This window comes from Acidobacteriota bacterium (genome assembly GCA_039030395.1).
GTDB lineage: Bacteria > Acidobacteriota > Thermoanaerobaculia > Multivoradales > JBCCEF01 > JBCCEF01.
In genome coordinates, this window is record JBCCEF010000002.1 from 1 (window position 1) to 115,343 (window position 115,343).

Genomic DNA, 115,343 nt, shown 5'->3' on the forward strand with positions numbered 1-115,343 from the left:
CCGCCACCGGGGGGTACGTAGAGCAATGGTCTTCCCATGCCCTAGGGAGACGCAGAGGGAGACGAGGATCGCTCGCAGCCGAAAACGCTCTTCCCCGAAAACTGCATAGACGCGCCATTTCGACTTTCAGGTGGCACCCTTTTCTGGCAGCACCCCTTGCCACCGAACATTTGGGTGGCACCCTTTACTGGGCTCAGGGCGAGGGCCTGATTCGGTAGTGGGCGAAGGGTTGCCATTGGCCGTCTTGCCGCGACTCCAGGCGCAGATCGAGCGCCGCATTCGCCAGGGAATCGGAAGGGAGCAGAACGGTGAAATCTCCCCGCGGGCTCAAGGCGAGGTCGTTGACGGTAAAGAGAGCTCCGACGTCCGGGGCGGTTCCGACCAAGCGGTAGGTCGCGGTATCGAGATCGTCCCGGAGGCGATCCGCCGGCGGGATGAGGAGGATCAACATCGGACCCTCCGGTGGTACCTCGACGGCTGTGCCGCCGGCGTTTCGGACCCGGTCGTCGATGGCTATCAGCTCGACGACATGGATATCGCCCCGCGGTTTCTCGGGGACGAGGCGTGACCACAGCCAGCCCCCGCAGACGGCGAAAAGGGCGATGCTCGCCGCCACGGCGAAGACTCGCCAGCTCCTCGCGGAGCGGTCCTTGGGCCGGCGAGACGCCGGCGGAGGGTCCGGTAACGGCAAGGTCTCCGCCACGGCGCCGCTCGCCGCTTCGACGGCGTTGGCGCAGACCTCGCAGTCGGCGAGGTGGCGCTCCAGCAGGTCGCGCGGGAAGCCGGCAAGCTCGCGGCCTTCGGCGTAGTCGAGCAGTACTTCCGCCGGCGGGTGAGTGCCGGTGGCTGTCCAGACGAAGGCGGCGTCCCGCAATTCTCGGCGACAGTCTTCGCAGGTGCCGAGGTGGGCGAGCACCTCATGTTTTTCCCCTTCTTCGAGGCTCCCGTTGAGCAGGAAGGGGAGGTATTCGCTGGTGCTTTGGCAGTCCATGAAGTCAATCTCTGGCTCACTCGGACACCGAGTCGGTCCCGGCGAGGGGGTGAACAGCGAGGCCGTTCTTCCTTCGCACGGGACGGTCGGTGCCGATATTCATCCGTTACGGGTCCACTTGGCTTCGTTGGCCAGCAGTTTCTCCCGCGTCTCGACCGCCTGCCTGCGGCAGCGCAGCACCCGCACCCGCAGGGTGCCCGGCGCGACGCCGGTCCGCCGCGCCATCTCGGAGTAGCTCAAGCCCTCCCGAACCATCGCCCATAGCTTTCGGCAGGCCTGCGACAGGCTGTCGGCGACCCGCAGGGCCTGTTCGACGGATTGGCGCCGCTGGAGCGATTCCAGGGCGGACCGACCGTCCGTCGGGAACTGGAAGTCCGCCACGTCGACCCACTCGCGCCGCGAGCCGGCGCGCATGCGATCGATGCACTTGTAGTGCACCATGCGGCTGACGTAGGTCTCCAGTCGGCTGGCGAACCGAAACCCCTCGCTCGAAAGGTTGACCAGCAGGGAGGTGAGGATCTCCTGTTCGAGATCTTCGAGGTCGTTCACTAGGAAGCGCCGATAGCGACCGGCGGTGAGGCGGATCCAGCCGCGAATTCGCTGAACGCTGGATGGATCGCCCGCCAGCAGCCCTTCGATGATGAGGCGGTCCCGATCCGGTTCTCTGGCTTGCTCGAATGCCACGGAGGGGATGCTATTCCGGATTGCCGATCAAGACGAAGGGGGCCCAGTAGTACGGATGGGCGGATCTGGGCCGGTCCACCAGGTCGAGTTTGGCGGCGCGCAGGGCCTCCGCCTTCGACTCGCCGGCGAGGAGTCGTCCGTAGAGGCCGACCATCAGCTCCTGAGTGGCGCTGTCCGAGACCTCCCACAGGCTCGCCACGAGGGACGACGCCCCGGCAAATAGGAAGCCCCGCGCCAGGCTCATCACCCCTTCGCCGCTCTCTTGCCGTCCGGCGGCGCTCTGGCAGGCGGACAAGGTCACCAGATCGGCGGCGAAGCGGAGGTGGAGGATCTCCCGTAGCTGCAGCAGACCGTCGTGCTCCCGGTCCGGTACCAGGAGAAGGGCCGACTGGTTTGGCAACTCGGGGTCGACGTAGGCATGGGCAGCGAAGTGGAGGTAGCGAGCCTCCGCCGCCAGCTTCGAGCGGGCCACCGTCTCGGTGGCCTGGTCGCCGAGGAAAATGTGTCCCGCGATCTCGTCGTCCCCTTCGCTCTCTTTCTGGGCCAACAGGCGGGCGACGGTCTCGACCTCTTGGCGGGCGTAGGGCAGGGGGCCGAAGGAAGGCTTTTCGGAGCCACCGGCTCTTCGCGCCGGCAGGGCGGGCCGGGGCCGGTCGGCGAGGGAATCTCCCAGGGCGACCAGGTTGGGCGCTGTGTTGGGGCGAGGGCCGGCCCGCTGCAGACTGGCCAAGACGCCGGCGGATGGTGCATAGCTGATCCGATAGCGCTCGATGGCGAATCGGAGATCGGACCAAGTGTCCGTGGGTGCCGGCGCCTCGATCAACAGGGCCTCGAAGGGGATCTGGTGCAACCAGCCGTCGGGGCTGATGATCAGCGAATCACCATCCAGGTGCGACGCGAGCGGCGCAAGGAGCTCCCGCCAGAGGCGATAGGAGTCCTCCGCAAAGCGGGCGACGAAGCGCGAGGGCTGGCTCGAAGCCTGGGCGAGGGCGACAGCCTTGGCGGGGAGATCGGCGCTGGGCCGAAGGGTGTCGAGGGTGATGCCGTCGCTCTTCACTACGAAGACCAGCAGACGATCCTCGAGGAAGTGAAACGACACCAGGGTGCGGTTTCCCAGGGCGGCCTGGGCCTGGGGGAGATCGACCGGTCGGGCGTCGAGCAGCGCGGCCCTCCGGGGATCGCGCCGGTAGCGCTCCGCGGCGATCACCTCGAGATCGAGTTCCGACTTCGCGATCGCGGCGTCGAATTCGGACAGTGTCTTGGGGTCGGGTGTCGGCGAACCTTGCAGCAACTCGAACCGTTGTCTCGCCAGACTTTCCGCTCGTTCGAGGAGGCCGCGTTCGCGCTCGACGAGCTGGGGATCCATCTCGGCGGTGACGGCGTTGCGGGAGGCCTCCAGGAATTCTCTCAGCGACCGCGCCCGGGACCGCTCCGAGAGCAGGAAGGCGCGCTCGATCTGGTCGGGCGAAGGTCCGACGGTGCCGGTCGAGGGCGCTAGCTCCAGTTCCAGGGCGAGATCGTAGACCCGGCGGAGAAGCCGGGCGAAGGACGAGCGAAAACGATCCGTGGGCAGGCGCCTTCGGACATCCTCGGCGAGTTCGATGGCGCGATCGAGCTGAGTCCGGGCCGACGGGCGTTTCAGGCGCCAGAGCAGCTCCGCCGCCTGAATCCGTGAGGTCAACTCCAGCGGGGTGAGGCGGAGCTGCTCCGCTCGATCGGCGGCGGAAAGGTAGCTGGTCGCGGCTTCTTGCAGCAAGCCCGACGCCTCTTGCCAGCGCCCGAGAATCTCCGTGTCGCGGATGGCCCGCGGGAAATTTCCGATGTCTAGATGAGCCCTTCGCCCGCGGTCCAGAAAGGGTTTGGCCTCGGTCAGGCGCCCGCTGTCCATCAGCGCCAAGCCCATTCCTCGCCAAGCGGGAGCTTGGGCTTCGAGAGGCGCATTCTCCGCCTCGGCGACGGCGCGTCGGAAGACCGTCTCGGCTTCGGCCGGTCGGTCGAGCGCCAAAAGCGTTTCCCCATAGTTGACCAGCGCGCCCAGAAGGTCTTCGATCTGGCCGTGGTTTTCGACGAACGCGATGTTCTCTCGATGCTTCGCGACCAGCCCTTTCTCCTCACCGAGGGCGCGCAGTGCGGTCACTTGATTTTCGAGGGCGAGAATGGCGTTGCGCGGGTCGCCCCGGTTCCGGTAGCCACGGTGAGCGGCGGCGTAGGCTTCGATGGCTTTCACCAGGTCACCCCGGTTCAGGTAGGCGGATCCGACGTTCATGTGCAGGGCGCTGCGGTCCCACGGGGCGTCGAGGCGTTCGGTGAGCGGTAGGCCTTCCTCGAACAGTTCGATCGATCGCCGGTGATCTCCTTTCTGATTGAGGTCGTAGACCAGCAGCCGAAGGGTCGACATGCGGCAGGGTAGCTCGCTTTCAGCGGAGAAGTTGGCGAGGATGTACTCCTCGGCGGCGAGGGCCTCATCGACACTGCGGGCGTAGACCGCTTCGGCCCAGGTCAGCCGGGCGCGGCACTCCGGCCAGGAATGGCCGGATGCCTGGGCGATGGCGATCGCCTCTTCCAGGGGTTTCAGAGCGTCCAGCGGTCGTCCGAGTTGAATCAGCAGGTCGCCTACTCGCTTGAGGGCGAAGGCCTGGCGTGCCGGGAGATCGAGGGCCGCGAACCGACGAGCGGCGCCCCGCGCTCGGCTCACCCATTCGTCGTCCACCAGGCCGAGGCCGCGCTGGGCGCGGGTGAAGCGGGTGGAATGGTAGGCCCTTTCGGCCTCGAAGCGCAGCCGGTCTCGGCTGGTGGCCCGGCCGCGCCGCTCCACCCGCAGCCGTACCGACCCGGCGCGGGTACTCACCGAACGGACCACGAGGCGGTAGTTCGTCGGGCGCGAAGGTAGGGCGAAGAGGAACTCCTCGCCCCAGGCCCACGGCCGGAGGTTGGCGCGCCAGATCGAAGTCTCGTCCTCGGTCGTTCCGGTCTCGAAGAGCTCGAGCTCGACGTTGATGGTGTCCTGCGCCACGACGACGTGCAGTAGTTCGCCCGCCGCCAGCGGCGCAGAGAAGGTGCGTTCTTCGCCGACGGCGAGTTCTAGGCTCACCTCGGCACCCTTCGGCGGCAGGGGTTCCTGCGCCGCGAACGAACTCGCCGCCACCCACAGCCCGAGCAGGACTGCGCCGCATCGCGGGACGAGGCTGCGCAACCGCCGAGAAGGGCGTACTGCGGTCCCGCGAGAGCCGAGACTGGGATGTCGGAGGGGGAGAATCATCTGGGGGGTGGTCGTAGGGGTCCAGGCGAGTATAGGTGTAACGCCCGTTCGACCCGAGCGACGGTCGGGGAAAGCACCGCCGGCCGCTTGCGGCCAGATTCGCTTTCAATTCTCTCCCGGAGCATGCCATGCCTTTACTTCTTCGACCCTTCGGTTGGTTCCTGGTCGGCCTGTCGGCGGCGATCTTTGGCGGCGCCGCCGAGGCCGCGATCTGGCGCGTCGGTACCGGCGCCGGATGCGACACCTCTTCCGTGCAGCATGCGGTCAATCTGGCGAATGCCCCCGGTGAGCACGAGATCCGCCTGACGAAGAACGAAATCCAGTTTGAGGATGTCAGCGTCGGCAATTCCATCAACTCGGCCCGGTTGGTCATCAGCGGCGGCTGGAATCGTTGCGCCAGCACCGCTCCATCGAGCGAGAAGACGGGTATCGCGGGTCTCGCCAACGGAAATAGCTGGGGCCCCTTCCAGATCGTCAGGGACGGCCCGGAGGCTCCGCGGCGGCAGGTGATTCTTCGCAATCTGTTCATCCTCGGCGAATGGTCCACCCTCGATCCGGGAGCCGAGTTGAAGCGCGACGCCTTGAGGGTGCGCGGCGGCTGGGTCGAGTTGGAAAACACCCTCGTCCACCACGGCGCTCCGGGAATCCACGTGTTCGACGGAGCGGATGTCCGGATCGACGAGAACTCCGCCGTATCTGAGAATTTCGCACCGGACACCTCCGAGCTGCTTGGCGGCGGCATCTCCTGCGGCCGGCGCATCGACTCGACGAGCGGTCAAAACACCATGGTGCGTGTTCGCGGTCGCGTGCAGCTCAACCGGGCGGTGAACGGCGCCGGCATTCTTGCCCGCCACGGCTGCACCATCAGCCTGGAGCCCGGGGCCTTCGTGCACAGTAACGAAGCCAGCGGCAGCGGCGGTGGCATTTACCTGGAGACCGGTGCGGATCTCTTTGCCGGCGGCGATGCCGATTCGCCGGTGAGAGTCCAAGGCAATCTCGCTGACTATGGAGGAGGTCTCTACCTTCGAAGCAGTGGTACCCGGGCGCAAGCCTCGAACATCGAGATCAACGACAACGAGGCCCTGTTCGGCGGCGGCGGCGTGTTGGTGAATCAGAACGCCGTGCTGCAGCTCAATCGGTCGAGTTCCGTGAGCTGCCCGAACGCTCCCTACTGCAACACCTTGGTCGGCAATCGCTGCAACGGACTCAACGGCAGTGCTTTATTCGTCGCCCCCAACGGTCGCGCTGAGATCTCCCGCGCCTTCGTGAATGAAAATGTCGGTTCGAGTTCACCGGGACCGGTGATCCGGGTGGAGGGTACCTTTTCCCATCTGCGGCTCGAAGGAGTCGCTTTTTGGAACAATCGCGCTGTCGCGCTGCTGGAAGCTTCCGACGGCGCCATGGTGGAGGCGGGATTCGTCACCGCGGCGCGCAATGCTTGGCTGGTCAACGGAAGCGGCGATCCGATTCTCCAAAGCTGGGTGGCGAGTACTTCGAGCGGTGCGATGATCGACCTGCAGGCGAGCATCCTCGACGATACCCGAGGTTCCGCCGGCTCCGGAAACATCGGCCGATGCCTGCTGATGGACGACGCCACCAACATGGTGGCGGGCAACTCCATCGTCGGCCAGGACCCACGGTTCGTCAGCCCCGCAAGCGGCAACCTGCATCTGCAGTCGACCTCCCCTGCGATCGATTTTTGCGACGCCCACTTCTTCCCCATCTGGACGGACATCGACCTTCAGGCGCGGGGGTACGATAGTGCCGGCAATATCAACGGCATCGGCACCCTGGATCTCGGCTTCGATGAGTACATCGGGGACGTCGGCGGCGCCCGAGAAATCTTCGACGACGGCTTCGAAAGCGGTAACACCGCCGCCTGGTCGGCGGCGGTGGACTAGCCCACCTTTCTTACTCGCGGATCTCTTGCACCTCCAGCGAACTCAGAGCCCTAATCGATGGGAGAGAGCAGCTTGACGTCGGTCACCAGGTGGCGAACGCCGTGGGCCTCGTGTTCGTTGAAGGCGTTGTCTTTGCACCAGCGATGCAGGCTGTGGATGTCGAGGCGGGCGCACTCCGGTCGGACGCTCCAAGAGACCTGAAGATTGGAGCAGCTACCGTCGTTGTACTTCGGGCCGGTGGTGGAGCCGAGGAATTTCACCGGCTCTCCGGTGTCCCCGGGCAAGGTCTTCGCCTGGTGATAGCCGTTGACAACGTTGCCGCCGTAGGCGAATTCGGCGAAGTCGAGGGCTGCCGGATCGTTGACCAGCAGGAAGACCTGGGCCTCTACCCGTAGACCGGGGTTGGCGCAGTTGTCCGGTGACAGGCAGGCGCCGAGGGTCGGCCCCGGGGTAATGTCGCAGGAGGTGTGGACCCAATGCACTTCGATGGTGTCGCCGGCTTCGATGAGCTTACAGTCGTCCGCGGCGGCGGGTTGCAGAAGCTCCGCCGGCAGTGCCTCGCTGTCGTTGCAGCGGAACCCGCCTCCGACTCCCGGATGTTCCGAATGTCCGTGCCCTGGATTGGCGGCGACCGAATAGGCCCTGGCCTTGTGCTCAGCGTGCTTGTGGAAGTGGATGTTGCAGAGATTCATCTGTGTGGACTCCGGCGCGAATCCGAAAACGCGAGGATTCTCACCGGCCTTCTGGTCGATGTCGCGCGGGGTTTGCGGGCCGAATCCCTGACAGACATCCTCCGCGCTCGTCGGCATAGCCAGCAGGGCGGCGGTCAGAACTCCAGTGGCGATTCTTCCCATCGGGCGCAGCTTTTTCATTCTTCTTCCTCTCCAGGACGGATACCTCAAACCTTGATTCGACGGCGAGTGGTTGAGGCCCCCGCGCGCCGCCTCGGCGTGGGGCGAGTATGTGATGGCGAATTCTTTCGGTCAAGCAAGTTCTGCGGTGCCCTTGACGACCGTACCGACTGTGCGATTCGATAGGTCGAACCCAGTTTAATGGCAGGAGAGATTCGATGATTCCGGTGAAGCCCGATCTGGCCGCAGGCGCCCACATTCCGTCCCTCGACGAGTACCGCCGCATCTACCGGGAGTCGTTGGAGGATCCCGAGTCCTTCTGGCGTCATCAGGGGGAGCGGTTGAGCTGGTTCCAGGAGCCGGAGACGGTGGGCGAGTGGGACTACCGGGAGGTGGATATCTCCTGGTACGCCGGCGGCCAGCTCAACGCCAGCTTCAACTGCGTGGATCGCCATGCGGCGGCGACACCGGACAAGACGGCGATCATCTGGGCGAAGGACGAAGCCGGCGAGTACGAGCGCATCTCCTACCGGCAGCTCCGCCGTGAGGTGTGCCGGGTGGCCAATGTGTTGAAAGCCCACGGGGTGCGACGCGGCGACCGGGTGTGCATCTACCTGCCGATGATCCCGGAACTGGCTTTCACCATGCTCGCCTGCGCCCGCATCGGCGCCGTGCATTCCATCGTCTTCGCCGGTTTCTCGGCGGATGCTCTTCGCGACCGTATCGAGGACGCCGAGTGTCGGGTGGTAGTGACCGCCAATCAGGGGTTGCGCGGCGGCAAGACCATTCCCTTGAAGGAGACGACGGACGCCGCCGTCGAGGGTCTGGAGATCGATGCGGTGCTGGTGGCCCGCCGGACGGATCATCCGTCGGAGATGGTGGACGGCCGGGATTTCTGGCTGGACGACGAGGTGGCCCGGCAGCGGCCGGTGTGCCCGGCCGAGTGGATGGATGCGGAGGATCCACTGTTCATCCTCTACACCTCCGGTTCGACGGGCAAGCCCAAAGGGGTGATGCACACCACCGCCGGCTATCTGGTGTACACCTCCTTGACCCATCAGATGGTGTTCGATGTCCACGCTGACGACGTCTACGCCTGCGTGGCGGACATCGGCTGGATCACTGGCCACAGCTACATTGTCTATGGCCCCTTGACCAACGGCGCGACAACGGTGATGTTCGAGTCCACGCCGCTGTATCCGGATCCCGGCCGCTATTGGCGACTGGTGGACGATCTCGGGGTGACGGTGTTCTACACCGCGCCGACGGCAATCCGCGCCATCGCCCGGGAGGGCGACTCCTGGGTGACCGAGTATCGGCGCGATTCCCTGCGGGTGCTGGGCACCGTCGGCGAGCCGATCAATCCGGAGGTGTGGGATTGGTACCACAACGTGGTCGGGAACGGCCGCTCGGCGGTGGTGGACACCTGGTGGCAGACGGAGACCGGCGGTATCCTGATCACCCCGTTGCCCGGCGCCACGCCTACCAAACCGGGCTCGGCGACGCTGCCGCTCTTCGGTATCGAGCCGGTGCTGATGGACGACGACGGCCAAGTGATCGAGGGCAATGACGTGCGCGGCAACCTTTGCATGGCGCGCTCCTGGCCGGGCCAGGCGCGCACTCTGTGGGGCGACCACCAGCGCTTCCGGGAGACCTACTTCAGTCAGTATCCGGGCTACTACTTCACCGGCGACGGCTGCCACCGGGACGCCGACGGCTACTACTGGATCACCGGCCGGGTGGACGATGTGCTGAACGTCAGCGGTCACCGCCTGGGCACCGCCGAGGTGGAGAGCGCGCTGGTGGCCCACGATGCGGTGGCCGAAGCGGCGGTGGTGGGTTACCCGCATGAGATCAAGGGCACCGGCATCTTCGCCTACGTGCTGGTCACACCGGACTTTGCAGACAGCGACGCCGAGGAACTGGTCGGCTTGCTCAAGGAGCAGGTGCGCCAGGCGATCGGCCCGATCGCTCGGCCGGATCGCATCCAGATCGCTCCGGGCCTGCCGAAGACCCGTTCCGGCAAGATCATGCGCCGCATCCTGCGCAACATCGCCGCCGGCGAGTACGACGACCTGGGGGACATCTCCACCCTGGCCGATCCGGCGGTGGTGGAGAAGCTGGTGGCGGCCCATCGGGAGCGTTAGGGGTTGATGAGCGCCGAGCGAAGCCAGGCTCTCTACAGAATCCTCTCCAGCGCCCTCGACCTCGACGACGACGACCGTCGAGCGTTTCTCGACCGGGCCTGCGGCGGCGATGAAGCCTTACGCCGCCGGGTCGACGACCTGCTGAATCTCGAAACCTCCAACGCCCCGGCGACGCAGCGCCACGGCCTGCCGCTCCATCGGGCCTGGGACCCCTCGTCGCCGGCGCATCAGCCACCGGCCGACGGCGAGGCCCTCGCTCCAGAGATCTCGCTGCCGGAGCGTCTCGGCCCCTATCGCATTCTCGACCTCCTGGGCCGCGGTGGAATGGGCGCCGTCTACCTGGCGGAGCAAGAGGAGCCGGTGCGGCGGCGGGTGGCCCTCAAGGTGGTGGCGGCTGCGCTCCTCGACCCGCAGGGGCGCATGCGTTTCCAGGCGGAGCGTCAGGCCCTCGCTCGCTTGACCCACCCCAACATCGCCCAGATGTACGACGCTGGCAGTACCGACGACGGCACGCCGTACTTCGCCATGGAACTGGTCGAAGGGGTGTCGATCACTGAGTTCTGTGACCGCGAGCGCCTCGACATTCGGCGTCGATTGGAGCTCTTCCGGACTCTCTGCGAAGGTGTCGCTTACGCCCACCAGAAAGGCCTCCTGCATCGCGACCTCAAGCCTTCGAACGTTCTGGTGACCGACCACGACGGGCAACCGCTGGTCAAGATCATCGACTTCGGCATCGCCAAGGCTCTCGATCAGCCGCTGGTCGACGGCACTCTCCTCACCCGCGCGAAGGTGCTCGGAACGCCGGCCTATATGAGCCCCGAAGCGGTGCGCGATGGCACCCAGGTCGATACCCGGAGCGACGTCTACGCCCTGGGGGTGATGCTCTATGAGCTGCTCGTGGGCGTGCGCCCGATCGGCAAGAGATCGGACGATCCGCTCAAGATACTGGGTCGCATCGCCGAAGAGGTGCCGAAACGCCCGAGCACCCGCTGGCGCTCCCTGGACGATGACTCCCAGGAGGGCTCGGCAGAGCATCGCAGCCTGCCGCCGCAGTCCGTCTCCCGAGCCCTCGACGGCGATCTCGACTGGATCGTCATGAAGGCCATCGACAAGGAGCCGGAGCGGCGCTACGGCTCGGCCAGCGAGCTGGCTGCGGACATCGAGCGCCATCTGAGCGATGAGCCGATCGAGGCCCGGCCGCCAACCCTGGCCTACCGTGCCGGCCGGTTCGCTCGCCGACACCGGCTGGCCGTCGGCGCCGCGGCCCTGCTGTTGCTGGCCCTGTTGGCCGGCATCGCCGGCACCGGCGTCGGTTTGATCCAGGCGCGCAACGAAGCCGAGGCCGCCCGCCAGGCCTTGGCCGAGACTCGGGCCGTGTCGAATTACATGGTGGAGCTGTTTCGGCTGGCGGCGCCGGACCGCTCCGGGGGCGAGCAGGTGACCGCCCGCGATCTCCTTTCCCACGGCAGTGACCTGGCCGACGAACGCTTTGCGGACAAGCCCCTTGCCCGTTCGCGCTTCCTCCACAGCATCGCTTCGAGCTATCAGAATCTTGGGCTCTACGAACCTGCCGAGGAACACTTCCGCCGCGCCCTTGCGATCCTCGAAGACCTCAAAGCAGAGCATCCGGACAACTGGATGGCGGCTCAGGCCGGCCTGGCGTGGACCCGCAACCAGCAGGGCGACTACGATGACGCGAGCTCGCTCTATGCCGCGGCCCTGGCGTTCGCCGATCGTCATCCCGCGGCTTCGCCGGTGTATCGGGGAGAGGTCCTGCAAGGGTCCGGCTACGTGGCGATCGAGGAGGGGCGCTTCGAGGATGCCCAGGACCAGCTCTCCGAGGCGGCGCGGCTCTATCGCGCCGCCGGCGCGGACCACCGGGCATCGTTGGCTCAGGTGCTGGACAAGTTGGGGGTGGTGGCCGGCAAGCGAGGCGACAGCGACGAGGCGGCGCGGCTGCACAAGGAGGCCTTGGCAGAAGTCGAAGCGATCCACGGTTCCCGACATCCGGCGGTAGCGACGGCGTGGATCAACCTGTCGACGGCGCTGGGCGCGCTGGGCCGTATCGAGGAGGCCTTGGCGGCGGCGGAACGCTCCCTCGAAGTCCGCCGGCAGCTCTACGGTGCCGACCATGAAGACGTCGCGAGATCCCTCACCAACGTCGGCGCCCTGCAGAGTATGCTCGGCGAGAACGCCGAGGCCGACCGCCACTACCAGGAGGCCCTCGCCATCAACAGCCGCCTGCTCGGTGCCGATCACCCGAGCCTGGCGGCGCTCTACAACAATCTCGCTGTCAACGCCTACGGGCAAGGCGACTACGAGGCGACGAGGCAGTACATGGAACGCGCTCTGGAGGTCCGGCTCACCTCCCTCGGTCCGGACCACCCGGATGTCGCCAAGGTGCGGACCAACCTCGGCATGGTGCTGTTGGAGGCGGGGCAGGAGCAAGCGGCCGAAGAGCAGCTCACGGCGGCGCAAGGGGTGCTCGAGGAACGCCTCGGCCGGGAGCACGACCGCACCGCCTTGAACCTGGAGTACCTGGGTGTGCTCTACCGCGCGACAGATCGCGTGGCGCGCGCGGTGGAAGTGCTCGAGCGCGCCCACGAGATCCGGCGGAAGAGCCTGGCCGAAGACCATCCCTGGCTGGCCGACGTGCGCGACCCGCTCGGCATGGCGTACCTGGAGGTGGGAGACCTAGAGCGGGCGGAAGAACTCATCCGCCAGGCGCTGGATGCTCGCTGGCAGGCCTTCGGGGAAGATCATCCGCTGCGCGCCAACAGCCTGGAGAGTTTGGCTTCCTTCCACCTGGCGAAGGGCGAACCGGAGGTGGCCGAAGAGTTGCTGCGCCAGGCACTGGAATTGCGCCAGCGGGTACAGGGTGAGGATCACCCGGAGCTGATCGGAACGCTCGGAAGCCTCGGTGCCGTGGAAGAGAGTGTCGGCAATATCGCCGAGGCGGAAGCCCGCTACCGAAGCGCCCTCGACATCGCCGACCAGCGCCCCGTTTCCGCGCTCGCTCTGCGGCCGGTGGTCGCGCGTTTGGCGGTTTTGTTGGAGGCCGAGGGGCGGGGCGGCGAGGCGCGGGCCTTGCGGGCGAAATACCAGGGGTAGGGCGGTACTTCAATCGAAGTGTTTGGAAGCCTGCCACACCGTCTCCACCGGTACCTGAAGCCGGCGGGCGAGGTAAACCGGGCGCCCGTCTTCGTAGGGCATGCAGTAGCCGCAGTCCGTATGGGCGACCCGCTCGACCTGGCCGAAGACCGCTGCCAGGTCATCGAATTCACCACCGATCTGGATCACCGTGAGTTCCGTGGGGTCGAATTCTGCCAACGTCTCCAGTCCCCATAGCCAGTAGCTGTTGTGGGCACAGGCGACCGGCGCCAGTTCCCGCTGGCGGCCCAGCCGTTCGATGGCGCCGGCCACGCCGTAGTCCGGTGCGGCGATGACGGTGCGGGCGCGCTCGTCCGCCGGCAGGCTGTCGTAGACGGTGGCGGCGGTGGCGGCGATCTCGTCCCAGCCGTGCATGTCGGCGTAGAACTGGGGGAGCGCGCCGAGTTCCTTGCGTTCCGAAGTGGAGGGCTCGGCGCCCAGGGTCTTCGCCCACTCGATGTAGGAGTCCACCGGCAGGATCGGAATGGCCAGCGGCGCGATCGCCGCCGCGCCCACCAGAAGCAGCGCGGCCACCGCCGGACGCAGGGTCCAGCGCGCCCAGCGCGCCTGGGTGAGCCCTTCGAAGCCGGTGGCGCCGGCGGCGAAGAGCCAGCCATAGGCCGGTGCCAGGTAGTTGGGCCGGCTGGTGCCGCTGGCGGCGAGTAGCGCGAAGACGACCAAGTAGGCCCACCCCAAGGATCGGAAGGATTGGCCGCGGTGGGCGAAGAAAAGCCACAGGAGACCGCCGAGCCACAGCGGCGCCGTCAGCGGGTTCATCATGTCGATCTGGGAACGGAAAAACTCGAAGAGCGATCGGCTCACCATTTTGTGACCGGTGGCGTTGTCGATGAATTCTAGGGTCGGCCAGTCGTGGGCCACCTGCCAGATGAGGTGGGGAGCAAAGAGCACCGCCGCCAGCAGTCCCCCGATCCAGGGCCAGCGAGTGGCGAGGTCCCGCCGCCGAGGAGTCGCCACAACACCCGCCAGCAGGCCGGCGCCGAGCCACAGCACGCTGATCTTGTTCTGTAGACCCAGGCCGAGGAGAAGTCCCAGCAGCAGCCAGGTGTGCCGGGCGCCGAGGTCGTCGCGGTAGGCCCAGGTCAGCGCCGCCAGCGACCAAAAGAGGAGGTCGAAGGCGTTCATCGAGTAGAAGTGCTGCAGGCTCAGCAGCACCGGAGCCCAGCCGACGGCGAGCATGGCGAGGATCTGGGCGAAGGTTCGACCGCCCATCTTGCGCACCAGCAGGCCGGTGGCGAGGACCGTCGCGGCGCCGAGCAGCGCCGGCACCGCCCGCATGGCGAACAGCGAATCGCCGGCCACCAGGCGCACCAGCCACAGCGCGGCGATGGATAGCGGTGGATGGTCCACGTAGCCGAAGGCCAAGCGCTCGGCGCAGGCCATGTAGTACAGCTCATCCCGGAAGATGCCGTAGCCGGCGAAGAGGACCAGATGAAACAGCAGCTTGGCGGCGGGAACCACCACTAGCGGCCAGCGCGCCGCCGGCCGAATCCCTAGCGGGGCCAAGGTTGAGGAAAGACTGCGAGAGTCCATGGTGAAACCTGATGAGGCAGCGGGCCGAGAGGTTTCACGGCCCGCTCCTACTCCTCCAGGTGCCACGACCCCCGTTGGCGAAGGCGGCGGGTTTGGGCATTGACGGCTCGGCGGCCCTTGGGGGGGGCCAGCCGGGTGTAGCTGCCGTCCGCTTCGAGGCGCCGAGCCTGGTGGGTGTCTTCCAGGTGGAGGAAGAGGATCTCGTCGCGCAGTGGGTCGCGCAGCGCCGGATCCTCCACCGGGAAGAGGGCCTCTACCCGGCCGTCGAGATTCCGCGGCATGAGGTCGGCGCTGCCGAGGTAGATTTCCTCGTTGCCGCCGTTCTTGAAGTAGTAGATCCGAGCGTGTTCCAGGAAACGCCCGACCAGCGATGTGACGGTAATGTTCTCGGACAGTCCCGGTACCGCCGGCCGCAGGCAGCAGATGCCGCGCACCTGGAGATCCACCTTCACCCCCGCCTGGGAGGCTTCGTAGAGGGCCTCGATGCAGGCTTTGTCCACCAGCGAATTCATCTTGAAGGCGAGGTGCCCGCCGCCCTTTTCGCGATGCAATTCCACTTCCCGTCGAATCCGCTCCAAGAGCTGGTCGCGCATGCGTTCCGGCGACACCAGCAGCTTGCGGTAGTCGACCTTCTTCGAGTAGCCGGTGAGGGCGTTGAACAGATCGGAAACGTCGGCGGCGATCTTCGGATCGGCGGTGAAGTAGCCCAAATCCGTGTAGATTCGCGCCGTCACCGGGTTGTAGTTGCCGGTGCCGAGGTGGACGTAGCGGTGGATGCCCTCGCGCTCGCGGCGCACCACCAAGCACATCTTGGCGTGGGTTTTCAGGCCCATCAGGCCGTAGACCACATGTACCCCGGCGCGCTCCAGGGCGCGCGCCCAGACGATGTTGTTGGCCTCGTCGAAGCGCGCCTTCAGTTCCACCAGCACGGAAACCTGCTTGCCGTTCTCCCGCGCCTCCATCAGCGCCTCGACGATGGGGGAGTTGGGGCCCACCCGATAGAGCGTCTGTTTGATGGCTAGGACGTCTGGATCCTCCGCCGCCTGGCGCACGAAGTCGACCACCGGCTGGAAACTGTCGTAGGGGTGATAGAGCAGCACATCGCGCCGGCGGATGGCGGTGAATAGGCTGTCCTCGGCCGCAATTTGGGGCGGCACCCGCGGCAGGAAGGGCGGATCCTTGAGATTGGGCCGCTCGACCTTGGTGAGTTCCATCAGGTCCGACAGTCCCATGGGCGATTCGACGTCGTACACCTGGTAAGGCGCCAGTTCGAGATTGCGCACCAGGATCCCCCGGATGCCTTCGGGCATGCGGTCGTCGACCTCCAGCCGGACCGCGGAGCCGAAGTGGCGCAGGCCAACGACTTCCTGCATCGCTGACAGGAGGTCTGACGCTTCGTCTTCCTCGATCCCCAGGTCGGCGTCGCGGGTCACCCGGAAGGGGTAGGCGGCGGCCACTTCCAGCCCCGGGAAGAGCAGGTCGAGATTGGCGGTGATCACCTCTTCGAGCCACACGAAGTGGGTGGCCTGCGGCAGATCCAGGCCCAAGCGCTCGTAGCTCTCGGCCTTGTCCTCGGTCGGAATGCGCAGCAGGCGATTCAACAGGTTGGGGACCTTGAGACGGGCGAAGCGTTGGCCGTGGCCCGGATCGTTGATCTCCACCGCCAGGTTGATGGAGAGGTTCGAAATGTGCGGGAACGGGTGCGAAGGGTCGAAGGCCAGCGGTGTGAGGGTGGGAAAGATCTCCCTGCGAAAGTGCCGCCGCAGCAGTTTGCGCTGCTTGCTCTTCAGTTCGTCGTAGCGCAGCACCCGGATACCGGTGCGCCGCAGCTTTGGCAACAGATCTTCTTTCCAGCAGCGGGTGCGCTCTTCGAGGATCGGCATGAGGCGCTCGCGAATGGCGGCGAGCTGCTGCGCCGGAGTCAGCCCATCCGGTGGCGGTTCGAGGGCACCCAGGGCGAGCTGCCGCCGTAGGCCGGAAACCCGGATCATGAAGAACTCGTCCAGGTTGCTCGAAAAGATGCTCAGGAACTTCACCCGCTCCAGCAGCGGGTGCCGGGTATCAAGGGCTTCTTCGAGCACTCTCTCGTTGAATCGCAGCCAGGAGAGTTCGCGATTGATGTAGGGTGAATCGGACTTCGGGCTCGACTCCGGCTCGGGTAGGTCCGGCACCTTCACCAGCGGAATCAGCGAGGACTTCGCCGCCGAAGTCGCGGCTTTCTTCTTGGAGTTTTTGGCGGCTTTGTTCATGATGGGCGCGAAAGGCTAGCAGATGACTGTGACGACGAGGGTTCAGCCGGCGCCGACGGGCGCGCCAGTGATCGCACAGCAGAGTACTCGCCGGATCGTCCTGTTATTCCGCCACGGCAAGTCCGACTGGAATGCCGCCTTCGATCACGACCGCGACCGCCCACTGGCGCCGCGCGGCGAGCGAGCCGCCCGCCGCATGGGGCGGTTCTTGGCGGCCGTTGGCCCGCAGCCCGAGATCGCCCTCGCCTCGCCGGCCCGGCGCGCCTTCGACACGCTGGAGATTGCCGCTGAGGCGGGCCGCTGGCATTCGGCGCTCCGCGCCGAGGAGCGCATCTACGCGGAGGGTCCGGATCCTCTCCTCGCCGCCCTGCGGGAGCAGCCGGACGCTGCCGCAGCGGTACTCCTCGCCGGTCATGAGCCCTCCATCAGCGAAGTCCTGACGGTCCTCACCGGCGGTATCGCGGTGCGCTTTCCCACTGCCGCCATGGCCCGCATCGACCTGCCGGCCGGTCTGTGGTCGGAACTCGCCGGAGGCACCGGCGAACTGCGCTGGCTGGTGACGCCGAAATTGCTCGAGCGGGCGGCTCGCGAGCCGCCCGCGGGTTGAGCCAGCGCCCGCCGCGATCGGACTGGAGTCGCCGGCCATTCCCGTTGACAAATAGGACCGGCATGGTACTCTTTTGGGCGACTAGATGAGATGAAATCTCAATAAGAGCAGGGTACATGGCGACTCGCCGAGGCCCCGGGCGCGGGCGGACTCTGAAGGACAATCCAATGGCAACAACCGAGAGCCGCCCGGACGCCGATGCCGGCGGCGCCGTGCGGTCCCTGGCGCGCTGGCACATCGTCGGGCGTATCCTGGCGGCGATTCCGGCGAACTACGTCTACACCGCTCTGGCGACCGCTTTCGCCGCACGCTTTTTGCCCCTGGATCCGGGTCCAGCCAGCGTCGCCGCCACTCTCGCTTCCTTCCTCCTCTTCGCGATTCTCGTGACGGTGGCTTTCTTTATTCGCAGGGTCGGCCGGTTGTGGCTCTTCCTGGTCGCCACCGGCGTGCCCATGGCGCTCCTGCTGTGGCGGTCTCTGGCGGCGGAAGGGCGCCTGTGACGAAAACCCCGGTGGGAAAGTCCCCGGTGGGTAAGACACTGCGCCGGTCGATGGCTGAACTCCACACCTGGACCGGGCTGCTGCTGGGATGGCTGATGTTCGCCATGTTCACCACCGGCACCGGGGCCTATTTCCAGCACGAGATCACCCGCTGGATGGAGCCGGAAATCGTCGCTCCGGGGGCCGCCCAGAGCACCGCGGCGGCCCATGCCGCCGACTACTTGAAGCGCGTCGCTTCGGACGCCGACTGGTGGTTCGTCGCCCTGCCGGACGAACGCCAGGTGCGTAGCGAGGTGCGCTGGCGCGGGGGCGAGGGAGATCCCTCTCCGCAGTCCCGGCTGCTCGACGGACGGGGCGAGGCGGTGGCTGTACGCGACACTCGGGGAGGCTACTTTCTCTACCGCTTCCACTTTGACCTCCACTACCTGCCGGCCCGCTGGGCGCGCTATTTGGTCGGAATCGCCGCGATGTCGATGCTGGTGGCGATCCTCTCCGGCGTCATCACCCACAAGAAGATCTTCACGCGTTTTTTCTCTTTGTCTCTTCGCAAGGGTCTGCTCTCCTGGTACGACGCGCACAACATGGCTTCGATCTTCGCCCTGCCCTTCGTGGTGATGATCACCTATACCGGTCTGGTGACCTTGGCTCATCAATACATGCCCTTTGGCGGCCTGGCCAACTTCTCGGATCGCAGCACGTACTTCGCGACCACCTTTCCCCGGCCGCAGGCGGCGGAACCTTCCGGCGAAGGGGCGGAGCTGGCCTCCCTGGCGGAAATCGTCGGGCGAGCTCGGGCCACCTGGGGCGGCGCGCCGGTGGCGACCCTGGAAGTGCAGCATCCGGGCGACGCCGAGGCCCTGGTCCATGTGCGCCGGGACAGCGCCGCCACGGTCGGTACCCGGGTGCCGGTGCTGAGCTACCGCGGAGCCACCGGTGAGCCCGTCGGCGAGACCCGCCGGTACGGCGGCGCCTACGCCACCGAAAGCGTGCTGGTGGGCGTGCACGCCGGCCGCTTCGCTCCGATCGCCCTGCGCTGGCTGTACTTCCTGTGCGGCGTGCTGGGCATCGTGATGATCGGTACCGGACTGGTGCAGTGGACCGCCCGTCGGCGCAAGCGCCTGCCGGACCCAGAGCGACCTCACTTTGGCTTTCGGCTGGTCGAGCGCTTGAATATCTCCGCCATCGCCGGCCTGGGGGCCGCCCTCGCCGGCTACTTCCTGGCCAACCGCTTGCTGCCCCTGGCGCTGCCGGCGCGCTCCGACTGGGAGGTCCACTCGTTCTTCCTAGCCTGGGGTGCGGTCACCCTGTGGGCGACGGTCCGGCCGGCCCGGCGGGCCTGGACCGAAACCCTCGCCGCCGCGGCGCTGCTCTTTGCCGCCATCCCGCTGGTCAACGGCCTGTCGACGGATCGCGGGTTGCTGACCAGTTTGCGGACCGGCGACTGGGTGTTCGCGGGCTTCGATCTGGTGATGCTGCTGCTGGCCGCCGCCTACGGCACCGCGGCGCGGATTTCCTCTCGGGGAACCGCCGCCGTCGCGGAGCGGCCGCGGGCACCCTCCGGCGGCGTCCCCTCGAAAGCCGGCTCGTGAGCGGTCTGCCGGCCTTGCTGCTGACCTTCTTCGGCGTCGCTTGCCTGTGCGGCTCCATGCCGCGACATCAGCGGGATCTGTTCCGCCGGCGGCTGTCCGACGGCGCTTCGGCGCGGCTGCGCGCCGCCGGCTTCAGCCTGCTCGCCGTCGCCTTGGCCCTCGACCTTTGGCTCCTCTCCCCGGCGCAGGGCGCCATCTACTGGTGTGGTCATCTGACCGTCGGCGCTGTGGCCACCGTCGCGCTGCTCAAGCTGCGTGAAGGCGCCTAGGCTACTGCGGAATCGGAAGCGCGCGATGTCGGCCTACGGCGACAATGCCGCCCAGATCCGCGAGTGGAGTGGGGAAAAAGGCAGGGCCTGGATCCAGTTCCAGGGTTCCCTCGACCAAATGATGGCGCCTTTCTTGCCGGTGCTCGGCTCCGCCATCGGGCCGCCCGGCGGCCGCCGCGTTCTCGATGTCGGCTGCGGCTGCGGGGCGCTGGGCCTCGATCTGGCGGCGCGCGGCGCCTCCGTCACCGGCCTCGACGTCTCCTTCCCGATGCTCGTGCAGGCGCGCCGTCGGGCCGCGGCGGCGGGTCTCGAGGCGCGCTGGGTGACGGCCGACGCGTCCCTTCTCGAACCGCGGCGGGGCCGCTTCGACAGGGTGGTTTCACGCTTTGGAGTGATGTTTTTCGCCCATCCGGTGGCCGCCTTCCGGCAGCTTCGGCGGATGCTCGCTGCCGGCGGGGAACTGGTCTTCGCCTGCTGGCGCGGGGCGCAAGAAAACTCCTGGGTCCAGGCGCCGACGGATATCGCCAGGGCGCTGATCGAGGTGCCACCGCCGCCCGAGGGCTATCAGCCGGGGCCTTTCAGCCTGGCGGATCGGCGCTTTCTGCGCCGGACCCTCGCCGCCGCCGGCTTTTCGCGCGTCGCCATCGCTCCGGCGGACGTCGCGTTGGGCGCGGTGGGGGAGACCGCCGAGGCGATCACCGACTTCTACGCCCACACCGGCCCGATGTCGAAGTTCCTGGAATCCGCCGACCGGGCGCAGCGCACGGCCCTCCACCGGACCCTCGCCGCATGGGTGCGCGACGAGGTGATCCCGGGACGCTTCCGAGCCCGCGGCGCCGCCTGGATCGTGTCCGCATCCTGAGCTGAAGGCTCAGTTTCTCCGGTCCCTTTCCGGCCCTGCCCCGGAGCCGCCGTAGGGAGCCCCGTGGGCTGCCCTACGAGCGTCCCGGCGGGGTCAGAAGTCGATGGAATAGGCCATGGAAACGGCCCGCCCCGGGGCTCCCGCCACGCGCGCCACGAAGAAGGGATTGCCGCGGTAGCTCTGGCTGCTCGGTGCCAGGTAGGCGCGGTCGAAGAGGTTGGTGATTTGGGTCATCAGGCGACCGCGCGGCAAGGTCCAGTCCACCCCGAGGTCGGCCACCACGTAGCCCTCGATCTCGAACAGGTCGATGCCTTCGTCGAAGGCGCGGTCGCGGTCGCCCACCGCCAGCACCAAGCCGGTCAAACGGAGCCGATCGCTGAGCGCGTAGGTTCCTTCGAGGGTGGCTTTCCACGGCTGGATGTCGAGACTGGTCTGGGGCACGAAGTCCTCGGGACCGTCTCCGTCCGGATCGAAGTCCCCCTCGTACCAGGCGGCGGTGCCGACGAAGGAGAGCTTCGGCGTCGCCTGGTAACCGAGCACCGTCTCGAAGCCGTAGGTTTCCTCCGGTGAGCGGTTGTACTGGCCTAAGTTGGTTTCCGGATCGTAGATGAAGTTCTCGCCGAACTCCGACTCGGTGAAGAAGCCGGCCAGGGAGTAGCTGAAGTTGCCGCGGTAGCCGCGGTAGCCGAGTTCGAAGTTGTCGACGATCTGCGGCTCGATCGCCGCTGCGCTCTCCAGCGGCTGGTTCGGCGGCACCAAATTCGAAACCTGGAACAGGCTCGGCAGTTCGAAACCCTGCGCGAAGTTGCCGTACACCACGTCAGAGGTATTGAGTTCGAAGGTGGCTCCGAAGTTGTAGGCGGTGCCGGAGTTGGCTCCGCTACCGCCGGGTCGGAAGGCCTGCAGGAAGTCGAAAACGCGTACCCCGCTGCCGATCTTGAACTCGACATCCTCGTAGCGCACGCCGCCGCTCAACAGCAGCCGGTCGCTGGCCTCGAAGTCGAACTGCGCGAAGTAGCCCTCGGTTTCGAGATCGAAGGGATAGAGGAAGAGGTCGTCGCGGATCGGCGTCGTCAGGTCGCGGTCCACATCGAAGTTCGGGCCCACGCCGAAAACCAGCGCCCGGCTGCCGCGGGTCTGATCCTCCCAGTCGATGCCGACCAGTAGGTTCAGCCGCTCGCCGAAGGCCCGCGAGTACTGCGAGCGGAAGCCCTCGCTGCTGTCGAGCTGGGTCTTCTGGTAGTTGTTCGGGAAGACCGCCGGCAGGGGAATGGCCCGCAGATCAACCCAGGCGCCGATGATCTCGTCTTCGCGCTCGTAGTACTGCAGGGCGAGTTGGCCGCCGCCGAGGTCGGCGTGGGAGTAGCGCGCGCTGAACAGCCCTTTCTCGTCGATCGGTTCGTTGGCGGAGCCGTAGTTGAAGGAGAGCTGGTTCGAACTCTCTCGGCCGGTGGCGAAGCCATCGTCGCGCAGCACCGTCTCGAACACCCGGCCGTCGAGGTCGCGCTCGACGAAGCTGTAGAAGCCCTCGACCCGCTGGCTGGGCGTCAGGTCGTAGCCGAGCTTGCCGAAGTAGCTCGTGTCGTCGGTGAAGCCGTAGTAGACCGGGTTGGCGATGTCTCCTTCGCCGTCGAAGACGCCGTTCTGCGAGTCATAGCTGCCGGAGACCAGATAGTCGAAGCTGCCGAGCCTGCCGGACACCAGAGCCGCCGTTTTGTAGCTCAGCGCGTCCTCGCCGAAGGGTGAACTGGCGCCGGTGTAGGAAGTCGCCTGCTGGCGAAGCTGGAGGCGGAACGCATCGTCCGCCGCGCCTCGGGTCAGCATCTGGATGACGCCACCGGTGGCGCCGGCGCCGTAATTGGAGGTAGGTCCGTAGAGCACTTCCACTCGATCGACCACGGCGGGCTCGAATTTCACCAGCGGGCTCTCGGAAAAGCCGGCGCCGCCGTTGTAGATCAGGGGCACCCCGTCGAACAGGTATTGCGGCTCTCGGCCGCGCAGGGTCTGATTGCGGATCAGGTCGATGAAGGTTGGCGCGCCGTAGCCCGGAATCTGGCGCCCGAGCACGTCGCCGACGTTCGAACTCTTGGCGAGGTCCTCGCGCAGGTCGAGAGAGTCGACCACCGTGGTGGTGCGCACCAGCTCGCTCTGCCGCTGCTCTCGCCGACCCGCCGTGACGACAATCTCGTCCTCGACGACGTCTTTCGACTCCGCTTCCCGCAGGGCCCGGTCCGAGATCTCGGCATCGGTCCGTTTGGCGGCGGCCGGGGTCTCGGGGGTGGTGGGCGATTCGGAAGTGGCCAGCGGATTCGCCGCGGCCGTCGCCTCGGGCAGTTGCGCAAGAACATGCGGGGCGCAAGGCAGTCCGAGGCAGAAGCAGGTGGCGATGGCGAAATTCGTCGCGCGGAAAATCTTCACTTTCGGCTCCTTTGTGATGGAAATGGCGGTCTTTTGGGTGGGTCCGAAGCGACCGCGTTGACAAAGAGTACCAAAATGGTACAGATTACGCTAGGCGATTCGTTTTCGAAGCGTCATGCACGATCGCTTCGCCCTACCTGAAGGTGAAATTGGTTTCCCTATTTGAGGCTTGCCGCCCGGAGAATGAATGATGAGGATGCGACCTACCCCGTCCGTTGGAAGTGAACAATCCCTCGGTAGCCTGCTGTCAGCGCGCTGTCTTCGGCCCTTCGGCCGGGCGACCTTGCTGACCGCCGGCTGCCTATGCCTGCTGCCGGCAGGCCTGTCGGCGCAGGTTGAGGAATCTACCGCCGGCGAGGAGCCGCCGGCCGCAGCGAAAGAGCAGCCCGCGGTGGAGACGGTGAGGGAGGAGATCATCGTCAAGGCGTCTCGCACCGAGTCGCCGGCCAGCGCCACTCCGGCCTCCGTGGTCTTGATCGATGCCGAGGCGGTGGAGTCGAACGCGGTGATCGCCGACGAACTCGCCAGCGTGCTGTCGCGCGAGGTGCCAGGATTTGCCCCGAGCATTCAGAAGCTCACCGGTCGCGGCGAGACGCAGCGCGGGCGCAATCCCCTGTACCTGATCGACGGAGTCAATCAACACAACGCCCTGCGCGACGGCAGCCGCGACGGCCACACCATCGACCTGGCCTTCGTCGAACGCATCGAGGTGATCAACGGCTCGAACGCCATCCAGGGCGTCGGCGCCACCGGTGGAGTGGTCAACATCCTCACCCGCGAGCCGGCCCTCGGGGCCGAGTGGAATTCCTCCATCGATCTGCGGCTGACGGGTTCGGCCAGCGAGTTCGATTCGGACTCCCTGGGCTACAAGGTTTCGGGACTGACCGGCGGTGGCGGCGATCGGTTTGGCCTGTTGGTCGGCGCCTCGCTGCACGAGCGCGGTCTGTTTTTCGACGCCGACGGCGAGGCGGTGGGCCTTTATCCGACCCAGGGAGACATCATGGACTCCCGAACGGTGGGCCTCTTCGGCAAGGCTCAGTGGGTGATCAGCGAGAATTCGGTAGTCAGCTTCCTGGCCAACGATTTCGATCTCGAGCGCAACGGCGACTTCTTTGCCGTGGCCGGCGACCGGTCGCGGGGCGTTCCCACGGGTACCGCCGAGGGCGACCCGTCGGCTCTGGTGGGCAATCCGGCGCGCAACGAGAACACCACCTTCTCGCTGACCCTCAACCAGAGCGACCTGGCCGGCGGCAGCCTGACGGCTCAGGTTTTCGACCAAGAATTCAAGGGGTTGTTCGAGGGCGGCACCTTCGGCGGCTTCTTCCGGTTGACGCCAAACGGACCGCCGTTTCTCGACCAATCGGCGGTGGTTTCGGAAAAGACCGGCCTCAAGCTGGCCTACAACCGGCCGTTCTCGAACGACCGCGTTCTGCTCACCGCCGGCTTCGATGTTTTTCGCGACGAGTCTGCCCAGGTGCTCGACCGTAGCGGTCGCGAATGGGTTCCGGAGACCCTCTTCGAGACCCTTTCGCCCTTCGCTCAGGTGAGCGTCGATCTGGGTGATCGGGTGACCCTCTCCGGTGGCGCCCGCTACGAGGACGCACGCCTCGAGGTGGACGACTACACCACCATCGCCGCCGCCAACTCGACCTTCGTCAGCGGCGGCGAGCCGGCCTTCGACGAAACCCTCGTGAACGCCGGCCTGATCGTGCGGCCGACCCAGGAGTGGGGCTTCTACGGCGCCTACAACGAGAGCTTCACGATGCCCGATGTCGGCCGGGTGCTGCGCTCCGTCAACGTGCCGGGCCTCGATGTCGACAACCTGTTCGATCTCGAACCGGTGATCGCCGACAATATCGAGCTGGGCGTCGAGTACACCCACCGACGGGGGTCGGCGCGCGCCTCGCTGTTCGAGTCCGTGGCGGAGAACGGTTCGCGCCTGTCGCTCAATGCGGCCGGCATCTTCGAGGTCGTGCGGCAGCGCACGGAGATCGAGGGCCTGGAGCTATTCTTCGAATTCCTGATCGACGAGGATTTCTCGCTCGCCGCCAACTACGCGCTCACCCAGGGCGAGTTCGATTCCGACGGCGACGACAGCGTCGATTCTGACCTCGACGGCCTCAACATCGGCCCGGATCGCCTGAATGTCTTCTTCAACGGCCGCTTCGGCGATCGCTTCGGCGGCTATGTCCAGGTGTCCTATTTCTTCGATCGCGACTTCGACGGCCCGGCGGCGCCGACCGGGCGTGACTTCGACGGTCATGCGCTGGTGGACCTGAGCGTGTCCTACGAGCTGCCCGTCGGCCAGCTGCGGCTGGGGCTGGAGAACCTGCTGAACGAGGACTACTTCACCTATTTCGCCCAGACCGAGCCGAACGCCCGCGCCGACACCTTCTTCAAGGGCAACGGCCGAACCGTCGGGCTGTCCTGGCGGGTCGACCTCTGATCGCGGAATACGGTCCCGTCGGCTAGGGCGGCGGAGGATCTTCGGCGAGCGCCCCGGCCGGTAGCTCGGCGCCGCCGCTCGCCTCGGCCTGCAGCAGGTAGCGCAGGTCTTCGGCGAAGGTCGCCTCCTCTTGGGCGCCGAGGTAGGAGGAGTAGATCAGGCCGTCGGCATCGAGAACGAAGGTGCTCGGGTATCCCGTCAGGCCACCGAACAGGGAGGCGCTGACCGCCTCGGGATCGAGCAGGATCGGATAGCTCACCGCCATCTCCTGAAGGTAGGGTTCGACCACCGATCGCCCTTCGCGATCGGTGGCGATCCCGACGACGGCGACGCCGCGCTCGGCATACGCGCGGTGCAGGCGCTCCAGCGCCGGCATTTCCTCGCGGCACGCCAGGCACCAGGTAGCCCAGAAGTTGATCAGCAGAATCCGGCCGCGGAAGGCGCTCAGCCGGTGCAGTTCACCATCGAGACCGAGAAGCTCGAAGTCCGGCCCGGGAAGGGTGCGGGCCACCTCGATCGCCGGCCGCGGCGTCGGTGCTGCGGGCGCCGGCGGTCCGCAGGCGACGAGCGCCCAGGCGGCCGAGGCGCCGGCGGCGATGCCGGCCAGGGAGCGGCCGAGGCGCCGCCGCCGGCCGGCGCGACGCGGTTCAGTCGCCGCCACCGGCCGCTTCCTCCTCGTTCTCGCCGTCCTCCCCTGTGCGCAGCTCGTCGATGGTGCCGGTGGCTTCGCCGCGGCCTTCGCAGTGGGCACAGGTCAAGACCAGCGTTTCCGGATGATCCCGGCGCCACTCCGACCAGCGGTGTATGGCCCAGGCATCGTCGGGCAGCTCGGCGAGCTGCTCGCCGGTGAAGGCCCCCTCGCGGGACTCGCCCGACGCCTGGTGCCAGAGGGAGTCGGTCTTGGTGTCGTACATCATGAGGTTCCCATCGATCAATTTGCCGGAAACTCCCAGGGTTAACTCTTCATCTCCAACACGGCGGTCGTGGACCACGACCGATTGTTCGGACGGTCACCAGGATGCCGCGATCGGCTGTCCTCCTACCCGGTCGTTGACGATCTGGTGGTTCTTGAGGACGTAGAGCGGGTAGGCCCGCGACTCGCCCCCGGCGCTCACCCCGACGACGCTGACGCCGCCGGCCAGCGTCGCGTCTTCGGCGGCCAGCAGGGTCGGGCGGACGAGGGCCAGTTTGGCGTCCTTGGCGCGGTATTCCAGCAGGCCGTGGAACGGCTTGCCGCCGGTGACCGTCTCGGCTTGGCTGCCGTGGGCATCTGGCGTTTCGGCGCCCGGGGTGGGCTCGCTCGACGAGCACCCCAGCAGGGAAAAGGTGGTCAATATCGCGCTCAGGGTGGTCCAGGGGAGGGATCGTTTGCTCAAGGCTCGGTCTCCGGAGTGGATGAAAAGAGATCGCCCCAGGGTCGTGGGGCGACGGGTTCGTCGGGTACGGCTCGCCAGCGCTGCGAGGCCTGATCGAAGGCCAGCACGCGGTCGAGGGGTAGTGATTCGAATCGGCTGACGCTGTGGTCCGGCCAGGTGATTTCGACGTCCGCTTCGGCGGCGGCGCCGAGGCCGAAGTGGAGCGTTGCCGAATGGCTGCCGAGGTAGCTCTCGCCGATCGTCCGCCAGGCCGTATGGTGCCGCTCGCCGCCGTCCTCGCCGATCGTCCGCACCACCACCTTGGCGCCGGCCGCCCAGCGGTTCTTGGCGCTTCCCACGAGCTGCACGCCAAGCCAGCGACCGAGGCGCTCGGAGCGGTTGTACAGCAGCAAAGGCGAGGCGCCGTGGACCAGAACGCCGACGTCGACCCGCCCGTCGCGATCGACATCGGCGAAGGACATGCCGCGGCCGACGAACAGCTTGCCGAAAACCTCACCCGCCATTTCCGATACTTCGCGATAGGTGCCGTCGTCCCGGGCATAGAGCATCAGCTTCTGGGGGATCATCTTCGGATCGCTCAGCACTTCGAGGGTCCATTCGTCTTCCACCGTGGAGCCGTTGACCAGGAACAGGTCCGCCCGGCCGTCGAGGTCGAAGTCTCGGAATCCGGTCCCCCAGCCGACGAGATCGCGGCCGATCGGGCCGAGTCCGTGTTCGAAGGTCCAGTCCTCGAAAAACACCTCGCCGGCGTCCGAGCGGTTGAGGTAGAGGGCGTTTTCTTCGCCCACCCAGTGGGTGAGGAAGAGATCCACCCGCCGGTTGCCGTCGACGTCGTGGACGCCGATGCCCATGCCGGCGCGGGGATCGCTGGTGCCCGCCGAGACGGTGATGTCTTCAAAGCCATCGCCCCGGTTGCGGAACAAGCGGTCAAAACTCTGGTCGTTCGCCACGTAGAGATCCTGCCGGCCGTCGTCGTCGACGTCGACGAACACCGCCTGCAGGCCGCGCCCTCGGGGGTCGTCGACGCCGGCTTCGGCGGCGATGTCCACAAAGCGGCCCGAGCCGTCGTTTTGCAGCAGCAAGTTGGGCTGGGGAGGGTAGTTGGCGGGGGTCGTCATGGTGCCCGGGCGACCGCCCACTAGCGGGCGGTTGCGGGCGCGATCCCAGGGAAAATCGACGTAGCACGGCACGTAGATGTCGAGATCACCGTCGCCGTCGTAGTCCGCGGCGGCGGCTCCCGTCGCCTGGCAGGGGACGGCGCCCAGGCCGGCGGCAATGCTGCGATCTTCGAAGGTGCCGTCGCCGCGATTGCGATAGAGCACGATCTTGTCGATGCCGGTGATCAGCAGGTCGAGCCAGCCGTCGCCGTCGAGGTCGGCCCACAGCACGCCGTTGTCCCAACCGACGTGGCCAACGCCGGCCGCCTCGGTCACGTCGCGGAAGGTTCCGTCGCCCTGGTTGCGAAACAGCCGGCCGCCCTGGCGCTGCGCTTCGAGGGCCGCGCGCTCCATCAGCGCGGGTCCCGCGAAGTTGGCCAAGTACAGATCATCGAAGCCGTCGTTGTCGTAATCGCCGAAGGCCAGGCCGGAACCGTTGTCCTCCGGCAACAGCGCCGCGCGCACGGCGTTGAAGTGCTGAAAGTCGATGCCCGCAGCGGCGGCGCCCTCGACGAATCGCAGGCTTGTGCCGGGGGTCTCCGCGGTCGCCGCCGGGTCGCCCGGCGCGGGGGCGCAGCCGGCCAGTGGCAAGAGCGCCAGAGCGGACGCGATGATCGGCGGCCGGGCGATGCGGGCGAGTCGGCAGAAAGCGGCGCTCCGCCGGCCCCCGGCCGCCGCTGCGGTGACGGGGTGTGAGTGGAGTGGGTTCATGGTCGGTGATTTCTCAAGATACTTGTCTAGGCTAGCGATGGGTGGTGATGCGGCCGAAGGTGCTCTTGGTACCCCAGATTCCTCGCCGCAGGCACTCGAGCTGCACGATCTGGCTGTGGTCCACGAAGAGGTTGACGTCGATTCCGTAATTCTTGATATACCACGAAAAGACCTCCGGGTCGGCGGCTTCGAACATCACGTTCTCCATCCCCACATGCTTCATGATCTTCGCCGCCACGTCCGTTCGCCACGGATCGGCGTTCTCGGTGATGCCCTCGGATTCGATCATCACGATCGAGGCGCCGGCGTCGAGACACTCGTTCGCCGTGTCGATCAAGATTTGCGGGTCGCGAGTCCCTTCGGCCTCCAGCTCGGCCTGGCTGGTGTCGCCGCCGGCGCCGAACTGGATGCCGATCTCCGGCTTCGGTTTGAGGCCCGCCTTCTTGACCTTCTGGATCAGGCGGATCAAGTCCGGGGTCGGAAGCTGGATGAAGCCGGTGGACAGCTCGATCATGTCGAATTCCAGCCGCTTGCACTCCTCGATGTAGGCGTCGATCTCCTGCGGCGCCCGCGACAGCACGTTCTCGATCCAGCCGCCGGTGGACACGTAAACGCCGTGATCGTGACAGATACGGTTGAGGTTCCTCACGTACTCCGGTGGCATCAACGAGAACGAGCCGCCGGCGTACTTGTAGCCATCGACGTGCTCGCCCATGCCTTCGAGCAGCTCGCGGGTGTAGGTGGGCGTGACCATCGCGTAGTAGGGCCCGCGAATCTCCGTGATCGACCGGGTGCGCGGTTTGGGATCGCGCTCGTTCATGGGGACGAAGGGAAACGCGCGGGACTGCCAGAGTTGCGACTGTTCTTTTTCAGACAAGGTCATTCTCCTGGGCCGGTTTGCGGCCTAAGCTTCGAGGTTTCCGAGGATGGCGGCGAAGTCGCGGGCGCTGATCTGCTCGATATTGCGCACCGCGTCGACGATGGCTCGGCGGGTTCGCTCCGAGGTGAAAGGCTGCGCCAGATCGTTGAATTTCGCGATCACCGTCGGCCAGCTCATCGGCCGGGTATGGAAGCCCTCGTAGTCGGTCTTGGTGACGCGGTGGACGGTGCCGTTTTCGAGGGTGATCGCGAGATCGGCGCAGAGTTCCCCCGGGAAGCGGTCGGTGTACTCCTGCTTGGGCCGGACGGTGAACCGCTGGATGAGACTTTGAATGTCCTGCCGCGTCACCCGGTCGCCTTCGTACTGGGCCGGCAGCACGTTGCCGTCGATGAGCGCCACGCCCACCATGTACTGCAGGGAATGGTCGGCCTCTTCCTTGGTGCGGACGATCGTCTTGTCGCCCTCTTCGCCGCCGCCGATGATGTGGAAAGCGACGTCGAAGATGTCGATCTCGATGTGGCGGATCTGGTCCCAGGTGAAGCCGTGCTCGGCCTGGAGCTCCAGGGCGCCCTCGATGGAGGATTGGGAGTGGATCTCGGCGTTGTACTTCTTGATGATCGAGCGCTTGACGTTTTCGAGGTCTTCTTGCGCCCAGTCGATGTGGAAGGGGCCGGCGATAGACTCTTTGAACCCCTTGTTGCCTTCGAAGACCTCCTCCGGCCCGGTGATGCCCCGGTGGGCCAAGAAGGCGGCGTGCGTGCCGACGAAGCCGGTGTTGGGGTAGGCCAACCCCTTCCAGTGCGACAGTGCGCCGGTGCGGGTACAGCGCAGCGCGTTGTTGCAGGTGCCCGAAATGGCGATGGCGTTGGCGGTCTTTTCCGGATCAAGGCCGAGAGCCCGGGCGACGCCCGCTGCCGATGCATAGGCGCCCTGTACGGTGTGGTCGAATCCCTTGGCTCGGACCGGCGCCTCGTCGCACAGTCGTCCCTGCACCTGGTATGCCGCGGCCATCGCCGTCAACAGGCGGTCGCCGGAGGCGTCGGCGTACTCGGCGGCGGCGAGCACGGCGCCGAAGTTGTCGGACTGGTGGCAGGTCTCACCCTTCGCCAGATAGCTGTCCATGAAGTCCAGGTATCGGCTGAGAGCGCCGTTGTAGAAAGCCGCCCGGTCCGGCGCGCTCTTGCCGCCGCCGATCAGGGTGCAGTGGGGGCTGCCGCCAAAGTCTTTGTGGTGGGCCCGGATCATTTGGATCGGCTCGCCTTCGAGGGCGCCGATGGCGACCCCGATGGTGTCGACGATCCGCTTCTTGAGTTCTTCTCTCGCTTCCTGGGACATCCTTCGGTGGTCCGTGCCGGCGACGAAGCGGCCGAGCTGCCGAACTTCCGTGTCCTTGGGTGCCGCCTGACTCTCGGTAGTCATTTTCCTTGGGTCTCCTATCGTGCTGTCAGCGGCCCCCCCGCGGTCCGGCGCCGGAGCGCCTCGGAGCCGCGGTAGCCGCGAAAGGTGCCAATACTGGACCAATATAGTACTATTTTGGTCAACACCGAAAGGGCGGCGCCCCCGATTGGGCCGTTCTGCCCCCACTCAACCCGTCATCGAAGCCATGGAGAGTACGATGCCCGCCTCACAATCCGCCCCCCTCGGGCTTTCCGATCTGACCGAAGACGAGTGTCTGGTCGTCTCCATCTCGCGCGCCTGGCGACGGCTTGGCCCGACCCAGGCGGTGGCCGAGCACAGCATCGCGCGGCTACTGCAGAAGGATCGGATCTACCCGGCGCTCGACGCCCTGTTCGCCACCTTCGGCCCGCTGTTCGCAGATGAGCCCGCCGAAGCCGACGCTTCCGATCTCCTGTCGCGCAGTGAACAGGCGCTCCTCGACCGGCTGACCGCGGAGGATGTGCACCAGCGCCAGCCGCCGGAAGTCCGGGCGTGCAGGGCAGCCCTCGGACAGGCCCGCATCGAGCTGCGGCCCCTCGGCAGCATCGAGCGGTCGGGGTACGACCGGCTGATGGATCGGATGTCTCGTAGCTATCAAATCTCGATGCGCCGGCCCATGTGAGGGGGTTCCGAGCGTCATGTCCATTCAAGCCGTGATCCTGAACCGCAGGACCGAAAAGGTGCTGTGCGACGTGGAGTCTTACCGACCGGTGCCGCCGGAGGTGGCCGAGCGCAACCGCAAGACCGTTCTCGAGGCCGTCAAGGCGGCCGGCTGGGCCCCGTATCACCACACTCGCGGAGTCGCGGGAATCCCCGAACCCTGGCGGGTTCATATCCTGTGGCACGACGACGTCCGGAAGGCGGCGGTCTACCTGCGGGACGAGCTTCAAAACACCACCAAGGTGCCGAAGCTGGCGGCCGCCGCGAGCGTCGTCATTTTGGTCACCTGGCTGCCGCAGTTCTACGAATTGGCCGCGCGCAGCGACGGGCAGGTCGCCATCGACGAAGAACACCTGGCGGCGGCCTCGGCCATGGTGCAGAATCTCCTGCTGCTGCTCACCGAGCAGGGCATGGGGACCTACTGGGGAAGCGGCGGGGTGTTTCGCAAACCGGAAATGTTCGACTACTTGGGTATTCCGCGGGGCGAGCGCCTACTGGCGGCGCTGCATGTGGAATACCGGGAGATGATGGATCCTGGGAAGGAACGCCGGCCCGGCAAGAACCGCCACAAGCGCACCGACGCCTGGATCCGCGAGATCTCCCTTTAGCAGGCTGGGTGAATTAGGCTTCGCCCGATGACTCCAGAAACCTCTGGCGCCATCGAGCCCTGCGGGCTCGGGGCAGGCTGAGAAAGTTCTTGCTCGATCAGCCGCCTGCTAGACGACGAGCCCTCCGCTCACTCCAGCAGCCTGCCGGCCACCTCGAAATCTTCGGCGTCGGCGAGGAGCTTTTCGAGTTCCGCCGGCACCGGCTCGACGGCGCGGCTCTCGACTCCGATTGCGCCGTCTTCTCCGCGGGTGGCGACGTAGTTGACCCGTTGCTCCGCTTCGGTGTCGGGATAGTCCGAGCGCTGGTGCGAGCCGCGACTTTCCTGGCGCAGCAGGGCGCCGCGCAGCGTCGCCTCGGCGCTGTCGAGGGAGCCGAGCAGGTCGAGGGCGAGCGCCAGGTCGCCGAAGCCTTCGGCGCTCGGCCGGACGTCCACCCGCTCAGCGGCCTGCCGCAGGTCGCCGATCCGTTCGAGCCCGGCCTCTAGTTTTTCTTGGCTGCGCACGACGCCGCAGTGTTCCCACATCAGGTCCCGTACCGCCCGCTGCAGCGGCCGCGCCAGCTCTTCGTCGTGCTTGGTCAGGCGGTCGAGTTCATCGTGGGCGGCGCGGATCACGGCGCGGCTGCGGCGCTGTAGATCGAGGTCGGCGGAATACTCCGCGGCGCTCTCGCCGGCGCGTTTGCCGAAGACCAGGATCTCGGCCAAGGAATTGCCGCCCAGGCGATTGGCGCCGTGTACGCCGCTGGTACATTCGCCGGCGGCGTAGAGGCCGCGCACGGCGGTGGCGTGGGTGGCCGGTTCGACCACCACGCCGCCCATCGTGTAGTGGGCCGTCGGCGCTACCTCCATCGGGTCCCGCGAGATGTCGAGCATCTGCGACTCCATGAACTGGCGGTACATGCGGGGCAACTTGTCGAGGATCTCGTCCTTCGTGCGGTGGCTGATGTCGAGGAACACGCCGCCGTTGTGGCTGCCCCGGCCCTCGACGATCTCGGTGTAGTTCGCCAGCGCCACCCGGTCGCGGGTCGAGAGTTCCATGCGCTCGGCGTCGTAGTTCGCCATGTAGCGCTCGCCCGCGGCGTTGAGCAGGTGACCGCCTTCGCCGCGTACGGCTTCGGTGACCAGGGTGCCGGCCATGGCCTCCGGGAACACCATGCCCGTGGGATGGAACTGCACCAGCTCCATGTCCGCCAGCCGGCAGCCGGCGTGCAGGGCCAGGCGCATCGCGTCGCCGGTGTTCTCGTCGCGCCGCGACGAGCTGCGCCGCCAGATGCGCGTGTGGCCGCCGGCCGCCAGCACCACCGCGTCGGCCAGATAAACGGTGCGTTCGCCGGTGACGATGTCGAAGGCGAGGGCGCCGAAGCAAACGCCCTGGCCGTCGGAATCGTCCACCAGCAGGCGGGAGACGTACTGCTGGTCGTGAATCGGAATCTCCAGCTTTTCGACCCGGTCGGTCAGCGTATGGAGCAGGGCGCGGCCGGTGTAGTCGCCGGCATAGCAGGTGCGCCGGTATTTGTGGGCCCCGAAGTATCGTTGATCGAGCCGCCCTTCGTCAGTCTGGGCAAAGGGGGTTCCCCACTCGGCCATTTCCTGCACCCGCGCCGGCGCTTCGCGCACCAGCAGTTCAACGGCCTGAGGATCGGCCAGGTGGTAGCCCTCCTGGTAGGTGTCGACGAAATGCTGCTGCCAGGTGTCTTCGGCGTCTACCGTGGCGAGCACGGCGTTGATGCCGCCCGCCGCCAGCACCGTATGCGCGTCGTTGCGCATGCGTTTTCCGAGCACCACGACTTCAGCGCCGGCGTTGTGGGCCGCGATCGCCGAGCGCAGGCCGGCTCCGCCGGAGCCGATGATCAGGACGTTGGAGACGTTTCGCCGATGGTTGTTTTGCATGGTTCTAGACCTTCCCGGGGTGTTTGCAAGCGGGTAGACCGCGCGATCCGCGGTTCGTTTTGGGTCCGTGCCGGAGGCCCATCACCGCAGGGCCGCCGTCGATATGGGACAGATATAGTACGCTTTCGCGGCGCCCGCAAGGAGGCACCGGTGATCGGTCGTAGGCCGGGCCGTGCATCCGCCGGCAGCGCATCATCCTGAAGACATCGATCCACACCGCCGCCATCGGTTTCCCGTCCGCGGCTATATTCGAGGTGAAGAACATGCAATTGACGAAATGGCTCATCGGCCTTGCGCTGATCGTGACCCTGACCGCCTGCGCGGCACCGGAGTCGGCGGAGACCGCCGGCGAGGAACCGGCCGCCGCCGGTACCGAGACCACCGAGGACACGGCAAGCGAGGAAGCGCTCAGCTCCGGCGAGCAGGCCAACGCCGACTTCGAGGACCAGCTTTCCGGCGCCGACTTGCTCGCCGCGCTGCAGGCCGGCGGCCACATCATCTACTTCCGCCACGCCCAGACCGAGCGTGACTATGCGGATCAAGCGGATCCGAACATGAGCCTCGACGACTGCGAGTCGCAGCGCAAGCTGAGCGCCGCCGGCATCCAGGACGCCGAGGACATCGGGGCCGCCTTTACCGCCCAGGCGATTCCCGTCGGCCAGGTGGTGACGAGCGACTACTGTCGCGCCTGGCAGACGGCCGATCTGGCCTTCGGTCGTCACGAAAAAGACTCTCGGCTGAACTTCCTGCCCTTCGAGGAGTACACCGAGGCGCAGGTGGCGGAGATGAAGGCCAACCTGATGCCGCTGTTGACGCCGCAGCCGGAGAGCGGAACCAACACCGTCATCGTCGGCCATGACGATCTCTTCGAGGCGGCCACCGGGATCTACCCGGAGCCCCAGGGCATCGCCTATGTGCTGACGCCCGACGGCGAGGGCGGATTCGAGCTGGTGGCCAACGTGCTGCCGGCGGAATGGTCTGAACTCTAGCCACCGGAATTCCTCGCGGGTCCGGACGGCGGAGTCGAGGAGCGGTGATTGACCGCTCCTCGACCGCCGAACCCGTCTGCGGCGTCGGCGCTCGACTCTCTCGACCGATGCCTCCGATCAGAAGCGGAAGATGACCTGCACCCCCGCCTGGCGCGGATTGCCGTAGGTACCGAGGCGACCGCTCGGGCCGCCCTCGAAAGAGGTGACGAGGTACAGCTCGTCGGTGGCGTTCTGAACGAATCCCAAGATCGAGTAGAGGGCCGTTTCGTAACCGCCGCGGAAGTTGAGCAGGGTGCGAGAATTGGCGATGAACTCGGGATCGTTCTGCACCTGGGCGAAGGCTTCGGACTGATAGCCGACGTCGCCGTGCACAAACCAACCGCCGCCGAAGCGATAGTTGAAGCCCAGGGCGGCGGTCCACTCCGGCGCCAGGGAGAAGCGATTGCCGGAAAGGTCGCCCTGCTCGGCGCTCTGGAAGTCGGTGAACTCCGTGTGGGCATAGCCGAGGGAACCGTACATGTCCCACGCCGCCAGCGGCCGATAGCCGAAATCGATCTCGACGCCGTGAATCTCCGACTCGCCGGCATTGACCGTCAGGAAGTCGAAGCTGCTCGGAGTCACCTGAACGCTCACCTGCTGATCGGTCCAGCGACCGGCGTAGAGGTTGGTGTTGACGGTCAAGCGCTGGTCCAGCCCCTGAGACCGCAGCGAGAACTCCACCAGGTCGAGGGTTTCCGGATCGTATTCGTTGAAGCGTCCCACCAGGGTCACCGTGGCGCCGCCGGCGCGGTAGCCGCGCTTGTAGAACAGCGACCCGGTGAGGTTCTCGCTGAATTCGTAGCTGACTCCGGCCTCCGGTAGAAAGGCGTCGTAGTCGGACTCCGAATCGTTGATCGAGGTGCCGGCCTGGGACAGCAGTACGGCGTTCACCGCCGCGACGGCACCGGCGAGCTGCGGCGGCAGCAGGCTGGGGTCCGGTAGCTGCGCCAGCGACTCGGGCGCGGGCACGGTGGTCACCGACTCGAAGGAGTCCAGTTCCTCGCGATCCCAGCGCACACCGGCGAAGGCCCGCCAGCGATCGGACAGATTCCAGTCCCAGTGGCCGAAGGTCGCGAAGTTGGTGGTGACGATGTCGAACGGCGTTTCCAGGGTGATGCCGACGGTCTCCGGGTAGAGGAAGAGCAAGAACTCGGGCACGCCGAGTTCCCGGGAGGTGACGTTGACCCGGCCGAAGGTGCGGCCGGCGATGTCGACTTCCGTGTAATAGAGCCCTAAGACCCCTCGGCTGCTGTCGCCGGTGAATTCGAAACGCACGTCCTGGGCCCAGTTTTCATCCAAAGAGTCGCGGGTGGAAAAGGCGTTGCCGCCGCCGGGCCCGGTATCGTTGTCGCTGGTCTGCCGGTAGTCGGAATCGAGTACCGAGGAGATCGAGCGCAGGGTCCAGCGATCGCTGAGCCCCCAACTCAGATCCGACGACAGCACCAGGGTGTCGTTCTCCACAAAGGTGTCGACGTTCGAGGCGTTGATGCGGTCGCCGCCGAAGGCGAGATCGACCACGTCACTGCCCCGGACGGTCTCGCCGTACTGGGCGGAGAGCAGCATGGTGAAGTTGCTCGCCGACGGAGACTGATAGAGGTACTTCATGCGCATGGTGAGGTTTTCGCGGCCGTCGAAGTCGTCCTCGCCGAGGGTCGGATTGGTGACGAAGCCGTCGCTGTTCCAGGATTCGGCGGTGAAGCGGAGGGCGGAGCGGTCGCTCACCGGCAGATTGACCATGCCCGCCGCTTCCCAGGTCGCATCCTCGGCGAAGCCCACGCGCCATTGGCTCTCGTTGCGGAGCACCGGGTCTTTGGTCGACAGTACGATGGCGCCGGCCAGGGCGTTGCGCCCGACGTTGGTGGTCTGGGGGCCGCGCAGGATCTCGATCTGATCGACGTCCCAAAGCTGGGTCGGGCCAACCCGCTTGGCGAGACCGGTGAGCGCCACGCCGTCGACGTAGTAGCTACCGAGTTCGCCGATGCCGCCGGTACCGACGCTGGTGTGGTTGATGCCGCGGATGCCGAAGCCCTCGCCGTTGGCGATCGGATAAGCATTGGCCGTCTGGTTGAAGACATCCTGCAGCTCACGGGCACCGGCATCGGTGAGGGTGTCGGCGTTCCATACGGCGACGCTTTCCGGCGTGTCCTGGAGGCTGTCTTCGATCAGGCTACCGGTCACCATGATGGTCTCGTAGATCTCGTCTTCCGGCTGTGCCCCTTCTTCAGCGGCGCTCGACGAGTCGGTGGCGACTTCTTCCCCGGACCCTTCGGCGACCGGCGACCGGCTTGTGGTCGACCCTTCGCCGGGCTCCTGTGAAAAGGCGCTCGGGACCCAGGCCCAGAATCCCAACAGGGTCCATATGATCACGACAACTAAAGTACGAGTGGCAGACATAAGAATCCTCTTCACCCCCGAGTGGGGGGAGACGCCGGCGTGCTTCACAGCGAAGGGCGCGGGCTCAGTGGCTAGTGAGTGGGGATGCTAGAAATTCCCGTCTCGACGACGATGCCAATACTGGACTTGTCCGGTCCAGATTGTCAAGCGTCCGTCGGCTGGCATCGTCGCCCTCGAGAAGTCGGTTGAATTGGCTCGCCCTCGCCTGGTAGAACACCTACGAACATCGAGCCGAAAGGCTCGTCGCGCCGCGATCAGCACTTCATCGACTGGGCCGAGGACGCATGAAAAAAGAGAGAATATTGACCGGGGACCGACCCACCGGCAGGCTCCACCTGGGCCACTACGTCGGCAGCCTGAAAAATCGGGTTTCCCTTCATCGGCGATACGAGACCTACCTCATCATCGCCGACCTGCACATGCTCACCACCCGCAATTCGGTGGCCGACATTCGGTCCACCAGAGCGATGGCGACGGAACTCGTCCTCGATTCCCTGGCGGCGGGTATCGAGCCCGAAAACGCGACCTTCTACCTGCAGTCCGCGATTCCGGAAGTGGCGGAAATGAACCTCCTGTTTCAAAACCTCACCACCGTCTCCCGCCTGTCGCGCATCCCCAGCCTGAAGGAAATGGCCGTTGCCGCCGGCCGCTCCGAGATGCCCTACGGCCTCCTCGGGTACCCGGTTCTACAGGCGGCCGACATTCTCTGCGTCCGGGCCCATCTCGTGCCGGTGGGAAAGGACAATGCCGCCCATGTGGAGATCACCCGGGAGATCGCGCGGCGATTCAATCAAAAATACGGCGAGGTTTTTCCCGTGCCGGAAGTCCTGGTGGGAGAGGTGCCGACCCTCGTCGGCACCGACGGCAGCGCGAAAATGAGCAAGAGTCTCGGCAACTCGATCCTGCTGTCGGACGACGCCAAGACGGTCGAGAAGAAGGTTCGCTCGATGTACACCGATCCCAACCGGACCCGCGCCGATGTGCCCGGCCGGGTCGAAGGCAACCCGGTATTCATTTACCACCAGACCTTCAACTCGAATCGCGAAGAAGTCGAAGACCTGAAGGCCCGCTACCGCCAAGGCGCCGTTGGCGATGTCGAGGTGAAAGACCGTCTGGCCCGGGCGCTCAATGCGTTTCTGATGCCGTTTCGGGAACGCCGGAAAGTTTACGAAGAGACTCCCGGATTGGTGGAAGAGCTGATCTACGAAGGCACCGAGCGCACGCGACGGGAGGCGCAGGCGACCCTCAAGGAAATGAAGAAAGCCATGGGCCTCGCCAGCGTATGGAACGGCATCCGGCGCAAAGCCGAGAAGAGCAGAAAACGCCGGCAGTGAGCAGCATGGGCTAGACCACCTCCAACCCCCAAACATTCTGGAACCCTCGCGGCAGCTTGCTGCCGCGGTTGGCGCGGTTGCCGTGGAAGGGTTCCAGCTCCGCGGCGCTGAAGTGGATGTAGCGCTTTCCGGCGTGGACGCGGAGAGTGCCGTTGGCCGGTAAGGCGACCACCGCCGCCATCACCTCGTCGCCGGCGGCGAGGCGCTTCTTGGGGATGTTCAAGATCTTGTTCCCTTTGCCGCGGGCCAGCTCCGGCAGGTCGGCGAGCGGAAACACCAGCAGGTAGCCGGCGGTGGAGACGGCGGCCACCAGGGCGCCGTCCGTGCCTTCGGGCAGCGGCGCCGGCTTCAAGGGCAGCGAGCCCTTCGGCAGGGTGAGGAGCGCCTTGCCCTTGGACAGCCGCGTGACCATCTCGCCGAAGCGGCCGACGAAGCCGTAGCCAGCGTCCGAAGCGAGCAAGAAGCGGTCGTCGTCGGCGCCCATCAGCACCGCCGTGAAGGAGGCGCCGACCGGCGGCGAGAGCGAGCCGGTCAGCGGCTCGCCGTGGCCGCGGGCGGAGGGTAGGGTGTGCGCCGACAGGGCGTAGGAGCGGCCGGCCGAGTCGAGGAACACCGCCGGCTGGTTGCTCTTGCCGCGGGCGGCGTGGAGGTAGGCGTCGCCGGCCTTGTAGGTCAACTCTGCGGCGTCCACGTCGTGGCCTTTGGCGCCGCGCACCCAGCCGCGCTCGGAGATCACCACCGTCACCGGCTCGGAGGGCAGGAGATCGGCTTCCGAGTAGGCCTGGGCGGCTTCCCGCTCTTGGATCGGCGAGCGTCGCTCGTCGCCGTATTTCTCGGCGTCTGCCTCCAGCTCTTCGCGCACCTGTTTCCGCAGCCGCGCCTTGGATTTCAAGATGCGGTCGAGGTGGTCGCGCTCGGCCATCAGCTCGTCCTGCTCGCCGCGGATCTTCATTTCTTCGAGGCGCGAGAGATAGCGCAGCTTCAGTTCCAGAATCGCTTCCGCCTGGGTGTCCGTCAGTTCGAAGCGCTTCATCAGCACCGGCTTGGGTTTTTCCTCCTGGCGGATGATGGCGATCACTTCGTCGATGTTGAGGAACGCGACGAGGAAGCCTTCCAGGATGTGCAGCCGCTCGGACACTTTGTCGAAGCGGTATTGCAGGCGCCGGCGCACCGTCTCGGTGCGGAAGGTGAGCCACTCCTTGAGCAGCGTCTTCAAATCGTAGAGCCGCGGCTTACCCGAAAGGCCGATGGCGTTCATGTTCACCCGGTAGCTCTTCTCGAGGTCCGTCGAGGCAAACAGGTGGCCCATCAGGCGGTCGGCGTCCACCCGGTTGGAGCGCAATTCCAGCACCAGCCGGGTGGGGTTCTCGTGGTCCGATTCGTCGCGCAGATCGTCCACCCAGGGCAGCTTTTTAGCCTGCATTTGGGCGGCGATTTGGGAAAGCACCTTGCTCCCGGAGACCTGGTAAGGCAGGGCATCGATCACCACCGTTTCGGAGTCTTCCCGCCGCCAGGCGGCGCGCAGTCGAAGGGAGCCGTGGCCGGTTTTGTACATGCCGGCGATCTCTTCCGGCGGGGTGATGATCTCGGCCTCGGTGGGGAAGTCCGGCGCCGGCAGGTGCTCTAGCAGTGCGGCCGTTTCCGCTTTGGGGTGTTCGAGCAGATGGACGGTCGCCGCCACCAGCTCCTTGAGGTTGTGCGGCGGAATGTCCGTCGCCAGGCCGACGGCGATGCCCGAGGCGCCGTTCAACAGCACGTGCGGCAGGCGCGACGGCAGGATGGTCGGCTCGCGCAGGGTGCCGTCGAAGTTGTTGCCCCACTCGATGGTGCCCTGGCCGAGTTCCGACAGCAGGGTCTCTGCGAAGCGGGTCAGCCGCGACTCGGTGTAGCGCATGGCGGCGAAGGACTTGGGATCGTCCGGCGAGCCCCAGTTGCCCTGGCCGTCGACCAGCGGGTAGCGGAAGCTGAACGATTGCGCCATCAACACCATCGCCTCGTAGCAGGCGCTGTCGCCGTGGGGGTGAAACTTACCGAGGACGTCGCCGACGGTGCGGGCGGACTTCTTGAACTTGGCGGCGGCGGATAGGCCGAGTTCGGACATGGCGTAGACGATGCGCCGCTGCACCGGCTTCAAGCCATCGGCGATGTGCGGCAGGGCGCGGTCCAGCACCACGTACATCGAGTAGTCGAGGTACGCCTTTTCGGCGAAGTCCGCGAGGGGTCGCTCTTCCGGCGCGTCGATGTCGATTGGCTCGATTCCGTCCGTCATGGAGACCTCTAGCCCTCTAGACCTCAGCCAGGTTGCCCTTGGTTTCCAGCCACTTGCGGCGGTCACCCGCCCTGCCGCGGGCGAGGAGCTTGTCGATGATGCGGTCCGTCTTGTCGCCTTCCGCGACGGTCAGGCGCACCAGCCGGCGGGTGTCCCGCGCCATCACCGTCTCGCGCAGTTGCAGGGGGTTCATCTCGCCTAGGCCTTTGAATCGCTGGATGTTGATCTTGGCCCGGCCGCCCTCGCGCTCCAGGCGCTCTTCGATGTCGCGACGCTCCTCGTCGTCCAAGGCGTAGAAGGTCTTCTTGCCCTGATCGATGCGGTAGAGCGGCGGCATCGCCAGGTACACCCGCCCGGCGGCCACCAGCGGCCGGAAGTGGCGCACGAAGAGGGCGCACAGCAGGGTGGCGATGTGGGCGCCGTCGGAGTCGGCGTCGGCCAGGATACAGAGCTTGCCGTAGCGCAGGTCGCCGAGCTTGGGAGAGCCCGGGTCCACCCCGATGGCGACGGCGATGTCGTGCACCTCCTGGGAGCCCAGGACTTCCGCCGAATCCACCTCCCAGGTGTTCAGAATCTTGCCCCTGAGCGGCAGAATGGCCTGCGTTTCGCGGTCCCGCGCCTGCTTGGCCGAGCCGCCGGCGGAGTCGCCCTCGACCAGGAACAGCTCCGTCGATTCGAGATCCTGGCCGCTACAGTCGGAGAGTTTGCCGGGCAGCGCCGGGCCGGTGGTGACCCGCTTGCGCTTGACCTTTTTGCCGGCGCGGGCGCGCGCCTGGGCGCTGTCGATGGCGAGCTGGGCGATGCGCTCGCCGTCCTCGGTGTGCTGGTTGAGCCACAGGCTGAAGGCGTCCTTGACGGCGCCGGAGACGAACTGGGCGACATCGCGGTTCGACAGGCGTTCCTTGGTCTGGCCGGAGAACTGCGGCTCCTTGACCCGCGCCGACAGGATGTAGCTACAGCGCGACCAGACGTCGTCCGGGCTGATCTTCAAGCCCCGGGGGAGCAGATTGCGAAAGTCGCAGAACTCCCGGAGGGCCTCCGTCAAGCCGGTGCGGAAACCGTTGACGTGGGTGCCGCCCTGGGCGGTGGGGATCAGGTTGACGTAGCTCTCGCCCACCGGTTCGCCCTCGTCCGCCAGCCACAGAACCGCCCAGTCCACCTCCCGGTCGGCCTCCTTGAAGTTGCCGCCGAAGGGCTGTTCCGGCACCCGCTCCGCCTCGCCGACCTCTTGCAGCAGGTAGTCCTCCAGGCCATCCTCGAAGAACCACTCGTCGTCGCGTGAGGGATCGCCCTGGTCGACGAAGCGGATGCGCAGACCGGAGCACAGCACCGCCTTGGCGCGCAGAGCGTGCTTCAACCGGCGCACGTTGACCTTGGGCGAATCAAAAAACTGTGGATCCGGCCAGAACTGAATGGTGGTGCCGGTATTGCGCTGGCCCACCGAGCCCACCACCGCCAGTTCGCTGGTCTTCTCGCCGTCGGCGAAGGTCATGCGGTGTTCTTTGCCGCCCCGGCGAACGTTCACTTCCAGGCGCTCGGACAGGGCGTTGACCACCGACACGCCGACGCCGTGCAGGCCGCCCGAAAAGCGGTAGTCCTTGTTCGAGAACTTGGCGCCGGCGTGCAGCCGAGTGAGGATCACCTCGACGCCGGAAACGCCCTCATCGGCGTGCCGATCCACCGGCATGCCGCGGCCATCGTCGCGCACCGAAACGGAGCCGTCGCCGTGCAGGGTGGTGACGATCTCCCGGCAGTGGCCGGCGATCGCCTCGTCGACGCTGTTGTCGACCACCTCCTGGACGAGGTGGTTCGGGCGCTCCGTCTGGGTGTACATGCCGGGGCGCTTGCGCACCGGCTCCAGACCGGTCAGGACTTCAATCGATGAGGCGTCGTAGGCGGTGGACATGGGAATGGGCGCCGCGCGCGGCGGAGTCATAGTAACCGAATCCACCTGTCGAGTGGGCGCAAAAGTCTACTCGCCGGGACGGGCGATATTTGCAAAAACTCCTGTATACTCACTTGCAAGGAATAGCAATTCAGTGCTTCGGAACGGACTCGCCCCCTCGGGGGTCTCGGAGGTGCACGATGCGGCAGACTCTGCGGGCCTTGGCAGTTTCACTGGCGTCGTTCGTGGTGGTCATCCCGAGTGTGGTCGGTGCCGAGGGTAGCGAGGCCGGAAAGCGCTCGGCGACCGTGATCGTGCTGCTCTACGACGGCGTGGAGCTCATGGATTTCGCCGGTCCCGTCGAGGTCTTCACCTCGGCCAACGAGGTCCATCCGGAGGACCCCTTCCGGGTCGTCCTGGCGGCCGAGCAACGCCAGCCTATCGCTACCCACAACGGCCTTGCCGTGGTTCCCGACTGTGCCTTCGCAGACTGCCCCGAGGCGGACCTTCTAGTCGTACCCGGTGGCACCGGCGTGATGGCCGCGATGGCCCATCCGCCGCTGATGACGTATTTGCAGAGTTCCGCAGAGCAGGCGGATCGGGTGATGTCCGTCTGCGTTGGAGCCTTTCTCCTCGCCCGGGCGTCTCTCCTGGAGGACCAGCAGGCAACGACTCACGAGCGGGGCCTCGGTTACCTGACCCAACTCGCTCCGACCGCGAAGGTCGTTTCCGATGTGCGGTTTACGGACAACGGCCGAGTCCTGACCTCAGGAGGAATGACCGCCGGAATCGACCTCGCTCTGCATCTGGTGGGGGAGTTGGTCGGCGATCAGCACGAAACGGCGACGCGCCGGTACATGAACTATCCAGTCATAACGGAGGATGCGCCGGGCTTCCGGGGCGATGAAGGCCCGGAAGAGGCGTCCGAAGCTCCTCTCCAGGAAGGATGACGATGACTCTGACACGACGGGACTTGGTGGTCCGCGGAGCGATGGCTTCGGCGGCCCTGGCGGCCTATCCCTTCGAAGTGCGAGGGGCCTCGGAAGAGCCCCTGCAGCGGGAAGGCTCTGGCAAGCAAGTGGTGGTGTTGGGTGCCGGGTTAGCGGGACTCTCGGCGGCCTGGGAGTTGTCCCAGGCGGGCCACGAGGTCACCATCCTCGAAGCGCAGACCCGCCCCGGAGGCCGGGTCAAGACCTGGCGTGAACCGTTTTCCGACGGCCTGCACGTCGACATCGGAGCGAGTGAGATTCCCGACAACCACGACCAGGTTTTGAAGTACGTTGACTTGTTCGGCCTCGAACTCATTCCATGGCTCGATGCCTCGGTGGCCGGCAAGGGATCGGTTCTGCATCTCAACGGCAAGCGCATTCGGACCGACTCAGGTCAGGGTGCTCCGCTGTCTCTGACCGACGCCGAGAGGGAGATGGGAAACATGGGGATGGTGGTGAAGTACTACCACCATGCGGTCAAGGAGATCGGCGATCCCCTGTCCGCGGGCTGGCCGCCGCCCGAACTCGCTCGCTTCGATGACCTTACGGTGGCGGATCTGATTCGTTCCAAGGGGGCCTCGCGAGATGCCCTCAAGGCGCTCAAGGTTCAGTTCTTTCTCGATCTGCCGGGCAATGGAGTGGACGAGACTTCGGCTCTCTACCTCCTGCGCGACTCGCTCCTCAGCCCGGGGGGGCACCAGATTCACAAGCTGAAGGGCGGCATGGACAAGCTGCCTATGGCCTTTGCCGAGCGCCTGCGAGAAAACATCCACTACGGTGCTGTGGCTCGACGAATCGAACACGGCGACGAAGGAGTCACGGTCGCCTACGAGCAGGCTGGCAAGGTGAGCCGCATCAGCGGTGATCACCTCGTTTGCACGATCCCGTTCTCGGTCCTCCGTTTTCTCGAGATTGAGCCGGCCTTTTCGCCGCCGAAGCAGCGCGCCATCCAGGAACTCGCCTATTGCTCGAACACCCGGTTGTTCTTGCAAACGGACGATCGGTTTTGGTTGGAAGACGGTCTCTCGGGTTTCGCTTACACCGACCTACCGATCAAGTACGTCTTCGATTCCACCAGCGATTCGGAGGTCGGTCGCGGGATGCTGGAGATCTACACTTCCGGCGCCGAAGCCCGGCGCTTCGCCGCTCTGAACGACGATGATCGCTTTGAATTGGCGCTGAGGGATCTAGAGAAGGTGTATCCGAATATCCGAGATCATTTTGAGGGCGGGGCGATCAAGTGCTGGGACGATGACAGGTGGGCGCGCGGGGCGTACTCGTATTTCCGCCCGTCCCAGATGCTCGAGCTGTTGCCCCACATCGCGCCGGCCGAAGGCCGAGTTCACTTCGCCGGCGAGCACGCGTCGGCGTATCCCCATTGGATGCAGGGTGCCCTCGAGTCGGGGAATCGGGTAGCGCACGAGATCAACGAGGCTTGACGACGGGTATCCCGAGCTTCGAACTGCAGCCGGTCACTGGGAGAGAAATCAATGGCAGAGATGATGCGCGAGCTTCGCGTCGCCTTTCGCTCGCTCGTTCGTTCGCCGGTGTTCAGCTTGGTGGTCATTCTGACCATGGCTCTGGCAGTGGGCGCGAATACCGCCATCTTCAGCGTCGTCAACGCAGTCTTGCTGCGGCCCCTCCCATATCCTGAGGCCGACCGTCTCATCACCGTCTGGCAAGCCAGTCCGGCCCAAGGAGCTGGATTGCAGCCGGTGGCACCTGCGGACTATTACGACTATCGAGAAGCGACTGCCTTCGAGGGCATGACCGGCTATCACCCGTGGGTTCATACCCTCACTGGCGGCGGCGAGCCGGTGGCCGTTCGCACTGGCGTCGTGGACGAGGCCTTCTTCGGAGTGGTTGGCGTTCCGCCGGCCCATGGTCGGACCTTTCGAGCCGAAGAGATTCATGCTTCCGGCGAAAAGTTGGTCGTCCTCGGTCATGATCTCTGGCAGGGGCGCTACGGAGGCCGAGAGAATGTGCTGGGGGAGGCGCTGCTCCTGGACGGCGAGCCCTACTCGATCATCGGCGTGATGCCGAAGGGTTACGATTTTCCCTACGAGTCCGCGTTGTGGCGTCCGATCCATCTGAGCCCTGAAACGGCTCGGCGCGATTTCCAGTATCTACGGGTGGCCGGTCGATTGGCGCCGGAAGCCACCCAGCCCTCCGCCTTGACCGAACTCCAAGGCATCGCGGAGCGACTGGAACAGGCGCACCCGGAGACCAACCGGGAGCGCACGGTGCGGTTGAGCAGTCTGGCGGAGCAAACCCACGGGGATCTTCGTCCTGCACTGCTGGTCCTTGTCGGAGCGGTGGCGATGGTGTTGCTCATCGCCTGCGTCAACCTTGCCGGCCTGATGCTGGCCCGCGGCGTGGGGCGCCAGAACGAACTGGCGGTTCGCAGCGCCTTGGGCGCCAGCCGTCGGCAGATCTCGTTTCGCCTTTTGCTTGAGAGTCTCTTGCTGGCCTTTGCCGGCGGCGCTATCGGCCTGATGCTGGCCGCCTTCGGAGTCCGTTGGCTGGTGAGCTTGAGCCATCGGCCAATCCCCGGCGCCGAGGGTTCGCTCATCGACGGTCGGGTTCTGTGGATGACCTTGGGCGTTGTCATCGCGGCCGGCTTCGCCTTCGGCCTGTTGCCGGCGCTGCGCCTCTCGCGGCCGGAGCTCAAGGACTTCTTGCGCGCCGGTAGCCGCTCCACCGGCACCGGATTGCCGCGCCTGCGGGCGACTCTAGTGGTTTGCCAGGTCGGTCTCGCCGTGATTCTGTTGGTCGGCGCGGGCCTGTTGATCCGCACCTTCTTGAATCTGCGGCAGGTGGAGCCTGGATTTCGGACGGCAGGAGTGCTGGCGGCTCAGATCGCACTGCCGCCGGCTCGCTACGGCGAAGCCGCGCGCACCAATGCCTTCATCGACGGCCTGCTCGAGGCGATAGGAGCGCTGCCCGGTGTGCGTTCTGCCAGCTTGTCTCTGGCCTTACCGATGAACGGCGGAATGACCGTTGACAACGTCTTTTCGATCGAAGGACGCGAGACTTCCACCGGCCGAGAGCGGGTCGCGTTCCTGCGACCGGTGAGCCCGGGCTTTTTCGATACTTTGGGTATTCAGCTACTGGCCGGTCGCACCTTCGACAAGCGGGATCGGGAACTGGCCCAACAGGTCGTTGTTGTGAATCGGGCCCTGATCGAAAGCCATTTCCCGCAGGACGATCCGATCGGAGAATTCATCACCGTCGGAGCCTCACTCGGTTCTCTCGGCGGATTCGACGACATTCCGCGGGAGATCGTGGGGGTGGTGGACGACATCAAGCACACCGGTCTCAGCGAAGTGACCCGGCCCGAGATCTATTTGCCCCTCGCGCAAGGAACCTGGCGCAATTTCCAACTCGCCGTGCGTTCCGAAACCTCGCCTCTGAGCCAGGTGGACGCGATGCGCGAAGCCGTTTGGGCGCTCGATGAATCGCTGCCGGTCACCCGTGTTCGACTGTTAGAGGAAGACGTCGCGGATTCGGTGGCGCAGCCGCGCTTCTCGATGATCCTCCTGACCCTCTTCGCCGGCCTCGCGTGTTTGTTGGCGCTGGTCGGCGTCTACGGATTGGTGGCTTTCACAGTGGCTCGTCGTTCGCACGAGATGGGGGTTCGAATGGCTCTCGGAGCGCGGCGGAGGGATGTCTTGTCAATGATCTTCCGGCAGGGAATGACCCTGGTCGGGGTAGGACTGATCCTCGGCGCAATGGGAGCCTTCGGGCTCTCGCGTCTACTGGGGAGCCTACTCTTCGGCACCTCGCCTACCGATTGGGCGACCTTTGCATGGGTCCTGGCGATCTTTGCCGTCGTCGCCTGGGTGGCTACGGCCATCCCCGCTCATCGCGCCACGCGGGTGGATCCGGTCACCGTCTTGCGCGAGACCTGAGCGGTCGCCCGGTGGACACCTAGTCCGTCTTTTTCACCAGCCTTGTGCTGCGAGGGTCGTATGCGTCCGGGCTAGGCCGGGGTTGGCGAGTTCCCACGTCGATATGATTATGTATTCACTCATTTAAATTATTTGACTTTACTCTCTATAAGTTGTAACCTCTCGAATGGTATTAAAAAACAAGGGATGGCGCGCAGGGGTTCATCCAAGCCTGTCCGAGCGTCGCGTGAGGAGGTGAGTCCGGTGCACTAGTCACCCCGCAGACCTGGTCAGTTCAGTTTTTAATAAATTTTTACCTACAAGGAGTAGCCATGAAGAAGACCCTTCTATTTGCAGCGTTGGTGTCTCTGGTCGCGGTTCCGGCACTGGCCGGCGGGTCCCTCTCGGTAAGCAACTTCCCCACAGCCGGGGAGTACGTCATTAACTCCCATCCCAGCTTCCTGATCAACGTCGGCGACACCAAAGAGGTCATCGAGTGTGACGCGACCCTTCGCCTGCGCGCTTCCGATCCGTACGTCACCGCTTCCGGTGCAAAGCGCGTCGATCTGACCGTCCTCGACTGGAAGGCCGATGGCTTCTCCAAGCTGCTCGACGGCGAGTTGAATTTCCGCATGCGCCAAGGCGCCGAACCCGTTGGTGAGAGCTACGTCGAGAGCTACCAGCAGGCCGGCACCCATGACTTCCCGGCCCAGGCGCAGTTCGCGGTGCCGTATGAGGTCGAAACTCCCTTCGGTACGATCGCTGGCCTGCACGGCATCACCCGCGGCTCGATCAAGGCCTTCCCGCCTTCTGGCGACATCTTCCTGATGGAAAAGGGCGATATCGGCGATCTGATGGCCGACATCATGCCGGCTCCGCTTTCCGCCCTGTCAGCGGCTGGCGATACGCGCGAGGAAACTGTCGAGGTGCAGCCGATTTCCTGCCTTTGCCCCGCAGCCGATGCGGCACCGGTCGACCGTCCGGCGTCACCGGCCGATTCTCCCTAGGCAACGGACAGGTCTGGCTCAGTATTTTTGGGCTGGTGCCCCGGGTTCGCGAGGATCCGGGGCATCCGTGTTTCTAGCCTGGAATTCCCTCCTGCATCCTACCGAGTTGAAATCCCCTCCATTTACCGGATTCTTCGGCTCTTCGAGATACCGAGCGTACCTTGAACCTCCGGGACACGAACTCCCTTTTGGCTACGGGCCACACTACGACCTCTATCGATTGGAAGTGGATGACAGGGGATAACGAAGAGCGAGCGTTGGAGAGAAAAGGCCTCGCTTTCTTGTTACCGGGCGGCAAACCTTCGACGGCTCATCCAGGTCGCCATGCCGACCAGCGTTAGAACGCTGGAGGCAATCAAGGCGGCGCTGACCAGAACTCCCAAGCGGGCATTGGAGGGCACCTGCGACGCTAGCAGGACTCCGAAACCGAGCGCGAGCGCGAAGGTGTCAGCCAGGATTGCCGGACCGGTCGCTCGTAGAGCGCTCTCGACCGGGTCAGTCCTACCTTCGGCGGTGCCGCGGAGGGATTGTTCATAGAAGTGCAACGCGAAGTCGACGCCGACACCCAGCACGATGGCGCAGAACATCGAAGTCGCCACGCCGAGCGGGATCCCCAGCCACCCCATGACTCCGAAAATCCACAGCACCGCTAGTGCTGCCGGCGTCACCACCAGCAGTCCGGTACGGAGCGAGCCGTAGATCAGCGTAGCCGTCAGCAAGGCACCTAGCAGAGCCGTGATGACGGAAAGCACCTGGGTTCGGACAATGGCGGGAATCATCGCCTGGCTCACCGCGACATCGCCGGCGAAGGCAATCTCGCCGCCGAGCGGGGCCAAGATACGCTCCGCTTGAGATTCGGCGAACCTCATCAGCGAGGCCGTATCCCTGAAGTTGGCGGCCTTCAGGAAGAGCGTAACAACCCCTCGATTCCCTTCATCGTCGATCACTTCACGACGCCGATGTTCGCCGCGGCCTTGTTTGAAGCGCTTGAAGACCAGATCCGTGCGGTAGGGATCTTCTGGGATCGATCGAGTCCCGGGACGCCGGCCGAGCCAAAGGTAGGAAACAGCCGTCATATGGCTATAGGGCCCAAGCAGGCCCCCGACGGTAGGGTGTTCATTCAATGCATCTTCGAATTGACCGATTGCGTTCAGAACCTGTGGGTCGAGGTAGGGCGCTAAGACATCCTCACCCGCTTTGGGGCGGTTGGGAAAGCCGATGTGAACCAAGAGCTGATGGGTGCCGTGGAGCTGCTCGTTGACTCGCGACGTCTGCTGAAAGAACTCACTCGATGTCGAAAAGCCGTCGAGCCAACTGTCCTGAACTTCGATCCGGCTCACGCCGAAGGCCGCGACCATGCTAACTGCCGCTACGGCGCCCAGGGTGATCGTCGGCCGGCGATGCATCGCCGACATGCGGCGGAGCACTGGTGCGATGAACCGTCGGTGTCCGGTCGGACGATCGAGATATCGACGAGGCAACAGCGAGAAAGCAGCTGGAATGGCGGTCAGACTGCAGACCAGGCAGAAAGCGATTCCTAGAGAAGTGAACAAGCCCAGGGAGCGCACCGGCCCGATCGACGAACTGACGAAGGACAAAAAGGCGATGGCGGTGGTCAGTGAAGTGAGAACCAGCGGCACGCCGACCCGGTCGAGCGCTCGTCGAGCGGCCTGTTTGGACGTGGCCTCGGGATCGGCGGCGAGGGACCTCTGAGTGTGCCAGAGAACGTGAATCTCGTCCGTCAAGCCGATGGCGGTGAGGATGACCGGCATGGTGGCGGTCGTTAGGTATACCGGTATTCCGATCCAGCCCATGACGCCAAAGACGAAGATTTGACAGAGAGCGACCTCGGCGAGGGCGATGACCACGCCGGCCACGCTGCGACAGCCGATCCACAGCACCAGCGCCATGAAGAAGAACGACAGTGGCAGGAGGAGTCGGAGATCTTCGAGGATGTGCAGGCCCAGCTGGCTCTCGGCCACCGGCGCCCCCACCACGGAAATGCGGTGGCTTTCATCTGCCAGCGGCTCCACGGCGCTTCGGATTTGGCGATAGAGACGGTCCCGACTCGCCCATCCGGCGTCCTTCGGCGCTCCGATGAAGATGGCGGCGGCACGGCGGTCGGCGGAGACGAGGGTACCTTCGACGATGCCGGCGGCCGTGATGTCGATGCGCAGGATTTCCATCAATTTTTCGTTGATGGGCAGAGGATCGAGGAAGGTGCGGAAGGACACGGTCCCGGGATAAACCCGGTCGCGTTTTTCCGTCGCTAGGCTCATTACGTGGCGGCGCCCGATGTCATCGAGGGCGGCGATTCGCTGGCTGGCTTCGACCACCCGCTCGAGGGTGGGAAGATTGAAGATTCCTTCCGGTTGGTCCGTTTCGATCAGCACCACGATGGGGTCGCGCAGCTCGAAGTGCTCCCGAACCTCTTGGTCGAAGATCACCGCCGGGTTGTTCTGCGGGACCAGCGATTGACCATCCGTCGCCAACTCCAACCGCCACAGGCCAGGAGCGGCCAGCGCCACCGCCAAACCTAGAAGCGCTAACGTCCAACCGGGGTGTTCGAGGGTGCGATCAGCCCATCTTCCGATCGAGCGCTGCAGCATCCAGAAGATCTCCCCGAGTCGATGGAAGGGTTGTCCTGAAGTTGAAGGTAGAATATCTCCTACAGACTATGAGCGAGTGGATATATTGTCAATGAAGAGTATGGCCCGAGCGTTGGGCCTGCTGGTGGGCCTCTGGACGCTGACCGCTGAGGCCTTGCCGGGGCTTTCCCTGGAGCCCTTCCCATGGATGTCTGGAGCGGAGAAGTCCGTCGCCGCCGAGCTCGGGCGTCTGCGAGTACCCATCGATCACCGCCGGCCGGCTTCCGGGGAATGGACTCTCGCCTTCGTCAGGCTGCCGGCGATTCATCCGGGAAGCGGGCCACCGATTGTCTACCTGGCCGGAGGGCCGGGTGGTTCCGGCATCGACGCCCTGGACGGCCCGCTGATTCCTTTCTTCCAACGTCTGCGGGAATTCGGCGACGTGATCGCCCTCGATCCCAGGGGCGTGGGCCGATCGCAGCCGCGGCTCCATTGCCGAGCCAGTTGGCGCCTTCCGGTGGAGCAACCTCTTTCACCGCTAGCCATGTTGACTCATGCTCGGCAAGGGGTGTCCGAGTGTGCCCAGCGTTTGGCCGGCGAGGGTGTTCGTCTGGAGGCCTTGACGACAGCCGCGAACGTCGAGGATCTGGAGGTCCTACGGCGCGGCCTGGGAGCTGAAGCGCTGCGCCTGGTCGGCTTCAGTTATGGGTCCCAGTGGGCTCTCGAAGCCATTCGGCGTGATCCGGAACGAGTGACGTCGGCGGTTCTCTTAGGGGTCGATGAGCCGAGCGGTACTTTCAGCTTGCCTCACTCCGTCGATGCCCGATTCGACGAGCTGGTGTCCAATCATGGTGAAGACCTCCCGGCCGTTGCTCGGCGCGTCAAGGCCCGTTTGGAGCTCCAGCCGGCAACTGTCGAACTGCCAGGACCGGACGGTGGAACGCCCCGACGAATCGTCGTCGGCCCCTTCGACTTTCAGCTTTGGATCATTGCCGCGCTCAGTCGGCAGGAGGGGGTCCAGGCCCTCCCGGCGGTCTTGCGGGCCATGGACAAGGGTGAATTCAACCGATTGGCGGAGGACGCGTGGCGCCGACGCAAGGGCTGGCTTGGGTCTCTGGTGCCCTACCTGGTGCGCTGCGCTACGCCGCTTTCGAAAGATCGCCGGCGGATGATCGATCGGCAGCGAAGGCATAGTCTGCTGGGTCGTGCGGTGGATTTTCCTTTTCCTGATCTCTGTGATGCGGTGCCAACGGAGGTTTCGGAAAGCGAGTTCGGGCAAGCGGATGCGGAGATTGGCGTTCCGGTCCTGCTCATCAGTGGTTCCCTGGACGGACGAACCCCTCCTGCGCGGGCGGTGGCCGCCAGCCGCCGGCTGTCCCGGGCATCGCTCGAAACGGTGGTGGCCGGCCATGGTGCCGAGCTAGCCCTCGAGAGCGTCGATCTGGTGGTGGATTTCCTGAGACGGACCGCCCGTAAGTCCTCCGGGGAGTCTCCGACTTGCGCAAATCGATAGCTGTGCATAGTTGAAAGCAATTTGTTAGTTTGGTATTATCAAACCATTGATTCTGGAACGGATACGCGCTTTTCTAGGGGAGGAGGTTGCGATGGCGAAGAGTCCTGTCGTGGAGGACGTTGACGCTTTTTGAGTCATATCTAGAAGCGTCTACGTTGAGGCTCTTAGAGCGACTCGGGACTCAGAGGTGAAAAACGCCGGGACCGTGAAGACCAGCCGTGAGCGATGAAACGCCGCGATTCCTCCCGGAGAGCTGCTTCCGGGGGCGATAACAATGGAAGGGCGTAGAGGTCGATGGGAAACTTGAGCCGCAGAGTTTTCGGGGTCGATGCGAAGGAGGCGTCCTTCGAAACGCGCGGATTCTGGGGAGATCCCGAGGTCTGCTCCCGCCTGGAATCGATCGCCGCCACCTTCCTCGTCGGCTACCACGCCGCCCTCGAAGATCCGCGGCCGGGCCCCCTCACCCGCCGCCTGCGAGACGTTCCCCACACCGCCCGGGGCTGGGCCTACGAAGGCGCCGGCATGGGCGTGACGGTGCTCGATTCCCTCACCCCCTGGCGGGCCCCTCGCCGGCTGCGCGCCGTGCTGGCGGATTCCGCCGGGCCCTACACCTACCTGGTACACGTCGGCGCCGGTTGGGCGCTGGCGCGGCTGCACCTGCCGGTCGGCTGGCTGCTGCGCCGCCTCGATCCGCTCCTCGGTTGGCTGGCCCTCGATGGCTTCGGCTTTCACGAAGGTTTCTTCCATCCCGACCACACCCTCGACAAGCGCGGTGTGCCCTCTCGCCTGAAGGGCTACGCCCGGCGCGCCTTCGACCAAGGGGTCGGCCGCAGCTTGTGGTTCAGCCACGCGGCGGATGTCGAGCGGGTGGTCGCCCGCCTCGGTACCTTCGAGGCAAACCGCCGGTCCGACCTGTGGAGCGGCGTAGGGCTGGCCGCGACCTACGCTGGCTTCGTCAGTCGTGACGATCTCGTGCATTTGCGCCGATCGGCGGGTCCCCATCGCGCGGCCCTCGCCCAGGGATCCGCCTTCGCCGCCAAGGCCCGGCTGCGGGCCGGGCATCCCACGCCGGCAATGACCCTCGCCTGCGAAGTGCTGTGCGAGTCCGGCCCGGAGGTCGCGGCGGCGGTGACCGACCACGCCCTGGCCGACCTGCCGGAAGGACTGGGGCTCGATTCTCCGGCTCCCGCTTTCGAGGTGTGGCGCATGCGCATCCAGCAGCGCTGGGCCGACGCCGGAGTCGCCGCATGAGCCGCCGAGAAAGAGCTCCGTCCGCCGGCATCGCGCTGGTGGGTATGGCCTGCGAGTATCCGGACATCCACTCGCCGTCGGACCTGTGGGAGACGGTCCTCACCCGGCGCCGGGCTTTCCGGCGCTTCCCGGAAGAACGCCTGCGGCTGGACGACTACCAGAGCGACGAACGTTTGCCGGACACCACCTACGGCCGCCAGGGCGCGTTTCTGCAGGGCTACTCCTTCGATCGGGTGGGCTTTCGGGTGGCCGGCCGCACCTTCCGCTCCGCCGACTTCGCCCACTGGCTGGCCCTCGACGTGGCCTCCCGGGCGCTCGATGACGCGGGCTTCCCGGAGGGCGACGGCCTCGACCGGGAGATGACCGGGGTACTCCTCGGCAACACTCTCACCGGAGAGTTCTCGCGCGCCAATCTGATGCGTCTGCGCTGGCCCTACGTGCGTCACGTGGTGGGCGCCAACCTGCTGGCGGAAGGCTGGAGCGAAGAGCAGGCGAGCGCCTTCCTCGGCCGGCTGGAAGGAGCCTACAAGCACCCCTTCCCGGCGATGACCGAGGAGTCCCTGGCCGGCGGCCTGTCGAACACCATCGCCGGTCGGGTGTGCAACTACTTCGACTTCAAGGGTGGCGGCTTCACGGTGGACGGAGCCTGCGCCTCGTCGCTCCTCGCCACCTGCCAGGCGTGCTCGGCGCTGGTCGCCGGCGACCTCGACCTCGCCCTCGCCGGTGGGGTGGACCTGTCCCTCGATCCCTTCGAACTGGTCGGCTTCTCGATGACCGGTGCCCTGGCACCGGAAGAGATGCGGGTGTATGACAAGCGCTCCGCCGGTTTCTTCCCGGGAGAGGGCTGCGGCTTCGTGGTGCTGATGCGGGAAGAGGACGCCATCGCCCAGCGGCGGCGCATCTACGCCGTGATCCGCGGCTGGGGTGTGTCGTCGGACGGCTCCGGCGGAATCACCCGGCCGGAGGTCGAAGGCCAGGGGTTGGCGATCTCCCGGGCCTATCGCCGCGCCGGCTTCGGCATCGACACGGTTGGTTATTTCGAGGGCCACGGCACCGGCACCGGTGTGGGCGACGCGACGGAGCTGACGGCTCTCACCCGCGCCCGTCGCGCGGCCGATCCGGCAGCGCCGCCGGTGCCGGTGGGCACGATCAAGGGCAACTTCGGGCACACCAAGGCGGCGGCCGGAGTCGCCGGCCTGATCAAAGCGACGCAGGTGCTGGTGAACCATCTGATCCCGCCGATCACCGGCTGTGAAACGCCGCACGACCTGCTCGAAGAGGAGAATCCAGCCCTGCGGGTGCCCTTCGAGGCGGAGCTGTGGCCGCGCGACCGCCCGGTGCGCGCCGGGGTGAGCGCCATGGGCTTCGGCGGCATCAACACCCACCTGGTGCTCGAAGGGGAGCCCGTCGAGCGCCGCCGCAAGATCACCGCCCGGGAACGGGTTCTTCTCGCCACGCCGCAGGACGCGGAGCTGTTCTTCCTGCGGGCGGCCGGCAGCGAGGCCCTAGCGGAGCGGGTCCGCGGTCTCGCCGAATTGGCGGCGCGGCTGTCCCGAGCGGAGTTGACGGACCTGGCGGCGGTGCTGGCGGGCAGTCCGGAAATCGGCTTTCTGCGGGCGGCGGTGGTGGCCTCCACGCCGGCGGAGCTGGCCGAGCGGCTGGAACGGCTCGGCGAGTGGCTGGCGGCGGGAGTCGAGAGCCGGCTGGACGCGCGCCGCGGAGTCTTCTTGGGCGGCGGCTCGCGCACCGCCCGCATCGGTTTTCTCTTCCCGGGCCAGGGATCGCCCTCGCGCCGCGAGGCCGGTGGGCTCGGTCGCCGTTTCGAAGCGGTGGCGGACTTCTACGACGAGGTGGAACTGCCGGCGGGAGACAACGCGGTGGATACGGCCATCGCCCAGCCGGCGATTGTCGCCGCCGCGACGGCCGGCTTGCTCGCCCTGGAAGAAATGGGCGTCAAGGCCGAGTACGCCGTCGGCCACAGCCTCGGCGAGCTGGTGGCCCTCTACTGGGCGGGATCCCTCGGCGAGGAGGCGCTCCTCGCCTTGGCGACGGCCCGCGGGCGGGCGATGTCGGATCTCGGCGACGCTTCCGGCACGATGGCGTCGGTCAGCGCGAGCGCCGACACCGTGCGGGACCTGGCGGGCGCCGATGAGGTCAGCCTGGCGGCCCTCAACTCGCCCCACCGAACGGTGATCTCCGGTAGCAAAGATGCCGTGGACGGGGTGCTTCGTGCGGCTGCCATGAGTGACCTCCAGGCGACCCGGCTGCGAGTTTCTCACGCGTTTCACTCCCCCCTCGTCGCGGCCGCGGCGCCGCAGCTCGAGAAGGCCCTCGCCGGGGAGCGGCTGCTCCCGCCGCGGCGAACGGTGGTCTCCACGGTGACCGGTCGGGAGCTGTCGGCGGAGGACGATCTGGCCGCCCTGCTGGTGGAGCAGGTCACCTCGCCGGTGCGCTTCACCGAGGCCGTCGAGTCCCTGCGCGACGCCGTGGACCTGTGGATCGAGGTCGGTCCCGGACGGACACTGACCGGCCTGCTCGACGATTTCGACCTGGCGCCGGCGATCGCTCTGGACGTCGGTGGTGACTCTCTCAAAGGCTTGCTCGAAGCCGTCGGCGCGGCCTTCTGCCTGGGAGCGCCGGTCAATCCGGAAGTGCTCTTTGCCAGTCGCTTCAGCCGGCCCTTCGATCCCGCAGCGCCGCTCGAGTTTCTGGCCAATCCCTGCGAGGTGTTCGAGGATCGCGCCGATGGGGTGGAGAAGGCCGAGGTTCCGGCCGACCCGGTGGCTGCTGTGCCGGCGGCGGAGGCAAAGGAGAGTCCGGCGGAAGACCTGGCACCGATCGATCTGGTGCGGGAGCTGGTCGCCCACCGGGCCGAACTGCCGGCGGCGGCGATCGCCGCCGACAGCCGTCTGTTGAGCGATCTGCACCTCAACTCCATCTCCGTCGGTCAGTTGGTGGTGGAAGCGGCGCAGCAGCTCGGCCGCCAGTCGCCGGCCTCGCCCAACGACTTCGCCGACGCGACGGTGGCGGAGGTGACCGAGGCGTTGCTCGAAGGCGAAGAGCGCGCTGACGGGGCGGACGCCGCGGTGGAGGAAGGCCCGCCGCCGGGAGTCGGTTCCTGGGTCGCGGCCTTCGAGCAGATTTGGCAAGAGAAGGCGCTGCCGGCCGGCGGCGGCGATCTGGGGGGAGCCGATGGTGGCTGGACCGTCGTCGCGCCGCCGGGCCATCCTCTGGCGGCGGCCCTGGGCGCCGCCCTGACGGAGGGTGGCGGCGTGGCTCTCTGCCTGCCGGCGGAGCTGGACGAGGAGGCGGTGGATCTCTACCTGGAGGCCGCCCGTCCGCTGCTCGACGGCGAGGCCGCGCCGCGTTTTCTGGTGGTCCATGCCGGCGGCGGGGGCGGCGGCTTCGCCCGCACCCTCCACCTGGAGCATCCCGAAGTACATACGGCGGTGGTGGACGTGCCCTTCGAGGACCCCCGCGCCGCCGGTTGGGCGGCGGACGAGGCGCTGGCCGCCAACGGCTACGGGGAGGCCCGCTGGGATGCCGACGGCCGGCGCTACGTGCCGCACCTCGAGCACCGGCCGCTGGCTGCCACCTCCGCTGTTGGGGTCTCTGGCGCTGAGACCGAACCCCTGGGATCCGCCGACGTCCTGTTGGTCAGCGGCGGCGGCAAGGGCATCGCCTCGGAGTGCGCCCTGGACCTGGCCCGCCGCTCCGGCGCCCGCTTGATCCTCCTCGGCCGTTCGCGGCCGGAAGAGAGCCCCGAACTGGCCGCCAACCTCGATCGCTTCCGCGCCGCCGGGGTGGAGTTCCGCTATGTCTCCGCCGATGTCAACGACCCGGCGGCGGTCGCCCTGGCGGTGGCCGGCGCCCAGGAAGTGGTGGGTTCGGTGACCGGCCTGCTGCACGGCGCCGGCTTGAACACCCCGCGGCTGCTGGCCGCCCTCGACGGCAAGGCCTTCCGCCGCACCCTGGCGCCGAAGATCGGCGGCCTGCACAACATCCTGGCGGCGATCGAGCCGGAGCGGCTGCGGCTGTTGGTGACCTTCGGCTCGATCATCGCCCGCATGGGCCTGCGCGGCGAGGCGGACTACGCGACCGCCAACGAATGGCTCACCCTGGAAACGGAGCGTTTCGCCCGAGAGCACCCGAACTGCCGCTGCCTGGCCCTCGAATGGTCGGTGTGGTCCGGGGTGGGCATGGGCGAGCGCCTGGGACGGGTCGAGGGTTTGATTCGCGAGGGCATTACCCCGATCCCGCCGGAGCTGGGGGTCGATCTGCTGGCCCGCTGGATCGCCTCGCCGGAGGCGCCGGTGGCGATGGTCGTCGGCAGCCGCTTCGGTACCCCGCCGACGATGCGCCTGGCGCACCGGGAACTGCCGCTGCTGCGTTTCCTGGAGAGCCCGCGGGTGGTGTTCCCAGGAGTGGAGCTGGTGGTCGACAGCGAGATCTCCGGCGACAGCGATCCCTACCTGTCAGACCACGTCTTCCGCGGCGAGCGCTTGCTGCCGGCGGTGATCGGCCTAGAGGCGATGGCCCAGGCGGCGACGGCGCTTCTCGGCCGGGAGGACCTGCCGGTCTTCGAGCAGGCCGAGTTCCGCCGCCCGGTGGTGATCGCCGAGGGCCAAAGGGTCAGGTTGCGGGTGGCGGCGCTGGCCCGCTCGGACGGCCGGGTGGAGGTGGTTTTGCGCTCCTCCGGCAGCGACTTCAAGACGGACGATTTTCGTGCCCTTTGCCGCTTCTCGGAGCAGCCCGGAGAGCCGCCGCCGGCGGATTTCATCGCCTCGCCGTCCACCGCCAACGGCACGACTCTGCCGCTCGAGGCGGAAGGCGATCTCTACGGTCCGCTGTTCTTCCACACCGGCCGGTTCCGCCGTATCCAGGGCTACCGGGAGCTGTCCGCCCGGAGCTGCGTGGCGGACATTCCCGGCAACGGCGCCGTGCCGTGGTTCGGCCGCTACCTGCCGCCGCGCATGCTGTTGGGCGACGCGGCGGTGCGCGACGCGTTGCTGCACGGCATCCAGGTCTGCGTGCCCCACGCCACCATTCTGCCGGTGGGGGTGGACCGCATCGAGGTCTGTGAACTGTCGTCGAAGGCGGACTATGTGCTCTCCGCCCGCGAGCGCCGTCGCGAGGGCAACACCTTCGTCTACGACGTGGAGCTGTCTGACGGTTCCGGCCGCCTGTGCGAGCGCTGGAGTGGCCTGCGCCTTCAGGTGGTGGACCGCAACCGGCCGCCGGCGAGCTGGAAGACCCCGATCCTCGCCTCCTACGTCGAACGCCGGCTACAGGAGCTGCTGCCGGAAGATGGAGCCAAGCCGGCCGTGGCGATCCGCCAGCGAGAGTCCGCCGAACGGCAGGAGGACAGCGACCGCACCATCCGCGCGACCCTGCCCGAGGGCGGCGAGGCGGAAGTCCACCGGCGGCCGGACGGCAAGCCCGAGGCGAACGGCGGCGCCGATGGGGTAGAGGTGTCCGTCTCGCACGCCGGCGATCTGGTGCTGGCGGTGAGCGGCGAGGCGCCCCTGGGCTGCGACGCCGAAGCCGTCGCCGGGCGCGAGGCGGCGATGTGGAGCGACCTGCTCGGCGCCGATCGTTTCTCCTTGGCGGAGCGCATTGCCAGCGAGCACGACGAGAGCGCCGACCGGGCGGCCACCCGAGTGTGGGCGGCAGGAGAGTGCCTCAAGAAGGCCGGCACGCCGCACGACGCGCCTCTGGTTCTCGATCAGGTCACTGACGACGGCTGGCTGCTGCTGCGCTCCGGGTCCCTGGTCATCGGCACCCTGGTCGCGCCGGTCGACGGGTTTGCCGACGGTCTCGCCCTGGCGGTTCTCGCCGGTAGCCGGTAGGCCCTTCTGCCCTGGCTACGGCCGCGATAGGCTCTTCTCATGTCATCGCCGAAGAAAGTCTTCGAGATCCGCCACACGGTCGGCTTCGAAGAGACCAACCTGGTGGGCAACGTTTACTATGTCAACCACCTTCGCTGGCAGGGCCGCTGCCGGGAGATGTTCTTGAAAACCCATGCTCCGGGTGTGGTGCAGCAGATCGCCGACGGCTTGGCTCTCGCCACGGTGCGCTGCTCTTGCGACTACCTGGCGGAACTCGAAGCCTTCGACGAGATCGTCATCCGCATGACCCTGGGCCACCTGCAGCAAAACCGCATCGGTTTGCGCTTCGAGTACCTACGCGAGATTGGGGACGGACAGCTCGAGCTGATCGCCCGCGGCGAGCAGGAGGTCGCTTGTATGCAGCGCGAGGGCGAAGGCATGGCGCCGGTGAAGGTGCCGGACGAACTGCGCGAGGCGCTCCGCGCCTACGAGGCTTGACCACCCAGCCCGCCGCCGGCGGGTATCGAAGTGTTAGAATTCGCTGGCTCATCGGAACAAAGTAGCCACTCGGCCGTGCGCGCCGCCGTGCACACCGACTACCAATAGAGACCTCGCCAGAGGGGGGATTTTCATGTCATCTCGCCGATCGTTCGTAGGGTTTGTGCTCCTGTGCGCCGCCTTGACCGTTCTGTGCCTCGCGCCGCCGGCGCTGGGCGACGTTTTTTCTCCCAACTTGAAAGCCGACGGACCGCCGGGTCGTTGTGAAGCGGACTGCACCTTCCGGGAGGCGGTGCTCACTGCCAACTTCCGTCCGGGTGCGGACGTGGTGATGCTCGAAGCCGGATCGTACTCGCTGCGCCGCGGCGGCCGCGGCGAAGAGGTGGCCAGCACCGGCGATCTCGACGTCACCGATGACCTGACGGTGATCGGCGCCGGTGCCGACCGGACTTTCCTCGACGCCCGAGGCCTCGATCGCCTGTTCGACGTCAAGGGCAACGTCCGTTTGGAGCTGGTGGGTGTCACCTTGCGCAACGGCGATGCCGGCGGCGGTCACGGCGGTGCCGTGCGCGCGATCCATCCGGGCAGCGTCGTTCTCCTCAAGGGTGTGATGATCGAGGATAGCCGCGCGCCTTCGGGCGGCATGGGCGGAGCGCTCTTTTCCGGCGGCGTCGCGGAGGTGGTGGAGAGCGCCTTGATCGGCAACGCGGCCGAGATCTCCGGCGGCGCCATCGCCTCCGAAGGGATCCTGCGGGTGGTCGCTTCCACCTTCACGGGCAACGACGCGGAGTTCGAATATGGCGGCGGAATCTACCTCGGCAGCGGCGCCCTCCTCGACCTCGACCAGAGCACTCTGGTCGCCAACCGGGCGATGAAGGTCGGCGGCGCGCTGTATGTGCGCGCCGGCGGCGAGGCGCGGGTCGCCGGTTCCATTTTGGCTGCCAACCAGACCTGGTCCGGCGGCGCCGACTGCTCCGGTGCGGTGACCTCCGAGGGGCACAACCTGCTCTCCACCGGCAACGGCTGCGCCGGACTGCGGGAGGACGACATGTACGGCGGCGCCGAGCAGCTCGATCCGATGCTCGGCGCCCTCGGCCAGCACGGCGGCCCCACCCCGACCTTTGCTCCCCTCGCCGGCAGTCCGGTGCTCGACCGGGTGCCGCCGGAGCAGTGCGTAGCGCGCGATCAGCGCGGCGAGCGGCGCCTGCGGGACGGGGCGATGTGCGACGTGGGCGCCTTCGAGAAGTCCGACGCCTGCATCGCCGGGGCCGAGACCCTCTGCCTGGCGAACGGCCGATTCAAGATTTCCGTCGAGCACAGCGATGTGCGGGCCGAGAACGGCGGCGAGCCGGTGCCGGCGCGGGCGGCGAGCTGGACCGACGACACCGGCTACTTCTGGTTCTTCGATCCGGCCAACGTCGAGGTGATCGTGAAGGTGCTCGATGGCTGCAGCGCGGGTATCGACGGAGCGTGGGTGTTCGCCAGTGGATTGACCAACCTCGGCCTCGACCTGCGGGTGGAGGATCTTGCCACCGGCCGGTCCCACATCTACAGCCAGGACGCCGGCAAGCCCTTCGAGCCGATTCAGGACACCGGTACCTTCTCGTCCTGCGGCTGAGTTTGTGGTACTTTTCCGCCGACCCAACGGAGTGCTGAACTCGGCTTCGCCGAAGCATTTCAGCACCCGTTAGCCGTTGGTTTCTAGGAGGGCTAGGCGCCCCCTCGCCCGAAAAGAACAGAATTTCCGGGCTCACCCCATCCTCGGCAGCAGAGCTGCCCTGCGGGCTCGGTCGCAAACCTGTCGAGGATTCTCAATAGGGTGTCAGGCAATCTAACCGTTTCGATTCAGGGAGTATCCGGTCTATGAGCCAGAAGTTGACCCGCAAGGAGATGAAGAAGGACGAGATCGGCGAGGCTCTCGGCCGGACATTCGAATTCGCCGAGGGGCATTTCAAGACGATCATCGGCGCGGTGGTCGGTCTGCTGGCTCTGGTGTTGGTGATCGTCGGGCTGGTGCGCTGGAACGCCGTGCGCGGCGAGAAGGCCGGCGCGGCTCTAGCCGATGCGATCACCGTCTACGCGGCACCGGTCGATGCCGAGAACGCCGACCCGGAGGATCCGGACGATCCGATCTTCGCCGACGACGCAGCCCGCCGCACGGCCGCCCGGGAGAAGCTCCAGGCGGTGGTCGACGACTACGGCTCCGCGGCTGCGGCGGACGTCGCGCGGGTCTACCTCGGTCGCCTGGCGGCGGACGAAGGGGATACGGCGACGGCGCGACAGATGTGGCAGGTCTTTCTCGACGATCGCTCCGGTCACCTACTGGCCGGCGAGGTGCGCCGCAACGTGATCGCCCTGGACCGCGCCGAGGGGCGCACCGAAGAGGTGGTGGCGGAACTCGAAGCGATGCTCGACCAGAACCCCGAAGCGCGTCCCCTACCGGGGGACGTGGTGCTGTGGGAATTGGGCCGCAGCTACGAGGAACTCGACCGCCAGGACGATGCCACTTCGACCTTCCAGCGGCTGGTGGAGGAGTATCCGGAGTCCGCCTTCACGGCGCAGGCCCGGCAAAAGAGCGCTCCGGCCCTCACCCTCGGCGCGTAGGCGACGCCTCGATCGTCCGACCGCATCGTGAAACCCGCCTTTTCCATTCTGGAGCGCAAGCGGGCGGGAGAGTCCCTGTCGGAAGCTGAAATCCGCGACCTCGTCGCCGGCGCCTCGGCCGGTGCTTCGTCCAGCTCGTGGGGCGACGCCGAGCTGGGGGCCTTTTTGATGGCCGCCGCCGTGCGGGGGCTCGACCTAGAAGAAACCCGGGCCCTCACCCTGGCGATGCTCGAGTCCGGCGAGCAGTGGGACCTGGCGGCGGACTTTCCCGCGCTGGTGGATAAGCACTCCACCGGCGGTGTGGCGGATACGGTGTCGTTGATTCTGGCGCCGCTCTTGGCCGCCTGCGGTGTACCGGTGGTGATGCTCACCGGCCGCAGCCTGGGACATACCGGCGGCACCGCCGACAAGCTGGAGAGCATTCCGGGGCTGCGGCTGGATCTCGATCGTGCCGAGTGCTGCCGGCTGCTCGACGAGGTGGGGACGGCGATCGGCGTCGCCACCGGCGATATCGCGCCGGCGGATCGCCGCCTTTACGCTCTGCGGGACCGCACCGCGACCATCAGTTCCATCCCCCTGATCACCGCCAGCATTGCGTCCAAGAAGCTCGCCACCGGCGCGGCGGCGCTGGTCTTCGACGTCAAGACCGGCAACGGCGCCTTCTTGCCGGACCGCGCCCAGGGCGAGGAACTGGCCCGCCGCCTGGTGGAAACGGTGGAAGCCGCCGGTCGCCGTTCGAGCGCCCTGGTGACGGATATGAACCAGCCCCTTGGCGTCTGGGCTGGACACACGGCGGAGGTGCGAGCGACCTTCGAAGCGCTGGAGGGCGAGGGCGCCGCCGACCTGATGGAGGTGACCTATGCCCTATGCGAGGCGGTGGCCGAGGCCGTCGGGCAGCCCGTCTCTCGCCGCCGGCTGGAGGACGCCGTGGCTTCCGGCAAGGGGCGAGACGTCTTCGTGCGCTGGGCGGAGCGTCAGGGGGCCGACCCGGCCTGGCTGGCGGAGCCCAGATTTGAGCTGGCGACGGTGGAAGTGCCGCTACGGGCGCCCGGGGCCGGCGTCCTCGCCGGCGTGGACACCACCCGCCTGGGCCTCCTCTTGTCCCGCGCCGCCCGCGGCAGCCGTACCGACATCGATTACGGCGTGTCGCTGCGGATGGTCCAGCGGTTGGGAGATGAGTTGCAGGAAGGGCAAGAGTTGGCCCGTTTGTACCTGCGCCGGGAAGACGAAGGCCTGATCGCCGAAGCACAGGGAGCCTTCACGATCGATCCTCTGGCGGATCCCGAAAAGGTTCGTCCGCCTTTGGTGGAGCGTCTCTAGAAAGCGGATTCGCCGAAGTTGGCGGCCAAAGCCGCCAGATCCCGACCGTCGATCACGTCGTCGCCGTTGAAGTCCGCGAAGCCCCGGAAGCGGGAATCGCCGCGGCGGGCGCCGAAGCGGCGGCCAAAATTCACCAGGTCGAGGCCGTCCACCCGGCCGTCGCGATCGATGTCGCCGGTCAAGAAGCGAGTTCCCTGCACCACAAACTGCGCCACGGTGCCGTCGAAGGCATTGGGCGGATTGGCGAGATCCTGCGTTCGCAAGCCCACGAACACCACCCCGACGAAGGGGTCGCTCGGCTGGTAGAGGAGGACCATGCGGTCGCCGTCGCCGGAGACCTGCGCGTCCACCGTTTCATTGTTGATCAGCAATTGCGTCGCCGTCTGGTCGATGCCGTCGCCGAAGTCGAACAATTCGACTTCGACTTCGGCGCTCGGCGAGACGTTCTGCTGATCGTCCTCCGGAAACACCAGGCCGGTTACTGGCGGTACGTTGTCATTGTTGAGCAGGAAATCGGCGAAGGCCTGGGCCATCACGTCGTAGCCGTCGGCGTTGGGGTGCAGTTTGTCGCTGCCCCCGACGTACAGGGGCTCAAAGCCGCTCGATTGGGCGATGAAGGTCTCGAAAGGGTCGATCAGCCGCCGCCGGTCGGACCAGGCGAGATTACGAACTTCGCCGGCGACTTCGCGGGTTACCCGATTGCTGCCGTCGAAATTGGCCGTGGGCAGGCGGGGAATGATCGTCGCGTGGACCGTCTCGAGGCCGGCCGAAGAAGCCCGCCGGGCAATGGTCTGGAGATTGAAACGGATGGTCTCCTTGCTCACCCGAGCGTTGATGTCGTTGGTGCCTTCCATCAACAGCAACACATCGCCACCGCCGTCGAGGACGGCGTCGATCCGGCTCACGGCTTCGGCGGTGGTTTCACCGGGAATGCCCTGGTTTTCAACGATGACGTTCAGTCCCTGGCCGTTGAGGATCGCCTCCAGGCGCGGCGGGTAGCCGATTTCCGTCCGGCTCTGGTCGTCTCCCACCCCGAAGGTGATGCTGTCGCCGAAAGCGATGTAGCGGGTCTGGCCGGCCGCCGGAAGCGCCGTGACGAGGCCGAGGGTAGCGATGCCGGCGGCGATCACGGCGCCGCCCGAGAGTCGGCAGCGGAGCGGGAATCTCATCGCGGCAGCACCTCGTAGCGCACGGCGGTCGTCGAACCGTCGGCGAAGCGCCAGCGCAGGGCGCCGTCGGCGTCGGCCTCGATCTGCGGCCGGGCGAGCTGCGGCGTGGCAACGACGGCACGGTTCTGCATGCGGCCCGCCGGGTTGACGGCGAAGGTGCCCCAACCGCGCGGCGAAGTCGAGCGGTAGACCACCAGCCGGCTGTCGGCGTCCACCGTCGGATACAGGCTGCCCGGGGGGCCCGCCGGCTGGGCGGCGCTCCACCGGTCGCCATCGAAACGGGCCGAGAAGAGCCGGTACTGTTCGCCATCGAATGCGCTCCACAGGGCCAGGGCGCCACCGTCCACGGCCAGGAGCGCCGGGGTGATGTCCGGCACCCGGTTGTCGCCGTGTAGGCGGCGAGGTTCGCTCCACAAACCGGTACCGCGGGAGGTGGCGAAGTAGATCTCGTCGTCGGTGCCGTCGAAGGCCGCCCAGGCGAGGAGCAGGGAACCGTCGTCGAGGACCGCGCCGGACAAGGCCATCTGGCTGCCCGGGCCGCGGCTGGTGACCTGTTCGGTGGCGCTCCAGCGGCCGTTCGAGAAGGAAGCCCAGCGAACCATCAGCCGGTCGGACCGATCTCCTTCGAGCCAGGCCAGGCCGGCGAGTTCTCCGCCGCGGGCGAGCAGCACCGGTTCGCTGCGCAGCAGGGCGCGCTGTCCGCCGGGCGCCGCCTGCGGCCGGACCTGCCCGTCGGCGACTCGCCAGAGGGTGAGTTCTTGACGCTTCTCGCCGTTCTTGACACCGGGAGCCCGGACGCCCGCCGCCCAGCGGCCCTCACCAATTCGCGCGGTGGAGTTGATGCGCTCCGCGGCGACGGCCTCCGGCGAAACCTCTAGGCCTGCGGAGCCGATGGCCGGTGCAGCGACGCCGAGGAGCGCCAAAATGGCCGGAAACAAAGGATGTGCGCGCATAGTTGTTGAGATCGTAAGGGCCCCGTACTGGGGTGTCAATGACCGGTCAGGGGGCCAGCCAGGGGCATGTTACAGGATGCGGTGATAGTCTCGCCGCGCCGCGTGGATGGGCACTTCGGCGGCATCTCTTCCATTTCCGTCTTCAATCTTCGGGCCAAGCCCGGGACAGCCACAACTCCATTCGAGATGGTCGATCGTTCCAAACGTCTTGAGAAGCAGCTCGGCCTGGCGGCGGTCTACGCCATCGCCACCGGCACCACCCTGTCCGCCGGTTTCTTTCTGCTGCCGGGTCTCGCGGCCCAGCAGGCCGGTCCGTCGGTGGTGCTGGCCTACATGATCGCCGCGGTGCCGTTGGTGCCGGCGATGTTCAGTGTCTTGGAGCTGGCGACGGCGATGCCCCGGGCTGGCGGCGTCTACTACTTCCTGGACCGTAGTCTCGGACCCCTGGCAGGCACCGTCGGTGGCCTCGGTACCTGGCTGGCGCTGATGCTCAAGGTGGCCTTCGCGCTGGTCGGCATGGGGGCCTACCTGCGGCTGTACCTGCCGGAAGTGCCGATCACCCCAGTGGCGGTGACCCTGGCTCTGGTGCTGGGCATCCTCAACCTGTGGGGGGCGAAGGGCAGCGCCAAGGTGCAGGCGCTCTTGGTGACCGGCCTGTTGGCGATTTTGGCGGTGTTCCTGGGGGTCGGCGTGCCGAGTATCGACCCCAATGCCTTCGAAGGCTTTTTCGATTCCGGCCTCGACAGCCTGCTCGGCACGGCGGGCTTCGTCTACATCAGCTACGTCGGGGTGACCAAGGTGGCGAGTCTTTCCGAGGAGGTGGAGAACCCGGAGCGCAATTTGCCCGTCGGGGTGTGCCTCGGCCTGGCGACGGCGGTGTTGATCTATGGCCTGGGGACGGCGGTGATGGTCGGCGTGTTGCCGATGGAGGAGCTGGCCGGGGACCTGACGCCGGTGGCCTCCGCCGCCGGCCGGTTGCTCGGGCCCTGGGGCGAGGCGGCGATTGCCCTCGGTGCCGCCTTCGCTTTCCTGTCTGTCGCCAACGCCGGTACCCTGAGCGCCTCCCGCTATCCCCTGGCGATGAGCCGCGATGGTTTGCTGCCGAAGGGCTTCCAGCGCCTCGGCCGGGGCCGCAACCCAATCGTCGGGGTACTGGTGACCATCGGGCTGATCGTGTCCTTCCTGCTGCTCCTCGATCCGGTCAAGATCGCCAAGCTGGCCAGCGCCTTCCAGCTCTTGATGTTCGCCTTGGTGTGCTTGGCGGTGATGGTGATGCGCGAGAGCCGCATCGAGTCCTACGATCCCGGCTACCGCTCGCCCTTCTATCCGTGGATGCAGATCCTCGGCATTCTGGCGCCGCTGGTGCTGATCTTCGAGATGGGTTGGCTGTCGATTCTGTTCAGCGCCGCCCTGGTGGCCGGCGCCGTCCTCTGGTATTTCCTCTACGCCCGCCGCCGGGTGGTGCGCAGCGGCGCCCTGTTCCACGTTTTCCTGCGCCTCGCCCGGTCGCGCCTTGACCTCGGCCTCGACCGCGAGCTGCGGCAGATCTTGAAGGAGAAGGGCCTGCGGGAAGAGGATCCGTTCGAAGGGGTGGTGGCGCGGGCGCCGGTACTGGAGATCGACGGCCGGGAGGAGTTCGACCACTTGGCGCTGCGCGTTGCGAGGGAACTCGCGCCGCGGCTGCCGGCCACCGCCGAGGAATTGACCGAGGGCTTTCTGCAGGGCACTCGCATCGGCGCGACGCCGTCGTCCCTGGGGGTGTCGCTGCCGCATCTCCGGCTGTTCGGTATCGACGAGCCGGAGATGGTGATGGTGCGCTCGCGGGCGGGCATGCGGGTGGACGTGACGGACGTCCACGGTGCGCACTCGCCGGAGGATCCGGTACACGCGCTGTTCTTCCTGGTCAGCCCGGAGGAGGATCCCAAGCTCCACCTGCGAATTCTCGCCCAGATCGCCGAGCGGGTGGACGACGAAGGATTCATGGCCGAGTGGATGGAAGCGCCCAATGAGCAGGTGCTCAAAGAGGTTCTGTTGCGCGACGAGCGGTTCCTTTCCCTACAGGTGGCTTCCGACTCGCCGGCCGGCCGCTGGGCCGGCAGCCCGTTGAGCGGCCTCGATCTGCCGGAGGGCGCGCTGGTGGCGCTCGTCCGCCGCAACGGCCGCACCCATGTGCCGGGGGGCGCCACGGTGCTCGAAATGGGGGACCGGCTGACGGTCCTCGGCGAGCCGGAGGCCATCCGCCGCCTGCGCCGCGAGCACCTTTCATTGGCCTCCGGCGGGTAGCAGATCTGCTGAAGAAGGGCTTCGCTCATCGTTTCGGCAGCTCCGCTACCTGTTCTTGTCAGGGGGCTGGCGCCCCGCTCGCTCGCAACGCAATGCATTTACGGGCTCACCCCCATCTTCGGTGCCTTACGCCGCCGCCTCGCCCTTCAGGCTCGGTGCGTGGTTGAGATCACGAACTCCGTTTTCCCGGATGGGATCTCGGGAGTTCCCGGCCGGTTATCATTTCCGATCTATGAGAGCCGCCATCCTGGCCGTCGGGTCGGAGCTTCTCGGTACCGACCGCCTCGACACCAATTCCCTCCGCCTGACCCGTGCCCTGGAGACCTTCGGCGTCACCCTGGTGGCGAAGGAAGTGATCGGCGACGACCACGCCCTGCTGGTGCGAGCGTTCCGGCGCTTGCTCGCGGAAGTGGACCTGGTGCTGGTCACCGGTGGCCTAGGGCCCACCTCGGACGACCTCACCCGAGAGGCAGCGGCGGAAGCCGTCGGCCGGGAGTTGCGTCTCGATGCGGCGATCGTCGAGTCGATCGCTCGGCGCTTCCGTGCCCACGGCATGGAGATGCCCGCCGTCAACGAGCGCCAAGGCTGGGTGGTAGACGGTGCTCGGGTGATCGACAACCCGCGCGGCACGGCGCCGGGGCAGTGCATTGAACACGACGGGGCGGCGCTTTTTCTCTTCCCCGGCGTGCCCTTTGAGCTGGCAGCCATGATCGAGCGGGATCTCGAGCCCTGGCTGCGAGAGCGCAGCGCCGGGTCGCGTATCGAGTCGGCGGTGCTGAAGGTCGCCTGCCTGCCGGAGTCGGAGGTCGAACGGCGCATCGCGGCGGCCTACGAGGAGTTCGGTGCGGAGTCGATCTCGGTGCTGTCGAAGCCCGGCGAGATCCGGCTGCAGTTTCGCGCCGCCGGTGGCCGGGACGCGCGCCGTCGTCGCCTCGACGCCATCTCCCGTCGTCTGCGGCAGCTGGTGGGCTCGGCGGTGTTCACGGACGACCCTCGGCAGACCCTGCCCGGCGCCGTCGGTGAGCTGCTGCGGGCCCGCGGCCAAACGGTGGTGACGGCGGAGTCCTGTACCGGCGGTCTGGTGGCCGAGCGCTTGACCGAGGTCGCCGGCAGCAGCGCCTACTTCCTGGGCTCCACCGTGACCTATACGAACGATTCCAAGGTCGACTGGTTGGGGGTGCCGCGGGAACGGATCGAGGCCCACGGGGCGGTGAGCGAAGAAGTCGCTCGGGCGATGGCCGAAGGCGGCCGCGAGCGGTGGAACGCGGACTGGTGTCTAGCGGTCACCGGCATCGCCGGTCCCGACGGCGGCAGCGAGGAGAAGCCGGTGGGGACGGTGCACCTGGCGCTTGCAGGTCGACCGACGGCCGGCCGCCCAGCGACCGCCGAGGCCACAACCCACCACCGCCACGGACGTTTCCCCGGCGACCGCGAGCGGGTGCGCCGTTTGTCGAGCCAGCATGCCCTGGAAATGCTCCGGCGTCGGCTGCTGAGGGAGTCGTGAGATGAACTGGCTGCCGATTCTGTGGGCCGGGTTGCTGGCCGCGGCCTACTTCATGGGGTCGGTCTCCTTCAGCTACCTGATCGTGCGGCGGATGCGCCAGCGCGACGTGCGGGCGATGGGCAGCGGCAACGCCGGCGCGACCAACGTGCTGCGCGCCGCCGGCCTGCTGCCGGCCCTGGCGACGCTGTTTCTCGACGTGACCAAGGGGGTGTTGCCGGTGATGGCGGCCCGGGCCCTCGAAGCGCCGCCCTGGGTGGTGGCCGGGAGCGCCATCGCGGTGGTGGTGGGCCACGTCTTCCCGGCCCTCTTCCAGTTCCGCGGCGGCAAGGGAGTGGCGACGGCGATCGGCGCCCTGGGCGCTCTGGCCCCCCTCGTCGCTCTGGCGATTGTCCTTGTTTTCGTGGTGGTGGTGGCGCTGACGCGGTATGTTTCCCTCGGATCCATCGCCGGGGCGGCGGCCTACCCCGGCACGGTGTACCTTTTCGAACGCGGTGGCTGGATCGAACCGGAACCGGCGCTGTGGATCGCCGCGCCGCCGGTGGCGCTGTTGATTCTCTTGAAACATCTGTCCAACCTGCGCCGGCTGCGCACCGGCGGGGAACGGCCTCTCGAGGCCCTGTGGCGCAAGCGAGGGAGGTGAGGTAGGTGAAATCTATCGGGGTACTGGGCTCCGGATCCTTCGGCACGGCCCTCGCCGTCCACGGCACCACCGTCTCCGGCGACGTTCGCCTGTGGGCGCGGCGGGGCGATCTGGCCGACGCGCTGCTCGAGGCGCGGGAGAACGAAACCTACCTGCCGGGGGTCGAACTGCCGGCGATGCTCCAGGTGACTCCCGACATCGCGGACCTCGCCGAGTGCGACATCATCATCAACGCCGTGCCCTCCCACGGCTTTCGCGAGGCCCTGCGGGCGCTCCTCGACGCGCGCAGCGAAGGCGAGCCGCTGGCGGTGGTCTCCGCCAGCAAGGGCATCGAGGTCGAGACCCTCGCCCGCATGAGCCACGTCATCCGCCAGGAGGGCGAGCGCGCCGGTCAGGAAGTGCGGTCGGCGGTGCTCTCCGGCCCGAGTTTCGCCGCCGAACTTGGCCGCGGTACTCCGACCCTGCTGGTGGTGGCGGCCCACGACGAGGACCTTGCCACCTTGCTGCGCGAGCGCCTCGCCTCGCCGGCATTGCGCCTGTACTCGTCGAGCGACGTGGCCGGAGTGGAGATCGGCGGCGCCACCAAGAACGTCATCGCCATCGCCGCCGGGGTGGTGGCGGGGCTGGAACTCGGCCAGAACACCCTGGCGGCGCTGATCACCCGCGGGCTCCACGAGATCACCCGGCTGGTGGTGGCGAGCGGCGGCGAGGAGCGCACCGCTGCCGGCCTCACCGGCCTTGGCGACCTGGTGCTGACCTGCACCGGGGGAATGTCCCGCAATCGCCAGACGGGCATCGAGCTGGCCGCCGGCAAGGGCCGGGAGGAGATCACCGGCGGCACCCACATGGTGGCCGAAGGGATCCGCACCTCGCTGGCTATCGCCAAGATGGCCGAGGAGCACGATGTTTCCATGCCGATCACCGAGCAGGTGGTAGCGCTCTTGTACGAAGGCAAGGATCCGCGCCGCGCCCTCGGCGAGTTGATGACCCGCGAGCTGAAACCGGAGAAGACCCTATGACGTCCGACACGCCGACCTCCCATTCCTCTCAGCCCGTCGCCGCGCCGCCCTCCGGCCACCAGACGGTGCTGGTGCTCGACTTCGGCAGCCAGTTCACCCAGCTCATCGCGCGGCGAATCCGGGAGAACCGGGTGTACTGCGAGGTCCACCCCTTCGACCTGCCGCTGGCGGAGATCGAGCAGCGCCAGCCCATCGGCATCGTGCTGTCCGGCGGTCCGCAGAGCGTGTACGAGGAGGGGGCGGCGCGCATCACCCCGGGGCTGTTCGATCTCGGCGTGCCGGTCTTGGGCATTTGCTACGGCCTCCACGCCATGGCGCTGGCTCTGGGCGGCACCGTCGAGCCTTCGACCGAGCACGAGTACGGCCGCGCCGAAGTGACCATCCAGGATCCCGGACTGATGTTCGCTGGCCTCGCCGAGCGCGAGACCGTGTGGATGAGCCACGGCGATCGGGTGGGGGTGCTGCCGGAGGGATTCGAGGTCACCGCCTCGACGAGCAATGTTCCGGTGGTGGGTTTCGAGAACCGCGAGCGGCGCTGCTGGGGTTTGCAGTTCCACCCGGAGGTGTCGCACACGGTGTCCGGCGGTGCGATGCTGCGCAACTTCCTCTATCAGGGCTGTGGCGCTGCCGGCGACTGGGGCATGTCGTCGTACCTCGACGAGGCGGTGGAGACGATCCGCCGGCAGGTGGGGGAGGGCAAGGTGCTGTGCGCCCTGTCCGGCGGGGTGGACTCCTCCGTCGTGGCGGCGCTGCTGACCCGCGCCGTCGGCGACCGGCTGCTCGCCGTCTTCGTCGACCACGGGCTGCTGCGCAAGGGCGAGCGCCAGCAGGTGGAGGGCAGCCTGCGGGACGGCCTGGGCATCGACATCCGCTCCGTCGACGCGCGGGAGATGTTCTACACCGCCCTCGACGGAGTGGCCGATCCGGAGCGCAAGCGCAAGATCATCGGCGCCAAGTTCATCGAGGTGTTCGACCGCGAGGCGGCGACCCTGGACGACATCTCCTTCCTCGCCCAGGGCACCCTCTACCCGGATGTCATCGAGTCCGTTTCGGTGCGCGGCCCGTCGGCGGTGATCAAGACCCACCACAACGTCGGCGGCCTACCGGAAAAACTCGGCTTCGACCTGATCGAACCGCTGCGCTTCCTGTTCAAGGACGAGGTGCGGCAACTCGGCCGGGAGCTGCAGCTACCGGAGGAGCTGATCCAGCGGCATCCCTTCCCGGGGCCGGGCCTGGCGGTGCGCATTCTCGGCCCGATCACCGCCGAGGGCGCCGACCTCTTACGCGAGGCGGACGCCATCTTCATCGACGAGCTTCGGGCTGCCGGCTACTACGACAAGACCAGCCAGGCCTTCGCGGTGCTGCTGCCGGTCAAGAGCGTGGGGGTGATGGGGGACTATCGGACCTACGAGAATGTCGTCGCCCTGCGGGCCGTCGAGACCCAGGACTTCATGACCGCTGACTGGAGCCCGCTGCCGCACGACCTCCTCGGCCGCGCCGCCAACCGCATCGTCAACGAAGTGCGCGGGGTCAACCGGGTGGTCTACGACATCACCAGCAAGCCACCCGCCACGATCGAGTGGGAGTAGGCGGGGTGGAGGAGGAGATTCTCCTCCACCTGATCACTCCTTTTCGTTCTAGGGGGCTGCGCCGGGCCGCGTAGGCAGCCCCCTCGCCAAGACCTTTGGTCTTGTCTCACCCCGACTCCGGCAGCTCCGCTGCCGCCTCGCCCTGCGGGCTCGGTTGCGAGTTCAGAGGAAGTTCGCCCGAGCGCTTGCCCAATCAGTGCACAAAAAATCCCGGTCTCCTTGCTGGAGAGCCGGGATCTGTCGTTCGCGCGACGGGAAGCGCCCTCCGCGCTAGGTGATCTCCCAGCGCCGCGGCTCGCGGCGGTCGCCGAGGGTGCGGCCGCCTTGCAGCACCGACAGAACCACGATCTGCTTCGCCTCTACCCGATAGATGATGCGGAAGCTGTGGAACACCAGCTCACGAATCCGTTCGTCTTCGAGCTCCGCCACCACCCGGCCGAGGCGCGGTACCGGCACGATGCGCTCGACGGCGCCGATCACCTTGTCGAGGACGCGCGATGCGAAGGCTTCGGAGTCGCGGCCGAAGGTGCCTTGAATCGCTTCCAGGTCGCCGAGAGCGGGTTCCGCCCAGGCCAAGCTCATGCTCGGCCCATCCGCTTGCGGGCTTCTTCGTGGGAGACGACCTGACCGCCATCCGCCGCCATGGACGCCGAGGCGACCTTCTGCTTGACGTAGATCTCGTACATCAAGTCGTCCCAGGTTGCGTCTTCCGGCAGCTTATCGACCATCTGCTTGACTTCTTCCTTGATCATCCCCATCTTTGTAGTCCTCCAGTTCCTGGTCGGTGCTTTCCCGGTCGGGCATGACCCGGTCGGGAGATCAGCGCTGAGAGTTGCAATGAACATTTGTGTCACGGTTTCACCTGCCAGCCGCACTACCACTTTACCATCTTTTTATCTGACTCTAGGGCCGTTCCGTTTCAGGCTGACGTCCGCTGATTGATCGAATAGGAAGATTGGCGAGGTCGCGGAGCGAAAAAAGCGCGTCAAAGCGCTCCTGATTCTTCTTTCTGGCTGGAAATGACCCGTGGTTTCTTTTCTTCGGCGGCAGCGTCGTTGCGAGTGGTAGCATCTGCCGCGCCCTCCTCGTCTCCTTGGATCCTGCTCGTCCCCATCCCCTAATGTTCCCGGAACTCTTTCGCCTCGGCTCTTTTTCGATCAGCTCCTTTGGGGTGATGATGGTGCTGGCCTTCGTCGCCGCATACTGGCAGCTACGGCGGGCGCTCATCGCCACCGGCACCGGCGATGAGGAGGATGCGAGTTCCCTGGTGTTCGCCGGCGGCGTGGGGGGCATCGTCGGGGCCAAGGCTTACTACGCCTTGCTCTACGGCGATTGGAAGCTGCTCTTCGACCGCTCCGGCCTGGTCTGGTACGGCGGCTTCCTCTTGGCGACGGTGGCGGTGGTGTGGGTCATTCGGCGCCGCTCGCTGGCCCCCTGGAGAACCTTCGATGCGGCCACCCTCGGTCTCGCCCTGGGCTATGCCGTCGGGCGGGTCGGTTGTTTTCTGGTCGGCGACGACTACGGAGTGCCGACGGAACTGCCCTGGGGAGTGGCTTTCCCGGAGGGCCTGCCGCCCACCACCGCCGGTGTGCTGCGACGCTCCTTCGAGGTGGACATTCCCGCCTCCGTTGCCGACGGGCAAGTGCTGGCGGTTCACCCCACCCAGCTCTATGAAACGGCTTTGGCGCTGATCGTCTGGGGGATCGGGCTGGCTCTGTTCCGGCGCTGGCAGACGCCCGGCAAGACCGGCCTTTTGGTGGTGGCGGCCCTCGCCGTGGAGCGCTTCGGGGTAGAGTTCCTGCGCGCCAAAGACGATCGCTTTTTTGGTCTCTTCACCGTCGCGCAGGGGATCAGCGTGGCGGTGGTCGTCGTGGCGATGGTCCTCCTCCTGCGGCGGGATCGGGCCCACGCCCGCCGGGGAGACACCTGATGCCGATTCGGGCGCCGGGCGTACGCCCTCCGCGGCTGCTGACCATCGCCGGCTCCGACTCCGGCGGCGGAGCGGGGATCCAGGCGGATTTGAAGACCTTTGCCGCCCACGGCGCCTACGGCATGTCCGCCGTCACTGCCGTGACGGCCCAGAACACCGTCGCCGTGACCGCCATCCACGACGTTCCGCCGGCGGTGGTGGCGGCGCAGATCGACGCCGTATTCGACGATCTGGGGGTGGACGGCGTCAAGATCGGCATGCTGTCCCAGGCGCCGCTGGTAGAGGCCGTCGCCGAACGCCTGAGGCGCCACCTGGAGGGCCGGGCGATTCCGGTGGTGCTCGATCCGGTGATGGTGGCGAAGAGCGGCGACGTGCTGCTGGCGGAATCGGCCGTCGAAGCGCTGGTCGCCGAGATGGTGCCCCTCGCCACCCTGGTGACCCCCAATCTGCCGGAAGCTCATCACCTCACCGGCATCATCGGGGACGACGAGGACGCCCGCCGCCGGATGGCCGAGGCGCTGGCCGGTGGGGGAGCCGGGGGGCCGGCGGTGCTCGTCAAGGGTGGCCACGGCGAGGGCGACACCCTGGTGGACCTGCTGTACGACGGCGAGCGCTTCCATCGCTATGTCGGGCCGCGCCTCGCCACCCGCTCGGACCACGGCACCGGCTGCACCCTGTCCTCCGCCATCGCCGCCCGGCTGGCGCGGGGCGAACCGCTGCCGGGGGCCGTCGAGGGAGCCATCGACTACTTGCGCAAGGCGATCGCTGCGGCCTTTCCCCTGGGCGCCGGCCGCGGGCCCGTCCACCACTTCCACTAGGAATCCTCCATCATGGGTCGCGCCGTCCTCATCGGAGGACGGTGAGCCTCGCTCCCATGGCTCGGATGAAGAGCATCTGCTGGTTGTTCGCTGTTTTTTGCAGTCGGCACAGAGATTGCTCTAGTCACGGCAAGCGCTTCATCGGAAGCGAGCCCAACGGTGGGCGGCATGTTGTCGCAGACGGAGTGAGCCAAAGAGGTCAAGGAGGTAGAACCATGCAGCGTAGATTTCTCGCACTGATTTTTTCCTTCGCATGGATCCTGACGGCCGGATTCTCGGCCGTTGTGGCGCAGGATCTCGATCCGGCCTTCGGAGACGTCGTCGATGTGCGCGTCGTCAATATCGAGGTGGTGGTCGAGGATCGCGCCGGCAACCGCATCCATGGGCTGGGTCCCGACGATCTCACCTTGACCGTGGACGGTGAGCCGATGGAGATCTCATATTTCACCGAGGTGCGCGGCGGCCGCGCCCTGGAAGGTGCCGGCGGGGTGCCGACGGCGCCCGAGACGATGCCCGGCGAGGCCGTGGGGACCCGCTATCTGGTCTTCATCGACGACTTCTTCTCGATCGACCGGGATCGGCGCAGGGTTCTGCGGGAGCTGGCGGACGATCTCGCCTACCTGCGTCCCGAGGATCGGGTGGCGGTGGTCGCCTTCGACGGCCGGCGGGTCGATCTGCTGACCTCCTGGACCGGTTCCGAGGGGAAGATATTGGACGCCCTGCGGCGGGCGGAGCGGCGGCCCGCCTTCGGCCTCCAGCGGCTGGCCGAGCGCCGCGCCTTCGGGCGCAGCTTCGGTCGCCGTTTCTCACGTCTGCCGGACACTCGCCTGTCGGTGACCGAGCGGGCCTACGCCGGCCAGATCGGCGAGCAGACGGAGCGGGCGGTGGATGCCGCGGTCGCCACCCTGCGCGGTTTTGGCCGACCGGCCGGACGCAAGGTGATGCTGCTGCTCTCCGGCGGCTGGCCGGACTCGCCGGCGCTGTTCGCGGCGGATGATCTGCTGCGGCCGCTGGTGGCCTTCGACGGCTATTCCGGGCGTGACCTCTACACCCCGTTGATCGATACGGCGAACCTCCTTGGTTACACCCTGTACCCAATCGACGTGCCGGGCCTCGAGGGAGACTTCGGTGCCGACGTGTCGCTGGCCGGTCGCCAGCGGGATCTTTCGAACCGCCGCTCCTTCGAGCAGGAGCGCATCCTGCACGACAGTCTCTATCGCCTGGCGGAAGAGACCGGCGGCCAGCCGCTGATCAACGGCCGTCGGCTGAGTGCCCTGGAACGGGTGGCGGACGACACGAGGTCCTACTACTGGATCGGTTTCGTGCCGGAGCGGCGGCGCGACAACGACGCCCACGAGGTGCGGGTGCGGGCGAAGGCCAAGGCGATGAAGGTGCGCGCCCGCAGCGGCTACCGCGACCTGTCGCGCGCCCTCGAAACCAACATGGAGGTGGAGAGCGCCCTGCTCTTTGGCGGTGCCGCGGCGGAAGGCGGCTTGGCGGTAGATCTCGGCGCCGCCCAGAGGGACGGCCGCCGATTCGTCCAGATTCCCGTCGAACTGGTGATTCCGACGGACGCGCTGACCGCCCTGCCGTCGGCCGACGGTGCCGTGACGGCCCGTCTCGAACTGCGCATCGCGGCGCTGGACGAGCGCAACCGCCGTTCGGAGATTTCCGCCGTGCCCATCGAACTGACCTTCGACGAAGCACCGCCGGTCGGTGGTGCCGTGGCCTACGAAACCAGTGTGCGCTTGCGCCGCCAGCCGCAGGATTTGGTGGTGGCGCTGCACGATCCCATTTCCGGCAGGGGCCTGATGACCCGCCTCGCGGTGGCGCCGTAGGGTCCGCCGTTGTCGGCGACGATGGAATGAACCGATTTTCATGCTCGGCCGATGTCGGCGCGAGCGACCAGGAGGACAACTCATGAAGCGTTTTTCAACGGTTTGGATGTGCATCGCCCTGGCGGTAGCCGCCGGTCTCTTCGCTGTGCCGCTGGCGGCCCAGGAAGACGCGGCGCCGGATGTCTTCGGCGAGGTGATCGATGTGCGGGTGGTCAACGTCGAAGCGGTGGTGGTGGACAAGGATGGCGTGCGGGTCAACGGCTTGCAGCCGGAGGACTTCCGCTTGATCGTCGACGGTGAAGAAGTACCGATCGGCTATTTCGCCGAGGTGCGCGGTGGTGAAGCGGTGGCCGCGGCGCGGCCGACAGAGGGTGGTGAGGCGGTACCGGCCATACCGGCCACGGTACCCGGCGAGTCCGTCGGCACCAGCTACCTGGTGTTCATCGACGACTACTTCTCGCTGGAACGCGATCGCGACAAGGTGCTCGACGGCCTGATCGCTGACCTGCCGAGCCTGGGCCCGAACGACCGCATGGCGATTGTCGCCTTCGACGGCAAGCGGGTGGAGATGCTGTCGTCCTGGAACCAGAACGTCCCGACCTTGGAGCGTGCCTTCCGCGCCGCCCAGGAGCGCAAGGCAGGCGGCCTGCAGCGCTTGGCCGAGCGTCGAGGTCAGGAGATACCGCTGGCCGGCCTGCGCAGCTCGCGGCCGGAAATCGGTGGCCTGACGGCGACGGACCTGCGGGTCGAGGAGCGAGGCTACGCCCGACAGCTCTCGAATCAGGTGGATCGCTCGGTGAGCGCCGCCGTCGCGACCTTGCGCGGCTTTGCGCAGCCGCCTGGCCGCAAGGTGATGCTGCTGTTGTCCGGCGGCTGGCCCTACTCGCCGGAGGCCTTCGTGGTCAACGATCCGACCCGCCCGTTGACCACCAGCGACACCACCCAGGGACCGGAACTGCTGGCCCCGCTGACGGACACCGCCAACCTGCTCGGCTTTACCGTCTACCCGGTGGATGTACCGGGTCTCGGAGATGCCTCTAGCGCCGATGTTTCCGAGGGCGGTCAGCTCCTGACGGTCCGTTCCGGCCGGGTGCTCCGCCAGCAGCCCTCGGATCTGGACATCGACAGCTCGCTGATCAATTCCGTCGAGCGGGAGCAAGTGGTCCAGGCGTCGCTGCACCGCATCGCCGATGCCACCGGCGGCCGGGCCTTGATCAACTCCCAGAAGATCGACGCCCTGGCGGAGACCGTCGCCGACACCCGCTCCTACTACTGGCTGGGTTTCTCCCCGGACCGGCAGCGGGACGACGTGCGCCATGACATCCGTGTCGAGGTGAAGCGCAAGGGCTACAAGGTGCGCTCGCGCGGTGGTTTCCTCGATCTGTCGCGCCAAGCGGAAACGGAGATGGCGGTGGAGAGCGCCTTGCTGTTCGACGATCCGGCGGCCCTCGGGCCGCTGCGGGTCGTGGTCGGCGAGATGACCATCGCCGGTCGCAAGTATGTGGAGGTGCCGCTGCGCATCGCCATTCCGGTGGACGGCATCACGGCAGTGCCCTTCGACGGTAGCTACGTGGCGAAGCTCGAACTGCGGGTGGCGGCCCTCGACGACTCGAATCGCCAGTCGGACATCCCCGCGGTTCCGATCGAGCTCAAGTTGCGCAACGAGCCGCGAAGCGGCACCGCGGTGCCCTACGACGCCCGCCTCAAGCTGCGCCGCCAGAAGCAGGTGTTGGTGGTGTCGCTGCACGACGCGGTGAGCGGCCGGAACCTCTCGACCAGGGTCGAAGTGGATCCGCGATCCGCTCGCTGACTTCGGCATTGCGCAGCGCTGCTACGGCCCCGTCGTACCCTCGGTGCGCGGGGCCGTTCTTACTGCGGGTTATCGGCCTCGCGATAGCCGGTGGCGTCTGAGAGAATGCCTGGAACCAACACCTCAAACCGACCAGGAGCGAAAGCCATGCACCTAGCCCACTCTTCCGTCCGGCGCCGGCTTCTCACCGCGAGTCTCGCTCTCTTCGGTCTTCTGGTCTTCGGCGAAATGCTGGCTGCCCAGTCGCCCTTCGGCGAGGTGGTGAACGTGCGGGTGGTCAACGTCGAGGTGGTGGTGACGGATGGTCAGGGAGTGCGGGTGACCGGCCTCGGGCCGGAGGACTTCCGTCTGCGGGTGGACGGCGAAGACCGGGCGATCGACTACTTTTCGGAGATTCGCGGCGGCGAGCTGGTGCCCCGCCAGGAGAGCGCCGGGAAAACGCCCGAGGGTGCGGGTCCTCGGCCCGCCGCCGACCCGCGCGGCGGCACCAGCTACCTGGTGTTCATCGATGAGGTCTTTTCACTGGCTTCGGATCGCGATCGGGTGCTGCGGGAACTGGTGGAACAACTACCGCAGCTCAGCCCGGACGATCGTATGGCGGTGGTGGCCTACAACTCCGGCGGCCTGGAGATGCTGACGAGTTGGACCGAGTCCGGGCGGGAGCTGGAGCGGGTGTTCAAAGGGGCGATGCTGCGCAGTTCGAGCGCTGGCCCTTTGCGCTCTCAGGTGCGGGCGGCGGATCGCGATGAGCTGGATCTCGACTCGGTGGCGACGGCCGGCGACGAGCCGGACTTTCTGGGCGCCGTGCCGCCGGGGGTCGAAACGGTGCAGGGTCTCGACCTCGAAGACGAGGCCATCGGCGAGCGCTGGTCGGTGGAGGTGGACAAGGCGGTGAGCGCCGCCAGCACCACCCTGCGGGCCTTCGCCCGGCCGCCGGGCCGCAAGGTGATGCTGCTGCTCTCCGGCGGTTGGCCCTTCTCTCTGTCCAACTGGATCGCCGGCCGCTCCACACCGGGCTTCCGCTCGCCTCGGCTGGCCGACGGCTTCGAGCTCTACAGCCCCTTGACGGACACCGCCAACCGCCTCGGCTACACCCTCTATCCGGTGGACATGCCGGGATTGCCGGCGGTCGATTTGATGGGCGATGCGGCGGTCGATCGCCTCGCCATCGAGCGGCGGCGGGAAATCGAGATCCACGCCACCCTCGACTATCTGGCACAGGAGACCGGCGGCCGGCCGCTGATCGACGGCGATCGCGAAGCCGCCCTCGAACGGGTAGTGGAGGACACCCGCAGCTACTACTGGCTGGGTTTTACCGTCGACCCGCAGGAGACCCTCGATCGGCAGAAGATCCGCGTGCGCCTCCATCGAAAGGGTTTGGAGGCTCGGGCGCGGCGCAATTTCCAACCGCTGACCCGGGAGCAGGAAGAGAGCTTGCAGGTGGAGAGCGCCCTGCGCTTCGGCGATCCTCCCCGGGAGGCGCCGTTGACCGTCGCCTTGGGCGAACCGGAGCGCGCCGGCCGGCGCCGCATGGAGGTGCCGGTGCAGGTGGCGATTCCCCTGGACATGGTGACTTTCGTGCCCACCGCCGACGGCGTCGAAGGGCGCTTAGAGCTGCGGATCGCCGCCCAGGACGAGGGCGGCGACCTGTCGGACATTCCCATCCTGGGCATTCCGGTGCGGCTTCCCCAGGCGCCGGAGGCCGGCAAGTATGCCCGCTTCGACACCAGCGTGACCCTGCGGCGGGAAAAGAATCGCCTGATTTTCTCCCTGACGGATCCCCCGACCGGCCGTACTGCTTCCGCCCGGATGGACGTCGAGCCGTAGCTCCGGAGAAGATGACGGCGCGCAAGAGGCGCGCCCCTTGCATCCAGGCTCACTAGGAGAAATTCGCCCGGCGTCCGCCGGGCTGCCGCTATAATCCCGGAGCTGACCTTGAGGGACGGAGGAACCATCCAGTGAACACAACTCGAACCCTCGCCATCGCCGGACTTTTCGTCTGCGTTGGCGTGCTCTTCGGTTCGTCCGGCTTCGGTGCCAAAGCCGCCGCGGCGCAGGACAAAGTGACCGCCCAGGATCGCCTGAAGCAGTTGCGCGAACGGGCCCTGGCGGCCGATGCAGAAGACGAGGCCGCCGGCGATCTCGATCTGTTCGTCGACGTCGTCAACGTCAACGTCGTCAACGTCGAGGTCTATGTCACCGACAAGAAGGGCAACCGCATCAACGGCCTGACGCGCGACGACTTCGAAGTCTTCGAAGACGGCAAGCAAGTGCAGATCAGCAACTTTTACGCGGTGGAGGGCGGCCGCCCGGTGGCCGGCGACATCCCGGAGATCGTGCCGCCGTCGGAAGCTCCGGAGGCCATTCAGGCTCCGCCGACGGAAGGGCCGCAACTGCCGCCGGACCAGCAATTGTCGCTGATCATTTACATCGACAACTTCAATATTCGCCCGCCCAACCGCAACCGGGCGCTGCGCGACATCCGCACCTTCCTGCTGCAGAACGTGCAGCCGGGCGACCAGGTGATGCTGGTCAGCTACGAGCGTTCGATCAAGATTCGCCGACCCTTCACCACCGATCCGCAGGTGGTGGCCTCGGCCCTGACGGAACTGGAGCGGCTCACCGGATACGCAGACCAGCGTGACTACGACCGCCGCGACACCCTCGACCGCATCGAGGACGCCCGCTCGCCGTCCGAAGCTCTCACCTGGGCGCGGTCCTACGCCGAGCAGCGGCAGAACGATATGCGCTTCACCATCAACGCTTTGAAGGAGATGGTCAGCTCGTTGGCCGGTTTGCCCGGCCGCAAGGCGATTCTCTACGTCAGCGACGGTATTCCGATGGTCGCCGGTCAGGATCTCTTCCACGCCGTCGACGGCCTCCACGGCAGCCAGTCCGGAGCGATCACCGAAGCCTTTGGCTACGACACGTCGTCGAAGTTCCGGGAGTTGGCGGCGCAGGCCAACGCCAGCCGCATCACCTTCTACACCCTCGATGCGGCGGGTCTGCGGGTGTCGAACGCCATTTCGGCGGAGAATTCCCGCTCCGAGCCCCTCGGCATCGAGTCCATCAATACCAGCAACTTGCAGAGCCCGCTGCGCTACGTGGCGGAGACCACCGGCGGCTTTGCGATCATCAATCGCAATCGCTTCGACGGCATGCTCGAACGGGTGGCGATGGACTTCACCACTTTCTATTCCCTGGGCTACCGGGCGCCGGAGACCCGCCGCGGCCGGTACCACCGGATCGAAGTCAAGCTGAAGGACAAGAAGGGCCGCGTGGTGCGCCACCGCGAGGGCTACCGCGACAAAACCGTCGAGGCGCGCATGACCGACGGCGCCATGTCGGTGCTGCACTTCAACTTCGAGCGCAACCCCCTGGGAACGAGGCTCGAGTTCGGATCCGAGCGGCAGCGCGATCGGCGGTTCTACGAAGTGCCGGTGAAGGTGCGGATCCCGATCGGCGAGTTGGTCCTGATCCCGCGCGAAGAGACCCACGAGTCGCGGGTGCGACTGTATATCGCCGCGATGGACACCGACGGTGGTACATCGCCGGTGCAGCAGCAGGTGGTGCCGATCAGCATTCCCTCCGACGAGATCGAGCAGGCCAAGGCCCAGGACTACGTCTACACCCTCAGTCTGCTGATGCGCGAGGGCGACCACAAGGTGGCGGTGGGCGTGCGGGACGAAGTTGCGTCCGTCGAGAGTTTCGTTTTGGGCTCCGTGCGGGTGGGTGGCTAGGCCGATTCGATGAAAGCCTGGATCGAAATGTTCCGCGCCTTGGGGAACGCTCTCTTCGAGCTGCTGGCGGCGGAGCTGGCGGCGTTGGGCGGGGAGATGGCGAAGTCCGGCCGGGGCTTTGCGATCGCTCTGGGGTTCTTCGGAGCGGCGGTCATCGTCGCCTTCTGGACCTTCGGTGTCTTCACCTATGCCTTGATCCAGATTGTGGCCCTGGCGCTGCCTTTGTGGGGTGCCGCTTTGACGGTGACCGGCACCCTGGTCCTGGTGATGGCGATTCTGGTGGCCATCGGGGTGTACAAAGTCAAGAAGCTGGAGAGTCCCGGCGTCACCGCCCAAAGGCGAGTGGCGGACATGCGCGACTGGTGGAACCACCAGCTGCTGCCGGAGGTCGACCGGCCTGTCCTCGATGAGGGTGGCAAGAAGGGCGAGGAGGCACCGTGATGGACCGAGAGCAGAGGGTGATGGAGAGCCGCCAACGGGTAGAGGACCGGCTGGCGGAAGTGCAGGAGGCTTTCCGTTCGGAGCTGGGCATTATCGCGCCGGAGCGCCGCGCTTGGCGCCTCGGCCTGGTGGCCGCCGCCGCCGGCCTCGCCATCGCCATCGGCCTCAAGCGGCGCCGCAAGCAGCGGAGCCGATAGAAAACGCCAGTAGAACGGTTTCCTCCACAGCGGCAAGGGCGTCACGTCCGCCGCCGTCAGTCCGCCAGGATCGTCACCTCCACCGGCTCGCCGCGCCGCACGCCCCACGCCGGCGCCAGAGGTTCACCGTTGTAGGCGAGCTCCAGAGTCCCCAGCGAACCCGGCAGCAAGGCAGCCTGTCCTGCCGGAATCTCTTCGTAGTGACCCGCTCGAACCTCGATTCGGTGCCGTAACTGGCCGCTGCCCACGGTGGTGCGGCAGGCGCCGTTTCCGATCCATTCGCTCGGCAGGTTGGTCACCAGATTTCCGTAGTGATCGATGTGGGCCACCGACCCTTCGAGGCGGCTGCCGGCTCGCCCCGGCGGACCGTGGAGGACCGGCTCCGGCTCCGTCAGCAACACCGGATCCGTCACCTCGGGACCGAGGTTTGGGAGGGATTCCCCGTCGGCCAGCGCCGCCGCGGCGGGAGCGAAACGATCCCGGCCGGCGAAGGTGCGGCCGGCGGTGAGGGCGGAGTCCCCGTTCGGGTCTCCATCGAGGTACAGGTCCGGCCGCTCGATGGCGTGCACCGCGGCATCCGCCGCGGTCCGCAGAACCCAGCTCAGAAGCCCGTTGTCCGGGGCGACAAAGCGATGGCCCCGGACCTCCGCCGCCACCATGCGCCGGCGCGAGCCGACTCCCGGGTCGACCACTGCCAGGTGCACCGTACCGTCCGGGAACCAGCGCCAGGCAGCGCCCAGCAGCCAGCCGGCGCCGGCGATGTCGCCGGCGGCCACCTGGTGGGAGACATCCACCAGCACCGCTCCCGGCGCCCGCTGGAGGAGCACCCCTTTCATCGCCGCCAGGTAGTAGTCGCGGTCGCCGAAGTCCGTCAACAAGGTGATCACCGGCATCCCTCGATGATAGCGGGATCACGCCGCAGAGGCGGGTAGAATCCCGCTCATGGAGACCCTCGTGTTGTTCACCAAACCGGCGGTGCCGGGGCAGGTCAAGACCCGCCTGATCGGCGCTCTGACGGCGGAGCAGGCGGCCGAGCTGCACCAGACCTTCCTCGACGACATGGTCGAGCGCCTGGGCGCGGAGGGCGCGGAGTTCGACACCCGCATCGCCTGGGCGTTGGCCGCGGAGGAGCCGGTTCCCGCGGGCCCCTGGCCGGGGGAACGGCAGCGGGGGGCGGATCTCGGAGAACGCCTGTTCAACAGCCTGTCGCGGGCCGCCTCCCACAGTCGGCGGGTGGCCGCCGTCGGCAGTGATCACCCGGCCCTGGCGCGGCGGGATGTCGAAACCGCCTTCGCGGCCCTCGACGCCGCCGATGTCGTCCTCGGTCCCGCCACCGACGGTGGCTACTACCTGGTGGCGGTGCGCGCCGCAGCCCTCGACCGCCGGCTGTTCGAAGACATCCCCTGGAGCACCGGCGGCGTGTTCGAGGCCACCCGCGCCCGCTGCCGGCAACTGGGCCTTCGCCTCGCCGCGCTCGATTGTGGTTCCGATGTGGATACGGCGGAGGATCTGCGCCGGCTCGCCCACGCCTTGGCCGCCGGCACCGTGGAGTGCCCGCGTACCGAAGCTCTGCTCACCTCCTGGGGCGGGTGGCTGCCGTCATGAGACGCCGATGAGACCGAGGAGAAAGGTGATGCGATGAAGGTGTTGACGGCCGAAACGATGGCCGCCGTGGACCGGCGGGCGATCGAAGAGATCGGCCTGCCCGGCGCAGTGCTGATGGAGAACGCCGCCATCGGCCTGGCGGACGCCATCGGGGAGCGGTTTCCGGGCGCCGAAGCGGTGGCGATCTTCTGCGGCCCCGGCAACAACGGCGGCGACGGCCTGGCCCTCGGGCGCCACTTGGCGATCCGCGGCTATCGCCTCGCCCTCTGTTTGTGGACCGGCGGTCGAGAACTCGCCGGCGACGCGGCGATGCAGCACGCCGTCTGCTCGCGCCAAGGGCTCAACGTACGGCGGATCGCATCCGACGACGATGCTTCCCGGGCCCTCGCCGAAGCGGCGACCTGCGACCTGGTGGTGGATGCTCTCTTCGGTACCGGCCTGTCGCGCCCCCTCGAGGGCTTGCCGGCGACGCTGGTGCGGGGCATCAACCACCTGCCGTCGCCGCGCTTGGCGGTGGATTTGCCGAGCGGCCTCAACGGCGGCCGCCACCAGGTCTTCGGGCCGGCGGTGCGGGCCGAGGTGACCGTGGCCTTGGGCGCCCTCAAGGTGCCCCATGTCCTAGAGCCGGCGGCCGAGCGGGTGGGGGAGGTGGTGCTGGCGGACCTGGGGATTCCGCCGGCCTTGCTCGCCGAGGCGCCGTCGGAACTCGAGCTGCTGACCGCCGACGATCTCGCCCCGAGCCTCGCGCCGCGCCGGCCGGAAAGCCACAAGGGGACCTACGGCCACGTCCTGATCGTCGCCGGCTCGCCGGGCAAGGCCGGTGCGGCGGTGCTGGCGGCTCGCGCGGCGGTGCGCGGCGGCGCCGGCCTGGTGACCGTGGCGGTGCCGCGGGAGCTTCTGACGGCGGTGGATCTCGGTTCCGTCGAGTCGATGACCTTGCCGCTCCATTCGACCCCCATCGGCGAACTGTCGCCGCAAGGTGCCGAGGCGGTGCTCGAAGCCTGCCGGGACCGCGACCTGCTGGCGCTGGGTCCGGGACTCGGTACGACCCTCGGCGAAGGCGGCGAGGCGCTGGCCGCGACGGTTCGCCGCATTGCCCTCGCGGTGCCGCTGCCGCTGGTGCTCGACGCCGACGGCCTCAACGCCTTCGCCGGCCGCTGCGAGGAACTGGCCGCCCGCTCCCTTCCCACGGTACTCACACCCCATCCCGGTGAGCTGGGGCGGCTGCTCGGAATCTCGACCGCCGAGGTGCAGGAGGATCGGCCAGCGGCGGCCCGCCGGGTGGCGGAGGCGAGCGGAGCGCTGGTGGTGCTCAAGGGGCACCGCACGCTGATCGCTAACCCTGACGGCGCTCTCGCCGTCTGCTCCGCCGGCAATCCCGGTATGGCGACGGGCGGCACCGGCGATGTGCTCACCGGCCTGCTCGCTGCCTTGCTGGCGCACCGGGAGGGAGAGGGGGATGATCCCTTTGCCGCCGACCCGGGCCTTTCGCGCCGGGTAGCCCTCGCCGTATACCTGCACGCCCTCGCCGGCGACGAGGCGGCGGCACGGCGCGGTGAAGCGAGCCTGGCGGCGGGCGACTTGGTGGAAACCCTGCCGGCGGCCTGGAAGGCGCTGGAGGATGGGCGGTGACCGGCGAAGAGGGGGAACCGCGCGCCGCGGAGACACCATGGACCGGCCTCGACGGCCCGCCCTGGACGACCCGCGACGAGGCTGAGACGCGCGCCCTCGGCACCCGCCTGGCGGCGCATCTGGCGCCGGATTCGATTCTTCTGCTCAGCGGCGAGATGGGCGCCGGCAAGACCGTCCTCACCCAGGGCATCGCCGCCGGCCTGGGTATCGATCCGGCGGAGGTGCAGTCCCCCACGTATACTCTGGTCCGCGAACACCGCGGCGACGGCGGCGATCTGATCCATCTCGATCTCTACCGGCTCGAACCCTCAGAGGTTGCCGACCTGGGCCTCGAAGAAGTGCTCGACGGACCCGGAGTGAAGGTGGTGGAGTGGCCGGATCGCCTGCCGTGGCCGATTCCCGGCGCGCTCCGCCTCCGCCTCGAACGGCGGGCCGGCGGTGGGCGCAGGATCCAGTAAATTTCCGATGAAGTAGAAGATTCCATCCGATCGCAACAGACGTTCCGGCCGCTCGTCGGCCGGACAGGAGGATTGCAGGGAATGAAGATCAAGAAAGTGGGTGTGCTGGGCTGTGGCTTGATGGGCGCCGGCATCGCCGAGGTGGCCGCGCGCTCGGGCTACGAAACGGTGGTGCGGGAGCTTTCCGAGAACGTGCTCGACAAGGGTTTGGGGCGGATTCACAAGTCCCTCGATCGGGCTGTCGCCAAGGGCAAGATGGAAGAGGGCGACCGCGACGCCACCCTCGGTCGCCTCTCGGGCACCGTCGAGCTGGCCGATCTGGCGGACTGCGATGTGGTGGTCGAGGCGATCATCGAGAACCTCGAGGAGAAAAAGAAAACCCTCGCCGCCCTCGACAAAGAGGTCAAGGAGGGCGCCGTGTTCGGCAGCAACACTTCCTCCCTGACGGTCACTCAGCTCGCCATGGCGACGGAGCGGCCGGATCGGGTGGTGGGCCTCCATTTCTTCAATCCGGTGCCGGTGATGAAGCTGTGCGAAGTGGTGCGCACCATTGTCACCTCGGACGACGCCTTCGATACGGCTTTCGAGTTCATTCGCTCCCTGGGCAAGGAACCGATCGCCTGCAGGGACAACTCGGGCTTCATCGTCAACCGCCTGCTGGTGCCGTACCTGCTCGACGCCATCCGCGCCCTCGAAGAAGGCGTCGGCAGCGTCGAGGACATCGACAAGGGCATGCAGCTCGGCACCGGCTACCCGATGGGGCCGTTCACGCTGCTCGATTTCGTCGGCCTGGACACCACCTACTACATCGCGGAGATCATGTTCGACGAGTACCGCGAGAGGCGCTTCGCGCCGCCGCCGCTCCTCAAGCAAATGGTGCAGGCCGGCCGCTTCGGCCGCAAGAGCGGCCGTGGCTTCTACGATTATTCCGGCGGCTGACGTCGAGCGGTGGTAAGCTTCGCGGTTCCGGGGCTCCCAGGAATTGTTTCCAGGCGGGAGCCCCGACCGCACTGAGATGAAGCCACCGCTGAGGTCCCACTCCCCATGATCCAGGCCACGCTGGCCGAAGAAGGGCTCGATGCCATCTTCGGTACGCGGGACGACAATCTGCGCCGCATCGAGCGCGCGTTCAACGTCCAGCTCGGCGCCCGCGGCGCCCAGATCAACATCTCCGGCGATTCCGACCGGGTCGAGCAGGTCGAGCATCTGCTGCGCGAGCTCTCCACCCTGACGGAGCGCGGATTCCGCCTGCGGCCGACGGACGTCCATACCGCTATCCGGGTGGTGCAGGAGGATCCGTCGGCCTCGTTGGTGGGTTTCTTCCTGCCGGAGGGTCCGGTCGCATCGGTGCGCCGCATGGTCACCCCCCGCAGCCTGCGGCAGATGCGCTATCTGCAGGCGATGGCGGATCACGACCTGGTGATTTCCATCGGTCCGGCGGGTACCGGCAAGACCTATTTGGCGGTGGCGATGGCCGCCGCCGCGCTGCTTGAAAAGAAGGTGCGCCGGATCGTGCTGGCGCGGCCGGCGGTGGAGGCCGGCGAAAAGCTAGGATTCTTGCCCGGCGACCTGGCGGACAAGGTCAACCCGTACCTGCGACCTCTCTACGACGCCCTCTACGACATCATCGGTTTCGAAAAGGTCAGCCGGATGCTCGAGCGCAGCGTCATCGAGGTGGCGCCCATCGCTTTCATGCGCGGCCGCACCCTGAACGAGAGCTTCATCATTCTGGATGAGGCCCAGAACACCACCACCGAGCAGATGAAGATGTTCCTGACCCGCATCGGCTACGGCTCGAAGGCGGTGATCAACGGTGACGTGACCCAGGTGGATCTGCCGTCCGGCCGCATGTCCGGCCTGCGGGAAGCGGAGATCGTGCTGTCGAGCATCCCCGGCATCGAGTTTTTTCGCTTCGATAAGCGGGATGTCGTGCGGCATCCGCTGGTGCAGAAGATCGTCACCGCCTACGACCGCTTCGATCGCCGGCGGGAGGAGGAGCCGATCCCGGATTCGGAAGAACCTCCGGCGCCGGCTCCCGCCACCCATTCCGAGGATCGTTGATCACCATCGTGGCTTCCAAACCCACCAGCGCCACCACCCCGCTCGCCGCGACCCGCAGTCTGCGGCCGGGCACCGGGCGCAACGGCAAGGGCCGCAACGGCAGCGGCCGCAACGGCCGCAATGGCCGGCCCCGGGGAGTCAAGGGCTGGCTGAATGCGTCGCGCCGGCTGTGGTTCCAGGCCCTCGAAATGCCGGCGCTATGGACCCTGTTGGCGGTCGCCGTTCTGGCGCCGCTGTTGATGCCTCAGGGCTTGTTGTTCACTCCTCGGGTGGAGGCCGGCGCCGTCGCCCAACGCGATTTTGTGGCGCCAAAGGACCTGGAAATCCTGGACAGCCGGGCGACGGCCGAAAAACGCCAGCGAGCGCGCGAGGAAGTCCTGGCGGTCTATGACTTCGATCCCCGTCTGCGGCAAGAGCTGGACCTGCAGTTCACGGAGCTGTTCGATCTCGGCCGCCGGGAGGAACCGGCGCCGATCCCGGAGGAACTGCGCGCCGCGACGGACCTGCGCCTCGGAAGCCCGCAAATGGACCTGCTGGTCGGGCAAGGATTCTCGGCGGATCTGGAAGATCGCATCCGCAGCCTCGTCGGCCAGGCCCACCGCCGCAAGATTGTCAGCAACAAGGCGCGGCTGCTCGATCACTCGGTGGACGGCATCGTGCTGCGCGATATCGCCGCCGGCACCGAGCAGGTCGAGCGCAACCTGTTCGTCTCCCTCGGTTACCCGGACGAGCTGCGGGAGTTCCTCGAAGCCCAGGTGCGCAACTGGCCGGGCCTTTCCGGCGCCGAACGGCGCGTTCTCGGCAAGCTCCTGCTGGAGAACCTCGCCCCCAATCTACAGCGCAATCGCCTCGAGACCCAGCGCCGGCAGGGGGCCGCGGAAGAAGAGGTCGAGCCCCTCTTTACCCGCGTGCGGCGGGGGCAGGTGATCGTCCGGCGGGGCGATGCCGTCAGCCCTCCGCAGGCGGAGGCCATCGCCAGCCTCTCCGGCAGCAAGTCCATGGTCGACCGCATGCTGCCGGTGACCGGCACGGTGTTCTTGGTCGCCCTGGCGGTGCTGCTGCTGTGGCTCGGCTTGCGCCGCGAGCGGGTGGCCGGCCACAGCCGCGAGCGGGTGTTCAACGAAGTGTTATTGACCCTGGTGCTGTCGCTCCTCGGCGCCAAGTTCGCGTTCGTCGTCGCCAAGGCGCTGGGCTCCACCATCGAGCGGGCGCCCTTCGACTCCGCCGAGAGCTACATCTTCGCCATCCCGTTCGCCGCCGCCTCGCTGATCGCCGGTCTGCTCTTCGGCCGGCCCATCGCGCTGCTGTCGGCGGTGGTGTTCTCGGTGTTGGTCAGCCGCCTCGCCCTCGGCGAGCCGATCGCGGTGGTGGTGTACAGCTTGGCCGGTTCCTTCGCCGCCATCTTCGGTCTGGAGCAAATCCAGATCAAGCAGCGCTTGGTGATGATCCGCATCGGCCTGTTGGTGAGCGCCGTCAGTGTGGTGACGGTCCTGCTGCTGCACGCCCTGTCGGATTCGCCGGTGACCGCCGGTGAGCTGGCCTTCCGGGCCGCCTGCGCGGTGGGCGGTGGGATGATCGTGACGGCGGTGGCGAGCTTCGCCATCCCGATTCTCGAGTCGATGCTCGGCATCACCACGGACATCAAGCTGATCGAGCTGTCGAACACCAACCTGCCGATCCTGCGGCGCCTGGCCTTCGAAGCACCGGGCACCTTCCAGCACTCGCTGATGGTGGCCAACCTCGCCAAGGTCGGCTGCGAGGCGGTGCGGGCCGACGCCACCTTGGCCTACACCGGCGGCTTGTACCACGACATCGGCAAAGTCCTGCGGCCGGAATACTTCGTGGAGAACCAGCGGCCGGGCCACAACCGTCACGACAAGCTGTCGCCCTCGATGAGCGCCCTGATTCTGATCAACCACGTCAAGGAAGGGGTTGAACTGGCCCGCGAACAGCACCTGCCGCAGGCCATCATCGACGCCATCGAGCAGCACCACGGCACCCGGCTGATCAAGTTCTTCTACAACCGGGCGGTCGAACGCTGCGATCCGGAGACCGGCGAGGTGAACGAAGCCAAGTACCGTTACCCCGGCCCCAAGCCTCAGGACAAAGTGATGGGCGTGCTGATGCTCGCCGATGCCGTCGAGGCAGCCAGCCGCACGCTGATCGATCCCAGTCCGGCGAAGGTGCGCTCCCTGATCCGCACCCTGACGGACGATGCCCTAGCGGACGGCCAGCTCGACCACACGGATCTCACCCTGGCGGACCTTCATCTGGTCACCGAGGCATTCCAGCGGGTGTTGACCAACATCTTTCACCGCCGGGTGGACTACCCGGGCTTCGATTTCAATGCGCCGCCCAAACAGGAGCGCCGCGCCAGCGAGGCGCGGGCCTCTTGACCACCCGCGGCAAGCCGGAAATCGTGTTGCTCAACCCCAACGGCTATCCGGAGGCATCGGCCCGCCGGCTTCGCCCATGGCTCGAAGCGCTGGTCGGCGAGCTGGCGCCGGCCGCTGGCGGCTTGTCCGTACGCTTTGCCGGCGATCGCCTGCTGCGCCGGGTCAATCGCGAATTTCGCCGGCGGGATCGGCCGACGGACGTGCTGTCCTTCCCGGGCGAAGATTGCGTCGACGGCCCTTACCTCGGGGACGTGCTGATCTCGGTACCCACCGCCCGCCGCCAGGCGGCGCGCCAGGGCCACTCGGTGGAGCGGGAATTGCGCATTCTCCTGCTGCACGGCCTGCTGCACTGCCTGGGGCACGATCACGAGACCGACGACGGCGAGATGGACCGCCTGGAGAAGCGAATCCGGGCACAGTGGTTGGAGGCGCCGGTCGCCGACCGGTCCGCGGGCCGCCAGCCCGCTGGCGATCATTCCGCTGCCGATCATCGGGGATCCGCCGCATGACCTCCTGGAGCGCTGGAGTGATGGCCTCCCTGTGGATCGCCGCGGCGGTGGCGGTGCAGCTCGCCGTGTCGGCGGTGTCCGCCCTGCTGGAGCGCAGCGGCCCGGTTCGGCTGCGCCTGTGGGCGGAGGAGGACGCCGGCCACCTGCAGGCGCTGCACGACCGGCGCGAGCGCTTCAATGCCTTCCGTTTGGTGTTGAGCTTCCTTGCCAAGGCGGCTCCCGTCGGGGTGTTCATGGTGGTCCTTGATGGTGCCCTGCGCATGAATCTGCCGGCCGCAACGGCGGTTCTGGTAGCGACCGCCTGCACCCTTTTGGCGCTGATGCTGTCGGAGGTGATCAACCGCCTGATGGTCGATCACGTCGCCGAGGCCGCCCTCCGACGGTCCACCGGCATCGCCCGGTTCTTCTACTTCATCACCCTGCCGCTGGTCTTGCTCTTCCAGCCGTTGATGCGCCGCCCGCAGGATCCGCCGGTGGAGGATGACGAAGCTTCGGACAGCGAGATCGAGGCCTTCATCGACTTCGGCAAGCGCGAGGGCATCCTCGAACCGGAAGAAGAAAAGATGGTGTGGGGCATCGTCGATCTGAACGACACCCAGACCAAGAGCGTGATGACGCCGCGCATCGACATCACCTGCGCGTCGGCGGATCTCGATCTATCCGAATTGGCGGAGCTGTTCTTGACTTCTGGCCACTCGCGGATTCCCCTGTATCGGGAGTCCATCGACCATATCGTGGGCATTCTGCACATTCGCGATGCGCTGCGGGGAGTGCTCTCCGGTGAGATGCCGCCGGCGATCTCTCTGGCCAAGCCGCCGTTCATCGTGCCGGAAACCAAGCGCCTCGACGAGTTGCTCAAGGAGATGCAGGCCGGTTATCAGCAGGTCGCCATCGTGGTGGACGAGTACGGCGGCACCGCCGGGCTGGTCACGGTGGAGGATTTGCTCGAAGAGATCGTCGGCGAAATTGTGGACGAGCACGAGGTGCTTCAACCGCCGGTCAACGAATCGTTGCCCGACGGCAGTTGGCGTTTCGACGGGCGCACTCACATTGAAGAGATGTCTTCGCTGGTCGGGGTCGATTTCGGCGAGGTGCCCTTCGAGACCGTGGGCGGGCTGGTGCTGAGCGTCCACGGCGACGTTCCGGAAGAAGGTCAGGTGGTCGAAACGTCGGGCCTGATGTTGACCGTGGAGCGGGTGGACGAACGCCGCATTCAAGCCGTGCGGGTAGAGAATGTCGTAGAAGAGGTGGAGGCGAAGGATGGTTGACGCGGCGCATGAACACCCGGTCGGCGGGAGGCAGGCCGGAGTGGGGGAGGTCGGCAAGAAGGCGGGGACGGTGGCGTTGATCGGGCGCCCGAACTCCGGCAAGTCCACCCTGATGAACCACCTCCTCCAGGAGAAGGTGGCGATCGTCTCGGACAAGCCCCAGACCACCCGCCACCGGTTGATCGGCATCCTCAACGAGGCGCGCGGCCAGATCGTCTTTCACGACACCCCCGGCATCCACAAGCCCCTCCACCGGATGAATCGCCAGATGGTCAACCTGGCGGTCGACGCGCTGAACGGCGCCGACGTGGTGTGCCTGCTGGTCGACGCCTCGACCGGCCATGGCTCCGGCGAAAGCCACCTGATCGACATGGTGCTCAAGTCGAGCAGCCCAAAGGTGGTGGTGCTCAACAAGATCGATCTGGTCAACAAGGGGAAGCTGCTGCCGCGCATGGAGCTCTATGGCCAGCCGGATGGCGAGCGTACCGGTGACCTCGAAGAGCCCCGGACGTTCGACGAGATCGTGCCGATCAGTGCCGCTACCGGCGACGGCACGGACCTCCTCCTCGACATCCTCTTCCGTCTGCTGCCCGAGGGGGAACCGCTCTACGATCCGCAAACTCTCACCCTGCATCCGGACCGCTTTCTGGTTGCCGAGCGCATTCGCGAGAAAGTCCTCGCCAACACCCGCGACGAGCTGCCCTTCACCACCGCGGTGATGCTCGACGCCTGGGAGGAGCCGGGGCCGGGGCTGGTGCGGATCTACGCCTCCATCCTGGTCGAGCGTTCGGGACAGAAGAAAATCCTCATCGGCAAGCGCGGCAGCATGATCAAGAAGATCGGCACCGAGGCCCGTAAGGATCTCGAACAGCTCCTCGGCCGCCGCGTCTACCTCGACCTGCAGGTCAAACACGAGCCCAACTGGCGCGAGAATCGCCGCATTCTCGGCGAGCTGGACCGCGACCTGTGGGGGCGGATGGACGACTAGCGGATGGACGACTAGCGGTATTGCTCGACGGGCTTCGCCCGCCGGGTTCTAAGCAGGGGCCGACAAGGGTACCGGCACTCTGCAATCGAATTCCCCCGACGGTGCCCTGCAGCAACTTTTTTGCAAGCGTAGAAATGTGAATCTGTTCAATTTCTCCTCCGATCTCGCTTAGACGAGTACGGGGCGGTTTCGCCTCGGTGACCTTGGAGGATTGACCATGAAGAGATGCACCCTGGCCCTCGCGGCCTTCGTAGTACTGCTCCCGGCAACGCAGCACGACCTGCGAGCGACGGACGGCGACGGTCGCGCCGATCAACTGCAGATCGAACAGCACGTTCCGGTGCCCAAGAACCGTGGCGTGATCTACGGCGATGCCTTCGGCGAATCGCTGGCCGAGGACGGCCGCGCTTCGATGAAGGCCGTGGCGGGCGTGTCCTTGAGCCTGACCGGCCCCGGCGTGCCGCGCGGCACGAATTCCAACGTTGGCGGACGCTTCCGCTTTGGTGACCTGGACCGTGGAACCTACAAACTCACCGCAACGGACGGCGACGGTCGCAGCTATTCGGTCGATGTCGAGGTGCTTCCCGGCGTCGCCACGCGCGTCAACTGGCTGATCGATCCGCGCAAGGACAACGGCGTCTACCCCTCCTGGGCGTCCGTGGCGGTGGACGACGGAGCACCGAACGCCGACTTCGACGGCAACGGCTTCGTCGGATTGAGCGATCTCGATCTGGTGCGCGCCAACCAGGGCCTCGATCCGGAGAAAGCCACCGGTGACCTGAATGGCGACGGCGTCATCAATCAGCGCGATGTGCAGGCCTTGAAAAAGGTCTTCGGTCGAGCGGTGATTCGAGTGCCGGCCCTAGTGCAGGCGCAGGTCACCCCGGGCGGCAGCACCGCGGACCTCGGCAACGGTTCCGCCTCGGTGGTGTCCGGCGAGGGATACACCAAGGGCACCCTCACCCGCACCGCCAACCCCGGGGTGGTTCGCTTCACCGTGCTCGAAGACCGCGGCAAGGCCTATTCGCCGGAACTGGGGGAGTTCACTTTCACCGAGAACAAGGACAACCCCACCTGGGTCGAAGTGGACCTCAATACCGGACTCGTGCTGGATGGCGAGATGACCCTGCTGTTCAACGACGGTCCCTTCTTGGACGGCGCTTCGGCGACGGCCGAGATCGATAGCGGAGCGGTCGCCCTGGCGGCCGGCGGATTCTGCGCCTACCGCATGGTGCAGGTCGAAGGCGTTGTGAGGGCGGAGTTCGCTCCGTTCCTGGCGGCGGAGACGACCTTCGCAATGGACAAGGGCGACGAGAAGAAGGAGGATGTCGCCTGCGCCACGGTGGCTGCGCCGGTCGGCGATCCGCTGTGTGCCCAGGGCGGCACCAAGTGTGCGGACGACGGTGCCGACTGTGCCTCCGGCGGTGCCTGCCGCACCTGCAAGAACATCGTCACCGGCGACGCCGGCGGCGTCCGTTGCCAAGGCTGCTCCTGCTTCCCCTAGCTGGGCAGAGCGAGTCATGGGGTTCGACGAAGGGCACCCAGGGCGGAACCGGAGTCGGGCGATCGTCGTCGGCTCCGGTCCCGCCGGCTTGCTGGCGGCTCTCGCCCTGCGCGAGACCTTCCGGCAGGTGTGCGTGATCCACCGCGGCGCCTCGCCGGTCGCAGCTCCCCTCTCTCGACGTGACCCTGGCCGTGCGGTGTCGAACGATGCTGCCTTGCTCTTGCTGGCGCCCGGCAGCGAAGCGTTGGAAGACTTGTCGCCCGGCGCCGTCGATGATCTCCTGGAAGCCGGGGCGGTTTCCTTCGAAGCCGGCGCGGGCTTTCGCTGGCGCAGCCGAGGGTTGGAAGCGGGAGGCGCTCCGAACGGGCTGGAAACGCTCTCCGCGAGCCGGTGCTTGGTGCGTTCGGTGTTGGCGCGTCGCCTGGAGAAGCTCGGTGGCGTGCGATGGGTTTCCCGCGCCGAGGTGATCGGTCTCGACGTCGCCGAAGGCACCCAAGAAGTGCGGGGTGTGTTCTATCGCCGCCTCGACGGTGCCGACGAAGTCCAGTGGCGGGGGAGCGGATTGGTGGTGGACTCCTCCGGCCGGTCCGAGGCGGTGGAAGGTTGGTTGCGGCGGTCCGGTTTCCCGCTGCCGCCTCGGTGCACCTGGGGAAGTGTCCGGGTGGGCTTGCGCAGCGTTTGCCGGTGGCCGGGAGGCCTCGGCGAGCCTCGCCACACCTGGCTGGTCGAGGACGGCGCCGTTTCGGCCTCGCTCCAGCCGGTCGAGGAGGGTCGCTGGGTGGCGACGATCAGCCGGCCGGCGCACCTGCCGGCTGCCGCTTCGTCGGTGGTGAAGGAGTTGGCTTCGGTCTGCGAGACCTTGGGCGCGCCGAAGGAGGTTCTCCTCCCTCCCCCGCGATGGCGGCGGGAGCAGGATTCCACGCCGGGTCGGTTTCTGGCCTTCGGAGATGCGCGGATTTCGTTCGACCCGGTGTTCGGTATGGGCTGGACGCTGGCGGCTCGCAGTGCCCGGCGGTTGGCGCACCATCTGCGGCAGGATCCTTCCCTCGCTCATCTCCGGCGCTGGCAACGGAAGATGCGGCCGGAGCTGCGCCGTGCCTGGTGGGTGCAGCGCTGGCGTCGCCGACTCTCGGGAGTGAAGGGAGCACCCTTTGCCGATCCCTTCCCCAAAGGGCGCTGGGCGCAATCCCGGTTGTTGCGGGTGTTGAATCTGGTGGATTCCCCGAGCCGGCTACTGGCGCCCGGGTTGTGGCACGGCTTGCTGCCCGCTCGCCCCACGGCGCGGTCTGCGGACCGGCCGGTGGTGGGCGCCGCTACGATGGGCTGAGGGCTCTCTCCAGGAGCGCGCGGGTGAGCGCCGGATTGGCGGCACCGCCGGTTTTCTGCATCACCTGACCGATGAAGAAACCGAAGAGCGCCGTCTTGCCGGCGCGGTACTCCGCCACTTCTTTGGGGTGAGCAGCGAGGACTTCGTCGACCACCTTCCCCAGAGTTCCTTCGTCGGCGATCTGCCCGAGGCCCTTGGTCTCGATGATCGCGTCCGGGCGGCCCTCGCCGGCGGCCATCGCCGCAAAGACCTCCTTGGCGGCCCGGCCGCTCAAGGTGGAATCCTCGATGCGCGCCACCAGTTCGCCGATTTCGGCGCCGCCGAAGGGCAGGTCCTCTTCGCCTCGCTCCTTCACCACCCGCAGCGCTTCGTTGACGATCCAGTTGGCGATCGGTAGCGGTGCGTCGTGGGCGGCGATCGCCCGTTCGAACAGGCGGCCGGCGATCGGTTCGGCGGTCAGCACCTCGGCGATGCCGTCGGGCAGTCCGAAGGCGCGCCGGTAGCGCTCGAGGGCGGCGCGCTGTTCGTCGGACCACACCCGCTCGACCGGTGGTGCCGGGGCCGTCGGCGGCTTTCTCTCTTCCTTCGAGGTTCTCTCCGTCGCCTGCGGCGCAGCCGTCTTCTTGGCCCAGGAGTCGCGCAGCGAGACGATGCGGTTGAACACCCGGCGTTCGTCGGTGGTGCTCTCCGGCTCGAGGTAGAAGTAGCCGTGGCGCTCGAACTGGAAGCGCTCGCCGGGCTCCGCCGTCGCCAGGCTGGGCTCGGCCTTCGCCCGGTCGTGCACCACCAGCGAGTGGGGATTGAGATAGGCCTTGAAATCCTCCTCCGCCAGATCCGGCCGCTCGATGGTGAACAGGCGATCGTAAAGGCGCACCTCGATGCCCTGGGCATGGTGGGCCGACACCCAGTGGATGGTGCCCTTGACCTTGCGGCCGTCCGGCGCGGCACCGCCGCGGGTTGCCGGATCGTAGGTGCAGCGCAGCTCAACCACCTCGCCCGTCTCGGGGTCTTTCACCACCTCTTCGCAGCGGATGAAGTAGGCATAGCGCAACCGCACCTCGCGGCCCGGAGCCAGCCGGTGGAAGCCCTTCGGTGGGTCCTCGGCGAAGTCCGTTCGCTCGATCCACAGCTCGCGGGAGAAGGGGAGGGGGCGCGTTTCGTCGCCGGGCACATCATGCGGAAAGTAGGGCGCTTCGAGTGCCTCTTCGCCCTCTTCCGGGTAGTTGACGATCACCACCCGCAGGGGATCGAGGACCGTCAGCACCCGCTTGACCTTGGGGTTGAGGTCGTCGCGAATGGCGTGTTCGAGCTGCGCCACGTCCACCGTGCTGTTGCTCTTGGCAACGCCGATGCGGTCGCAAAAGGCGCGGATCGCTTCCGGCGTGTAGCCGCGCCTCCGGTAGCCGGAGAGGGTGGGCATGCGGGGATCATCCCAGCCCTCTACGTAGCCGCCCTGCACCAGTTCGAGAAGCTTGCGCTTGGACAGCACCGTGAAGCTGATGTTGAGGCGCGCGAACTCGATCTGCACCGGCCGGTAGGTGGTTTGCACATGATCGAGAACCCAGTCGTAGATGTCGCGGTTGTTCTCGAACTCCAGGGTGCACAACGAGTGGGTGATGCCCTCCTGTTCGTCGGACAGGCAGTGTGCAAAGTCGTACATCGGGTAGATCGGCCAGGCGTCGCCGGTGCGGTAGTGGTCCACATGGCGAATGCGATAGAGCAGCGGATCGCGCATTTTCATATTGGCCGACGCCATGTCGATCTTCGCCCGCACGGTGTAGGTACCGTCCGCAAATTCGCCGGCGCGCATGCGCTCGAGAAGGTCGAGATTCTCGGCCACCGGGCGGTCGCGATCCGGGCTGTTGCGGCCCGCTTCGGTCACCGTGCCGCGATAGGCCCGGATCTCTTCCTCGCTCAGGCTGCAGACGTAGGCGAGGCCCCGCTCGATCAAATAGACGGCGTGGCGATAGAAGATCTCGAAGTAGTCCGAGGCGAAGAACCTTCGCTCCTCCCAGTCGAAGCCCAGCCAGCGGATGTCCCGCTGAATGGACTCGACGTATTCCGGGTCCTCCGTCGAGGGATTGGTGTCGTCGAAGCGCAGGTGGCACACGGCGCCGGGAAACTCCCCAGCGATGCCGAAGTTCAGGCAGATCGACTTGGCGTGCCCGATGTGAAGATAGCCGTTCGGCTCCGGCGGAAAGCGGGTGACCACCCGGCCGTCGTTTTTGCCGGCGACGAGGTCGTCGCGGATCAAAGTGCGAATGAAATCCGTCGGTTCGGAAGCGGGGTTGTCGCGCTGGCTCAAGGGTCAAGCTCCTAAAGTGAAAAGCCCCGCCGAAACGGGGCTCCTCAAGACTAGCGCACTGGGGCGGTGCTGACCATCGGGACCCCACGGAATCCGGCAATCAGGCTCCCCCGATCACGGCAGGCCCTTCCGCATCGGCTGCCGCTCGCCGTAGGTCAGCGACCGCCACAGCCACTCCGCCGGCCCGAAGCGGTAGCGCTTAAGCCACCAGTGGCTGAACAGAATCTGCAGTCCGAACAGGCAGAAGGTCATCACCAGTCCGGTGGACGTGGGCACCCGGCCGTAGAGGCCGAAGCCATAGGAGTAAGAAAGGGTGGTCATCAGCACCGAATGGGTTAGGTAGTTGGTCAGGGCCATACGCCCCACCGGCGCCAGAGCGCTGAACACCCGGCCGCCCAGGGGGCTCTGTACCGCCATGCAGACCAGAAAGATGTAGGCGAAGCACAGCGCCGGTCCGGCGATGAAGAAGCTGACCTTGCTGACGCCAGCCCAGACCGAGGGCTCCATCGGCACCGAGCGATGAGAGGAGTAGACGTAGAGGCCGGAGCCGACGAGCCCCAGCGGCAGCAGCCAGGATGTCGCTCGCCGAAGGGTCGGCAGTTTTTGGCGCAGATTTTTGAAGAATCCAATGCGGCCAAAGTGCAGCCCGAGGATGAACATCGCGAGAATTGCCCAGCCGCCGGCCAAGGTGTACGTATAGACGATCAGCGTCTCCGAGGCGCGGGCCGCAAACACCTCGCCCACGCTGCCGTTGCCGTAGGCCTCGAAGAGGTCCGCAATGCGGGTGGCGGTCTCCTCTTCCCGCTCCGCGATCGCGTCCTGCATGTCTTGGGCTGCCGCCGGGATATCTAACATGGCGAGCTGGAATCCGGTGCCGACGATCACCAACAGCGGCAGCAGCACCAGCAGAATCGCCGCCCAGATCTTGAGGGTTTTGGCCTTGCGGCGGCGGAAGAGCAGGAGCAGGAAGCCGAGGGCCGCGTACTGCGCCAGGATGTCCCCGAACCACAAGACGAAGCCGTGGAAGACGCCGATCAGCAGCAGCATGAACAGGCGTCGCCGGAAGAACGAGCCCACCCGCTGGCCTTTGGCTTCGGCGCGCTCCATTTGAATCGCCAGGCCGATGCCGAAGAGGAAAGAGAACATGGTGAAGAACTTGCCCTGGGCGACGAAGTGGATGAAGTCGCTCGCCAGCACATCGATCGGCGCGCCCCACCAGGAAGAACCGGTGAACTCGGTGGCGAAGGGCAGGAAGAACAGATCCATATTCACCATCAGTATGCCGAGGATGGCGAAACCGCGCAGGATGTCGAGGATCTCAATGCGCTCGCCGGTGGCAACCGGCCGCAGGGATCCCGCAAGCGGAGCATCCATCGACGACTCCGCAATGGCGGAAGCGTCGTCGGTCATAGCTCGGGAACCGTCCTCTCTTGTCGTGGACTGGTCGATCGTCGACTCGCTCATCAAACCCCTCCCCTCACGTCGCCTTGCACTACCCTACGAGGCGGCAAGCGTCAGCCTTCCGTTGAATTCGTTACCGGTCCTAATACGACAGCACCGTCAACGAGTTGCGCCGAACGTGGATTGGCTATGCTAGGTTGAAAAATATCACTTGAGTACAGGAGGTGTTGCATGTGGCGTTCGATCGCCGCTGTCGTAGCGGGCTACCTGGTGATGGCCCTTTGGGTGATGATCACCCTCTCGCTCGCGTGGGTGTTGCTCGGGGCGGAATTCGCCTTTCACGAGGGAACCTTCGGGGTGACCGCCGGCTGGATGGTGCTGAACCTGCTGATGGGCGTCATCGGGGCGCTGTTGGGCGGCTGGGTAGCGGCCCTCATTGGCCGAAGCTGGGGGCCGGTCAAGGTGCTGGTGGCCGTGGTGCTGGTCCTCGGCGTCCTCTCGGCGGTGCTGCAGCGGGACAAGCCGGAACCGCCGCCGGAGCTGGAAGTCACCACCTTCGAGGCGGCCGCCTACGCCCAACAGCCCGCCTGGTATCCGTGGTTGATCACCGCCATCGGCGCCGGGGGAACGGTGCTGGGGGCCCGGTTCAGACTCCGTCCGGAGTAGCGGCCTTCGCTGCCCATTCCTCGGTCAACCGGTCGAGGGTCTTCTTGCCGGCGTCGGCGGCGCTCCTCTGGCCGCTGTTGGTGGCCACCACCAGGGCCAGGTCCTGCTCCGGCAGCAATCGGATGAAGGCGAAGAAGGCGGTGTTGCTGCCGGCGTGGGACAGCACCCGGCGGCCTTGCTCATCGCGGGAAACGCCCCAGCCGTAGCCGTACTCCTGGCCGTAGGGGTCGCCGTGGAGCTTGGCGAAGACGGCCGGCGGCAGCTCGATTGCGGGATCCGCCAACCGCCGGGCGCCACGCAGGTGGAGGAGTCCCCAGCGCAGGAAGTCGAGAATCGGCGCGTGGACCGTGCCGGCGGGACCGAGGACCGCTGGATTGTCCGCCCGTACCCCCGGCTCCACCGGCACCGCGGCGCCCAGGATCGAGCGGTGGCCCCAGGGCTCGTCCGGCAGCGCTCCCGGCCTGCCCGGAGCCCCAAAGCCGGCTCCGTCCATGCCCAGAGGTTCGAAGATCCGCTCCCGCATCAGGTTCTCCCAGCTACTCCCGGCGACCTTCTCGGCCGCTGTGCCAGCCACGAGGTAGCCCACATTGGAGTACTCGAAGCGGTTGTCCGGCGGTGTCGCCGGAGCCACCGCGAGGAGGTTCTTGAGGGCCGTGCGGCGCTGGTCCGGCAGCGGGCCGGAAAGGCTCCACAGCATCTGCATGCGACCGAGGTCCGGCTTGCGGTCACCGGGTAGGCCGCCGCGGTGGAGGAGGAACTGGCTCAGGGTGACCGGCCGAAAATCCCGATGGAACGATCGGGAAAGGTTGGGAAAGATCTCCTCTAGCGGTTCGTCCCAGCCCAGTCGGCCTTCCTGGATCTGGAGGGCGAGGAGGGTGGCGGTCATCGCCTTGGTGCAGGAGCCTAGGTGGAAGCGGTCCGCAAGTTCCACCGGCATCGGGTTGCCGGCCTTGCGAGCGCCCACCGCACCGGCCGCCAGCGGTCCGGCGGAACGGCCGACGGCGGCCGCCAGGGCCGGGATTTGATGCTCCTGGCGGATCTCCAGGAGCAGCTCGTTGAGGGACTCGAGGTCTGCCGGAACGGCGCTGGGCCGATAGTCTCCGAGGGCCGCTGCCGGATCCGGCCGATTGGTGAGGGTGCGTTGGAAGTACCATAGCGCTCCGATCGCCACCAGGCCGCAGAGGACGAGGAATGCCCCGGAACAGCCGAGGACCGAGCGGAGGGAAGGACTTCGCAACGTCAGCCCGCGGTGCTCGTCCCGTCGCCCAACATCTCGTCAAGGGTGCGCTGAGAGACGGCGTGGTAGCCGGCGCGCGCCTCGCCGTAAATCCGCCGGGCGCGCTCGAGGCCCTCCGGGGTCGCCGCCAGGGCGCCGTAGATGGGCACCAGGAATTTGCGGCGGCCGACCCGCTTCAGGAAGTCCTCGATCGCCGGATAGGCTGGCTCATAGCCGGCGTCGATCGAGCGCACGAACCAGGCGGCGGCGATCTCCGAGTTGCCCGCGTCGGTGAGCTGAAAGGCCTGGTCTAAGGCAGCCAGGCGCTCCGCGGCGGTGTCCTCCGGCAGGCCGCGCAGGAAACGCAGCCACTCGTGGGCGGACCAGCCCTGCGGTTGGATCTCGGAGCCCTCGAGCCAGCCGGCGAGCTGCGCGTCCACCGCTTCGAAGCGTTCCGAGACGGGCACTTCGAGGGTGTCCGGAATGCCCGGCCCGAAGATCCAATCGCGCACTCCCAGCTCCTCGAGCTGCCCCGGAGCCAGCAATTCGTTCTCCAGATCCGCCAGCAGGGTTTCGGTGGTCACCGGCCGGAAGGCGTGGCGATCGAAGTACGTGCGCAGGAAACCGTCCCACGCCTCGCGGCCGACGGACTGCTCCAGGTAGCGCAGCAGGAAACGGCCCTTCTCGTAGGCAATGTTGGTCATGCCGTCGTCCGGATCCCGGCCGGCGAGATCGAGGCGCAGGTGGGTGTCGGTCTCCTGGCCGGTGAGATTCTCAACTTCGGCGAGCAAGTCCTGGTAGCCCAGGGCGAGCAGCATGTCCGAGACCTCTTCGCCCTCGATCTCTTCCATCAGGCGCCCTTCGAAGTAGGTGGTGAAGCCCTCGTTGAGCCAGAAGTCATTCCAGTCGGCGTTGGTCGCCAGGTTGCCGGACCAGGAGTGGGCCAGCTCATGGGCGATCAACGAAACCAGCGAGCGGTCGCCGGCCAGGATGGTCGGGGTGGCGAAGGTCAGACGGGGATTCTCCATGCCGCCGAAGGGGAAGGAGGGCGGCAGCACCAGCACGTCGAACTGTCCCCAGCGGTACGGGCCGTAGAGCGCTTCGGCGGCGTCGATCATCGCCGGAATGTCGGCGAACTCCCAGGCCGCCGCCTCCACCACCGAAGGTTCCGCGTAGACCCCGCTGCGCTCGTCCAGGGCCTCGAAGGCGAGGTCGCCCACCGCCAGGGCGAGGAGGTACGAGGGTATCGGCTGCGGCATTTCGAAGCGGTACTCGCCGCTGTCGTTCCGCTCGCTGGGATTCTCGGCGCTCATCAGCGCCAGCAACTCCGGCGGCACCCGCACCGTCGCACTGTAGGTGAAGCGCACCGCCGGGGTGTCCTGGATCGGCACCCAGGTGCGGGCGAGGATCGCCTGCGACTGGGTGAACAGGAAGGGCTCGCTGCCGCCGGCGGTCTGTTCCGGGCCGAGCCAGAGCAGGGCCGCCGCCGCCGGATCCGTCCGGTAGTCGACGTGCACCGTGCCGGTGTCCGGGGCGATCTCCACCGTCAACGGCCGGCCGAGGGTGCCCTCCACCTCACCGAGCTCAAAGGTGGCTTCGGCGTCGGAATCATCGAGGGTGATCCGGTCGATGGTCAGGTCGCGGGTGTCGAGCACCAGCCGTACGGCGCCGTGGCCTGCCGGCAAGCGCAAGGAGGCACGGCCGGAGAGCACCTTTTCTTCGAAGTCCACTGCGAGCGTCAGGTCCAGGTGCTCGACGGTCACCTCGCCCGGTCGGGCGAAGGAGTGGAGGAGTGGCCGGTCCGGCCCTTCGCTCTCCGGCGGAGTGGGGGTCTCACCGCCGCCGGCGCAGCCGAGGGCCAGCAGAGCGAAGGCGAGGAAGACAAGGGGTTGCAGTCGATAGCGCATGGGGTCTCCGATGTTCAAAGGACAGCCGTGGGCACCGCTACCGCCGGGCGTCCTTCGGTCAGGCATTGGTCGAGGTCGCCGGCCAGGGCGTAGACCTCCTCGCGGGTCAGTTTGGCGCCGGCGCCGGCGCTTTCCACCCGGTCGAGGGAAGCCCAGGCGAGGCGCACCGGCAGCGCCGTGAAGGCCACCAGGCCGCGGTCGCTGCCGCCCTCCTGTAGCCGCCGCACATACTCCGTGGCGGCCACGAGGGAGGTCCGTGCGCGGGTGAAGACCTGACTGCGGGAGACCCCGTCCGGCAGAAACTGGCGGCCCTCCTCAGCGTCCGCCGCCGAATCCTTGAGGATGTTGACGAGCTGCAAACCTTCGCCGAAGGCCGCCGCCCGCTCCACCAAATAGGAGGCGAGGGAGGCGAGGGCCGGCCGGTCGAGGAGGAACAGATCCGTCAGCAGCTCGCCGACGATGCCGGCCACGATGTAGCAGTAGTCCACCAGGTCCTCGAAGGTGCGCAATTCCAGGCGCCCGGAGGCGTCGGCGCGGTCCACGAAGTCGGCCATGCCGCGGGCGGTGCGCAGGGTGTGGTGGCGAACGATGCGCTGAGCCGCCGGCGACAGGTCCTCGAAGGCTTTGAGCACCGTCGGCGTGGCGGCGACCAGCTCCAGGTATCCCGCGTGATCGCTCGGCACGGCGCGCCGCCAGGACGCCGCCAGGCGATCCGCCTGCTCGCGTCGCGGCTGGTCGAGCAACTCGCTGAACTCGGCCAGCGCCTCCTTGCGCCGTTCCGGCGGCCACACGGCAGCATCCTCGAAGGTGTCCGCGATGCGGAACAGCAGGTAGGCGATGGTCACCTCCCGCCGCGTCGGCTCCGGCAACAGCGGAATCGACAGGGCGAAAGTGCGGCTGGTCTTCTCGAGAAGAACGTCGAGGTCAGGTTGTGGATTCACCGGTTCCGCAGGCTATCAAATCCGCCCCTTCGGAACCCAGCGATCACCTGTCAGGCGCCGGTGATAAGAGTGCCCGACACCTCCTCGCCGCGAATGGCGCGGGCCAGGGCTCCGGGATCGCGGCCGTCGAAGATCACCGAAGGGACGCTTGCAGCGGCGAAATCGAAGGCCGTTTGCAGGCGGTGGCTCATGCCGCCGGTGACGTCCGTGCCGGCGGCACCGCCGACGCCCGTCGGAAGATCGGAGGAAGTTCCGTCCGGCAGCGCCGCGAGCTGCTCGATCGTCCGGCCCGCCTCGTCCAGCACGCCGGCCGTTTCCCCCAGCCACAGGGCCCGCGCCGGGCGGTAGCCGTGCGGCGGCAAGGCCCGCAGTAGAGCGCCGAACGCCGCTTCCGTCGAGCAGATGGTCACTCCTTGGCTACGGTCCAACACCACGTCGCCGAAAACCACCGGCAGCAGCCCGAGATCGAGGGCGCGGGCGACGGGCTCCGCGAACATCTCCTCCGGTCGGCCGTCGCGCGCCAGGGTGCACGCCGAAGGAGGGATCGAGAAGGGCGCGGCACCGGCTTCGATCAACGCAGCGATGACCCGCCGGTGCAGATCCGCCGCCCGGCGCTGGGTCAGTGCAATGCCCGGTCGTTGAGAGATGGGGTCCGTCCAGCCGTCCGCCAGCCCAAAGCGGGCGGCGGCCACGTGGCCGTAGGAGCCGCTGCCGTGCCCGAGGACGACGAGCGGTGCCGCCGGGCGGGCGATCTCTGCGGCCAGCTCTCGGGCCAGGCGGGTCACCACCTCCGGCCGCGCCGTGTCCGGCCGCCGCTTGTCGGTCAGCAGGCTGCCGCCGAATTTGATCAACAGGAGATCGCGCATGGCGCCCTAGCCTGCCTTTCTCACCAGCGACCGTAGCGAGAGGCCGTAGGTCGCTGAGGATGCAAGGCATCTGCGGGTTCTGTGACGCAGGCGTACTTTCAGTACGTCGAGGAACAGGTTCAGCGGATAACGCAGCAGAGTCAGTGGCAAACGGCCTCGCAGTAGGTTGCTGGTGAGAAGGCAGGCTAGAAAAGGTGCTCTTCGTGACCGCGCGGACCGGTACCGCATCGGTCGCGCAGCACTTGGCGGACGGCCGGCAGGGCGGTCAGGCGGGCGGTCGCCTCGCCGTCGTAGCCCGGCGGGCAGAGTACGTGGACATTGGCGCCGGCATCCATCGTCGCCCATACCGGCAGGCCGAGGTCGCGCCGCATCGCCCGCACCGCGGCGAGGACTTCGACGGTGCCGGGGGTCCAGTAGTGGATCGGCGGACGGGACGACATGGCGATCAGGTGCAACTCGTGGGCTTCCTCTTCGACCACCGGGCCGAGGCGCTCGATGTCGCGCTCCCGGATGCCGCGGCGCACTTCCTCCAGCCGGCGGGGAAGCTGCCGCAGGCGCTGGGCGAAATGCGGGCTGCTCTCGGCCTGCAGATGGCCGTCGAGGGACGATACCCCCTTGGGGCCGGTTTCGACCACCGCCACCAAGTCTCGTAAGGCCCAGTGGTCCGCCGGCGCGATCGCCTCGGCCCAGGGATCGTCCGCCGGGGCTTGCGATCCCGGCCATTCGACAAAGCCGCCGGCGGTCGAGCGGGAGGCCGAGCCGGAGCCGCTGGCGCGGGCCAGGTTGGAGAGTTGCCGGGGCGTAGCTTTGGCGCCGAGGGCGCGCACCGTCGCCAGGGTCAGGGCGGCGAAGCCCGAGGCCGAGGAGGCGATGCCGGCGGCGCTTGGGAAGCTGTTGCGGGTGGCGATGCGCAGGCGGCCGGATACGGCGCGCGGCGCATCCGCCGCCCAGCGCCGCAGGCGGTCGAGGTGGCTCTGGGCGCGCGCCACGAAGGCTTCGCCCGGCGGCACCAGCTCACCGTTGTCGTCCACCCACCAGATCTCGTCGCCCTCACCATCGTCGGCGCCCTCCGGTTCCCAGGCGGCGGTGGTGGTAGTGCGGCAGGTCTCCAGGGTCATCGAGATCGAAGGGTTCCAGGGAATCACTCGCTGGAGGTCCCGAGCCCCCCAGTACTTGATCAGGGCGATGTTGGACGGCGCGCTGACGGTGACCTTGAGCGGTTCGCTCATGCCGTGCTCCCTGGGTGCATCTCCTCGTAGCGGACCCGCAGCCCCGGAGCGCCCAGGTGGACCGGATAGTGTGTGAGGGCGTCGAGAGTCGGCCAGCCGGCGAGGCTTTCCGGCTCCGGGTGATAGACCAACAGGCAGCCGGCGGCGGAGCCGGAAAGCGCCCCGGCGCCGGAGATTTTGGCGGCGCCGCCCCGCAGTTCGATGGCGCGCACCAGCCCCCGGACCGCTCGCGGTACCACCCGCAGCTCTTCGAGCGCTCGCTGGCAGGCGCCAAATAGCTCCCGCACCCGCTGCGGATCTTCCCGTTGGGCGTTGAGTTCCACTCGCAGGCCCTCGGTGGCGTGACCGATGCGCGCCAGCAGCCGTTCGCCGGCGTGCCGGTCCTGCTGAATGCGGTGGCGCACCGCCGAGACCACCTCGCCGGTGGATTCCGCCGGCGGTCCCGTTTGGTAGACCCGCAGATGATCCAGCAGTGGCGAGCGCACTTCGCAGGGCTGCCGCCGCCGGTGCTCCGGTTCGATCCACAGGATGCCGCCGGTGAGCACCGTGGCGGTGTCCACGCCGGAGGGCAAGCCGTGCTGCCGGCGCTCCACGTCGACCGCTAGCTGTTCGATCTCCGTGCGGCTGGCCGGCGCGCTACGCAGCATCAGATAGCCGGCCACCAGCGACACGGCGGCCGCCGCCGAACTGCCGAAGCCGGCGCCGATGGCGAGGTCCGTCTCTACTTTGAGGGAGATCGGCGGGCCGGAGTCTTCACACAGAAAACCCGCCGCCTCGCCCAGGGCCACCTGCAGAAGATGCAGGCTCGGCGGGCCGTCGGCGGCAGGATTGAAAGAGGTGCCCTCGGGCTGGGCAGCCCACGCCTCCCAACGTTTGCGGGCACGCCGCGCATAGCGGATGAGGGTGGCCCAGGGAACCTCCTCGGCGACGCCCAGGGAAGGAACCGACAACCGAACATTGGGGGATGAGTTCGGCAGGGGACCCTCGAAGATCGCCCGCAGTCGCAGGTCGATGGCCGCCACCAGGGCGGGGTAGCCGTAGACCGCTGCGTGCTCGCCCATCAGGATGAGCTTGCCCGGCACCGATGCGGTCGTCCGCCTCAGCGGGCGGGCCGTCGGGCTACCGGGCGAGGGGGTGCCGTTCTCCGCGGCAGAACGGTCTTCCATGATCAGGTGATTCTAGCTGGCAGGTTGCCGAAAAAGCCTTCGGCCTATGAATTCAGCTGCCCTGTTAGCTTTCCTTTCCAGGGGGCTGGGCGCCCCCTCGCCCGAAAACACCAGTGTTTTCGGTCTCACCCCATCCTCGGCGGGTACCGCGCCGCCTCGCCTTTCAGGCTCGAAGCAGGGTGCTGAAGAGTTTTTCGGCACCCTGCTAGCCGTTTCGTCCTATTTGGCGTTTTCGTCGCCGCCGCGGCCGAGGCGCTCGTGGGCGCTGGCCAGGTCCTGCGAGGTGAAGGCGGCCATCAGGGACAGCTCGCCGGCCAGCACCGTGCCGGCGAGAATCTCCGCCAGACGTCCCGAGGCGGCTCCCGGCCGCTCCGGGTCCGGCGCAACGCCGAGCATCGCCAGGCCCTCGCTCTGGGTCGCCAGCGGCGTGCCGCCGCCCACCGCGCCCACCGGGATATCCGGCATATAGATCGAGGCGTACACCGCCTCCGGGCCGCGCGGCTCGATGCAGGTCACGCCCAGGGAGCCTTCTACCACGTGGGCCGGATCCTGTCCCGTCGCCAGGAAGAAGGCGGCCACCATGTTGGCGTAGTGGGCGTTGAAGCCCTGCGAAGCCGAGGCGATGGAGCCGAGCAGGTTTTTGCGGTACTGCGCCTCCACCAGGTCCCGGGCGGTGGTCTTCAAGTACCGCCGCAGCACCGGCCCTTCGATCACCACCTCGGCGAACACCCGGTTGCCGCGGCCCTCCAGGAAGTTGATTCCCGAGGGCTTCTTGTCCACGCAGTAGTTGCCGGAAAGGGCAATACAGCTCACGCCGGTGCCCGGTTCGATCACCTCGCGCACCACCCGGTCGCAGGCGATAGTCGCCATGTTCATGCCCATCGCGTCGCCGGTGTCGAAGCGGAAGCGGAGGAACACCGTGGTGCCGAAGTAGGTGGGGCGAATGTCGAGCAGCTTGAGGTACCGGCTGGTGCTCTCGGTGAACTCACGAATCTCTTGCTCGTGATCCTCGACCCAGGCGATGAACTCGCGGGTCTGCTCGATCCCCGAGGTGCGGAAGGAGGGGGCGCGGGTCATGCCCACCTTGTCCACCCGTACCGTCGCGCCGCCGGCCTCGCGGATCGCCGCGCAGCCGCGATTGGTGCTCGCCACCAGCGCCGCCTCGGTGGTCGCCAGGGGGGCGTAGATGTCGCCGTCGACGTACTCGCCGGAGAGGCGCAGGGGGCCGATCACGCCCATTGGGATCTGCGCCGCGCCGATGAAGTTCTCGCAGTTGCGCCGCGCCGCGCGCTCCGCGTCGAGGCTGTACTTGCCGATGTGCTCGAGGGACGCACCGGTGATCCGCTCCAGGGCTTCCCGTCGCACCCGCGCTTCCTCGTCGGCGGACAGGCCCGGCGGCATGGCGTGGAAGCGCCGGCTGCCTCGGGTCAACTCGTCCACGAGATCACCCGTGGGGTCGTCAGAGGGGGTTTGCATGCGAGCGGCGCTCTGGGTCTTGCTCATCGTTCGGACCTCTTGGTAATTCTGACCTGCCGAAGCTCGGAGATATTCCGCGCACCGACGCAGAACATCGCGATTTCTAGCTCCCGTAGGGTGCGTTCCACGGTGTGAACCACGTTTTCCGGCGACTCCATGGCCGGCGCCAGGAAGGGATAGGCCATCCCCGCCAGATCGGCGCCGAGGGCGATCGCCTTGGCGATGTCGATGCCGTTGCGCAGGCCGCCGCTGCCGATCACCGTCGTGCCCGGCACTGCCCGGCAGGCGAGGATCGAATCCGGCGTCGGAATTCCCCAGTGGGCAAAGCGGTCGCCCAGGGCCACGTCGTCCGCCCGGGCGGCCTCGATGCGGGCCCAGCTCGTGCCGCCGAGGCCCGCCGTATCCAGGTGGGTCACCCCCCGGGCCACCAGCTCCCGGGCGAGGGACTCGGAAATGCCACTGCCCACCTCCTTGGCGATCACCGGCACTTCGAGCTGTTCAGCGATGGCGGCGATCTTCTCGAGCAGGCTGGAAAAGTCGCACTGACCCTCCGGCTGGATCGCTTCCTGGAGCGGATTGAGGTGCAGCACCAGGGCGTCGGCGGCGATCATCGCCACCGCCTGGCGGCACTCGTCGATGCCGTAGCCGTAGTTGAGCTGCACGGCGCCGAGGTTGGCGAGGAGCGGCACGCTGGGCGCCGCCTCCCGCACCTTGAAACTCTCCACCGTGCCGGGCTCTTCGAGGGCTTTGCGCTGCGAGCCCACGCCGACGGCGATCTCCGTCCGCTCGGCGGCGATGGCGAGATTGCGGTTGATCTCCGAGGCCACCTCGGTGCCGCCGGTCATGCACGAGATCAGGAGCGGCGCCCGGAGGCGACGGCCGAGAAATTTCACCGAGGTGTCGATCTCCGCCCGGTCGATCTCCGGTAGAGCGTTGTGCTCGAACAACCAGTCCTCGAAAAAGGACCGGTCGAGCTGCATGCGTTCTTCTAGGGCCAGGCGAATGTGATCCGCCTTGCGGTCCCCCGTTCCGCCGGAAATCGCGCCGCCGGAGATCTGGTCGCCGGCAGGCTCTCCAGTCGCTTTCCCGGTGCGCTGATCGGGCGAGGCCAACCACGGTGTCTGAACACTCATTGCCGGCGCTCCCACAGGTGCTCGACCAGGCCGGTCAAGAAGGCCTTGCCTTGCGGTGACTTGAACTCGAGATCGGCGATCACCCTGCGCGCTTCCCGCAGGCGCTCCTCGACCATCCCGAGCACCACGTCGAGGGCGCCGCTCTGGCGGATCGAGGCCACCACCTCGACACCTTCGGTGGCGGGTAGATCGCTTCGTCCGAGGGCATTCCGTATCCGATCGGCCCCCGCCGCATCGAGGCGCTCGAGAGCGTGGTGGATGAGGAAGGTGTACTTGCCCTCCTCCAGGTCCGACCCCACCGGTTTGCCCACCGTAGCGGCGTCGCCGAACAGACCGAGGATGTCGTCCTGCAGTTGAAAAGCCTCGCCCACCAGGTTGCCGTAGCGCGACAGGGCTTCGAGGGTGGCTTCGTCGGCGCCGGCGAGGAGCGCGCCGAGCTGGATCGGCCGTTCCACCGAATAGCGGCCGGACTTCAAGCGCAGCACGTCGAGCAGTTCGTCCTCCGTCGCTTGGCGGCGCAGGGCGAGCTGCAGCTCCAGGAACTGCCCGCCGATGACCTCTTTCGACATCGCCTGAAAACAGCGATCCACCGAGGCGGCCCGCCCGGCCGTCGCCGGGTGGAGGAGGGATTCCGAAAACATCTCGCCGGCCCAGGAGTGCGCCAGATCGCCGGCCAAGATCGCCGCCGAGCGCCCGAATTCCTGCGAGTCGCCGGACCAGCCTCGGCGGCGATGATGGTCCCGAAACACCACATGCGCCGTCGGCTCGCCGCGGCGCAGATCGGCGTGGTCCATCAGATCGTCATGGATCAGGAGGTAGGTGTGGAGCAGCTCCGTCGACATGGCGGCGGGCAGCACCGCGTCGAGATCCTCGCCGCCGCAGCCGCGGTAGCTGAACGCCACCAGCGCCGGCCGCAGGCGCTTGCCGCCGGCCAGCACCAGCCGCCGCACCTGATCCGCCAGGTCCCCGGCCTCCGGCAGCTCCGCCCGCGCGGCATCGCACCGCGGGTCGAGCCAGTCGGTGAGCGCCCCTTCCAGGGTCCGGCGCATGGAGTCGAGAAGCTGCGAAAAGCCCCTGATCTCCTCGGTTCCGGGCTCCAGAGTTCCGGTGCCTTCACCGGAAGCAGTTGTCTCGCGCACTTCGCGAGAGCCCAAAGTAGACACTGGGTATCCACCCCCATCAAAGTTGAAATCAGATCGGTGGCCCGAGGCGGAGAAATCCTCCGCTACGCTCGGTGATCCACCGTTCCCGCCACCTACCCCTACTGGCGGGACGAAAGCGCGGTTTCACGCGCTCAGCGAGATTTCGAACTCAGGATGTCTTCGAACGGGGGAGCTGCTTGTGGGTGCGCCCGGTGTGGTGGGGGTTCGACACCCGCACCGCCAGCAGAGGCCGATGCAGCGCGATCTGCGCAACGGTCTGAAACACCTTCTGGAACCGCTGGAGCAGCCGGTCCGCAAACTCCAGCGCCGGCTGCACAAACTCCGGCAGGCGCGTCAGCACGAAGGTCTTGGCGAAATTGCGGGCGAAGAGAATCACGGTCGGTGTCCGCGTCGAACGGTATCGGTTTTCAGGGCTAAGAGGCTCCGTCCGCGCCATCCCAACTACGGTGCGGGTCGAAACTCTATTCCCGGCAATTGTAGCACGGTGCCGGCGCTAGCGCTCCACGCGACTGCGGCAGGTGCTCGGGATCTCTTTTTCGCTCTTTTTCCGTCACTGCGACCCGTGACCTGCGTCGGCTTGTTCGGCACCCTCGCCGTCCGCTGTCCGAATGAGGTGGGCAACGCGGTCGATCACTTTGTTGTACGCCTGCGTGCGACTGTCCTTGTCCCGGATCTCGTCGGCCAAATGCTGGGCCATAAGGATATGGTCGTTGACTACTGGCTGGCGGAAGTAACGGCCTCAGGACTTTCTTGGATAGGTGGCGACTTGAACGCTTCGTCCTCGGCATTGCGGAGTTCTTCGCGTCGCTGCCGTCCTGTTCTGTTCGGAATGACAGCGACCAGCACCGAGGCCACTGCGCCAATTGCAGCAGCTACAGTTGGGACTAGGAATTGCGAGTCAACGAGCATCGGGGATTTCCTTTTTTGGGGCGATTCTCAGTCGACCCCGATGCCTCTAACGCATCGATCAAGTCGCGGGTCTATCGAAGTCTGCTAAAGCGAGTACTGACGAGACGATGTGAGAGGCTTTGAATTGATAGCCTTTCCTCGATGCTCCAACGGGGTTCTACTGAATTCTATCGTTCATCCTCTACTGCGCCAACCCTCAAGTATGTAGGTGGTCGGATGTTTGCGCCGAACTTGGGCGAGGAGGTGCGGCTAAGGGGCTCTCCCTCTGAAAATCAAGGTCTCCCAACCTGCTAAGCTCCGCCCCTTATGAGCGACGCACAAGAGCGCCCGCGCGTGGGCATGGTCAGCCTCGGATGCCCGAAGAACCTCGTCGATAGCGAGGTGATGCTGGGCGAGCTGGAAAAGGCCGGCTACGAGGTGGTGGCGGAGGCGGAGCAGGCGGATACGGTGATCGTCAACACCTGCGGTTTCATCGAAGATGCCAAGCAGGAGAGCGTGGACGCGATTCTCGATTTCGCCGAGGCGAAAAAGCGGGGCGACACCCGCAAGCTGCTGGTGGCCGGCTGCATGGTCAACCGCTATGGCGAGGAGCTGTCCGAGTCCATCCCCGAAATCGACGGCTTTGTGAGCCTGGATCAGATCCGCGAGGTGGACAAGGTGGTGCGGATCGGTGGCGAAGCGCCGCCGCCGGCGCCG

Annotated in this window: 84 protein-coding genes (1 of these 84 running past the window's edge); 50 read left to right on the plus strand and 34 right to left on the minus strand. The window is 66.9% G+C overall.

Going from position 1 to position 115,343, the window contains the following annotated elements:
• Positions 1–193: 193 nt before the first annotated feature.
• The 3 genes from AAF481_02440 to AAF481_02450 all read right to left on the minus strand — a co-directional run bounded on the left by AAF481_02440 (position 194) and on the right by AAF481_02450 (position 4,766).
• Positions 194–991 carry a zf-HC2 domain-containing protein gene (locus AAF481_02440; protein ID MEM7480007.1) on the minus strand — a complete coding sequence of 266 codons (798 nt, stop codon included), beginning with the start codon at positions 989–991 and terminating at the stop codon, positions 194–196.
• A gap of 99 nt (positions 992–1,090) precedes the next feature.
• Complete coding sequence (locus AAF481_02445) at positions 1,091–1,675, minus strand: hypothetical protein (protein MEM7480008.1); 585 nt, start codon at positions 1,673–1,675, stop codon at positions 1,091–1,093.
• Positions 1,676–1,685: 10 nt separating this feature from the next.
• On the minus strand, positions 1,686–4,766 hold the full coding sequence (locus AAF481_02450; GenBank protein ID MEM7480009.1) for a CHAT domain-containing tetratricopeptide repeat protein: 3,081 nt from the start codon (positions 4,764–4,766) through the stop codon (positions 1,686–1,688).
• Positions 4,767–5,062: 296 nt separating this feature from the next.
• On the opposite strand from AAF481_02450, the gene AAF481_02455 reads away from it, so the two are divergent.
• Entirely contained in the window at positions 5,063–6,835 is a 1,773-nt protein-coding gene (locus tag AAF481_02455) for a hypothetical protein (protein ID MEM7480010.1), read from the plus strand.
• 50 nt (positions 6,836–6,885) lie between these two features.
• Here the strand turns inward: AAF481_02455 and AAF481_02460 are convergent, their stop codons facing one another.
• On the minus strand, positions 6,886–7,644 hold the full coding sequence (locus tag AAF481_02460; GenBank protein ID MEM7480011.1) for a delta-class carbonic anhydrase: 759 nt from the start codon (positions 7,642–7,644) through the stop codon (positions 6,886–6,888).
• 260 nt (positions 7,645–7,904) lie between these two features.
• On the opposite strand from AAF481_02460, the gene acs reads away from it, so the two are divergent.
• Complete coding sequence (gene acs, locus AAF481_02465) at positions 7,905–9,833, plus strand: acetate--CoA ligase (protein MEM7480012.1); 1,929 nt, start codon at positions 7,905–7,907, stop codon at positions 9,831–9,833.
• Between the two features lie 6 nt (positions 9,834–9,839).
• Positions 9,840–12,944, plus strand: a complete 3,105-nt coding sequence (locus tag AAF481_02470; protein MEM7480013.1) for a tetratricopeptide repeat protein — start codon at positions 9,840–9,842, stop codon at positions 12,942–12,944.
• A 9-nt stretch (positions 12,945–12,953) separates the two neighbouring features.
• Here AAF481_02470 and AAF481_02475 read toward each other — a convergent pair whose 3' ends face one another.
• Positions 12,954–14,507: a glycosyltransferase family 39 protein gene (locus AAF481_02475; GenBank protein ID MEM7480014.1), complete on the minus strand. Its 1,554-nt coding sequence runs from the start codon at positions 14,505–14,507 to the stop codon at positions 12,954–12,956.
• Between the two features lie 74 nt (positions 14,508–14,581).
• Positions 14,582–16,783, minus strand: a complete 2,202-nt coding sequence (gene ppk1 / locus AAF481_02480; GenBank protein ID MEM7480015.1) for a polyphosphate kinase 1 — start codon at positions 16,781–16,783, stop codon at positions 14,582–14,584.
• A 22-nt stretch (positions 16,784–16,805) separates the two neighbouring features.
• Between ppk1 and AAF481_02485 the strand changes: the two genes are divergently transcribed.
• From AAF481_02485 to AAF481_02505, 5 genes are all read left to right on the plus strand, one after another.
• Complete coding sequence (locus AAF481_02485; GenBank protein ID MEM7480016.1) at positions 16,806–17,390, plus strand: histidine phosphatase family protein; 585 nt, start codon at positions 16,806–16,808, stop codon at positions 17,388–17,390.
• Between the two features lie 167 nt (positions 17,391–17,557).
• Entirely contained in the window at positions 17,558–17,890 is a 333-nt protein-coding gene (locus AAF481_02490; protein ID MEM7480017.1) for a hypothetical protein, read from the plus strand.
• A gap of 26 nt (positions 17,891–17,916) precedes the next feature.
• Positions 17,917–19,479, plus strand: coding sequence for a PepSY-associated TM helix domain-containing protein (locus AAF481_02495; GenBank protein MEM7480018.1), 1,563 nt, complete (start codon positions 17,917–17,919; stop codon positions 19,477–19,479).
• Positions 19,476–19,748: a DUF3325 domain-containing protein gene (locus AAF481_02500; protein ID MEM7480019.1), complete on the plus strand. Its 273-nt coding sequence runs from the start codon at positions 19,476–19,478 to the stop codon at positions 19,746–19,748. The genes AAF481_02495 and AAF481_02500 overlap by 4 nt, the downstream gene beginning before the upstream one ends.
• A gap of 25 nt (positions 19,749–19,773) precedes the next feature.
• Entirely contained in the window at positions 19,774–20,610 is an 837-nt protein-coding gene (locus AAF481_02505; GenBank protein MEM7480020.1) for a methyltransferase domain-containing protein, read from the plus strand.
• Positions 20,611–20,703: 93 nt separating this feature from the next.
• On the opposite strand, the gene AAF481_02510 is transcribed toward AAF481_02505, so the two are convergent.
• Entirely contained in the window at positions 20,704–23,028 is a 2,325-nt protein-coding gene (locus tag AAF481_02510) for a TonB-dependent receptor (protein MEM7480021.1), read from the minus strand.
• A gap of 196 nt (positions 23,029–23,224) precedes the next feature.
• Between AAF481_02510 and AAF481_02515 the strand changes: the two genes are divergently transcribed.
• Entirely contained in the window at positions 23,225–25,474 is a 2,250-nt protein-coding gene (locus AAF481_02515) for a TonB-dependent receptor (protein MEM7480022.1), read from the plus strand.
• Positions 25,475–25,496: 22 nt separating this feature from the next.
• Here AAF481_02515 and AAF481_02520 read toward each other — a convergent pair whose 3' ends face one another.
• The 5 genes from AAF481_02520 to AAF481_02540 are packed head-to-tail and all read right to left on the minus strand — an operon-like array spanning position 25,497 to position 31,017.
• Positions 25,497–26,135 (minus strand): TlpA disulfide reductase family protein, encoded by a 639-nt coding sequence (locus tag AAF481_02520; protein MEM7480023.1) that lies wholly within the window; start codon positions 26,133–26,135, stop codon positions 25,497–25,499.
• A complete protein-coding gene (locus AAF481_02525; protein ID MEM7480024.1) occupies positions 26,122–26,850 on the minus strand; it encodes a DUF3179 domain-containing (seleno)protein in 729 nt (242 codons plus the stop codon). The genes AAF481_02520 and AAF481_02525 overlap by 14 nt, the downstream gene beginning before the upstream one ends.
• Positions 26,847–28,718: a CRTAC1 family protein gene (locus AAF481_02530; GenBank protein ID MEM7480025.1), complete on the minus strand. Its 1,872-nt coding sequence runs from the start codon at positions 28,716–28,718 to the stop codon at positions 26,847–26,849. Before AAF481_02530 ends, AAF481_02525 begins: the two co-directional genes overlap by 4 nt.
• Before the next feature lie 31 nt (positions 28,719–28,749).
• The gene (locus tag AAF481_02535) at positions 28,750–29,601 is read right to left on the minus strand and encodes a phosphosulfolactate synthase (protein MEM7480026.1); all 852 of its coding nucleotides are present in this window, start codon (positions 29,599–29,601) and stop codon (positions 28,750–28,752) included.
• A gap of 21 nt (positions 29,602–29,622) precedes the next feature.
• On the minus strand, positions 29,623–31,017 hold the full coding sequence (locus tag AAF481_02540) for an MmgE/PrpD family protein (protein ID MEM7480027.1): 1,395 nt from the start codon (positions 31,015–31,017) through the stop codon (positions 29,623–29,625).
• Positions 31,018–31,213: 196 nt separating this feature from the next.
• Here AAF481_02540 and AAF481_02545 point away from each other — a divergent pair, with 196 nt between their 5' ends.
• The gene (locus tag AAF481_02545) at positions 31,214–31,657 is read left to right on the plus strand and encodes a hypothetical protein (GenBank protein MEM7480028.1); all 444 of its coding nucleotides are present in this window, start codon (positions 31,214–31,216) and stop codon (positions 31,655–31,657) included.
• 16 nt (positions 31,658–31,673) lie between these two features.
• Positions 31,674–32,303 (plus strand): nitroreductase family protein, encoded by a 630-nt coding sequence (locus AAF481_02550; protein MEM7480029.1) that lies wholly within the window; start codon positions 31,674–31,676, stop codon positions 32,301–32,303.
• A gap of 128 nt (positions 32,304–32,431) precedes the next feature.
• Here the strand turns inward: AAF481_02550 and AAF481_02555 are convergent, their stop codons facing one another.
• Entirely contained in the window at positions 32,432–34,192 is a 1,761-nt protein-coding gene (locus AAF481_02555; protein ID MEM7480030.1) for an FAD-binding protein, read from the minus strand.
• A 263-nt stretch (positions 34,193–34,455) separates the two neighbouring features.
• Between AAF481_02555 and AAF481_02560 the strand changes: the two genes are divergently transcribed.
• The gene (locus tag AAF481_02560; protein MEM7480031.1) at positions 34,456–35,181 is read left to right on the plus strand and encodes a histidine phosphatase family protein; all 726 of its coding nucleotides are present in this window, start codon (positions 34,456–34,458) and stop codon (positions 35,179–35,181) included.
• Between the two features lie 117 nt (positions 35,182–35,298).
• Here the strand turns inward: AAF481_02560 and AAF481_02565 are convergent, their stop codons facing one another.
• Positions 35,299–37,587 (minus strand): TonB-dependent receptor, encoded by a 2,289-nt coding sequence (locus tag AAF481_02565; GenBank protein ID MEM7480032.1) that lies wholly within the window; start codon positions 37,585–37,587, stop codon positions 35,299–35,301.
• Between the two features lie 311 nt (positions 37,588–37,898).
• On the opposite strand from AAF481_02565, the gene trpS reads away from it, so the two are divergent.
• Complete coding sequence (gene trpS / locus AAF481_02570; GenBank protein MEM7480033.1) at positions 37,899–38,948, plus strand: tryptophan--tRNA ligase; 1,050 nt, start codon at positions 37,899–37,901, stop codon at positions 38,946–38,948.
• 10 nt (positions 38,949–38,958) lie between these two features.
• Here the strand turns inward: trpS and parC are convergent, their stop codons facing one another.
• Positions 38,959–41,217 carry a DNA topoisomerase IV subunit A gene (parC, locus tag AAF481_02575; GenBank protein MEM7480034.1) on the minus strand — a complete coding sequence of 753 codons (2,259 nt, stop codon included), beginning with the start codon at positions 41,215–41,217 and terminating at the stop codon, positions 38,959–38,961.
• A 16-nt stretch (positions 41,218–41,233) separates the two neighbouring features.
• A complete protein-coding gene (gene parE / locus AAF481_02580) occupies positions 41,234–43,123 on the minus strand; it encodes a DNA topoisomerase IV subunit B (protein MEM7480035.1) in 1,890 nt (629 codons plus the stop codon).
• 179 nt (positions 43,124–43,302) lie between these two features.
• On the opposite strand from parE, the gene AAF481_02585 reads away from it, so the two are divergent.
• From AAF481_02585 to AAF481_02600, 4 genes are all read left to right on the plus strand, one after another.
• Positions 43,303–44,052, plus strand: coding sequence for a DJ-1/PfpI family protein (locus tag AAF481_02585; GenBank protein MEM7480036.1), 750 nt, complete (start codon positions 43,303–43,305; stop codon positions 44,050–44,052).
• 2 nt (positions 44,053–44,054) lie between these two features.
• Positions 44,055–45,530, plus strand: a complete 1,476-nt coding sequence (locus AAF481_02590) for an FAD-dependent oxidoreductase (protein ID MEM7480037.1) — start codon at positions 44,055–44,057, stop codon at positions 45,528–45,530.
• A gap of 51 nt (positions 45,531–45,581) precedes the next feature.
• Complete coding sequence (locus tag AAF481_02595; protein MEM7480038.1) at positions 45,582–48,002, plus strand: ABC transporter permease; 2,421 nt, start codon at positions 45,582–45,584, stop codon at positions 48,000–48,002.
• 311 nt (positions 48,003–48,313) lie between these two features.
• On the plus strand, positions 48,314–48,988 hold the full coding sequence (locus AAF481_02600) for a hypothetical protein (protein ID MEM7480039.1): 675 nt from the start codon (positions 48,314–48,316) through the stop codon (positions 48,986–48,988).
• Positions 48,989–49,272: 284 nt separating this feature from the next.
• Here the strand turns inward: AAF481_02600 and AAF481_02605 are convergent, their stop codons facing one another.
• On the minus strand, positions 49,273–51,597 hold the full coding sequence (locus AAF481_02605; protein ID MEM7480040.1) for an MMPL family transporter: 2,325 nt from the start codon (positions 51,595–51,597) through the stop codon (positions 49,273–49,275).
• 91 nt (positions 51,598–51,688) lie between these two features.
• Here AAF481_02605 and AAF481_02610 point away from each other — a divergent pair, with 91 nt between their 5' ends.
• The 7 genes from AAF481_02610 (at position 51,689) to AAF481_02640 (ending at position 64,590) form a co-directional block, all read left to right on the plus strand.
• Positions 51,689–53,089 carry an alpha/beta fold hydrolase gene (locus AAF481_02610; GenBank protein ID MEM7480041.1) on the plus strand — a complete coding sequence of 467 codons (1,401 nt, stop codon included), beginning with the start codon at positions 51,689–51,691 and terminating at the stop codon, positions 53,087–53,089.
• Positions 53,090–53,383: 294 nt separating this feature from the next.
• Positions 53,384–54,340: a DUF1702 family protein gene (locus AAF481_02615; protein MEM7480042.1), complete on the plus strand. Its 957-nt coding sequence runs from the start codon at positions 53,384–53,386 to the stop codon at positions 54,338–54,340.
• A complete protein-coding gene (locus AAF481_02620) occupies positions 54,337–60,189 on the plus strand; it encodes an SDR family NAD(P)-dependent oxidoreductase (GenBank protein ID MEM7480043.1) in 5,853 nt (1,950 codons plus the stop codon). The genes AAF481_02615 and AAF481_02620 overlap by 4 nt, the downstream gene beginning before the upstream one ends.
• Positions 60,190–60,228: 39 nt before the next feature.
• Complete coding sequence (locus tag AAF481_02625) at positions 60,229–60,666, plus strand: acyl-CoA thioesterase (protein MEM7480044.1); 438 nt, start codon at positions 60,229–60,231, stop codon at positions 60,664–60,666.
• A gap of 133 nt (positions 60,667–60,799) precedes the next feature.
• Positions 60,800–62,284 carry a choice-of-anchor Q domain-containing protein gene (locus AAF481_02630; protein MEM7480045.1) on the plus strand — a complete coding sequence of 495 codons (1,485 nt, stop codon included), beginning with the start codon at positions 60,800–60,802 and terminating at the stop codon, positions 62,282–62,284.
• A gap of 245 nt (positions 62,285–62,529) precedes the next feature.
• Positions 62,530–63,270, plus strand: coding sequence for a tetratricopeptide repeat protein (locus tag AAF481_02635; GenBank protein MEM7480046.1), 741 nt, complete (start codon positions 62,530–62,532; stop codon positions 63,268–63,270).
• A 27-nt stretch (positions 63,271–63,297) separates the two neighbouring features.
• Entirely contained in the window at positions 63,298–64,590 is a 1,293-nt protein-coding gene (locus AAF481_02640) for a thymidine phosphorylase (protein MEM7480047.1), read from the plus strand.
• Here AAF481_02640 and AAF481_02645 read toward each other — a convergent pair.
• Complete coding sequence (locus AAF481_02645; GenBank protein ID MEM7480048.1) at positions 64,587–65,759, minus strand: GDSL-type esterase/lipase family protein; 1,173 nt, start codon at positions 65,757–65,759, stop codon at positions 64,587–64,589. The genes AAF481_02640 and AAF481_02645 overlap by 4 nt on opposite strands.
• Positions 65,756–66,712, minus strand: coding sequence for a hypothetical protein (locus AAF481_02650; GenBank protein MEM7480049.1), 957 nt, complete (start codon positions 66,710–66,712; stop codon positions 65,756–65,758). Before AAF481_02650 ends, AAF481_02645 begins: the two co-directional genes overlap by 4 nt.
• Before the next feature lie 186 nt (positions 66,713–66,898).
• On the opposite strand from AAF481_02650, the gene AAF481_02655 reads away from it, so the two are divergent.
• From AAF481_02655 to guaA, 5 genes are all read left to right on the plus strand, one after another.
• The gene (locus AAF481_02655; GenBank protein ID MEM7480050.1) at positions 66,899–68,995 is read left to right on the plus strand and encodes an amino acid permease; all 2,097 of its coding nucleotides are present in this window, start codon (positions 66,899–66,901) and stop codon (positions 68,993–68,995) included.
• A 232-nt stretch (positions 68,996–69,227) separates the two neighbouring features.
• Positions 69,228–70,499, plus strand: coding sequence for a competence/damage-inducible protein A (locus AAF481_02660; GenBank protein ID MEM7480051.1), 1,272 nt, complete (start codon positions 69,228–69,230; stop codon positions 70,497–70,499).
• Position 70,500: 1 nt separating this feature from the next.
• Positions 70,501–71,139 (plus strand): glycerol-3-phosphate 1-O-acyltransferase PlsY, encoded by a 639-nt coding sequence (plsY, locus tag AAF481_02665; protein ID MEM7480052.1) that lies wholly within the window; start codon positions 70,501–70,503, stop codon positions 71,137–71,139.
• Positions 71,140–71,144: 5 nt separating this feature from the next.
• On the plus strand, positions 71,145–72,158 hold the full coding sequence (locus tag AAF481_02670) for an NAD(P)H-dependent glycerol-3-phosphate dehydrogenase (protein ID MEM7480053.1): 1,014 nt from the start codon (positions 71,145–71,147) through the stop codon (positions 72,156–72,158).
• Positions 72,155–73,747 carry a glutamine-hydrolyzing GMP synthase gene (gene guaA / locus AAF481_02675; GenBank protein MEM7480054.1) on the plus strand — a complete coding sequence of 531 codons (1,593 nt, stop codon included), beginning with the start codon at positions 72,155–72,157 and terminating at the stop codon, positions 73,745–73,747. The genes AAF481_02670 and guaA overlap by 4 nt, the downstream gene beginning before the upstream one ends.
• 270 nt (positions 73,748–74,017) lie before the next feature.
• Here guaA and AAF481_02680 read toward each other — a convergent pair whose 3' ends face one another.
• Together AAF481_02680 and AAF481_02685 are read right to left on the minus strand one after the other, a co-directional pair.
• On the minus strand, positions 74,018–74,329 hold the full coding sequence (locus AAF481_02680; GenBank protein MEM7480055.1) for a type II toxin-antitoxin system RelE/ParE family toxin: 312 nt from the start codon (positions 74,327–74,329) through the stop codon (positions 74,018–74,020).
• A complete protein-coding gene (locus tag AAF481_02685) occupies positions 74,326–74,505 on the minus strand; it encodes a hypothetical protein (protein MEM7480056.1) in 180 nt (59 codons plus the stop codon). The genes AAF481_02680 and AAF481_02685 overlap by 4 nt, the downstream gene beginning before the upstream one ends.
• Before the next feature lie 362 nt (positions 74,506–74,867).
• Between AAF481_02685 and AAF481_02690 the strand changes: the two genes are divergently transcribed.
• From AAF481_02690 to AAF481_02725, 8 genes are all read left to right on the plus strand, one after another.
• Positions 74,868–75,677 (plus strand): prolipoprotein diacylglyceryl transferase, encoded by an 810-nt coding sequence (locus AAF481_02690; GenBank protein MEM7480057.1) that lies wholly within the window; start codon positions 74,868–74,870, stop codon positions 75,675–75,677.
• A complete protein-coding gene (thiD, locus tag AAF481_02695) occupies positions 75,677–76,495 on the plus strand; it encodes a bifunctional hydroxymethylpyrimidine kinase/phosphomethylpyrimidine kinase (GenBank protein ID MEM7480058.1) in 819 nt (272 codons plus the stop codon). Before AAF481_02690 ends, thiD begins: the two co-directional genes overlap by 1 nt.
• A gap of 215 nt (positions 76,496–76,710) precedes the next feature.
• Positions 76,711–78,333 (plus strand): VWA domain-containing protein, encoded by a 1,623-nt coding sequence (locus AAF481_02700; protein MEM7480059.1) that lies wholly within the window; start codon positions 76,711–76,713, stop codon positions 78,331–78,333.
• 82 nt (positions 78,334–78,415) lie between these two features.
• Complete coding sequence (locus tag AAF481_02705; protein MEM7480060.1) at positions 78,416–80,143, plus strand: VWA domain-containing protein; 1,728 nt, start codon at positions 78,416–78,418, stop codon at positions 80,141–80,143.
• Between the two features lie 147 nt (positions 80,144–80,290).
• Positions 80,291–81,970, plus strand: coding sequence for a VWA domain-containing protein (locus AAF481_02710; protein MEM7480061.1), 1,680 nt, complete (start codon positions 80,291–80,293; stop codon positions 81,968–81,970).
• Positions 81,971–82,101: 131 nt separating this feature from the next.
• Positions 82,102–83,883: a VWA domain-containing protein gene (locus AAF481_02715; GenBank protein ID MEM7480062.1), complete on the plus strand. Its 1,782-nt coding sequence runs from the start codon at positions 82,102–82,104 to the stop codon at positions 83,881–83,883.
• A 9-nt stretch (positions 83,884–83,892) separates the two neighbouring features.
• Positions 83,893–84,324: a phage holin family protein gene (locus tag AAF481_02720; GenBank protein MEM7480063.1), complete on the plus strand. Its 432-nt coding sequence runs from the start codon at positions 83,893–83,895 to the stop codon at positions 84,322–84,324.
• Positions 84,324–84,521, plus strand: a complete 198-nt coding sequence (locus AAF481_02725; GenBank protein ID MEM7480064.1) for a hypothetical protein — start codon at positions 84,324–84,326, stop codon at positions 84,519–84,521. Before AAF481_02720 ends, AAF481_02725 begins: the two co-directional genes overlap by 1 nt.
• A 56-nt stretch (positions 84,522–84,577) precedes the next feature.
• Here AAF481_02725 and AAF481_02730 read toward each other — a convergent pair whose 3' ends face one another.
• Positions 84,578–85,408, minus strand: coding sequence for an SAM-dependent chlorinase/fluorinase (locus AAF481_02730; protein ID MEM7480065.1), 831 nt, complete (start codon positions 85,406–85,408; stop codon positions 84,578–84,580).
• Between the two features lie 55 nt (positions 85,409–85,463).
• Here AAF481_02730 and AAF481_02735 point away from each other — a divergent pair, with 55 nt between their 5' ends.
• The 11 genes from AAF481_02735 to AAF481_02785 all read left to right on the plus strand — a co-directional run bounded on the left by AAF481_02735 (position 85,464) and on the right by AAF481_02785 (position 98,269).
• Positions 85,464–86,126, plus strand: coding sequence for a TIGR04282 family arsenosugar biosynthesis glycosyltransferase (locus AAF481_02735; GenBank protein ID MEM7480066.1), 663 nt, complete (start codon positions 85,464–85,466; stop codon positions 86,124–86,126).
• A gap of 33 nt (positions 86,127–86,159) precedes the next feature.
• Positions 86,160–87,758: an NAD(P)H-hydrate dehydratase gene (locus AAF481_02740; GenBank protein ID MEM7480067.1), complete on the plus strand. Its 1,599-nt coding sequence runs from the start codon at positions 86,160–86,162 to the stop codon at positions 87,756–87,758.
• Positions 87,755–88,216, plus strand: coding sequence for a tRNA (adenosine(37)-N6)-threonylcarbamoyltransferase complex ATPase subunit type 1 TsaE (gene tsaE, locus AAF481_02745; protein MEM7480068.1), 462 nt, complete (start codon positions 87,755–87,757; stop codon positions 88,214–88,216). The genes AAF481_02740 and tsaE overlap by 4 nt, the downstream gene beginning before the upstream one ends.
• Before the next feature lie 81 nt (positions 88,217–88,297).
• Entirely contained in the window at positions 88,298–89,155 is an 858-nt protein-coding gene (locus AAF481_02750; GenBank protein MEM7480069.1) for a 3-hydroxybutyryl-CoA dehydrogenase, read from the plus strand.
• 105 nt (positions 89,156–89,260) lie between these two features.
• Complete coding sequence (locus AAF481_02755) at positions 89,261–90,277, plus strand: PhoH family protein (GenBank protein MEM7480070.1); 1,017 nt, start codon at positions 89,261–89,263, stop codon at positions 90,275–90,277.
• Between the two features lie 8 nt (positions 90,278–90,285).
• Positions 90,286–92,673 (plus strand): HDIG domain-containing metalloprotein, encoded by a 2,388-nt coding sequence (locus AAF481_02760; GenBank protein MEM7480071.1) that lies wholly within the window; start codon positions 90,286–90,288, stop codon positions 92,671–92,673.
• Positions 92,670–93,182, plus strand: a complete 513-nt coding sequence (gene ybeY / locus AAF481_02765; GenBank protein ID MEM7480072.1) for an rRNA maturation RNase YbeY — start codon at positions 92,670–92,672, stop codon at positions 93,180–93,182. Before AAF481_02760 ends, ybeY begins: the two co-directional genes overlap by 4 nt.
• Entirely contained in the window at positions 93,179–94,450 is a 1,272-nt protein-coding gene (locus AAF481_02770) for a hemolysin family protein (GenBank protein ID MEM7480073.1), read from the plus strand. The genes ybeY and AAF481_02770 overlap by 4 nt, the downstream gene beginning before the upstream one ends.
• Entirely contained in the window at positions 94,443–95,438 is a 996-nt protein-coding gene (era, locus tag AAF481_02775) for a GTPase Era (protein MEM7480074.1), read from the plus strand. Before AAF481_02770 ends, era begins: the two co-directional genes overlap by 8 nt.
• 217 nt (positions 95,439–95,655) lie before the next feature.
• Positions 95,656–96,942, plus strand: coding sequence for a hypothetical protein (locus tag AAF481_02780; GenBank protein ID MEM7480075.1), 1,287 nt, complete (start codon positions 95,656–95,658; stop codon positions 96,940–96,942).
• A 16-nt stretch (positions 96,943–96,958) separates the two neighbouring features.
• The gene (locus AAF481_02785; protein ID MEM7480076.1) at positions 96,959–98,269 is read left to right on the plus strand and encodes a hypothetical protein; all 1,311 of its coding nucleotides are present in this window, start codon (positions 96,959–96,961) and stop codon (positions 98,267–98,269) included.
• On the opposite strand, the gene AAF481_02790 is transcribed toward AAF481_02785, so the two are convergent.
• The gene (locus AAF481_02790; protein ID MEM7480077.1) at positions 98,256–100,574 is read right to left on the minus strand and encodes a glutamine--tRNA ligase/YqeY domain fusion protein; all 2,319 of its coding nucleotides are present in this window, start codon (positions 100,572–100,574) and stop codon (positions 98,256–98,258) included. The two genes, AAF481_02785 and AAF481_02790, sit on opposite strands and share 14 nt — an antisense overlap.
• Positions 100,575–100,688: 114 nt before the next feature.
• Positions 100,689–102,038 carry a DUF418 domain-containing protein gene (locus tag AAF481_02795; protein ID MEM7480078.1) on the minus strand — a complete coding sequence of 450 codons (1,350 nt, stop codon included), beginning with the start codon at positions 102,036–102,038 and terminating at the stop codon, positions 100,689–100,691.
• Between the two features lie 168 nt (positions 102,039–102,206).
• On the opposite strand from AAF481_02795, the gene AAF481_02800 reads away from it, so the two are divergent.
• Positions 102,207–102,641 carry a hypothetical protein gene (locus AAF481_02800; GenBank protein ID MEM7480079.1) on the plus strand — a complete coding sequence of 145 codons (435 nt, stop codon included), beginning with the start codon at positions 102,207–102,209 and terminating at the stop codon, positions 102,639–102,641.
• On the opposite strand, the gene AAF481_02805 is transcribed toward AAF481_02800, so the two are convergent.
• From AAF481_02805 to AAF481_02850, 10 genes are all read right to left on the minus strand, one after another.
• A complete protein-coding gene (locus AAF481_02805) occupies positions 102,622–103,878 on the minus strand; it encodes a serine hydrolase domain-containing protein (GenBank protein MEM7480080.1) in 1,257 nt (418 codons plus the stop codon). The two genes, AAF481_02800 and AAF481_02805, sit on opposite strands and share 20 nt — an antisense overlap.
• 2 nt (positions 103,879–103,880) lie before the next feature.
• Complete coding sequence (locus AAF481_02810; protein MEM7480081.1) at positions 103,881–105,764, minus strand: M1 family metallopeptidase; 1,884 nt, start codon at positions 105,762–105,764, stop codon at positions 103,881–103,883.
• A 14-nt stretch (positions 105,765–105,778) separates the two neighbouring features.
• The gene (locus tag AAF481_02815) at positions 105,779–106,705 is read right to left on the minus strand and encodes a squalene/phytoene synthase family protein (GenBank protein ID MEM7480082.1); all 927 of its coding nucleotides are present in this window, start codon (positions 106,703–106,705) and stop codon (positions 105,779–105,781) included.
• A gap of 50 nt (positions 106,706–106,755) precedes the next feature.
• Positions 106,756–107,571: an isopentenyl phosphate kinase gene (locus AAF481_02820; protein ID MEM7480083.1), complete on the minus strand. Its 816-nt coding sequence runs from the start codon at positions 107,569–107,571 to the stop codon at positions 106,756–106,758.
• Between the two features lie 185 nt (positions 107,572–107,756).
• Entirely contained in the window at positions 107,757–108,800 is a 1,044-nt protein-coding gene (gene mvaD, locus AAF481_02825; protein MEM7480084.1) for a diphosphomevalonate decarboxylase, read from the minus strand.
• On the minus strand, positions 108,797–109,966 hold the full coding sequence (locus AAF481_02830; protein ID MEM7480085.1) for a hypothetical protein: 1,170 nt from the start codon (positions 109,964–109,966) through the stop codon (positions 108,797–108,799). Before AAF481_02830 ends, mvaD begins: the two co-directional genes overlap by 4 nt.
• 219 nt (positions 109,967–110,185) lie before the next feature.
• Positions 110,186–111,469, minus strand: coding sequence for a hydroxymethylglutaryl-CoA reductase (NADPH) (hmgA, locus tag AAF481_02835; protein ID MEM7480086.1), 1,284 nt, complete (start codon positions 111,467–111,469; stop codon positions 110,186–110,188).
• Positions 111,466–112,575 (minus strand): type 2 isopentenyl-diphosphate Delta-isomerase, encoded by a 1,110-nt coding sequence (gene fni / locus AAF481_02840; GenBank protein MEM7480087.1) that lies wholly within the window; start codon positions 112,573–112,575, stop codon positions 111,466–111,468. Before fni ends, hmgA begins: the two co-directional genes overlap by 4 nt.
• Complete coding sequence (locus AAF481_02845; GenBank protein ID MEM7480088.1) at positions 112,572–113,714, minus strand: polyprenyl synthetase family protein; 1,143 nt, start codon at positions 113,712–113,714, stop codon at positions 112,572–112,574. Before AAF481_02845 ends, fni begins: the two co-directional genes overlap by 4 nt.
• Before the next feature lie 172 nt (positions 113,715–113,886).
• The gene (locus AAF481_02850) at positions 113,887–114,114 is read right to left on the minus strand and encodes a hypothetical protein (protein ID MEM7480089.1); all 228 of its coding nucleotides are present in this window, start codon (positions 114,112–114,114) and stop codon (positions 113,887–113,889) included.
• 839 nt (positions 114,115–114,953) lie between these two features.
• Between AAF481_02850 and rimO the strand changes: the two genes are divergently transcribed.
• Positions 114,954–115,343, plus strand: the beginning of a protein-coding gene (gene rimO / locus AAF481_02855) for a 30S ribosomal protein S12 methylthiotransferase RimO (protein ID MEM7480090.1). 996 nt of this gene lie beyond the right edge of the window; 390 of the gene's 1,386 nt are visible here — the first part of the coding sequence; its start codon is at positions 114,954–114,956; its stop codon lies off the right edge, out of view.

What these genes read in the sequence shown, in the direction of transcription:
- AAF481_02440 (MEM7480007.1), bottom strand. Translation starts at nt 991, where the DNA reads ATGGACTGCCAAAGCACCAGCGAATACCTCCCCTTCCTGCTCAACGGG.
- AAF481_02455 (MEM7480010.1), top strand. Translation starts at nt 5,063, where the DNA reads ATGCCTTTACTTCTTCGACCCTTCGGTTGGTTCCTGGTCGGCCTGTCG.
- AAF481_02460 (MEM7480011.1), bottom strand. Translation starts at nt 7,644, where the DNA reads ATGCCGACGAGCGCGGAGGATGTCTGTCAGGGATTCGGCCCGCAAACC.
- acs (MEM7480012.1), top strand. Translation starts at nt 7,905, where the DNA reads ATGATTCCGGTGAAGCCCGATCTGGCCGCAGGCGCCCACATTCCGTCC.
- AAF481_02470 (MEM7480013.1), top strand. Translation starts at nt 9,840, where the DNA reads ATGAGCGCCGAGCGAAGCCAGGCTCTCTACAGAATCCTCTCCAGCGCC.
- ppk1 (MEM7480015.1), bottom strand. Translation starts at nt 16,783, where the DNA reads ATGAACAAAGCCGCCAAAAACTCCAAGAAGAAAGCCGCGACTTCGGCG.
- AAF481_02485 (MEM7480016.1), top strand. Translation starts at nt 16,806, where the DNA reads ATGACTGTGACGACGAGGGTTCAGCCGGCGCCGACGGGCGCGCCAGTG.
- AAF481_02490 (MEM7480017.1), top strand. Translation starts at nt 17,558, where the DNA reads ATGGCAACAACCGAGAGCCGCCCGGACGCCGATGCCGGCGGCGCCGTG.
- AAF481_02505 (MEM7480020.1), top strand. Translation starts at nt 19,774, where the DNA reads ATGTCGGCCTACGGCGACAATGCCGCCCAGATCCGCGAGTGGAGTGGG.
- AAF481_02515 (MEM7480022.1), top strand. Translation starts at nt 23,225, where the DNA reads ATGCGACCTACCCCGTCCGTTGGAAGTGAACAATCCCTCGGTAGCCTG.
- AAF481_02530 (MEM7480025.1), bottom strand. Translation starts at nt 28,718, where the DNA reads ATGAACCCACTCCACTCACACCCCGTCACCGCAGCGGCGGCCGGGGGC.
- AAF481_02535 (MEM7480026.1), bottom strand. Translation starts at nt 29,601, where the DNA reads ATGACCTTGTCTGAAAAAGAACAGTCGCAACTCTGGCAGTCCCGCGCG.
- AAF481_02540 (MEM7480027.1), bottom strand. Translation starts at nt 31,017, where the DNA reads ATGACTACCGAGAGTCAGGCGGCACCCAAGGACACGGAAGTTCGGCAG.
- AAF481_02545 (MEM7480028.1), top strand. Translation starts at nt 31,214, where the DNA reads ATGCCCGCCTCACAATCCGCCCCCCTCGGGCTTTCCGATCTGACCGAA.
- AAF481_02550 (MEM7480029.1), top strand. Translation starts at nt 31,674, where the DNA reads ATGTCCATTCAAGCCGTGATCCTGAACCGCAGGACCGAAAAGGTGCTG.
- AAF481_02555 (MEM7480030.1), bottom strand. Translation starts at nt 34,192, where the DNA reads ATGCAAAACAACCATCGGCGAAACGTCTCCAACGTCCTGATCATCGGC.
- AAF481_02560 (MEM7480031.1), top strand. Translation starts at nt 34,456, where the DNA reads ATGCAATTGACGAAATGGCTCATCGGCCTTGCGCTGATCGTGACCCTG.
- trpS (MEM7480033.1), top strand. Translation starts at nt 37,899, where the DNA reads ATGAAAAAAGAGAGAATATTGACCGGGGACCGACCCACCGGCAGGCTC.
- parC (MEM7480034.1), bottom strand. Translation starts at nt 41,217, where the DNA reads ATGACGGACGGAATCGAGCCAATCGACATCGACGCGCCGGAAGAGCGA.
- parE (MEM7480035.1), bottom strand. Translation starts at nt 43,123, where the DNA reads ATGTCCACCGCCTACGACGCCTCATCGATTGAAGTCCTGACCGGTCTG.
- AAF481_02585 (MEM7480036.1), top strand. Translation starts at nt 43,303, where the DNA reads ATGCGGCAGACTCTGCGGGCCTTGGCAGTTTCACTGGCGTCGTTCGTG.
- AAF481_02590 (MEM7480037.1), top strand. Translation starts at nt 44,055, where the DNA reads ATGACTCTGACACGACGGGACTTGGTGGTCCGCGGAGCGATGGCTTCG.
- AAF481_02595 (MEM7480038.1), top strand. Translation starts at nt 45,582, where the DNA reads ATGGCAGAGATGATGCGCGAGCTTCGCGTCGCCTTTCGCTCGCTCGTT.
- AAF481_02600 (MEM7480039.1), top strand. Translation starts at nt 48,314, where the DNA reads ATGAAGAAGACCCTTCTATTTGCAGCGTTGGTGTCTCTGGTCGCGGTT.
- AAF481_02605 (MEM7480040.1), bottom strand. Translation starts at nt 51,597, where the DNA reads ATGCTGCAGCGCTCGATCGGAAGATGGGCTGATCGCACCCTCGAACAC.
- AAF481_02610 (MEM7480041.1), top strand. Translation starts at nt 51,689, where the DNA reads ATGAAGAGTATGGCCCGAGCGTTGGGCCTGCTGGTGGGCCTCTGGACG.
- AAF481_02615 (MEM7480042.1), top strand. Translation starts at nt 53,384, where the DNA reads ATGGGAAACTTGAGCCGCAGAGTTTTCGGGGTCGATGCGAAGGAGGCG.
- AAF481_02620 (MEM7480043.1), top strand. Translation starts at nt 54,337, where the DNA reads ATGAGCCGCCGAGAAAGAGCTCCGTCCGCCGGCATCGCGCTGGTGGGT.
- AAF481_02625 (MEM7480044.1), top strand. Translation starts at nt 60,229, where the DNA reads ATGTCATCGCCGAAGAAAGTCTTCGAGATCCGCCACACGGTCGGCTTC.
- AAF481_02630 (MEM7480045.1), top strand. Translation starts at nt 60,800, where the DNA reads ATGTCATCTCGCCGATCGTTCGTAGGGTTTGTGCTCCTGTGCGCCGCC.
- AAF481_02635 (MEM7480046.1), top strand. Translation starts at nt 62,530, where the DNA reads ATGAGCCAGAAGTTGACCCGCAAGGAGATGAAGAAGGACGAGATCGGC.
- AAF481_02645 (MEM7480048.1), bottom strand. Translation starts at nt 65,759, where the DNA reads ATGAGATTCCCGCTCCGCTGCCGACTCTCGGGCGGCGCCGTGATCGCC.
- AAF481_02650 (MEM7480049.1), bottom strand. Translation starts at nt 66,712, where the DNA reads ATGCGCGCACATCCTTTGTTTCCGGCCATTTTGGCGCTCCTCGGCGTC.
- AAF481_02655 (MEM7480050.1), top strand. Translation starts at nt 66,899, where the DNA reads ATGGTCGATCGTTCCAAACGTCTTGAGAAGCAGCTCGGCCTGGCGGCG.
- AAF481_02660 (MEM7480051.1), top strand. Translation starts at nt 69,228, where the DNA reads ATGAGAGCCGCCATCCTGGCCGTCGGGTCGGAGCTTCTCGGTACCGAC.
- plsY (MEM7480052.1), top strand. Translation starts at nt 70,501, where the DNA reads ATGAACTGGCTGCCGATTCTGTGGGCCGGGTTGCTGGCCGCGGCCTAC.
- guaA (MEM7480054.1), top strand. Translation starts at nt 72,155, where the DNA reads ATGACGTCCGACACGCCGACCTCCCATTCCTCTCAGCCCGTCGCCGCG.
- AAF481_02680 (MEM7480055.1), bottom strand. Translation starts at nt 74,329, where the DNA reads ATGAGCTTGGCCTGGGCGGAACCCGCTCTCGGCGACCTGGAAGCGATT.
- AAF481_02685 (MEM7480056.1), bottom strand. Translation starts at nt 74,505, where the DNA reads ATGGGGATGATCAAGGAAGAAGTCAAGCAGATGGTCGATAAGCTGCCG.
- AAF481_02690 (MEM7480057.1), top strand. Translation starts at nt 74,868, where the DNA reads ATGTTCCCGGAACTCTTTCGCCTCGGCTCTTTTTCGATCAGCTCCTTT.
- thiD (MEM7480058.1), top strand. Translation starts at nt 75,677, where the DNA reads ATGCCGATTCGGGCGCCGGGCGTACGCCCTCCGCGGCTGCTGACCATC.
- AAF481_02700 (MEM7480059.1), top strand. Translation starts at nt 76,711, where the DNA reads ATGCAGCGTAGATTTCTCGCACTGATTTTTTCCTTCGCATGGATCCTG.
- AAF481_02705 (MEM7480060.1), top strand. Translation starts at nt 78,416, where the DNA reads ATGAAGCGTTTTTCAACGGTTTGGATGTGCATCGCCCTGGCGGTAGCC.
- AAF481_02710 (MEM7480061.1), top strand. Translation starts at nt 80,291, where the DNA reads ATGCACCTAGCCCACTCTTCCGTCCGGCGCCGGCTTCTCACCGCGAGT.
- AAF481_02720 (MEM7480063.1), top strand. Translation starts at nt 83,893, where the DNA reads ATGAAAGCCTGGATCGAAATGTTCCGCGCCTTGGGGAACGCTCTCTTC.
- AAF481_02725 (MEM7480064.1), top strand. Translation starts at nt 84,324, where the DNA reads ATGGACCGAGAGCAGAGGGTGATGGAGAGCCGCCAACGGGTAGAGGAC.
- AAF481_02735 (MEM7480066.1), top strand. Translation starts at nt 85,464, where the DNA reads ATGGAGACCCTCGTGTTGTTCACCAAACCGGCGGTGCCGGGGCAGGTC.
- AAF481_02740 (MEM7480067.1), top strand. Translation starts at nt 86,160, where the DNA reads ATGAAGGTGTTGACGGCCGAAACGATGGCCGCCGTGGACCGGCGGGCG.
- AAF481_02750 (MEM7480069.1), top strand. Translation starts at nt 88,298, where the DNA reads ATGAAGATCAAGAAAGTGGGTGTGCTGGGCTGTGGCTTGATGGGCGCC.
- AAF481_02755 (MEM7480070.1), top strand. Translation starts at nt 89,261, where the DNA reads ATGATCCAGGCCACGCTGGCCGAAGAAGGGCTCGATGCCATCTTCGGT.
- AAF481_02770 (MEM7480073.1), top strand. Translation starts at nt 93,179, where the DNA reads ATGACCTCCTGGAGCGCTGGAGTGATGGCCTCCCTGTGGATCGCCGCG.
- era (MEM7480074.1), top strand. Translation starts at nt 94,443, where the DNA reads ATGGTTGACGCGGCGCATGAACACCCGGTCGGCGGGAGGCAGGCCGGA.
- AAF481_02780 (MEM7480075.1), top strand. Translation starts at nt 95,656, where the DNA reads ATGAAGAGATGCACCCTGGCCCTCGCGGCCTTCGTAGTACTGCTCCCG.
- AAF481_02785 (MEM7480076.1), top strand. Translation starts at nt 96,959, where the DNA reads ATGGGGTTCGACGAAGGGCACCCAGGGCGGAACCGGAGTCGGGCGATC.
- AAF481_02795 (MEM7480078.1), bottom strand. Translation starts at nt 102,038, where the DNA reads ATGAGCGAGTCGACGATCGACCAGTCCACGACAAGAGAGGACGGTTCC.
- AAF481_02800 (MEM7480079.1), top strand. Translation starts at nt 102,207, where the DNA reads ATGTGGCGTTCGATCGCCGCTGTCGTAGCGGGCTACCTGGTGATGGCC.
- AAF481_02810 (MEM7480081.1), bottom strand. Translation starts at nt 105,764, where the DNA reads ATGCGCTATCGACTGCAACCCCTTGTCTTCCTCGCCTTCGCTCTGCTG.
- AAF481_02820 (MEM7480083.1), bottom strand. Translation starts at nt 107,571, where the DNA reads ATGCGCGATCTCCTGTTGATCAAATTCGGCGGCAGCCTGCTGACCGAC.
- mvaD (MEM7480084.1), bottom strand. Translation starts at nt 108,800, where the DNA reads ATGAGCGAACCGCTCAAGGTCACCGTCAGCGCGCCGTCCAACATCGCC.
- AAF481_02830 (MEM7480085.1), bottom strand. Translation starts at nt 109,966, where the DNA reads ATGGAAGACCGTTCTGCCGCGGAGAACGGCACCCCCTCGCCCGGTAGC.
- hmgA (MEM7480086.1), bottom strand. Translation starts at nt 111,469, where the DNA reads ATGAGCAAGACCCAGAGCGCCGCTCGCATGCAAACCCCCTCTGACGAC.
- fni (MEM7480087.1), bottom strand. Translation starts at nt 112,575, where the DNA reads ATGAGTGTTCAGACACCGTGGTTGGCCTCGCCCGATCAGCGCACCGGG.